We start from the raw sequence: 111650 nt of genomic DNA, 5'->3' as shown, positions 1-111650 counted from the left end.
GGGAACGTGTCGGTCCAGTCCTCGCGCCAGCTATCGTCGTAGACGAACACGACGCGACCGTTCGTGTTCTGTTCGGCGGAACCGACGACCGCTCCGGTCCCGGTGGTCCCGAGTCCGGCTACCGCCAACGCGCCCGCCGCGCCGACCCGGCAGACGTCGCGTCGTCCGAAACCGGTCATCGTCGGTGACCTCGATCGTCGCCCGTAGTGCGTTCGTTCCGCCGATGCAGTGGAGTAGATCGATCAGTCCGTATGCTACTGTCCATGATTTCGTCTTCGAGATGTCGGGCCATTATTACTATCCGGTTAAGTACAGTACAACGGACGAATTCGGGGTTCGACCCGACCCCGATTTGTTCGTCGACCGCGTTCTACGTCCGACGATGACTTTCCCCCGGCTCTCGCTCCGCGAGGCGACGTCCGCAGACGCCGCGTCGATCGCCGCCGTCCACGAGGCGTCGATTTGCGTCCTCGGCAGCGACGGATACGACGACGAACAGGTCCAGGCATGGCTCTCGAACGTTCATCCCGAGCGGTACCCGCTCGAGCAGGACGGCTTCCGCGTCGTCGTCGCCGACCACGAGGCCGACGGCGTCGTCGGCTTCGGCCTGCTCGACTGCGAGCCCGCTGGCCGTGACGACCCGTCGACCGGCGAAATCGGGGCCGTCTACGTCCACCCCGATTACGCGCGCCAAGGCATCGGTCGGGCGATCCTCGAGACGCTCGAGTCGGCTGCCCGCGACGCGGGTCTCGAGGCGCTCGTGCTGACTGCCTCGAGAAACGCCGTCGGGTTCTACGAGCGACAGGGTTACGCGGGCGTCGAGACGGTTCGCCTCGAGATGGAAGACGGCGTGGCGCTGGCGTGTCTGGAGATGAGAAGGCAGTTGGTACCCGAGTGAATCGACTACTCAGACCGGCTGGCTAACAGAGACTTCTCTGGCCAGGCGCGACTCGAGAAGTACGAGAGTCGTGCACCCGGGGGAGAGCAGGCTGTCCACGATACCTACCGCGAGCGAAGCCGAAGGCCGAGCGAGCGGGCCGACGACCGACGTGGAGAGCGCGGCGCGCTCGGAACGGAGGGAGGAGCGCTTTTGATCGACCGTTTACCGAGCGAACGAACGTGAGCGCAGCGTAAAAGGTCGGTTCAGAAGAACTTGAAGAGGTCGTCCCGGTTCTGCTCGTGCAGATGCTCACGGACGGCCTCGTTGAGGGAGTTGATCTGCCCGTTCTTGGCGGTGATCGGCGCGATGGTCTCTTGCCACTGTTTCCACGGCGGGTAGAGCCCGAGCCGGTCACAGAGGTCGTTCAGGCGCTCGTCTTTGTCGTCGACCTTGTCCATCTTGTTGACGGCGACGACGGTCGGGATGTCGACATCTCGAAGGAAGTGGAACATCTCGACGTCGTAGGGGATCTCGTCGGGGCCGGAGTGGCGGTCGATGATATCGACGGCGCTCTTGCCGTCGACGACCAGAATGCCGGCGAGGATGTTGTCGGCGTACTCCTCGACGTACTGAACGATATTGGTCTTGATCTCTTCGCGATACTCCTCGTCGACCCCGCTCATGAAGCCGAAGCCGGGGAGATCGGTGACGACGAAGTCCTCGGCCGCCCAGTCGTAGTGGTTTGGTTGGCGCGTGACGCCGGGTTTGCCGCCGGTGTCGAACTTGTGCCCCGTAATCTCGCGCATGAGCGTGGACTTGCCCACATTCGAGCGACCGACGAGGACGACTTCGGCCTCGCGGTCGGGACGCGTATCGAACATGGACCATCGTAGGAGCGTCGCAGGTTTATACGTCGTGATCGGCGCTGCGAGTTAGACGACCGTCACGACGAGGCCGCCGCCGACCATCGACGCGACCGCGAGCGCAGCGATCGCGACGAGTCGGGTCCGCGATGGCGACGCCTCGAGGTCGACGTGACGGCTGTCGCGGACGGTCTGGACGCCGAACCACGCGATCGAACTACAGCCGACGAGCAGCGCTGCGTCCGCGAATTGGGTTGTGGTCGCGCCGCCGTCCCAAAGGCTTTGAACGGTCGAGACGGCGACGACGAGCGCTACGAGGACGCCCGCGCTGCCGACGAGGACGTTCCACGGGAGTGTTACCGGACCGAGCGCGACCGCCTCGCGGACGCCGCCGACGATCGACAGGACTGCGGCGACGACGAATCCGGCCAGCAGCATGGTCGTCATCGGGTCCGCGACCGCGTCGCGTCCGAACGCGGCCAGATATCCGCCGACCGCGACCAGCAGCACAATGCCAAACCACGGAGCGAAGCGCCGAATCATGTCTGTGGGTTGAATTGATCGGCGGAAGTAGCTATCGGTTCAGTCGGTCGGCGCCGGATCGCGATCGATCCATCGTCGTGAAATCCGATGCCTGCGCGGCGAAAGCGCCCCAAGTTATGAGCCCGGGGGTACTCACCCACCTACGTGCGGCTCGTTCAGTTGACGGTACCGACGGGGAAGCGGGAGACGATCCTCGAGGAGCTCGACGACCGGGGGATCGACTACGTCCTGACCGACGAGGAGAGCAATCGGGGGTACACTGCGGTCGTCTATTTTCCGCTGCCGGATCCGGCCGTCGAACCGGTGCTCGACGAGCTCCAGGACGTGGGCGTCGATGAGGATGCCTATACGGTCGTCGTCGACGCGGAGACGGTCGTCTCGCGGCGCTTCGAGGCCCTCCGCGAGGAGTACGAGAACGGCGACGTCGAGACCGACCGCATCTCGAGGCAGGAGCTACAGTCGGAGGCCGATTCGCTGACGCCGACGTTTTCGGTCTACGTGATCATGACGGTTATCAGCGCCGTCGTCGCGACCGCGGGGCTCTTCCTCGACTCGCCGGCCGTCGTCGTCGGGTCAATGGTAATCGCGCCGCTGATCGGGCCGGCGCTCGGGCTGAGCGTCGGCTCGGTGATCGACGACGAGGAACTGTTCAGGGAGAGCTTCCGCTACCAGATCATCGGCATCCTCCTCGCGATCGGCGCGGCAGCGATCTTCGCGCTGCTGGTCAGGGTGACCAACATCGTGCCGCCGACGCTCAACATCAGTACCGTCGGCGAGATTTCCGAGCGGCTCGCGCCGGACCTGCTCTCGCTGGTGATCGCGCTGGGCGCCGGCATCGCGGGGATCATCAGCATCGCGACGGGGACCGCCGTCGCCCTGGTCGGCGTCATGATCGCGGCGGCGTTGATCCCGCCGGCCGCGGCAGCCGGCATCGCGATCGCGTGGGGCGAACCCTCCGCCGCCATCGGCGCGACCGTGCTCGTGCTGGTCAACGTGCTCTCGGTGAATCTCGCCGGGCTGCTGACGCTGTGGTGGGCCGGCTACCGTCCGGAGAACCTGTTCTCGCTCGGCGAGACGGAACAGCGGGTTCGGCGGCGGGTGGCCGGACTGGCCGTGATCGTCCTCGTCTTCGCCGTCTTCCTTGGGGCCATCACCTACTCGTCGTACACCGTCTCGACGTTCGAGGAAAACGCCCACGACGAGGCCGAAACCGTTCTCTCCCAGGAGGAGTTCGCTGAGTACCAGGTCCTCGAGTTCAACGTGGTCATGGACGAGAGTTATCCCTTCATCGGGCCGCAACGCGTCGTCGTCACCGTCGGCGGCCCGCCAGGCGAAGCGCCGCCCGAGTTGGCCGATCGGTTACATGAGCGAATCAACCAACACACGGACGAGGAGGTCGACGTCCAGGTCAGGTACGTCGGGCTCGTCGAACGCTGAGCCGTCCGCCCGCTCGGTTCGCTCTCGCGCTCGCTTCGACTCCGGTCGCCGGCGACCCGGACGCCGACGGCCGGTAGGGTTATCCCGTTCCCGGCCCGTCGTTTCGTCGAACCCTCCGCCGATGGTCCGAGCCTCCGTCGTCCAGTTACTGTTGTTCACCGCCGCGATCAGCGCCGCGACGCTGTTCGCGGGCAGCATCGCCACGGAGGCCGGGCTGTACGCCCAGTCCGTCGAGGGCGAGGGTGCACGGGACGTCGCGACGATCGACGGCGAAATTTCGCTCATCAACCACCCCGAGGCCGGGACGACGTACAACGAGACCGCCGACAACGTGACGATATACGCCAAGAACGTCGGCGGCGGCTCGATCGAGGCCGACGCCGCCGACCTCCTGATCGACGGCGAGTACGTGCGGTCCGTCGAGACCCGCGTTCTCGAGCGAGCAGATTCCCTCTGGCGCGAGGGGGCGGTCCTCGAGCTAACCGCCTCTGCGTCGCTCGAGCCGGGAGTCCACCGCGCGGTCGTCGACGCCGACGGAGCCCAGGACCGACTCGAGTTCGAGCACCGAATCGCTTACTGGACCAGCCCGGACGGACAGAACGGGACCGCCAACGATTGTACCGCGGAGAACTGTACCGTCTCCCTGAGCGAGAGCGGCGGCGAACTGACGCTCGAGATGGCGACGGAGCTCGACCAGCCGAACGAGTCGGTCGCGTACGCGAGTTCCAACGAGACCGTCGCGACGGTCGACCCCGAGAACGGGACGACCGACGCGGCTGGAACCGACTCGACGACGCTCTACTTGCACGAAACGGGTGAGACCACCGTCACGCTCGACGTCGGGTGGGACGCCGACGAGATCCTGATCCGCGTCGAGGAGTAGCCGAATCGAATCGCGGCGACGGGATGCTATCGGAGACGCCGTTCACCGATCGCGGAGGCGCTCGAGACGGCTCAACCGCGAGCCGTCCACGGCGTCGTCCGCGTTCGAGTCCGACCGGTCGTCGCCGTCGTCCGTTTTCGCGTTCGTCTCCGTTTTCCGTCCGCGCCGCCCGAGTCGGCGTCGAATCCAGGTTCGCGGTCCGCCGATCCGGTTCACGAGGTACGTCGGGAAGTAGCAGACCAGCGCACCCAGCGTCAGGTAGAATGCGGCCCACTCGTACCGCCCCGTTCGGACCGACTCGAGTCCCAGGAAGAACATCGGGCCGGCCATCGAGAAACCGGCGGCGGTCTGGAGCATCCAGAGGAGTCCGGGGCCTCTCATCGATGCGGTAGCCGTCGGGTCACTCCTCGAAGGGGAGTTCGGGCTCGTAGTCGACCGCTTCGATGGCCGCCTCGAGCACCGTCTCGACGTCCTCTCCGGTCTCGATACTCATGGTGTAGTCGGCGTCCAGTTTATCGAGCAGGTCCTCGTTCCAGACCTCCCGGCGGTCGATCTTGTTCGCGACGGTGAGGACCGGAACGGACTCGAACTGGTCGACGATCGAGTCCCGAAGCTCGAGTTGGGACTCGAGGGGGTAGCCGCACTCGCCGCTGGGATCGATCATCACGAGCATGCAGTCCGCGAGGTGCTCGATGGCGCTGACCGCCTGGGTCTCGATCTCGTTGCGCTCGGCCGGCGGGCGGTCGAGCAGTCCCGGCGTGTCGACGAGCTGGTATCGGAGGTGCTCGTGCTCGAAGTGTCCGAGGCCGATCCCCTTCGTGGTGAAGGGGTAGGAGGCGGTCTCGCCGCGGGCACTGGTGACGTCGTTGACGAACGAGGACTTGCCAACGTTGGGGTAGCCGGCGACGACGATCGTCGGCTCGTCGGGGTTGATTTCGGGCAGGTCCCGCAGATCGTTGCGCGATTCGTTGATGTACAGTAGGTGGTCGTCGATCTGTTCGACGATGTCCGCGAGCCGGGCGAAGGCCTGCTTGCGGTGCTTGCGCGCGGTGTCCACGTCGGTCTTGCGCAGGCGGGGTTGGTACTCCTCGTGGATCTCGCGGGCCTTCCGGCTGGCCCACATCACTTCGGAGAGGCTCTGGCGGAGTTTGTCGACGTCGACGATCGCGTCCGCGAGCTCGTAGTAGAACGGGTGCGCGTCGTACTCGAAGTCCGGCCACGCCGTCACGACGTTCTCTAGGTTGTCCGAGATGATGTTGGCCGCCGTCTGGAGCATCGACTGTTGGGCTTCGAGGCCGCGTTTGGCCTTGCCGGCCCGCGCCGCCCGCGAAAACGCCTTGTCGATCAGCTCTTCCGACGTGGGCGTCGTCGGAAGGTCTTCGAAAATCATAGCGATACGTACGACGCGCGCTCTTAAAAGGTCGTTCGTTATCCCTCGAGCGATCCGGGTCGGCTGATTCGCCGCAGTCGTCCTGCGAGTCCGCCCACTGATGAACGGTCGCAGTATACGCGCCGTCTCCTTATCGTCGCTCGGTCCCTCCCTCTAGGTATGACCAACTGGCGCGCCGTATTTATCGGCTTCCTGCTCGCGACCGTCCTCGGAATCGTCGGCCTCGTCCTCCCCGGCATCGGCCAACTCGCTGCGGGGCTGATCGGCGGGTTCGTCGCCGGCTATATGGCCGGCGGCGGCCTCGGCAGCGGACTCTGGCACGGGCTGCTCGCGGGATCGCTCGGGGGAATCATCGGCGGTCTCCTGATCGGCGTCGCCGTCGGCATCGCCGGGCTCGCGCTCGGCCCAATCGGGGGTGCAATCTCCGGCGCCGCCGGCCTCGGCATCTTCGCGCTCGCCGTCGTGATTTCGCTGGTGATGGCCATTGAGAGCGCGCTCGCGGGAGCCGTCGGCGGCGTGCTCAATCCGTGATCGTCGGACCGATCGCTCGACGCGGTTGACGGTCGTAGTACGTCCTGTAATACGATCTCTGCTATTCCTTCCGTCCGCAATCGATTCGATAGCTTCCGATTTTCGCCCGCGGATAGCGAGGCGACGGATCACGAGCTGCCGGCGGCCGCGGGCTGCAGCAGAAACGAGAACGTCGAGCCGTCGCCGGGTTCGGAGTCGACCCAGATCTCCCCGCCGTGGCGCTCGACGATTCGCTCGCACAGCGCGAGGCCGATCCCCGTCCCGTCGTACTCCTCGCGACTGTGGAGGCGGTCGAAGATGTCGAAGATGCGGTCCTGCTCGTCCGGATCGATGCCGATTCCCTCGTCGCGGACCGAGACGACCACGTCTCGACCCCGTCGTTCGGCGGTGACGTGAACGCGCGGCGGTTCATCGCCGCTATACGTGATTGCGTTGCTGAGGAGGTTCTGAAACACCTGTCGTAACTGACTGGCGTCGCCCCGGACCCGCGGGAGCGAGTCGGCGGTGATCGTCGTGTCGGACTCCTCGATCTGCATGCGGAGGTCCTCGCGGACGCTCTCGAAGACGTCCTCGAGGGCGACCGGTTCCAGCGGGTCGCCCCTAGTCTCGACCCGGGAGTACGCCAGCAGGGCGTCGATCATCTCGCGCATCCGATCGGCGCCGTCGACGGCGAACTCGAGGAACTCTTTGCCTTCCGCGTCGAGGGTGTCCTCGTATCGGCTCTCGAGCAACTGGAGGTAACTCGAGACCATCCGGAGCGGTTCCTGCAGGTCGTGACTGGCCGCGTAGGCGAACTGTTCGAGGCGTTCGTTCGACTCCTCGAGACGCTCGTTGGAGCGCTCGAGCCGGCGTTCGCGTTCGTCGCGCTCGAGTTCGTAGCTGAGCCACTGGCCGATCAGGTCGAGAAAGGCGTAGTCGGCGTCGGTGAATTCCCGGTCCCGACCGCCGGTATCGGCGAAGCACACCGATCCGTAGACGCCGTCGCCGTCGGTCACCTTCGTGCCGAGATAACAGCCCAGATCGTACTCACGATAGAGCGGATCGTCGTCCCAGCCGACCGCCGTGACGTCCTCGACGCCCAGCGGCGTCTCCATCGTAATGGTTCGCTTACAGTAGTTGCCGGGGTTCGCCGAGAGCCGCGCGACGCCCTCCTCGAGATCCGTCCCTCGAGTCTTGACGACGCGGAACTCGTCGCCTTGTTTCTCGAGGAGGAATCCCATCTCGAGGTCGAACCGCTCGCGAGCCAGATCGAGCAGGTGCTCGGTCTTCTCGTCGAACGAGAGATCGCTGTCGGCGGTGATTTCGTACAGCTTCTCCTGCGATTGCCTGTGTTTCCGTCGCTCGAGCTCGTAGCTCACCCACTGTCCCATCAGATCGAGGAAGGTGCGCTCGGCGTCCGTGAACGGACGGGCTCGCGGCTCGGTGGTCGTGAAGAAGAACAAGCGGTCGTGTCCGCTATCGACCTCAATGTGCGTGCCGAGATACGCCTCGAACCCGAGCACCTCGTAGGCATATCCGTCGTAGCCTTCCGCGACGGGATCGGTGATGGTCATGGGGTCGTCCGCGCCGTACGCCGCCCCGCAATACGTTCCCGACAGCGGCGGTTCGAGCCCGGACCGGAACGGACCGCACTCCTCGCTCGTGTATTCGACTTCGAGTCGGTCGGCGTCGGGGAAGACCTTGGCCATGCCGCCGACGTCGAGGCCGAACTGCTCGCTCCCGAGGTCGAACAACGCCTGTAACTTCTCCTCGAAGGAGCGCGCGGGATCGGACGTGATCTCGTAGCTCTCCTGCAGGTAGCGGACGCGTCGCTGCTGTTCCAGTTCGTAACTCAACCACTGTCCCATCAGATCGAGAAAGGTGCGCTCGCTGTCGCTGTAGGATCGGTCGCGCGGTGATTCGGAGCCGAAACACAGCGTGCCGTACTCCTCGCCGCCAGCGTGGACGGTCGTCGCGAAGTACGCGTCGAGGCCGAACCGCTCGTAGGCGGGGTCGTCGGTCCAGCCGACCTCGGCGGCGTCGGTCACGGAGATCGGGCCCGGCGACGCGAGGAGCTTCTCGCAGTACGTGTTACACAGCGTGTCCCTGGCGCCTGCTCGGATCTCGTCGTGATCGCCGATCGTGGCGATGATCTCGAACGTCTCGTCGTCGTCGGTCTGCGTGAAGTACCCGATCTCGAGGCCAAACCGCTCGCTTCCGAGTTCGAGCAGCCCCTCGATTTTCTCGGAAACGGACGCCTGCGGATCCGCGATTGTTTCGTAGAGATCCCGCAGGAGTCGCTCGTGGCGTCGCTGCTCGAGTTCGTACTTGACCCACTGGCCCATCAACCGCAGGAAGGTCCGCTCCCGTTCGGAGAACGCGCCGTCCGACGGGTCCGAGGAGGTGAAGAAGAACGTCCGATCGAGATCGCCCTCGATCGGGATGCAGGTGCCGAGATACGCCCGTACGTCGTCGGACGCGCGGGACTTCGGTTCCGATAGTTCGCCGGTGACCGTCGACAGTTCGGTCGGCATCGGGACGGTGTCGGCCGGCCCGTTCTCGACGACCTCGTGGCAGTAGGTTTCCGACAGCGGGATCTCCGTATCGACCTCCAGCCCGTCGTGGTCGCCGCTGACCGCTTCGATCCGGTAGTAATCTGTCGCCGGATCGACGCGGGCCATGCCGCCGACCTCGAGGTCGAACATCTCGCGGCCGAACGCGAGGAGGTCATCGATCTTCTCCTCGAACGAGCGATGGGGATCCGCGGCGATCGCGTACAGCTGCCGCTGGGCCCACTCCTCGGTTTCGAGCGTCGCCTCCGCGTCGGTGCGATCGACCAGCGTCTGCAGTTTGCGTTCGTTCTCCCGAGCGGGACGGGCGGGACCGAAGTACTCCTCGGGTGGGGTGTAGAAGACGTTCTGGCAGACCGTTCCGTCGTAGATGAGATAGGGGTGCGTCTGGATGACGTCCTCGATGACTTCCGGGGGCAACTCGGTGCGGTCGTACTGACACAGGGCCGTGCTCTCCTCGCCGTCGACGAGGTCGTTTACGTGCGCCTCACAGCTCATGAACGCTTCCTGAGCGTGCTCGTCGTCGGCGAGCCACGTCTCCTCGGCGGTCACGCGGAACCCTTCGTACTCCGCGTGCGCCTCTTCCATGGCGCGCTCGAGAAGGTCGTACCCCTCGTCGACGTCGAACGAACCGCCGTCGAGATACGTCTCCTCGACGGTGTGGACGGAGAGCTGTCCCGAATCGAGTGCGGCGTCGACGTCGATTCCGCCGCTTTGCAGCGCGTCGAGTACCTCCTCGCGCGAACTGTCCGCGCGGATGTACATGCAGCGTTCGCCGCGCTCGAGTCCCTGTACGACGTAGGGACCGACCGCCGCGAACCGTTCGGCGTGCGTCTCGTAGATCAGTCCGAAATGGTCGACCGTCTCGTGGTCCTCGAGGGGCGCGACCGGACCGCGGAAGTCGGGGAAGTCAGTTCGGTCGCTCGGCGGCTCGAGCTCGCCCTCGAGCGCCGGCTCTTCTTCGTCGCCGGGGTTCTGCGTTGTTTCACTCATAGAATCTGGCAGATCGGGTTGGAATCTGGACCGGTCCGAGTACTGTCGCGTGGTCGGACCGTCAATCGAGAGTGGAGGGCAATCGGTCTCACCGAAATCGTATCAGAGAAAGATCCTCGACGTACAAAAGAACGCGGCTCAGTATCGACAACCCACTGAAACGTAAGCGCAGTGGTACTGGTTCGAGCCTATTACGAGAGCGGCGGTTGCCGCCTCCCGGTTCCGAATCAGGCCGACGCCATCTCCCGACAGCTTTCGGCACACTCCGGCAGGATCTCCGCGCAGGCCTGACAGTGGTCGTGATCGTGCTGTTCGCACTCTTCGGCGCACTCCTCACAGAGGTCGGCGCAGATCTCGCCCAGTTCCTCGTGGTAGCCCGAGTTGCGGGCCATAAAGCGCGCGTGCAGCGACGCGATGTCTGCCACGTCCCGACAGAGCCGGATACAGCGGGCCATCCCGTCCTCGTCTGCACAGGCATCGGCACACCACTCGCAGACCTGGGCGGCCTCGAGACAGTTGTCGATACACTCCTGCATGTGGTCGTCCGCGTGATCGATCTGTTGGAGCGCCATCACGCGAATCAACGCTGGGGATGGCCATCAAGCTACGACGGGCGTTTGCAAGGGCGAATCCTGTAGTACGTCCATGAACCATTCACATGGCGGACGAATTTGACGGACAGCGGCGGCGATTGTTCGGCCCGACCTCCCTTACGGCCACGGTGAATCGTCGTCCGCTCGAGTGGCCTCATCGGTTGGCGAGCGTTCGTCGATCACGTCGTCGGAATCGCGGCTCTGGTCCGATTCGGTCCAGGTAGCGTCCGGGTCGTCGCTCGAGTCATCGGACGACGGGTCGGCAGGGGACGCGCCGTCCTCTGGGTCTGCCGACGAGTCCGCTACGTCGCTGTCTGCGAGCGGTTCGCTACCGGGGTCGTCGCCGTCGGGCTCGCTCGCGTCCGGCGACACCGCCGGCACGTCGACCGACCGCAGGGCGCGCCGCACGATATCGCCGCCCGCGACGCCCTCGACGCTGGCTTCGGTCGTGAGTACGATCCGGTGGGCCATCGTCGGCTCGGCGAGGCGCTTCACGTCGTCAGGCGTGACGTAGGATCGGCCGTCGATGACCGCCGCTGCGCGGGCCGCCTCAAAGACTCGCTGGACGCCCCGCGGCGAGACGCCGATCTCGGCATGGCCGTCCCGCCGGGTCGCCCGCGCGAGGTCGATGATGTAGCGCCGGAGCTTCTCGTCGACGGTCACATCTTCGGTCAGTTCCTGGATCGATAGCACCGCGTCTGGATCGGTAACCGGCTCGACGCTCGGCGACAGCGTCCGGCGGTTCGCCCGCCGTTCGAGCAGTCCCATCTCCCCGTCGGCGTCGGGGTAGCCAAGCGAGGTCTTGACGCTGAAGCGGTCGCGCTGGGCCTCCGGCAGGCGGAATGTTCCCTCCTGTTCGATCGGGTTCTGGGTCGCGATCACGACGAAGGGCTCGGGCAGGTCGTAGGTCGTCCCGTCGACGCTGACCTGGCGCTCCTCCATGGCCTCGAGCAGCGCGGCCTGGGTCTTCGGCGGCGCGCGGTTGATCTCGTCGGCCAGCACGACGTTGGCGAACACCGGCCCCTCCGAGAACTCGAACTCGCCGTTGTGTTCGTCGTAGACCGTCGACCCGCTCACGTCGGAGGGCAGCAGGTCGGGGGTGAACTGGATGCGCGTAAACTCCAGACCCATCGACTCGGCGATCGTCCGCGCGATGACCGATTTACCCGTTCCCGGCACGTCCTCGAGCAGGACGTGGCCGCGGGCGAACACGGCCGAGAGCACGGCGTAGAGCACGCCGTGGTCGACCACGGCGGCTTCCTCGATGCGCCCGACGACGTCGCGGACGGTGGCTTCGGCGCCGGCGGGCGTCACGTTCGATTCGTCCATATGCGAACGTGATACTCGGTGAACATCAATCCCCTGATCGGTCCCATCGGAGCCGAACCGCTACCCGCGCAACGGCACCAGCAACAGCACCGCGCCGAACGCAATCACGACGGCGCCGCCAGCAGTGCCGATCCCCGCGAACGCGCCCGACCGCAGCGCCTCGAGACCGGCCGCCAGCAGGACGGCGCCCAGCGCCACGCCGACGGCGACCGCAGCGTGGAACAGCTCGAGGCGGCGGGTGTCGGGGAGGTGGCCGAGTTCGGCGGTCAGCCCGAGGCCGAACGTCGAGACGTCCCAGACGAGCAAGGCGCCGGCGACGGTCGCGAACGTCAGGATGGGTTCGCCCCCGCCCAGTCCGATCGCGACGAACAGCAGCCCCGTCGCGGCGACGGCCGGCCCGGTCGCTCGAGTCGGGAGCAACTCCAGGCCGTCGGCGAGGACGGCGGCGCCGCCGACGACGAACAGCGCCAGCGGCCCGGCCAGCAACAGCGCGGCGACCGGCGCGCCGGAGGTCGTCAGCCCCCAGGCCAGCCGCGGGACGCCCCGAACCAGCCCGAAGAACAGGAGGACGGCCCAGACGACGCCGACGACCGTGATGGCAACGCCGACGGTCATCGCGACGGCGCTCCGGGTCGACTCGACGCTGATCTGGCGGGTCAGGCGCCGCGCGGCGCCGGCCAGCGTTCCGGTGAGTGCGACCGCGAACCCGACGGCGACGAGCGGCCAGACGACGAACGGCGACGATAGTCCCCGGAACAGCGCCTCGAGGCCGAACTGTCGGACGCCGCTGCCGAACCCACCCCAGGTCCAGAGTACCGTCAAGACGATCCCCAGCACGGGGAGCCCGAAGAGCGTCCACCGGAGGCCTCGATGGACGCGCTCGAGTCGCGACTCGAGGGGCTCGCGGCGGGACCGAGGCGTCAGCTGTCGGAGCGGAAGCTGCCGGTAGCCGATCAGGAGCGCCGCGGCGGTCGCCCACACGACCGCCAGAAAGCCGACGACGGACCATAGCGGCGCCGCCGGTCCGGTGACCCACTGCATGGCGACCCGGCCGGCGACGGCGATGGCGAGCAGCACGGTGACGACGATCGCGCTGACGAGCATCGAGACGTAGGTCACGGCCGCGCTCTTGACCGCCCGCGCGACATCGTCGCTCCCGACGTCGGCCCAGGCCGCCGCGACGCCGACCAGCGAGAGCGCGCAGGCGGCCACGACGAACAGCGCCCGGTCGAGGAACGGTCCGACGACGACGAGAACCGCGAGCGCCGAGCCGGCAGTTACCAGCAGGAGGTGACCGACGAACAGCCGGGCGAAGGAGTCGCGCTTGAGCAGGGCGACGCCGGCGACGGCGCCGCCGGCGACGAGGGCCAGCGTCGGCAACAGCGACGGCTCGCCGGTCCGGATACCGATCCCGCCGACGACGGCGACGACGACGAGCGTGGCCACCCAGAGGCTCGTCGCCCGCGGTCTGCCCTCGTCGCCGATCGCCGACGGACTGTCGAGGCGGGGGCCGGCGATGGCCATCTACCGATCACCTCCCTGTCGCGGCGAGGCGTCGTCGCCGTCGGTCGAGACCGCTCCGTCGCGCTCGGCTCCCGCGGAGTCGTCGGCCGGCGACCGCCACGTGTACTCGGCCGTCTCCGACTCCGACTCGAGCGTCGCCGACGCCGTCGAATCGACGCCATCGGTCCCGGATCCGGTTTCGCCACCGAATCCGTCCGCGCTGCCGGCTTCGCCGCCGTTCCGACCACTACCACCGCCGGATCCGCCCGAGAGCCGGGCGCTCGAGAGCCGCGCGTCGGCCGTGAAGGCGTGTTCGATGAGGACGGGCAGCGGCGTCCCGCGGCGCCAGTCGAAGGTCCGGGCGCCAAGCGCCTGGCAGCGAGCCAATCGGGTCCGCCGCCGGAGCTGTTCGTACTGGCCGCTAACGGTGTTCGCCGGGACGACGTCGGGCGAGAGCACGACGACGGGGAGGCCGCCCCCGCGCCAGCGCTCGACCGCCGTGACCGACCGATCGTCGAGCACCGGCGAGAACAGCGCCACCTGCGCTCCCGCCGGCGCGAGCTCGAGTACCTTGCGGACCTGTCGGGGCAGTTGTCCACGGTCCTGCCTCTCCGAGGACGGTCGCGAGAACCGGCCGCTCGAGGACTCGTCCGCCGTCGCCGAACGGATGACCTCGAGTGCGCGCGTGCGCTGCTCGCGGCCGCTCGCGGGTTCGATCCAGTGGAGGCCCGCGGGCCCGTCGCCGTCACGACCGATGACGGCGACGCCGACATCGTGGCCGTGGCCGAGCAGGTTGGTCAGCGTCTGGGTCGCCGCGTAGGCTGCGAACTCGACGGCGGTCGGTCGGCCGGGCCCCGAGACGACCACGTTGGACGGGCGAGCGTCGACGACCAGCACGACGGTCGCCGCGACTTGGCGCTCGTAGTCGATCGTCGCGAGCGTCCCGCGCTTCGCGTAGTGGCGCCAGTCGATCCGGTCGGCCGGATCGTCCGGCCGGTGCTCGCGAACGGAGTGGAAGGAGAGACCCTCGCCGGGTCGGTCGGTCGCCAGCTGCCCGATCCGGCCGCGTCCGACCTCCTCGATCGGCGGCGCGTCGGCGTCGAGCCGACACACCAGCCGTTCCGCGCCCGCGGTCGACAGCCGCGTCGTCGCGACCGCGCTCGCGCCGGGCCCGCGAACGCGACACTCCGGCGCGTCGAACTCGTACTCGCCGCGTCGGGCGACGGCCAAGTACTCGATTCGGCGTTCTTCGCCGGGCTCGAGGGTCACGCCGGCCCGCGGCGATCCCTCGAGGACGGCGAGGTCTTCGGGGACGCCGTCGACGAGTCGACAGTCGGTGACCGCCCGATCCGACTCGTTTCGCACCGTCAGCGTCACGGTGACAGGACGGCCGGGCGCCGCCGGCGTCGGCGAGACTTCGCGGACCGCCGCGAGTCCCTCAGGCACCGAAACGGTCGACAGCGAGCCGTAGGCCACGTAGACGAGCGGGACGATCGCGGCGAGCAACAGGACGGGGCTGGCGTCGAGCAGGCCGGCGAGGACGAGCACCACCGTGGCCGCGATCGCGCCGCGCCAGCGCAGCCGTCTGCTCATCGGTCCGCCACCTCGCGTTTCCCGTCTGGCCCGTCTACTTCGGGGGGGCCCGCGCCGCTCTCGGTACTACTGTCGGCATCGTCGGACGCGAGCCGCGGCCGCGGCGGTCGCGGCCCGCGGACGGTCGCCGTCGGATCGACGGCTCGCTGGAGTCGGCCGTCGGCACCGCGCCGGAGTTCCTCGAGTCGCGGCTGCAGAACGGGCTTCGTCCGGGGGGCCGACTGGCCGGGGACCGACGGGAGCGCCTCATCGGCGGCCTCGGCGACGGCGCCCGTCGCCCGCCGACTTCGCTCGCGGGCGACCCGTTCGGGGAAGAGCCACGCCCGGATTCGTTCGCGGAACGGCCGATCAGAGGGGTTGATCGACGGCTCGAGGACGCTCGCGGCCAGTCGGTCGTCGGTCCACGAGCCGTCAGCGAGCGTCGCTTTCACTGCCTCCCGCGACTGCCCGCCCGCAACGAGGGCCTCGCCCAACGCCTCCCGGAGCGGCGGGCGAACCACCTCGAGGCCGTCTTCGACGGTCTCGCGGTGGCGCGCTCGCTCGCCGGCTCGCTCGATTACCGACGCGACCTCGTCGCTCGAGAGTTCGGGCGTTGGATCGCTCCGCTCGGGGGTCGGCGCGGCGAACGAGTCGCCGGGCGCCCACGAGACGGGCGGCGCGTCGGCGGTCGTATCGAGCGCGCCGCGAATCTTCGCGCCGCCGACCGCAACCGCGACGAGCGCGAGCACGAAGACGCCGAACGCGACGCTCGCCGTCCACGCCCACGCCGGCTGCGCCTCGAGGCCGAACAGGAGGCCGGCCACGACGAACGCGATTCCGAGGACCACGAGCAGCCACTCGCGGCGCGTCACGGCCGTTCACCTCCTGGATCGCGATCGGGCGTGTTACTGGCCATTGACCCGTCTGAATTGCCTGCGTCGTCCGTCTCGTCCATTCCGCCTCCGTCGGCTACACCGCCCTCGGTGTCCGCGTCGTCACCATCGTCGTCCTCCGTCTCGAGGAGCGCCGCGTAGGCCGTATCGGCTCGATCCCGGACGCCGCTCGAGAGCGGGCGGCGGCCGTACTCGACCTCCCGAAACAGCGTCGTCAGTTCGTCGACCGGCCGGTCGGGGTACCCCTGCTGTCGGGCGGCGCGTTGGACCTCGCCGGGCGTGTAGTGGCGCCATCGACGGGGGGCGACCCGTCGGGCGAAGGCCCGCCACAGCTCGCGGAAGGTGAGGCGATCGTCGGTCTCCGGCGCGGTGTCGGGCGCGGCGGCCGTCCGTTCGACGCGTTCGTTCTCGTCGTCGTCCTCGCGCTCCTCGGGATCGTCTTCGTCGCGCCCTCGGTAGAGCAGCGCCGCGACTCCGAGCGCGGCCGCGACGACGGCGGCTCCCCGCGGTCCGTCGACGACGTAGCCGGCGGCGACGGCGGGACCGGCGGCGAGGACGCCGATAACAGCCGCCGACGGAATCCGTCGAAGCATCTCGAGCCAGCGACGGCCGATCGCGAGTCCTCGCGACGGGAGCGCGGCCAGCCAGCCGCCGAACGCCGCGGCCAGCGCCCTGCCAGACCGGGGCAGCGACGCGGCCCACGCTCGAGCGGCCGCAAGCCGCGCGCGGACCCAGTCGACGACGCGCTCGAGGCGGGCGACCAGCGCGAGAAGTCGGTTGACGATCCACTCGAGGACGCCGCCCGCGGCGTCGCCGGGTGACGGCCGCGCGTCGAGAATGGTGCGGTCGCTCCGGACGTAGGTGACGCCGAGCGCCAGCGCTCCGAGAGTCAAAAGGGAGAGGGCACCGGCGGCCCGCCCGTAGAACGCCTCGACGGTGAGGACGACCAGCGTCGCCCCCGTCGCGCCGAGGACGCCGGCCGCGCCGCGCCTGCCGTGGGTCCGGGCGGCGACGGCGGTCAGTCCGACGACGGCGACGCCGAGAACGACCGCGACGCTGCCGTACTGGCCGGCGAGACTCACGGTCTCGGTCCGATCGGCCGTGCTGACCGTGATCACCGTCGTCGGATCGACGGGGAACGCGAGGTCGAGGCGTCCGTCGTCGTCCGTCGTACCGATCACCTCGTCGCCGACCCGCACCTCGGCGTCCGCGACTGGCTCGTCGTCGACAGTTGCCTCGAGGACGCCGGGGCTTCCGGGGATCGGTGCCAATCCCTCGGGGGAGAGCGACACCTCGAGCAGTCGGACCTCGACGGTCGTCGTTCCGCCGAAATCGCCGCGGGCGACGCCGAGTTCGAACGATTCGGTGCCGTCGTCGGGGACGTCGATAACCGCGAGTCCGTCCGCGTTCGTCTCAGCGACCTCCTCGCCGTCGATCGTCACGCTCGCGTTGGCCATCGGGACGCCCTCGATGGACGCCTCGACCGTCACAGACTCACCCGGGTCAGGCGGCCCGCGAACGGCGATTTCGACCTCCCCGTCGACCTCGTACTCGACGCTGCCGTTGTCGACCTCGTCGACTTCCTGGGCGCTCGCGAGCGTTGGCGCGTTCGCCGTCAAGCCGGTCGGCACCAGGCTCGGGCTCGTCCCCACGCCGGCACCGAGTAGCGTGGTCGCGGACGCCGTCGCGCTCGCCGTCTCCGCAGTTCCCGAACACCCCGGATACTCGTCCGACTCGATGCGGATGTTCAGGTTCTCGACGTAGGGGACCGTTCCCGTCACGCGCCCCTGCTCGTCTGTTTTCCCGACGTAATCGTCGTCGTACCAGACGTCGGCGCCGGCGACGGGCTCGCCCTCGTACTGGATCCGCGCCGTCACCTCGCTGCCGGGCGTCGGTTCGCGGTCCAGCCAGATCGCACACGCCGGACTCGAGGGGCCGCCGTCGCCCGGCCCGGGCCCGCGATCGATTTCGCCGTTGGGCTTGGGGTCGCCATTCCCGAGCCAGTCGAACTCGGTCCACTCGAGCAGTCCGTCCCAGTTGATATCGAGATTCGGGATGCTGTCGGGACCGTCGCCCTGCGGCTCGGCCGGGGCCGATCCCGGATCGACGTTCGGGTTCGCGTTCGGGTCGACGTTCGGATCGGCGTCGGGATTGACGTTAGCGTCGGGACTCATGATCCCGCTGCCGGCCGGGGCGAGAAACGCCGCGAGCACGATCGCCAGCGCCGCGAGCGCGACGACCGAGAGCTGTCGATAGTCGGGGCCGTCGTCCGTCGGATCGTCGGAGGGATCTGGCACGTCGTAGCACCTCGAGTTGCTGGAATACCGGCGGCGGTCGGTTCAGGGCGGAGTCGATTCGTCGTCGAAGCGGTCGGCCCGCGGACGGTCGGCCGACCAGTTGCCTTCACAACAGAACGGTGGAACCTGCCGGTTCATTAAGGTATCCTCCGCGTGCGATCACGATAGCAGAAGCGCCTCAGCGTCCTGGGGCCGGGACGCAACTCTCGCGTCGGCCACAAATTAGCGCTCGCCCGGGACCGACGCACACTCTCCGCGCTTTCGAGTCCTTACCGTCGCGCCTCGAGTTCGGCCTCGAGGTCCTCGAGGCTCATCTCCTTCATCGAGAGCAAGACGAGCAGGTGGTAGACGATGTCGGCGGCCTCGTAGGCGATCTCTTCGCGGTCGTCGTCTTTCGCCGCGAGCACGAGTTCGGTCGACTCCTCGCCGAGTTTCTCCAGCACCGCGTTCTCGCCTTTCTCGTGGGTAAACAGCGAGGCGGTGTAGGAGTCCTCGGGCAGCGTTTCCTTACGGTCCTCGATCACGGCGAACAACTCCTCGAGCGTGTCGTCCATCTACATGTCACCCGATACGTTGCGAATATCCTCGAGTTGCTCGAACTTTTCGCTCTCGTCGCGGCCGTCGGCGAAGACGTCCTCGGTGACCTCGATGGATGTGTTCGTTCGGGCCGCAAGCGCCAGCGAGTCGCTGGGGCGGGCGTCGATGACGGTCTCACCGCGAGGGGTCTGGACGTGGAGGTCGGCGATGTAGGTCCCGCCCTGGCCGTCCTCGCGTTGTTCGATCTCGTTGATGACCACGCGATCGATTCGGCTCCCCAGTTCCTCCATCACGTCCAGGAGGAGGTCGTGGGTCAGCGGGCGACCGATATCGTCGGCCTCGAGGCCGCGGGCGATGCTCGTCGCCTCGTTGAAGCCGATGAAGATCGGAACCACGTCGTCCTCGCCGTCGACGGTGAGGACCACTACCGGAACCGGTCCCTCGGGGGTTCCCGCGACGCGAACCGCGTCGATAGAAGCCTGCATATCGTCACCCTCGCGTGCGAGGGAGAAAACATGTCCGGTCGCGAATGCATGCACGCGAGCACGTCCCGGCCGTCGGGCAAGCGTCGTGCTCCGCTTGAGGCCGTTCGGCAGTCGCTCGGCTCGACGTGGATGGGACGGGTAGCTATCTCAGGCCATCGGCGCACTCGCTCTTCGGAGTGTCGGTGCGGTATCGACGGAGCGCTCGAGCGGTCGCTCTCGGTGTGTTGTGGATAGAAGAAACGAAATCACGTGCTGCCGCTTCTCAACGACACTGTGAGTCCGTAGTTAGTTGCGGACGACGTTCGTCGCGCGGGGGCCCTTGGGAGCCTGTTCGATGTCGAATTCGATCTCGGTTCCTTCCGTGAGGTCCTCGCCGCCAACGTCTTCCATGTGGAAGAACACGTCGTCGTCGGAGTCGTCAGTCTCGATGAAACCGTAGCCGCCTGTGTCGTTGAAGAAGTCAACCTTACCGTTTGCCATTGCGACTAAACGAAGAGGGAATACACGGTTAAGTGTTCCGCATTCGTATGGAAAATGGCGTGTATATTGTTCGAACATCATCTAAACACGCCTTTGAAAATCTATTTGTCCATACACCATCGGTTATCCGGGAAATCGCGTCCGATTCGTCGGACTGCCGCGAAGCTTCTGTGGAATCTCCAGTTCGAGAGATGTGCCGTGCCGCTCGGCGTCGGCCCCGGCGCCGAGACACGCCTCCCGACGAGGCTTTACGTCTCCTCCAACTGCTAGGGCCTGTGGATTCTAACGATGTTCGGCGTCAGTGGGCGGAGCGGTCCGGCGAGTACTCACCGGAATACTACGCCTACTACGGCCCGAACGAGACGAGCGACGCTATTCTCCGGACGCTCGAGCGATTCGTCGATCCGGCCGCGCCGGTTCTGGAACTCGGCTGCAGTTCGGGCCGCCATCTTTCGCACCTCTACGAACACGGGTTCGACTCCCCGGTGGGGATCGAACTCAACGCGGACGCGTTCGACGTCATGGAGGACCACTACCCCGACCTCGCCGCTGACGGCGAGTTCTATCTCGACGCGATCGAAGACGTCGTCCGCGAGTTCGACGACGACCAGTTCGGCGCAGTCTACTCGGTCGAGACGCTCCAGCACCTCCACCCCGACGCTGAGTGGGTTTTCGAGGAGCTGGCCCGGATCACGGACGACCTCCTCATCACCGTGGAAAACGAGAGCGAACTCGAGGAGCGTGAGACCGAGCGAGACGAAGCCGGACACGCCGGATCGACCGATCCCGAAGTGAGCTACGTCAACGACGACTTCCCGCTCTACTACCGCGACTGGAGCGCGATCTTCACCGACCTGGGGTTCGACGAAGTCGATGTCCAGACGGGTAAGCGAGACACCATCCGAACGTTCCGAGCGCCAGACGCCTCCGATCGCTGACTGCCGTTCGATCGCCGACTGCCAACGTAACTCTTTCTCGTTCCGTTGTTCGCGCCGACCGTCGACCGAACTACTGTGCGTCCTCGAGGACCGGAACGGTCGCCGCCTCGTTCTCGAAGAAGGCGAGCCCGTGGATGCGGCTATCGGGGGTGAGTTCGGGGTGGAACGCGGTGCCGACGACCGGCCCCTGTTTTACGGCGACTGGTCGGTCGTCCCACGAGGCGAGCACCTGCGCGTCTCCGCCGGAGACGTCGTCGATAGCCGGCGCGCGGATGAACACCGCCGGATAGGGGTCGTCGTCGGCCAGTCCGTCGACCGCCAGCGGCGCCTCGAAGCTGTCTTTCTGCCGGCCGAAGGCGTTGCGCTCGACGCCGACGTCGAGCAGTCCGAGTTCCTCGACGCGGTCGTCGTTCGGGTCGCTCGAGGCGACGATCAGGCCGGCGCAGGTCGCCAGCAGGGGCTTGCCGGCCTCGACGTGGGCCCGAATTTCGGGGGCGATCCCCTCGCTGTGGACGAGCCGGGAGATGGTCGTCGACTCGCCGCCGGGCATCGCCAGCAGGTCGCAGTCGGGGACGAGCCCCGACTCGCGGATCTCGCGGACGGTAACCTCGCGGTCGCGGGCCGCGGCGGCGCGTTCGATGGCGGCGGCGTGTTCTGCGACGTCGCCCTGGACGGCGACGACGCCGGCGGTCAGTGACATACCCGCGGCTAGGGAGGGGGACGGCAAAAAGGCCGCGTCCCGCGTTCGACCGTCAGCGACTGAATCCGGTCGTCTCTACGCTGCTCGAAACCGGATTCGAATCCCGTCGGGATCGCTGCACTCGAGGCCGCCAGCGCGCTCATCGATGGCCGCGCCCGCGTCCTCGAGTCGCTCCCGAATCAGATCCAAGTCTTCGCTCGAGGGGACGACGAGGTCGAGCCGCGAGAGGCCGCGGGCGTCGGCCGGCGTGGGACTCGAGCGGTCGTTCCAGGTGTTGCAGCCGAGGTGGTGGTGGTAGCTGCCGGCGGCGACGAACAGCGCTTTCGGGGAGGCCGTCTTCACGTCGAAGCCGAGCGCGTCGACGTAGAACTCTCGGGCGGTCTCGAGCGACGACACCTCGAGGTGGACGTGGCCCAGGGTCGTTCCGCCCGGGACGGTGTCGCTGGCCCCGTCGTCGGCGGCGGCCGCGACCGACTCGAGATCGAGGGGCCACGAGCCGATCTGGATGCCCCCCTCGCCGTCGCGGGGCCACTCCGAACGCGGCCGATCCCAGTAGAGTTCGACGCCGTTGCCCTCGGGATCGTCGAGGTAGAGCGCCTCGCTGACGCCGTGGTCGGACGCGCCGGTGAGCGACCAGCGGTCGCGGATTCGGGCCAGTCCGGCCCCCAGTGCCTCGCGGCTGGGGACCAGGAAGGCGTTGTGAAAGAGTCCCGCGGCATCGGTCGGCCGCGGTCGGGCGTCCGGCGCGTGCCGGAGTTCGAGCAGCGGCGCGTCGCCGGCGCCGAGCACCGTCGTCGATCCGTCTCGTGAGAGCACCGAGAGGCCGATCACGTCCCGGTAGAAAGCTACCATGGCCGATTCGTCGCTGACCGTCAGTACGCTCCGTCCCAAGCGAGTCGCCGCCGGTAATCGATCCCGAGAGTCGCTCATACCGGAGAGACGCGGCGCTCGTATATATGCTACCTGACCGCACGGTCAGATCGACCGATAGCGAGTCGCGTCGAGCGTGACGGTCCTCGTCGTTCGCTCCGCGGTCCTCGAGATCGAGCCGCGAGCAACGGCGAGCGGAGCGCTACCGCTCTCGAGCGGGTGGTCGGCGTCGAGAAGTGGGCGTCGGTCTACGCGACGAAGGTCAGCAGCTGTACCAGTACCCCGATCATCACGCCGGTCGCGATGACCGTCTTGGGGTCGATCTTGATCGCGTTCGAGTCCTCGGAGTCGAAGTACCGGACGAGTCCGGCACTGGACATCAGCCCACCGCTGTTCTGTCCTTTATCCATACCCTCTACTACGGACGGGTGGCACTAAATCTTTCGTCCGGCAGTATCACTGACGTCACCGCTTGCGGCAAGCACAGACCGGTGGGAAACCCTTATGCGCGCCGCGTCGGAACTAGCGATGAACCGATGACTGTCACACTCAAGGACTTCTACGCTGACTGGTGTGGCCCCTGTAAGACCCAGGATCCAATCCTCGAGGACCTCGAGGAGGACTGGGAGGGCCGATTTGAGGTCGAGAAGATCAACGTCGACGAACAGCAGGACGTCGCCAACGAGTACCAGGTTCGCTCGCTGCCGACCCTGATCATCGAGAACGACGACGGCATCGTCGAGCGCTTCGTCGGCGTCACCCAGCGCGACGACATCGAAGACGCCCTCGAATCGGCCGGCGCGTAAGCGACGGGCCCCTCGAGCCGCCGTTTTTCGCGAACGCCACGTCTCGATCAGCGACGGCGCTGACGCCTCTTACGGCTCGTCCGGATCGATGTCGTCAGCGCCGGTCTCCCCGCCGGTGGCTGACTCCTCGTCGGACGCGGACTCGTCGGCGCCGAACGTCTCCTCGCGATCGAACGTCTCGTCGGCCGGCGGCTCTTCGGTGGCGCCGAACACGTCCTCCGAGTCCGTCTCGTCGCGTTGGTCTGTTTCGTCCGTTTCGTCGACGGCTAGTTCCTCGTCAGTGTCCACCTCGGCGGCGTCGCTTCCGTTGATGACGTCCGTTCCGTCGGCGATTTCGACGGTGGTGACGGCGTCCCCGGCCGTCCCGCCAGCCGCCGGCTCATCGAGGTCGAACTCGTTGGTCGCGAGTTCGTCGCCGCTGACGCTGACTGTCCCTTCCTCAATCTCGATGACGACGCCGTCCCCGGCCGAGCCGCGGCCGATCAACTGGTTCGCGGTCGATTCGACCTCCTGGTTGACCGACCAGACGAACCGCAGCACCGACTCGAGTTCGTTGCCGGCTTCGCGGACGCCGCGCTGGGGGGAGAGCTCGCCGAAGCTTCGGGCACCTTCCGGGTGGAGGTACTGGATCGGGTGGTCGTTCGGGACCTCCCGCAGGTCGACGTCGAACGACCAGACGTAGGGGAGCAACTGGATGGCGTACCCCTGCGGTTTCGGTGCTTTGCGACCGATGGCCGTCGAGGCGACGCCGATGGCCGTCGATCCCGAGTCGGTATCGTAGTAGACGCCGGGAAGGCCCGGAATTGAGACGCGCATACGCGAGCTATGGGAGCCACCGCGGGTGAGTCTGCACCCGGCACCTGCCACCCCAGTTTTCCCGCGGTCGCGGACTGCCACGGCTCAGAAGAAGGTGTCGGCGAACTTGTCCCGCGGATTGATATCGATCTCGCTGATGCTCGAGCGGTCCTGACTGGCGGCGAAGGCGATGGCCTCGGCGACCTCCTCGGGTTCGCTCGCCTCGTCCTCGTCGAACGCGTCGGCGAACGCCCGCCCGTCGCTCGTCTCGAACTGCGAGCGGACTTCGGCGGGGTTGACGACGGTGATGCCGACCCCGTCGTCGCCGATCTGGGCGGCGACGCTCTTGGCGAAGCCGCGGGTCCACCACTTCGTCGCGGCGTAGACGGGATTGGCCGGCCGCGGGTGGCGGCCGGCGAAACTGGCGACGAAGATCAGGTGGCCGTCGCGCTCCCGAACGTGGGGGATCGCCGCCCGCGTCGCGTAGAAGACGCCGTCGACGTTGGTCTCCTGCATCGTCTCGTACTCCTCGGTCGTCAACTCCTCGACCTCGCCGCCCCGGGAGAGCCCCGCGTTGTTCACCAGCACGTCGATCCCGCCGAAGGTCTCGACGGTCTCGTCGATCAGCGCGTCGACCGCTAATTCCTCGCGGACGTTCGTCGGAACGACCACCGTCTCGACGCCGTGGTCGGCCTCGAGTTCGTCCGCGAGGTCGGCCAACTGATCCTCGCTTCGGGCCGCGAGGACGACGTTTGAACCTCTGGCCGCGAGTTCGCGACAGGTCGCGGCGCCGATTCCCGAACTGGCTCCCGTGACGATCGCCGTCTCGCCGGCGAGTGACGCGTCGGTCATGGTCGACACTCACGACGAACGCCCTCTAAAACGCCCGGGTTGCGGTGCGCGCTCTGAGGTCGATCGACGACCTCCCTGAGGCCCCTCGAGTCGTCCCTGAGCCGTAGCAACCTGACTCGACCCCCGATCGGTCCGACGGACTGGTCGTTTACTCGGCGGCCCGCACGCGACGGCACCGAACGACTGGCGGGGATTCCGGTATTGCTCCGGTAACGCAACCGCGGCAGCCGAACTGCGATCCGGGTTCCGCCAGTCAGCCGGCGAATTCGGCCAGTTGCTCGTTGATCGTCTCCGTCTCGTCGGCGACGAGGCCGTGACCGCTGTTCTCGAACCGGATCAGTTCGGCGTTCTCGATACCCTCTTCGAGCACCTCTCCGGTGATCTCGATCGGGGTGACCTCGTCGTGGACACCGTGATAAATTTTCGTCGGCACGGTGATGTCGTCCATGTCCGGCCGGAGGTCGGCGTCGCGCCAGGTCTCGGCGGAGGCGATCGTCGCCTGCCCGGAGGCTTCCATCCCGAGGCTCCAGATCCAATCCATCATCTCGTCGCTCTGGTCGGTATGGAACAGCATCTCGGCGAAGTCGGCGTTCATCTTCGCGCGGTCGGTCCGCGCGCCCTCGATGAGCGGGTTCACGTCCGACTCGTCGAGCCCCTCGGAGAAGTCCGGCTTCTCGGTGATAACCGGGCTCGCAGGGGCCAGCAACGCGAGCTTGTCGATGCAGGCCTCATCGTGTCGACTCATGTACCGCGTCGCAGTGCCGCCGCCCATCGAGAACCCCGCTAACGTCGCGCCGTCGACGTCCAGTTCGTCGAGGACCGCGCGCACGTCGTCGGCGAAGCGGTCGTAGCTGTAGTCCCCGTACGGTTTCTCTGACTTTCCGTAGCCCCGGAGATCGATGCCGATACAGCGGAAGCCCTCGTCGAGGAGGTGGGTGTACTGGTACTCGAACATCCGGTGATTGAGCGGCCAGCCGTGCAGGAAGACGATGGGGTCACCCTCACCCAAGTCGCGTGCGAACACGTTGACGCCGTCCTCGGCCGTGATACGTGGCATGCGCCGAAGCTATCTTGCCTACTGGTATCAAGGACCACCTTTCATGTCCCGACCTGGCTTCCGTTACGGTCCGGTACGGACACAGCGAAGCCCTCGGGGAGAAAATAGCCGCTGCCCGTTGGTGGGGATCGAAACGTAACCCCGGGCGTCAGTAGTCCTCGAGGTCGTACAGTTCGCCGTACTTCGACGTGACGTACTCGAGGAAGGGGTCGGCCGTCAGCTCCTGGCCGGTCGCGCGCTCGATCAGTTCGGGCGTGATGTAGCGCTTGCCGTGTCGGTGGACGTTCTCGCGGAGCCAGCCGTTGAGGGCCTCGAAGTCGCCCTCGCGGATATCGTCGTCGAGATCGCCGAGTTCGTCCACGGCGGCGGCGTACAGCTGTGCCGCGAGCACGGAACCCAGCGAGTACGTCGGGAAGTAGCCGAAGGAGCCGTGAGACCAGTGGATGTCCTGCAGGCAGCCCTCCGCGTCGGTCTCGGGTCGGACGCCCAGATACTCCTCGTACTTGTCGTTCCAGACCTCCGGGACGTCGTCGACCGCGAGGTCCCCGCGGATCAGACCGCGCTCGATCTCGAAGCGGATCACGATGTGGAGGTGGTAGGTGAGTTCGTCCGCCTCGACGCGAATGAGGTTGTCGTCGTAGACCTGATTCGCGGCCTCGTAGGCCGCCTCGGGAGAGACGTCCTCGAGTTCCGGGAACCGCTCTCGGGCGGTCGGGAGGAACTGCTCCCAGAAGGGACGGGAGCGCCCGACGTGGTTCTCCCAGAGGCGAGACTGAGATTCGTGGACCGAGAGGTCCCGTGCCTCGCCCAGCGGCGTGCCGTAGCCCTCGTCGGGCAGGCCGAGCGTGTAGTTGGCGTGGCCGAACTCGTGGATCGTCGAGGTAATGGAGCCCAGCAGATCGTCCTCCTCGAAACGGGTCGTCACGCGGGCGTCGAACTGCGTCCCCGAGGAGAACGGGTGGGGCGCGGTGTCCAGCCGACCGCGGTCCCAGTCGTACCCCAGCGAGTCGAGGACGTCCCGCGCCAGCGCCTCCTGGTCGTCATCGTCGAATTCGCCCGCGAAGGCGTCCGTAGTGAGATCGGCGTCGCTCTCTTCGATCGCGTCGATCAGCGGCACGAGTTCCTCGCGGAGACGCTCGAGGACCCGCTCGGCCGTCTCGAGGTCGATGTAGGGCTCGTAGTCCGAGAACAGCACCTCGTAGGGGTCGGCGTCGGGATCGATGTGCTCGGCGTATTCGCGCTTCAGTTCGACGAGTTTCTCGAGGACGGGCGCGAACTCCTCGAAGTCGTCGTTCTCCTTGGCCTGCTTCCAGGCGGGGTGGGCGTTGGTCGTCGTCTCGGAAATCTCCTCGACGAGTTCCTGTGGGACGCTGGTCTCGCGGTCATACTTGCGCCGGACTTCCCGGACGACCGCGGCCTGGTCCTCTTCGAGATCGCTGTCTTCCAGTTCCTTGAGCAACGCGCCGGTCTCGTCGGCCGTCAGCAGTTCGTGGCCGATCGAGGACAGCGCCGAGAGCTGCTGTGCGCGGGCGGGCGTCCCCTCGTCGGGCATCACGACTTCCTGGTCCCACTGGAGGATGCCGGACGCGTTCGAGACGTTCGCGATCCGCCGAACGCGTTCTTCGAACGCCGCGTAGCTGTCGTCGGCCGCCTCGCTCTGAGCCTGATCGGTCGCCATGAACGACCGATACACGCGGCGGCCGTATCAACATCGTGGTTCCGGCGGTTTCACAGTCGTCGGTCGTCGCGTCCGGATCGGGTTTCGTGCGCTCGTCGGCCCTCGAGCCGACTGCGAATCGACGGTCGGCCTGCCCGGCCGCCTCGAGCTCACCGACCGGAAGCTGTCGCAATCGCCGACAGTATCGCTCCCGTATCAACGCCTCGTTGCGGCGCCGTAGCGCCAATATACGCTACCGATGAGCGCTGTATAGAACTTGCAAGCAGTGGATTGTTCGGGCTATCTGACGTGTGTTCCTGTACAATGGTCGCTGCGTCACCAATCGGGTCAGCCATCGTGTTCGTGGTGAGCCTGCTGATCGGTGCACTGGGAATCTACATCGGCGCCCGGATCATTGTCGGGGCCGACGACTACGACCACGCGATCGTCACCGCGTTGATCGGGGCGATCGTCTGGGGGCTTGTCGGTTTCTTCGTCGGGTGGATCCCCCTGCTCGGGCCGCTGCTGGCGCTGCTGGCGTACATCGGCGTGATCAACTTCCAGTACCCCGGCGATTGGACCGCCGCGGCGATGATCGGCCTCGTCGCCTGGGTGACGGTGCTGGTCGTTCTCTACGCCCTCGCCGCGCTCGGGATCACCGCCTTCGACGCCGCTGGCATCCCCGGCGCCTGAGCGGTGCCGAGCCCCGTCTCCAGCCCCACGTTGCGAGTGTAGTCCCATAGACGTAAGCGGATTCGTCCCGAATCACGGTCCATGGATATGGATACTCGCATTCTCGTTCCGATCGACGGAAGCGACTCCGCGAGGGCGGCCCTCGAGCACACGCTGGATATCGCCGCCAACCAGGATGCGGTCGTTCACGTCCTCAACGTCGCGGACACGAACCAGCCGAGTCTCACGCGCCTCGGCACGCAGGTCGTCGACGCTCTGGAGGAGGAAGGCAAGGAGATCGTGTCGACGGCCGCCGAACTGGCCGCGGAGCGCGACGTGGCCGTCAGTACGCACGTCGTCCAGGGCGAACCGCGCGAGACGATCGTCGAGTTCGTCACCGCCGGCGCGGAGTCAGAGTCGGAGTCGGACGACGCGGACGGCGTCGCGTTCGATTTCGTCGTGATGGGGGCCCACGGCCGACGCGGCCTGGGAGAGTACATTCTCGGCAGCGTCACGGACTACGTCGTCAACCGGAGTGAGGTACCGGTGTTGACGGTTCGCGCGGCCGACGACGCGAGGGCGACCTACCCCTACGGAAACGTCCTCGTGCCGACCGATGGGAGCGTTCATGCGAGGGCGGCGGTCGAACTGGGCGCGCAGTTCGCGAACCGCTGTGGCGGAACGTTGCACCTGCTGTCGGTCATGGACGAACTGCCGGAGGTCGCCGACGCGGAAACGGCTCCGCTCCCCGCCCAACTCGAGGAGAACATACGGGAGGCACTCGAGGAGGACGCGGCGACCGCCGCGCGGGCGGGCGCCGCCGACGTCGAGACCGCCATCGAGACCGGCTCGGTGCCTCGAGAGGTTCTCGCCTACGCCGAGGCGGAGGCGATCGACCTCGTCGTGATGGGCACCCACGGCCGGACCGGTATCGACCGCCACTTGCTTGGCAGTTTCACGGAGCGCGTCATTCGCACGTCGCCGGTTCCCGTTCTCACGACGCGCCGTGCCGACGAGATGGACTGACCTCGTCCGCCCGATAGCGGACGTCACCGCGATCCGTTCGAAACCCTGACAGTCATCGGTAGAACACCCGACAGCGGAGACGAGAAAGCCTATAAGCGGACCGAGACGGGTCCTACGTAGCCACCTGACGGGCCCGGCCCGTCGTTCTACCGATGGACACTCGAACGATCGCTGACGGGGGTGACCGCCCATCGAACGACAGACGCTGATCGTTCTGGGAGCGGTCGCCGTCGCGTGCTTCGCGCTGGCTCTCGGAGCGACCGCCGCCACGTCGGCGGACGGCCACGAAGCCGACCGACACCAGCGGCTGGTGAGCACCGGCGACGAGACCTCGCTGTGGCCGTACACGAGCAGCGCGACGACCGTCGAGGAACGGACGCTCGCAATCAACGTGTTGATCAACGGCGATCCAGCGGAGACGCGCCGGCACCTAGAAGAGCGGAGTCGCGGCGACTGGAACGAGACCGCTCCCGAAGAGGAGGACGTGAGCGAGACCGACCCCGAGGACGTCATCGGGACCGAAACGGCCTGGCGAAGCGCCGACGGCTCGACGCGGTACGTCTACGTCTCCACGACCAACGAGACGGCCGAGGGCGTGTGGCTCGACGAGAGCTACCAGCTCCACGACGGCGACTATCTCGGCTCGCGCGAACACATCCGCGCCTACGAGTCGCCCGACTCCGACGAGGAGTGGACCGCGATCCAGGCCCACAGTGAACACTGGGACTGGTTCCGGCTCAGCCACACGGTCGACAGCGCCGAGGACTCCCAGCGCTACGTCGAACGCGAGTTCATGGATCGGCAGTACGTGTCGAACGTCTCGCGCGTTCACCTGGGCAACGGCCGCGGCTTCGATTCCGACGGCTGGGTGACGGTCGTCGACCTCGAGAGCGGCGACCCGCCGTCCCCCGTCGCGATTGTCGGCCTCCTTCCCGGACTGCTGCTCGCGAGTCGGGTCTCGACGCGGACCTCGTTCCCGAATCCGGTCACCGCTCGCGTCCCGCGCGCGCTGTGTTTAGCGGGGTCGCTGCTCGGACTCTACCTCTTCGTCCGGTTCGGCGCCATCGCCGTCGAGGCGCGCCTCGAGGGGATCGACCCCCGGTTCATCGCGGCGGCGTTCTATCCGCTGCTCGCCGTCGGCTTGCCGGTCTGTACGTACTACTTCGCGCGGTCGCTCGACCGGCCGACGGCCTTCGCGGCCGGCGCGGTCGGCTTCGCGACCGCGATCCTCCTCGATTACACGCTGCTCGGCGTGACCCGGCTTCCGCTTAACGTGCTCGTCCACCGGTTCTCGACCGCGGTCGCGCTCGGGTTCATCGCCGTGGGGGCGTCCCACACCGTGCGAGTCGATCCGGAGGACCACGACTACGTGCGCCTCGGCGCGCTCCTCTGGGTCGTGACGCTACTCGTGCCGCTGCTTCGATTCCTGTAGCCGCCCTCGACCCTCCGCTGGCCTCGACTCGAGGTCGTCGGGGCTCGTGTACGGGCGCACCCACGGGGCGGTCACCTGCGTGTAGCCGACGACGCCCACGAACGTGGCGAGGTAACACAGCCAGCGCGGGACCCCGAAGTCCTGAATCCAGAGCACCATCACCAGTGCCCAGCCGGCCAACACGACCGCGTCGCGACAGATCCGTTCGGCGTTGTGCCGAAGGTACGCGCGCAATCGGCGCCGCCGGGACTCGAGGACGGGGCGATCGTCGTTTACCGGGGCGGCGTCGGCGCGTTCCGTCCCGGACTGGAGAGATTCCGTTTCGCTCACCGTTGCTGCGGAGGTTCGGGAGCGGTCGCATACGCTTTTTGGTCGCGAGCACCGGGCGTCGGGCGGGGAGTCGTCCAGCGTCGCGATCCGAACCGGCCCTGGCCCTGGGGGCGACTACGCGATCCGTCGTTTCGTTCCCCGGCCGTGGTATCGGACTGGTAGAAAAAACACTAATACGTCGCTCGGGAAATGAAGTCCCGATGGGTACCCAGCTGGCGTTTCGACACTCGAGGGTGGTAGACCGTGGCTGACCGTTCGCAATCGCCGCTCGCAGCCGTTCGCTCGGGAAGTTCTCGAGCCTGGTCGGCGCTCTCGCGGAACCGCCTCCGCGTCGTGTTTCTGGCCGTTATTCTCCTCTCGGCTACCGCCGTGGCGAGCGCGGCGATGAGCGACGACCTTTCGACCGCGTCCGAGGAGACGGTTCCGGAGGCGCCGGCGACCGAGAACCACACGGTCGTAACCGAGTCCGGACGGGCGGGGACGATCACTGTCTACGAGCCCGACGGCGAGGTAGCGTACTACAACAACACGCGGACGAAGTACTTCGACGCCGACCCCGTCGAGGGCGATCCGATGACCATCGAGTACACGGCGACGGACACGATCCACAGCGAGGGTCCGACCTGCAGCGACCCGCCGTGTGCGCTGAACGTCATCGAGCGCGTCGACCTCGAGGACGAGAATCCCGAGCCCGAAGTCATCTACAAGCGATACGATCACCAGGAGACCGCCGGTGAGTGGCACGACGCGGACCGCATCAACGACACCCACGTGGTCGTCGCGGACATCGTCGCCGACCAGGTCTTCATCGTCAACACCGAGACGGAGGTCGTCGAGTGGCTCTGGGACGCCCAGAGCGACTTCCCCGTCGAGGAGGCCGGTCCGTACCCCCACGACTGGGCCCACATCAACGACGTCGAGTACATCGACGAGGGCCAACACGAGGGGCGGATCATGGCCAGTCTCCGGAATCAGGATCAGGTCGTCTTCCTCGACCAGGAGGAGGGGCTGGTCGAGAACTGGACGCTGGGCGGCGAGAACGAGCACGACGTCCAGTACGAACAGCACAACCCCGACTACATCCCCGAATCGCAGGGCGGGCCGGCGATCGTCGTCGCCGACTCCGAAAACGGCCGCATCCAGGAGTTCCAGCGCGAGGACGGCGAGTGGAACCGCACCTGGCAGTGGGAGGACGATCAGATCCAGTGGCCCCGCGACGCCGACCGCCTCCCCAACGGGAACACGCTCATCGCCGACAGTCACGGCAACCGGGTGATGGAGGTCAACGAGTCCGGCGACGTTGTCTGGGAGGTCCCATCGACGCTTCCCTACGAGGCCGAACGCCTCGAGACCGGCGCCGAGAGCGAAGGGGGCCAAAGCGCCGCCGAACTCGGCCTCGAGTCGCGCACGGCCGACGGCGGGGACGGCGGAGGCGGGAGCAGCGGCCTCTTCGACTTCGACCCGCTCGGCTGGATCGGCGACCTCATCGAGAATCTCTTGCCCCACCGGATCCACAACGGACTCCTCTTCGCGTCACCGGTCTGGATGGGCTCGTCCGAGTTCGCGGCCGTCGGCATCGCGATCCTGACCGGGCTGGTGTGGATCGGCTTCGAGACGAGATGGAAGCTCCGCGACGCCGGCGTTCGGTTCCGCCTCCCCGTCTACCGACGGGGCAATTGATCCCAGCCGGCCCTCGATTTTACCACCGCTATCGGTATCGAAGCCCGTGAACGACTCGCTGCGGAGTGAGCGGCCGGCCGTCGACCGTTCAGCGAGTCGCCTTGTACGCGAGAAACACGGTCGTGCCGAGCGCCGCGGCGTACCACAGCGTCCCCACGCGGATCACGACCGTGGCGGCGGCCGCGACGGCTTCGGGGTAGCCGAACGTGACCAGCACGCCGACCATCGACGCCTCCGCCGCGGCGAGTCCGCCGGGGAGCATCGACACCGCGCCGACGACCGACCCGAGTCCGAAGACGAATAGGCCGATGACGACGGTGGCTTCGACGCCGAATCCTTCGAGGACCAGCCAGAGCGCGAGGCCCTCTAACCCCCACGCCGCGAGACTGAGCAGCGTCGCGACGACAAGCGGTCGGATCTGGAACAGCCGGTACGCGCTCTCGTAGAACCGCTCGAGTTCGGTCGCGTGCTCGCCGACGACCGGAAGCGACTCGAGTCGGCCGAGGATCGCCAGACAGGCCCGCCGCCACTGGAGCAGGCCGATCCCGACTCCGATGGCGCCGAGGACAATGACGATGGGAAGCGATGACCGGCTGTAGACCAGCAGGCCGAGCGCAGCCATCGCGCTCAGCGCGACGAGGTCAGTGACGCGCTCGGCGCCGACGACGGAGGTGGTCTCGCTCGCCGGCACGCCGCGCTTGTCCCGGAGGAACCACGCCTTCCAGACCTCGCCGGCCTTCCCCGGCGTGACGACCATCATCAGGCCGCTAAAGAAGGTGATGGCGCTCGCCTCGAGCGGGACGTCCACCTCGAGACGCCGGAGGTAGTAGTGCCACTTGGCGAAGCGGAAGCCGTAGCCGACCGTCGTCAGGCCGATGACGGTCGCGAACGTCCGCCAGCGCAGGGTGGCGAGGGCGTTCGTCACGTCGCCGACGTCCGCATAGGCGGCGAGGCCGAGGAAGACGACGACCGAGAGCAGCGCCGTCAGCCAGACGCCGTGCTCGCGGACGGCCCGCCGGCAGCGGTCGACGACGGTCGCACCGACCCCCTCGGCCTCGCCGCTCGTCGTCATGGGAATCGCCCCGACGTGAGGGCCCTCACGGCGCGACCGGAGGCGGTGCGGAACTGGTGGAGTTTCGTCGCGACGTGCCCCGAGAAGTATCGTCCGCGACCGCGCGGCCGAACGCGCCCCTCGCGCACTGCGTCCGCGAGCGCTCCGGCGCCCTCGACCCGGGTGTACGCGCGGCCGATTTCCATCGGGAAGTGAGCGTCGCTGCCGCCGGTCGCCGGCAGGTCGCGGGCGGCCGCGAACGAGGCCGCGCGCTCGTTGAACCGGCGTCGAACGCAGCGGGAGTTCACCGCTTCGACCCCGTCGACGGCGTCGGCGAGGGCCTCGAGGTCCGTCTCGTAGCACTGTCGCAGCGCGTCGAACGGATGCGAGAGGACGGCGACGCCGCCCTGCTCGTGGACGCGGTCGATCACCGTCAGCGGATCGACTCGAGGCGGCGCCTCCGTCACGTTGAGGGCCAGCAGGTGGCCCTCGGTGGTCGTCACTTCGACGCCGGCGATCACCTCGAGACCGTCCGGCGCGGCGTCTCGAACGGCGTCGACGTTGGCGAGCGTATCGTGGTCGGTGACTGCGATGCCGTCGAGACCGGCCTCGGCCGCCGCTTCGGCCACGCGCTCGGGAGGTGTGCTCGAGCAGGGCGAGGCGTCCGTGTGCACCTGGAGATCGTATCGTCGTGTCATGGCGGGATCGATTCGGAGCGGGGTGAGACGGTCACGCGATCACCTCGAGGAGTCGTGGCGGAACCTCGTAAAGGACCGCGACGACGAGGAGCCCCCAGAGGACGAGGTTGACGAAAAACGGGGGGTCGCCGAAGAGGAACTTCGGGTCGCCGCCCAGATTCCGCGTGTGGGCGAGGAGGTGGTAGCGGAACGCCGCGAAGAAGGCGAACGGGAGCGTGGTCATCATCCACAGCCCGCCGCGGAAGAACGTGTAGAGCGAGTAGGAGACGACCAGCGCGGCCAGCACGGCGACGAGAAACTGGTCGAGCGTCTCCTCGGTGTACTCCGCGAGGGTCGCGCGCGACGCGGCCGGATCGTCGCTGACGATCATCTCGTGGCGGCGTTTGCCGAGCGCGAGCATCAGCGCTCCGAGGAACGTACAGACGACGAGCCAGGGGCTCAGGTAGACGTCGATGGCGACGACGCCGGCGACGGCTCGCAGGACGAACCCGATGGCGATGACCATCACGTCGACGATGACGACCTCCTTCAGAACCGCGGAGTAGAGCGCGTTCTGTGCGAGATACGCGCTGACGACGAGGAGGAACAGCGGGCCGAGGTGCCAGGAGAGGCCGAGCCCGCCGACGAACAGCAGGACCGCGAACGTCACTGCCACGGGGATCGGAACCTGCCCGCTGGCGATCGGTCGGTGTTTCTTCCGCGGGTGGTTGCGGTCCTCCTCGACGTCGAGGATATCGTTGCCGATGTACGTCGCGCCCGCGACGGCACAGAAGGCGACGATTCCGAGGACGACGTTCGTGACGGCGACCGGATCGAACAGGCTCTTGGAGAAGACGAGCCCCAGAAGCAGGATGCCCTGCTTGTACCACTGCCAGGGACGCGTCTCCTTTACCAGCCCGGAGACGGTCCCCACGAACCGACGCCGGTCGGTATAGGCGCGGGCCATCTGTCTCCTCGACTTCACATGATGGCAAAAAGGACCGGCTTGCCTGTGACTCCCTCACAGAATGTATCACGCGCTGGATGTCTCGATTTCAATCGACTCGAGACTGTACGGATTCGATACACCCCGGTACACTATTGACTCGGCGTATCGACGTTCAGCGTGATATCACGATGAGCGATAGTGAGCGCGCGGACGACGACTCGAGCGGCTCGCTTCTCGTCACTGGAGGGACCGGATTCCTCGGCCTGCACACGTGTCAGTACTTCCGCGATCAGGGGTGGGACGTCACCGCGTTCGATCTCAAGCCGTTCGAGCCGGACGACGACACGGACGGGATCGAGTTCATCGAGGGGGACGTTCGAAGCGAGGCGTCCGTCGCCGACGCGCTCGAGGAGAGCGGTGCCACCGCGGTGGTGCACACGGCGGCCGCGCTCCCGCTGTGGGACGACGACCGCATCAGAGAGACGACGATCGACGGGACGCGAAACGTGCTCTGGGCGGCGAACGACTGCGGCGTCGAGCGGGTCTGTTACGTCTCCTCGACGGCGGTGTACGGGACCCACGACACGCATCCCATCACCGAGGAGTCGCCGCTAGACGGGGTCGGCGCCTACGGCGAGGCCAAGATCGAGGCCGAGAAGGTCTGCCAGGACTTCCGCCGTATGGGGATGTGTGTCCCGATCGTTCGCCCGAAGACGTTCGTCGGTCCGCAGCGACTCGGCGTGTTTCAGGTGCTGTTCGACTGGATCGAAGACGGCGCGAACGTCCCGCTCGTCGGCTGGGGGGACAACCGCTACCAGTTGCTGCACGTCCGCGACCTCGTCACCGCCATCGAACTGCTGCTCACCGAGGACGAGGAATCGGTGAACGACACGTTCAACGTCGGTACCGACGAGTTCGGTACGATGAAGGAGGACTTCCAGGCCCCCATTGACTACGCGGGGACGGGCAAACGAACCATCGGAACGCCCGCCTTCCTCACGGTTGCAGTCCTCCGCGTGCTGGACGAACTGAACCTCTCCCCGCTGTATCCGTGGGTCTACGAGACGGCCCACGAGGACTCCTACGTCTCCGTCGAGAAGCTGAAGGGTCTAGGCTGGGAGCCCGAGTACTCCAACCGGGAGGCGCTTGTGGACACCTACGAGTGGTACCTCGAGAACTACGAGGCCGACGAGGATGCCGACGAGACCGGCCTCGACCACCGCGTCGCGTGGGACCAGGGCGCCCTCGCCGTTGCGAAGAAGGTCTCGCAGCGGATCTGAGATGGTCCCACAGCCACGTCTCCGGGATCGTATCGACTGGCTCGTCGTCCTCGGGCCGATCGTCGCCGTTTGCTTCGCCGCCGGCCTCGGTAGGCACCTGCTCGTCGCCTGGCCGGCGCTCGCGACGGACCCCGCGTTCTTCCAGCACACGGGCTGGTACGTCCTCGAGGGCGGCGTTCCGTACGTCGACGTCTGGGACGTGAACCCGCCGGTCCCGTTCGGAATCACGGCCGTGCTCGCTGCCCTCTCCGGCGGAGATATGCTCGTGTTGCACGCCCTCGGAACGACGCTCACGGTGCTCGTCGCGGCCGTGAGCGTCCTGCTCGTGGGGTGGGTGGCGTACCTCGTGACTGAAACGGACGCAGCGGCGGTCGCCGCCGGCCTGACGATGCTCGTCGTGCCCGAACTCTTCCTCCTCTCGCCCGAGGGCGTCCGGGCGCAGTTCTACGCGCTGTTCTTCGGCGTCCTCGCGCTCGCGCTGGCTCTCCGCGACCGACCGTTCCTCTCGGGGGCGATCGCGGCGCTGAGCGCCGGATCCTGGCAATTAGGGGGCGTCTTCGCGCTGCTGATCGTCGGGATGGCGTCCCAGCGATCCGGGCGGCGGGGCGCGCTCTCAGCCGTCGCGGGCGGCGGCGTCGTGACCGGTCTCGTCGTCCTCGCGTTCGCGGCCGCAGGCGCGCTCGTTCCCCTGTTCGTCCAGACGGTCGTCGCGACGCTGACCGCCGGATCGTCGTACACCGTGGCCGAGCGCGTTTACACGATACTGCTGGTGTTCGGCTACGGGTCGCTGCTCCTCCCGGTCGCGCTCTACGGCTGGGCATACGCCGGAATCCGTGACGTCCGGGAGCGGTGGTGGATTCCCGCGGGCGGCCTGTTACTCGCCGCCCAGGTGCTGTTCGTCGATCTCGACGGCTCGACAGACGCGTTTCTCTGGCTCGCCTTCGTCGCGCTCGGCGTCGCCGTCGCGGTAGAACGCGTGACCGCCGGTGGATCGGTGCCGACGGATCGCCGCAGTGACGACGCGTCCCGTTCCATCCGCCGGTGGACGGCGGTCGCCGTCGTCGCGGTGATCGCGCTGCTCGTTCTCTCGGGACTCGCCTGGCACTTTGGCTCACCGACCTCGCAGTCGACGCTCCAGACGCGCCAAGCGGTGGCTGAGCCGGAGAGTGAGTCCCTGCCGATAACGCCCGACGATGCCGACGTTCCGTCGATGCAGACGATCTATTGGGAGCAGATCAAACCGGAGACCTGTCACTATCGGCTGAGTTGGAACGAGGTGCGGTGGATCGCGATGACCGACGACCGACTGGACAGGCGACAGTGCGACGGGTGGCCGCGTCGAATCGATAGCGGCTATCGTAGCCACTGAAACGAAGTACACACTGATCGCGAAGCCGTCTTGCGATTGGGTGTGCAGTGACTGTCAGTGGCTACTATAGGGTTCGACGCGCTCGGACTCGAGCGGGTGTGACCGACGAGGCAGCCGTCGTCGGCGAGTCTAGCCGCCGTCCGACGTCCGCTCGAGTCGAACCACCACGATGCTGTTGTACCGGTTCACCTCGACCGGGCCGCGGTAGTCGTCGCGGCTCTCCACGGCGTCGACGATCCGCTGGTTCGTCGACGAATCGGTGTACGAGAGCACGATCCAGACGTCGTCGTGCCCGTCGACGGCCGCCCGGATTTCGTTGGTCGACGCGTCGGGCGGGATCCGAACCGTGGGCACGTCCGCGGCGTCGAAGTAGTAGCCGAACGTCCGCTCGGTGAACGGTCTGCTCACGAGGACGACGTCGCCCTCGTCGACGCTCGACTCGACGTCGGCGGCGGCCGCCCGCCACTGCTCTTTCTGGTCGTCCTGATAGTACGTCGGGAGGGGAGCCGCGAGGCCCACGAGGAGCACCCCGACGACGACGAATCGAAGCGACGGGCGAGAGAGCGTCCGCACGCCGACCGCGGTCAGGAGGAAAAACGCCAGCGACGCCCCGATCGAGTAGCGATCCACGAAGATCGGCGTAACGACGTGCGAGAGGACGATCGGAACGAGGATCGGGACGATGAACCAGAGGACGACCAGGTAGACGGCGTTTACCGGTGGGTTCTCGGGGCCGCCCTCTGTCGTCGTCCCGCGCTCAGTCTCCCTCGCCGTATCGCGGTCGACACCCGTCCACGCGTGACGGCCGCTCGAGAGCGCGAGCACCAGACAGCCTGCGACGACCAGCGAGACGAGAAGCGGGTACGACTCCTCGAACAGGTATCCGCCGAGGTACGCGGCGAACGTCTCCCTGACGGTCTCGGCAGTCGGGAGCGGAATCCACGAGACGTTGCCCGCAGCGCCGCCGCTGGCCGCCACCGTTCGGCGGAGCAACCGCGCCAACCACGGGAGGAGGAGCAGCGCGGTAATTCCCTCGAGGGCGATCCAGCGGCGGAGCGTCAGTCGCGACCGGGGAACGGTCCGGACCAGCGGCCGAGAGAAGACGTACGCGTTCTGGGCGAGTATCGCGAACAGCCCGAAGACGTGCGTGTAACCGAGGAGAACCGTGGAGACGACGTACCCGATATCGTCCCGAACGCCGCTCTCGTCGGTCGATCTCTCCGCCTGTATTCGCACGAACCAGTAGAACGAGATCGCGGTCAGCAACGCGAGCAGGTTGTACATTCGCACCTCCTGTGAGTACCAGACGTGGAACGGTGAGACGGCGACGAGCACCGCGGCGATCGCCCCGACTTCCCTGTCGAACAGCCGTCGACCGACGCCGTAGAGGACGACGACGGTCGCGACGCCGACGAGGGCCGATAACAGTCGCGCGGTCAGTTCGCTCGTTCCGAAGAGCGCCGTCCACCCGGACAGGATGAGATAGTACAGCGGCGGATGGGGATCGTTCCCCGGGACGCTGACCAGGAGTTCGGACGGCGTGTTCGACGTGACGATCGTCACCGAGACGACTTCGTCGACCCAGTAACTCTCGGACTCGAGCCGGAACAGCCGCAGCGCAGCCGCGATGAGGACGATCGGATACAGTTCGACCGGGACGCCCGCCAGTGATCGATCCCGATTTCCCTCACCGCCCGTCTCGATCGGCAGGGACGGCGACATGGTACCGATTGCAACGACGTACGGTATGAACCTTCGTCGGCCGACGAGGCAGATCGCAGATCCGCGACGAGAATATCACCCGAGTCGACTCGTCTGGCCAAAAACCCGCGACGTATCGGACTGTCAGCGGGCGGTGGTCTCGAGCGGGCGCATCGACCGATCGCTCGGTCGCGCTGAGCCGTTAGCGTGTGGCACAGTCGACGACGCGCCCGTTCACCGGGCACCGGCCCCCGTCACAGGGCTAGCAGATAGCCGCCGAACAGGTAGAGGGCGGCGAGAATCGACTGGAAGGAAAGCGAGCCGAGCGCCGACAGCGCGACGAACGTCCGGCCGTCCATCTCCGAGAGTCCCGCGGGAATCGTGAGCAGGCCTCTGACGACCAGCATCGTATTACTCCCGGCGACGGCGACCCCGCCCCAGCGATCGAACCAGCCGTCGAAGCGCTCGAGTCGCGACTCCGTGAGCGGGAACCACCGTTTCTGGATGACGTACTCTCGCCCGGCGCGGCGGACGAGACAGAACAGCAGGAACTGACCGATCGTCGTCCCGACGATGGCGATGGCGACGATCGCGACCGTCTCCGGGATCGACGACCCGATCAGCGCCAGCGCGGCCGGGACGACCAGTTCGCTCGGCATGAACCGCAGCATCATCGCCCCCTCGAGGATACAGATCCCTAACAAGACCGCGAACGCAAACTCCGACGTGAACAGCGACTCGAGCCAGGACGGCATCCCCTCGAGTTGCAGCGGTACCATATCCTGATCCTATTCCGTCCCGAATGTAAGCGTTGTTGATTCCCGGAGGTCCGCGATCGGCACGGCGGTTCGTTCGAGCGCGTCACCGGTCACAAAGCATGTAGTAACGGAGGGTGACTGTCGAACCGATGGACACGACGCGGATTGCGTTTCTCGCCGTTGCCTTCGCCACCCACGCGGTCGTCGGTTACGCCCTCGTTCGAGGGGCTACCGACGCAGACCCGCGACTCGGCATCGTTCTCGGTCTCCTCCCGGACGCGGACTTCCTGTTCCCCGCGGCGTGGGAGTGGCCGCTGGTTCACCGCGGACTCACGCACACGCCGCTGTTCGCGGCCGCCGTCGTCGCCGGCGCGTACGCGCTCCGGCGGGAGCGGACGGTCGCGATCGCCGTCGGACTGGGGATCGGCTCGCACCTCGCTATCGACTCCCTGTCGGCGAAGGGGATCGACTGGCTGTTCCCGCTCGCGGACACCACAGGGCTCGGCGTTTCGGTTCACGGCCCCGCGGCGACGGCGGCGCTCTGGGCGGCGTCGCTCGGCGTCCTCGCGTGGCGGACGGAGGACCCTCTCGTCGCGTCGGTGCTGAGCGACCGATCAGCCGATCGGAGCGACCGTTCCGATCCGTCCGATCGTCAGACCCAGCGACGCGAGTAGCGCGGTCGATCCGACCAGCAGGAACGCCCGGTTGATCCGGCCGTTCTTGGACTTGAACCAGTCGAGCGTGACGTGGTATCGCGAGACCGGCGCGAGGGGGCTGATCCCCATCGGCGTCACGATATCCCCTGCGAGGTGGGCGACGATGCTGCCGGTTCCAACGACGAATCCGAATCGGAAGGCCGACGGCGTCGAGGGGGCGACCAGCGCCGTCGCGACGCCGGCCAACAGCCCGACGAGCAGGGCGAACCAGATCGTGTGCGTCGGCCCGCGGTGGGGGATCCGCGGCAGCGGCTGGTCGACGTCAGGGAGGTTCGCCAGTCCGACGGCGAGGACCGCTCCCGCGAGCGCTAACTCGAGCGACCAGCCGCGGCTCACCAGCGGGACGAACGGGGCGTACAGGAGGGCGTTGAAGCCGATGTGACCACCTCGGTACATGCGTTTCGACGACCGATCGTCCGTGCCCGACGGGGATCAACCGCTCGGTCGCTCGCGCCCGGCCGTCACTCGAGGGCCTTGACGCCGAAGGCGGACACCGAGAGGCCGCCGATCAAGACGGGCATCCAGTAGATCGCCCCGCGGAAGATGAGCACGGCCGCAGTGACCGTCGACGCCGGAATGCCGGTGGTCGGCACGAGCAGCGTGACGAAGGCGGCTTCGATACCGCCGAGCCCGCCGGGGAGCGGGGCGGCGCCCGCGAGGTTCGCGAGCGGAATCACGAACAGCAGGATGTACGGCGCGACGGGTTCGCCCAGCGCCGCGAAGGCGGCCATGAGCGCGACCGTCTGGAAGAGCCAGCCGGCCAGCGAGAGACCGACGACGGCGGAGAGACGCCAGCGATCCGTCGAGACGCGCTCGATGTTCTCGAAGAAGCGGCCCATCCGATCGGTCAGGTCCGCCTCGAGCGTGTCGCTCTGGAAGCGGGCGAGTCCGAGGCGACCGAGGCGGGGGGCGATGACGGCCGGCAGCCGCTCGGTGAGCGCGTTCCGGTGTCGCCAGACGAACGCCATGGCGAGGACGATCGCCGCGATCAGCACGATCGCCGAGCCGACCGCCGTCTCGAGGCGGTCGCCGATGGCGGCGGTAGTCCCGTAGTAGCCGACCCCGACGAGGATCAGCGAAATCGAGGGGACGACGTTGAGCACGTCGACGCTGGCGATCCCCGCTAGCCCCGTCTCGTAGCGTGCGTCGGAGGTCTTCGAGATGAGTAGCGCCGCGACCGGCTCGCCGCCGGCCTGGCCGAACGGCGTGACGTTGTTGGCGAAGACGGCGCCGGCGTAGACGAAAAACGCCTTGACGACCGGCAGCTTGACGTCCAGGGCGACCAGTACGGTCCGGAGCATCAGGCTCCACGCAGCCAGCCAGCACAGCGCGAGGGCGAAGGTCGCGAGGACCAGCGAGGGCGCGGCCGAGAACAGGCTATCGATGACGTCGCGCGCACCGACCGCGAAGAACAGCACGGCGAAGACGGCGAGCGCGCCGAACGCGCCGATGAGAAGCCGCCGCCGATTTCGCTCGTTCATAGCGGACGTGGATCGTCAGCGGACTTGAAACGTCTGATTATCGTTGAGGCGGTTCGATACGGGAGAGACGAGTCAGCTCCCAGAAATTTACTATCGTTGACGATTTTCACGCCGACTCGAGATAGTTGGCGCGTTTTATTTAGATGGACTCAGTTGTCTTCCGTAATGGACGACGCTCAGCAATCCAACGTCCTTTTCGTTGTGCTGGATACGGTCCGCAAGGACCGACTGGGTCCGTATGGCTACGAGCGCGAAACGACGCCCGAACTCTCCGCGTTCGCAGAGGAGGCGACCGTCTTCGAGTCGGCCGTCGCGCCCGCGCCGTGGACGCTGCCGGTCCACGCCTCGCTGTTTACCGGCCGGTACCCGAGCCAGCACGGGGCCGATCAGGGGAGTCCGTACCTCGAGGACGAGACGACTCTCGCGGAGGTCCTCTCGGCGGCCGGCTACGACACGGCGTGTTACTCCTCGAACGCCTGGATCACTCCCTACACCGGCCTCACCGACGGGTTCGACGCGCAGGACTCGTTCTTCGAGGTCCTCCCCGGCGACGTCCTCTCGGGGCCGCTGGCCAGCGCCTGGCAGACCGTCAACGACAACGACTACCTTCGGGACCTGGCGTCGAAGCTCGTTAGGCTCGGCGCGATGGCCCACGAGAAACTCGCCAGCGGTGAGGGCGCCGACACGAAGACGCCGTCGGTCATCGACCGGACGAAGTCCTTCGTCGACGACAGCGAGAGCGACGAGGGCTGGTTCGCCTTCGTCAACCTGATGGACGCCCACCTGCCCTACTACCCGCCCGAGGAGTACCGCGAGGAGTTCGCTCCCGGCGTCGATCCGGGCTCGGTCTGCCAGAACTCGAAGGAGTACAACTCGGGCGCCCGCGACATCGACGACGAGGAGTGGGAGGCCATCCGCGGGCTCTACGACGCCGAGATCGCTCACATGGACGCCGAACTCGGTCGCCTGTTCGACTGGCTCCGTGAGACCGGCCAATGGGAAGAGACGACCGTCGTCGTTTGCGCCGACCACGGCGAACTCCACGGCGAACACGACCTCTACGGCCACGAGTTCGCCCTCTACGACCAGCTAATCAACGTCCCGCTGCTGGTCAAACACCCCGCCCTCGAGGCCGACCGGCGCGACGACCTCGTCGAGTTGCTCGACTGCTATCACACGGTCCTCGAGGCGCTGGACGTCGATCCAGCCGACGCGCTCGCGCCGGCGGACGACGGCTCCGTCGCCGGCCGCGATCCGACGCGGTCCCTGCTCTCGAGCGAGTACCGCGCCTTCGAGGCGGCTCCGGAACCGGATCCCGGACAGCGGGCGGTGCTCGACGCCGCGGACGGCGAGGCGTCCGACGACGCATCGAGCAGCGACGTGGCTGACGACTACGCGTTCGTCGAGTATGCCCAGCCGGTGATCGAACTCCACCACTTGGAGGAGAAGGCCAGCGAGGCCGGGATCGAACTGCCCGACGATCACCGGGCCTACTCCCGCCTGCGCGCGGCCCGCAGCACCGACGCGAAGTATGTCCGCGCCGACCGCATCCCCGACGAGGGGTACCGACTCGACGAGGACCCCGCGGAATCGACGCCGGTCGACCCGGCCGACGACGAGGTCGTCGCCGCCGCCGAACGTGCGCTCGCCCGCTTCGAGCAGGCGGCCGGCGGCGCGTGGATCGACCCCAGCGAGACGGACGCCGAGGACGCCGACGCGCTGGCCGAGGCCGACGAGGAGACCCGCGACCGCCTGCGCGAACTCGGCTACCTCGAGTAGCACAGCCGAATTAGGCGGCCTGAGGGCTGTTTACGGGCCGATACTGATCAGGACGGGAAAGTTACAGTGACTGTCCGGACACCAGTAAGCATACGTTTGTCGACTCGAAACCCCAACTCAACCGATGGAGGACCAGCATTTCCTCGAGTCAGAGTGGGACTACTGTCTGGTGCTGGACGCGTGCCGGTACGACGTGTTCCGTGACGTCTATGACGAGTACCTCGATGGAACGCTCGAAAAGCGGTGGAGCACCGGCTCGTCCACGCCAGAGTGGGCGTATCGAACGTTCACCGACGAGCACGATATCGCCTACTTCTCCGGAAACCCGTTCATCAACGACCTCGGAATCCCGCTGAACGAACTCAAATGGGGGGCCAGCTGCGATTACGAGTGGACGGCGTCGGAACACATCAGCAACGTCTTCGACGTCTGGAAGTCCGGCTGGGACGACGACCTCGGAACGGTCCCACCGGAGGGACTGGCCGAGGCGTTCCGAAACAATCAGGACGCCGTCGAGCGGGCTGACCGGACAGTCCTCCACTACATGCAGCCCCACGCTCCGTACCTCTCCCGCGGAAAGGGACAGAAGCTCAAGCAGATCCAGAAGGGGATCCGTCGCCAGGAGGAAGCCGAGAAGGCGACCGACGGCGGCAACGGGACGCTGTCGTCGCTCAGCGATACCATCCGACCGAAAGTCGAGAGCCGACTCGAGGACAGCGAATTCGCGCAGAAAGCGGGCCTCTGGCTCGAACTCGATCCGACCGACCTCGTCAAGAACGGCACGCGGGAGGCGGCCCTGGAGCTCTACGAGGAGAACCTGCGGATCGCCCTCGAGTCCGTCGCCGAACTGGTCTCGGAACTGGACGGGCGAGTCGTCGTGACCGCCGACCACGGCGAGGCCTTCGGCGAGGAGGGCGTCTGGGAACACCACATCGAGACGTACATCCCGCCGCTCATGGAGGTGCCGTGGCTCGAGGTCGAGTAACGTCACCTCACGGTCACCACTACCGCACCGCCCCGTCGATCCCCCCGAACGCGACCGACCCTATCACAGCCACGAGATACTCGGGATGAAGATCAGCCACTACTTCGAACTCGAAGAGCACGTCACCGGCGGCATCCGCGAGTCGGTCGTCCACCAGCGGAAGATGCTGGATCAGCTGGACGTCGAGTACACGACCGAGCCGACGCTGGACGCCGACGTCCTCCACTGTAACCTCATGGGCCCGCGCTCGGTCTGGTACGCGCGGCGGGCGCGGTCGCAGGGGATCCCCGTCGTCGCCCACACCCACGTCACCGCCGAGGACTTCGGGGACAGCTTCCGGTTTACCAACGCGCTCGCGAGGCCCCTGAAACCGTACCTCGAGTGGGCCTACGGGCTGGCTGACGCGCTGGTCTGTCCCTCCGAGTACAACCGACGGCTGATCGAGACGTACACCGACGCGAGGACGACCGTCGTCTCGAACGGCGTCGACGGCGAGAAACTCGACGGGTTCGAGTCCCTCGAGGCGGAGTACCGCGAGCGCTACGACCTCGAGTCGCCGACGGTCTTCCTCGTCGGCCACGTGATCAAGCGCAAGGGTCTCGAGACGTTCGTCGAACTGGCCCGCCGGCTGCCCCACCTCGATTTCGCGTGGTTCGGCCCGCTGGACCTCTCGCTCAAGGGTCGGGAAACGACGCGGCTCATCGAGGAGTCGCCGGACAACTGCACGTTCACCGGCTACGTCGACGACATCCGCGGCGCGTTCGCAGCGGGAGACATCTTCTGTTTCCCCACCTACGAGGAAAACGAGGGCATCGCACTGCTGGAAGCGATGACGGCCGGCAAACCGGTCCTCATCCGTGACATCGAGACGTTCTCCTGGCTCGAGGACGGCGAGGACTGCCTGAAGGTGTCGGCGTCGAACGCCGGCGTCGACGCGTTCGCGGACGCCATCGAGCGACTCGAGGATCCAGACCTCCGGGCGCGACTCGGATCGAACGCAGCCGAACGGAGCGAGGCGTTCACGCTCGAGTCGGTCGCGAACCGGTACCAGACACTTTACAACGAGGTGACCTGAATGAAAATTGGTTTCTTTACGGATAGCTACTTCCCTGAGATCGACGGCGTCACGTATACGATCAAACTCTGGCGCGAGGAGTTAGAACAGGACGGACACGAGGTGTACGTCGTCTACCCGGACGGCGACTACGAGCCCGGCGATCGCGAAATCCCGGTCAAATCGGTGTCGAACCCGTTCTACCCTGGGTACCGAATTCCGGTGTTCAAACGCCCGTCGACCCTTCCGGAGCTGGACGTCGTCCACTGTCACGGACCGGCGACGGTCGGCATACTCGGTCGGTACTACGCCCGGAAACACGATCTCCCCGCGGTGTACACCCACCACACGCCGATCGAGGAGTACTTTCACCAGAACGTCAAGTTCGAGTCGATCGCCAACGTGCTCTCGAAGCTGTACGTCCCGCTGGAGAACGCGCTCCTCCGGAGCTTCGACATCATCACGGCCTCAACGAGCCGAATCGAACGCGACGTGGAACACGTTCAGCTCCCCGTCGGCATCGACATGGAGTTCTTCCAGCCAACCGACGAAGACTGGTACCCCGACCGGACAGTCATCGGCTACAGCGGCCGGCTCAGCATGGAGAAAAACGTCAGCGAGATCCTCCGCGTCGCCGAGACGCTCCCGGAGTACGACTTCGTCATCGTCGGCGACGGCCCCTACCGCGACTGCCTCGAGCGCGAAGCGCCCGACAACGTCGAGATCCGCGGCTTTCTCCCCCGCGAGGAGCTACCGATCTTCTACTCCTCGATCGACGCGTTCGTCACCGCCTCGACCGCCGACACGCTCGGACTCTCGACGCTCGAGGCCAACGCCTGCGGCACGCCCGTCGTCGCGTCCGACGTCCCGCCGTTCGACCGGACGATCGGTCCCGATAACGGCGAACGGTTCGCATACGGCGACCTCGAGGCGATGGCCGACGCCGTTGAACGCTGTCTCCGGTCGGATCGGGACACGCGAGCGGCCATCGAGCGCTACGACGTCCGGCAGACGCTCGAGCAACTCGAGCACCTCTACCGGACCGTCCGATCCTCGGAAACCGCGTCTCCGGCGGACGTCACCGACGACTGGTTCTCCGACGACTCGCACAGCTCGCCGAAGTAACTGTTTCTCCCGTTGCGCCTAGTCGAGCCACGACGCCGCCACCGTCCGATAGGTCTCCCGGCACCGCTCGAGGACCTCGAGGGAGACGCTCTCGTCTTCGGTGTGGGCCTCGCCGGGTTCGGCGGCGCCACAGATCACACACTCCGTGCCGGCCTCGGCGAGCCACCCCGCGTCGGTCGCGTGGGGCTTCGTGATCAGTTTCGGCGACCCCGACTGGACGTCGTCGGCCGCCTCGAGGACCGCCGTCGCGAACGCCTCGTCGTCGCAGCGCATCGGCGGTAAGTCCTGGTCGACGGTCCACTCGACGCCAGCGAGATCCTCGACGCGCTCGAGGGCGGCCCGCTCTCCCGGGACGGTCCGTTCGTCGACGGTCAGTTCGCAGCGGTCCGGGACGACGTTCATCGCCGAGCCGCCCTCGATCTCGGTGACGGCGAGGCTTCCCTCGATGTCTTCGCCGGCCACCTCGACCGACGGCGGCTCGAGGTCGCGGACGCGATCGACGGCGTCGGTCGCGCGATAGATGGCGTTCTCGCCGGCGCCGACCTCGCTGGCGTGGGCGGCCGTCCCGCGGGCGGTAATCGTCGATCCGCGACGGCCCTTGTGAGCGACCGCGACGTCAGTGACGCCCGGGCCCGAGTAGCCCGTCGAGCCCTCGCCGACGACGGCGTAGTCGGGCGCGAACCCGCGGTCGATGGCGTGGCGCGCGCCGACGCCGCCGACCTCCTCGCCGACGAAGCTCGCGAAGACGAGTTCCACCGCCCCGTCACCATCTCTGTCTCCGTCTTCCTCCCCCTCGTTGCTCCCGATTACAGCGTCGCGAAACGCGAGCATGGCGGCTGCGACGGCACCCTTCATGTCGGCCGCACCGCGGCCGTAGAGGCGACCGTCCCGCTCCTCCAGAACGTACTCGCCGTCCTCGAGCTGCGCGTCGGCCGGCTCGACGACGTCGTGGTGGCCGACCAGCGCCAGCGACCGTCCCGCCGGCGTCGTCTCGTCTCCCGGACTCGAGTCCGTCCGTGAGTCTGCACCTGCGCCAGCGCCTCCGTCTCCGCTCCGACGGGCGAGTACGTTCCCGACCTCGTCCCGAACCACGTCGGCGTCGGTTTCGCGGCGGAGCCACGCTTCGATGTAGTCTCCCGCGGCCCTCTCGTCCGCGTGGCTGGGGATCGAGACGAGTTCGCGGGTCAGTTCGGCGACCTCCATGGGCGAGTCATCGACGGGCGGCGAGTTGAGGCCACCGGTCGCAGTCGGCAGAGCGGCCGCTCGGTTCCTGTCGAACGCGAAGACGGTCGTGGCCTCGAGCAGGTCGAATACGGGAACTACGAGCGTCGTAGGTCCCGCCGATACGACTTTCGCAGGTGGAACACCCTTATAGGCGTCCGTCGACCAGTTAGCGTATGAACGTCGTGCCGGATACGAGCGTGGTCATCGATGGCCGCGTCTCGGCGACAGTCGACGACGGGCAGTTCGAGGGAGCGACGATTTCGGTACCGGAAGCGGTCGTCGCGGAACTCGAAGCGCAGGCCAACGACGGGATCGATACCGGCTGGGACGGGCTGGAGGAACTCCAGCGTCTCGCCGACCTCGCCGACGAGGGCGTCATCGAACTCGAGTACGTCGGCGAGCGGCCCAACGCCATCGAGCGGGGCCACGCCTCGGAGGGCGAGATCGACGCCCTCATTCGGGATCTCGCCGAGGATCTCGGCGCCACCTTCCTGACCAGCGACGTCGTCCAGGCGGAGGTCGCCCGGGCGAAGGGGCTCGACGTCGAACACGTCTCCCCCGAGACCCGCGAGGTCGGCACGCTCACCGTCGAGACCTACTTCGACGATCAGACGATGAGCGTCCACCTCAAGACGGGCGCGGTGCCCAAGGCAAAGCGCGGCGAACTCGGCGAGATGCGCTACGAGGCGATCGCCGACGAGCCCCTCGACGAGGCGACGATGGACGAGTACGCCCGCGAGATCGTCGACGCCGCCAAGGAGTCCCCCGACGGTTTCCTCGAGCTCTCTGAGCCGGGGATGAAGATCGTCCAGTTTCGGGACTACCGGATCGCGATCGGCCGACCCCCCTTCGCCGACGGCATCGAGATCACCGCCGTCCGACCGATCGCCCAGACCGACATTGAGGACTACGAGAACGCCGACGAACTGAAAGAGCGGCTGCTCGAGCGCCAGCGCGGCGTCCTGATCTCGGGCGCCCCCGGAGCCGGGAAGTCGACGTTCGCGCAGGCGGTCGCCCGCTTCATTTCCGATCACGACTATGCGGTCAAGACGATGGAGAAACCGCGGGACCTGCAGGTCGGCCCCGACATCACCCAGTACACGGAACTGGGCGGACAGATGGCCAAGACGGCCGACGCCCTGCTGATGGTCCGGCCCGACTACACCATCTACGACGAGGTTCGGAAGACCGACGACTTCGAGGTCTTCTCGGACATGCGGCTGGCCGGCGTCGGCATGATCGGCGTCGTCCACGCGACGCGGCCGATCGACGCCCTCCAGCGACTCGTTGGTCGCGTCGAACTCGGGATGATCCCGCAGGTCGTCGACACCGTCGTCTACATCGAGGCCGGGGAAGTCAACACCGTCTACGACGTCCGAACAGAGGTCAAGGTCCCCGCCGGACTCACCGAGGAGGACCTCGCGCGGCCGGTCATTCAGGTCACGAACTTCGAGACGGACGAACCCGAGTACGAGATCTACACCTTCAACCGCCAGGTCGTCACCGTCCCGCTCAAAGACGAAGAGGGCGGCCCCGGTAACGAGTCCGGCGTCGACCGCATCGCCAAACAGGAGATCGAACGCGAGATCCGCTCGATCGCCCGCGGCTACGTCGACGTCGAACTCAAGAGCCAGGACAAGGCCGTCGTCTACGTCGAGGAGGACGACATCTCGAGCGTCATCGGCAAGGGCGGCGGTCGCATCACCGACGTCGAGAACCGCCTCGGGATCGACATCGACGTCCGGACTCACGACGAGAACCCCAACTACGGGGCCGGCAGCGGAGGCGGCAGCGCCAGCGCGGACGGCAGAGGCGGAGGCGGTACCCAGGCCGGACAGATGGTCACCCCCGAGATCACCTCGCGACACATCGTCATCCCCGTCGACGGCAACCACGGCGAGACCGTCGAGGTCCAGGCCGGCGGCGAGTACCTCTTCACCGCGACGGTGAGCCGCGGCGGCGAAATTCAGGTTTCGCGGGGCAGTGCGATTGCCGAGGAGTTAGAGCAGGCGATCGATCGGAAGGAGCCGGTGACGATCGTGCCGTCGTAGGAGTCGTACCGCGAACGGAGTGAACGGCTTTTTAGTGGAGATTTTTCGAGGAGCGGTCGCCGCAGGCGACCCGAGCGGAAAAGGTCCGCGCGCGAGATCCAGGTCTCTCGAGGAGGCGTGATCGCGGACGAACTCGAGCGGGCGATCGACCGAAAGGAGCCGGTGACGGTTGTCCCGGCGATTTCCAGAAGCCGTACATCTCCTCGGTGGTGACGGCGATGATCCGGTCATCGACGAGGAATCGTTTCCTGCACAGCCCAGTTCCTCGAGCCTGGGTGGCGTCCACCTCCGCAAACGGAGAGGAGACGACTGAACCCAGCTGCATCGTAGTTCGCCTCCGGAACTATTGTATACTAACTGAATTCTACGAGGAACGAACAGGGGATAGGGAATGGACGTTTGCAGTCGATTACTATATATCTGCAACTGTTTGGCCTCTGATTGCGCATGGGAGAATATATTATTTAAGGATAAAGCACTTATACGAGACAAATGTCTGGGGAAGTGTGAAACAAATGGTGTTTGATCGCTATGGGAGCTGAGAGGAAGACGATCGTCGATGCTGGAATCGGGCGCACGACCGGGACGTTCATCACGGATCGACCGGGACTCGAGCGTGTCCGCTCGCGGATCGTCGACGACATCCGGACGACGGTCGAGGACGCGGGCGCCACGGGCGTCGTCGTCGCGATGAGCGGCGGGATCGATTCGACGGCGACCGCCGAACTGGCCGTCGAGGCCCTCGGCAGCGATCGGGTTCTCGGGCTCGGGCTCCCCTGCCACAAGAGCGAACGAGTCGGCGTGAGCGAGGCCAGAACGATCGCCGAAGGGCTGGGCATCGAGTTCCGAGAGATCCAGTTGCGGCCAGTTCTCGAGGCGTTCAAGGAGGCGGCCGCGATCGAACTCGAGCCGGGAGACGACGGTGACGACACCCGTCCCGACGAGCGCACTCACGCGCTCGGCAACGTGATCGCGCGGCTGCGGATGTGCTGTGCCTACTACGCGGCGAACCGCCAGCGCCGGATCGTGCTCGGCACCGCCAATCGCTCTGAGTTGCTGCTGGGCTATTTCACTAAGTACGGCGACGGGGCGGCCGACGCGTATCCGCTCGGCGACCTCTACAAGACCGAAGTCCGGGCGCTCGCGAAGCGGATCGGCGTTCCGCGCCGGATCGTCAGCAAGGAGCCGTCGGCGGGGTTCTGGGCAGGCCAGACCGACGCCGACGAACTCGGCGCCACCTACGACGTCATCGACCCGCTGTTACAGCGGCTCGTCGACGAGGACGAGTCGATCGAGGACGCCGCGGCGACACTCGAGATCGACCGCGAGACGGCGCGGTCGATCGCGTGGCTCTGTGCCGAAACCGAGCACAAGCGATCGATGCCGTCGACGCCCGGAATCGCCGACCGCGGCGCCGAGCAATCGCTGACAAGTCAGTGAGCGGCGGCGAACGCGGTCACACGCGTCGGAGCGACGTAGCAACTCTCGTGATCAGCGGCTATCGAGATCGCGATACAGCTCCGTGTTCCGCCACCAGAACAATCCCCACGAGAGCATGAATCCGATGCCCATGGCGATGACGTCCTTGACGAACGGCGGGAGCCCGATCCCCTCGGTCGCGACGACCCCCATGCCCGCCCCGATCGCCGCGCCCGTGATGACGAACACGAGATCGCCGACGATGTGTTCCTGCGAGTGGTCCCAGTACTGCTGGCGGTCGTCGTCGTACCAGACACCGACGTAGATCAACACCGGCGCCATCGACGTGATGACGGTAACGACGTGGTACCGCTCGGCGACTCCTGCCGGACCGAGAACGAAGAGATTGAACGTGTTCGCGACGATCGCCATCGCGAACAGTCCTAACAAGAGCCATCCCCATCGGGGCAGCGTCTCCTTGTCCATACTGGTGGACGTTCACCGACTGAAAATAATCCTCCCGGTTTCCGCGCCGTTATTCTGCGCAGCAGGCGTCTTTCTTCGGGGACTCCTCGACGCCGTTCCCGTCGGCTGCCACCGGCTCCTCGAGTCGATAGAGACTCTGGCGCGCGTCGGCGAAGTAGATGTCCTCGTCGACGATCCCGATCTCCTCTAACCGCTCGAGCGCGTAGCGGACGGTTCGGGCTGACAGCATCGATTCCTCGACGATCTGTTTCTGGGTTAGCGGCCCGTCGTACTCGAGAACCTTGAAGACCAGTTTGGCGCTCGGTGGCAAATCTTCGATGTCCTCCCCGTCGGTCTCTGCCATATTACGAATCGAAAGCTCCCAGCAGCATAAAAGTTGAGCCTTACGAACGGTGCCGATCACAAAATTTTCCAACAGTTTCTGGGAAGTAAAGTACGTAGCAAGGCCCTATGAACCGAGATATCGAGAGTTGACTGGCTGGTCAGGGGTCGGTGAAATTTGGGACTACCGAGAGCGCTGCGACGGTCGGTCGACGACTCATCGCGCCGGTGTCTGACGCCCTCTCTGAGAGCGTCTAACACGACCTCCTGCCGAGGTCTGGCACGATCTCCCGGAGTCGTCGACGTTCGTTGTCGGCCCCCGATGGCAGTCGTCGAAGAAGCAGTCGGCCGCGCCCGGTCTCCCACACGCTCAGAGCTTTCGCCAGACATCCGCGTCGTCGTCGAACCCGTCGTCCGGATCCGAGAACTCGTCGCTCCCCTCGAGTTCGAGTTCTTCCGGGTTCAGCGGCGCGTCGGCGTCGACGACCGCGGATCCGTCGTCGAGGTCCATCTCGGGCCAAGCGGTTTCCTCCCAGAGCCCGCGGTCACTGTAGTAGTAGACCACGCCGTCGTTGACGACGGCGAACAGCCCGCGCTGGGTGTCGTGGACGACGCGCTCGTTCGTGTCGATCGCGACGTCGACGACGTCCTCGAGGGTGTCGAGCGAGACGTGGTAGTCGCCGATCCACATCGGGATCGATCCCCGGGAGATCCACTCGGCGTAGCGCCGCTCGTGGACGGCTCGTCGGGCGGCCGCCTCGTCGACCGGCGAGCGACGGGCGAGGGAGACGGCGACGGCCAGCGAGAGCGTTCCGAGCAGCGAGAGGCCGGCGATCAGCCCGAGGTTCCGCGACTCGGTCGTCTCCGTCGTTCCCGTCCGGTAGCGCTGTTCGTCCGACGCCGACAGCGAGTCCGCCACCCAGTAGGCGTCGTCGGTAATCTCGAGGGTCGTCGACGCCTCCTGTACCCCCCGTCCCGCGCCCGTATCGTAGGCGGCGCGGAACTCGAGGCGGACGTCGACGGCCCCGACGCCGGACAGTTCGCGCTCGATCTCGCGCTGTCGATCGCGGACGGATTCGACGTCGATAGTCGTCTCCGATCTCGCGACGCCGTTCTCGACCGCCGGCGACTCGTCGACGAGCGACCTGGTCTCGTTCCAGAACACCGTACCCTCGCGAGTCGCTTCGAACCGAAGCGTCAGCTCGTGGCTCACGGTCCCGTCGTTGACGGGCGCCTCCGCGGTCGCGTTCGTCAGCCTGGTCTCCGGGCGAAGCGTCAGTTCCGGCGACGTGTTCAGGATGTAGACGCCGCTGTTCTCGAGTCGGTCGCCCTCGTTCCAGAGCGTTCCGTTCTGCACGACGACAGCGCTCGTGTCGACGTCGCTCGAGACGCGTTCGTCGGCGTACTGGTGGCTCGTCGACGTCGACGGCGTCGCGACGGCCCACCCGGAGGCGAGAAACGCGAGGATGCCGATCCCGACGAGCACGACGACGATCGACCGCCCGTATTTGGCGAGCACCAGGTCGAGACGCGGATTATCGATCACGTGTTGGACACCCCTCTCGAAGCCGTCCCGTACGGCGTTTCTTCCCCCGATCGTCCGCACTGACCCCTCGACTGACTGCGGAGTTTCGTTCGTTCATTCATCCGATCCGACCATTATAACGATATTGGCCGTCGGCGAACGGATCACTCCCGGAGCCACTCGCGCAGTTTCCGCTCGAGGCGGGTCGAGGCGGGAACGTGATCGCCCACCGAGCGAAGGCGCAGATCGTCGTGCCCGAAGACGACGAGCACGATCGCGACGGCGAGGCCTACGATGACGACGTTGACCGCGGCGATCGCGGCGAGCGGGTGCAGCCCGTGTAGCCAGACGATCGCCGCCGGCGGGAGCACTGCGAGGTAGCGGTACTCGCCGACGTGTCGTGTGTACGATCCGGTCTCGTCGGGCGCGGTCAGCGAGACCGTCGTCTCTCCGCTCGATCGGATCCCGACGGTCTGCGTGGTGGGCCCGATCGCGACGTTGTTACTCTCGGCTTCGTGGACGGCCACGATCGGGAGATAGCCTGCGTTGTCGACCGTGCGGGTGAGTTCGGTCGTCTCGCCGGGAGCGATCACCTGCGGATCGTCGGTCGGCGAGTCGGTGCTTACGAGTTCGTATTCGGCGGTGCCGGAGGGGACGACCATCGCCGCGGTCGCGAAGGTCACGAACACGAGCAAGACCAGCCCCAGCGCCGTCCAGAACGCAATCACGTTCTCTCGAGAGCGCGATCGGCGCGTCTCGCGTCGCGCCGGGCCGAGCCGTTCGAATACCGTCCCGAACCCGAGCAGGGCGACGCCGACGGCGACGAGGACGGCGCCGAGTCCCTCCGAGTCGTCGGTCGCCGTCAGTCCGACCACCGAGGCGACGGTTCCGGAGGCCGACTCCGCGACGTGCTGGGCGCCCATGATCGCCGTCCCGAGATGGGGAATTGTCACGACCTCGCCGTTTACTTGCCAGGCTTTTGCGACGATCTGACCGTCCGTGACGTGGGGCTCGCCGCCGTCCTGGTCAGTGAAGGGGTTGGCGTCACCCTTGGTGACGTACCCCTCCTCGGTCTCGCCGACTACGCGGTGGGTCGTCAGCCCACCACCGTGGAGCTCCCTGGCCTCGAAGACGACGACGTCTCCCTGTTCGACCGAGCTATCGGCGAGACTGGGAACCGCGACGAACCCGTCGCCGGCGTTCATCGCCGGCTCCATGCTGCCGGTCGCGACGTACCCGAGCAGGATCGGCTGTCCGAGGAGTTGCCCGACCAGCAATAGGACGACGACGAGGGCGATCCCTACCCCCAGCGTTCGCTTCAGGAGCGCCGTCCCCGTCATCGTCTCCCCTCGAGAAACATCATCGATTTCTGACCAGTCTATCGAGACGACGTTCGAATCGGGCCGTCTTAACAGTCCCGAACGAGCCGGGATGCAGGTGTTCGTCGGTTCTCATCGTCGGATCAGTATTCGCTCGAGACGATCGCCCAGCGACGGTTCGCGGCGGCGCCGAGGAACAGAATCCCCATCGTCAGCGGCGGCGCGAGCGCAGCCGTCGTCGCCGCCGACAGCTGCCGATTCCGGATCGGAAACGGCTCCGGCTCCGAGACGGTGACCGAACCGGCGTCGACGCCGCTGATCGCCAGGTCGTACGTTCCGGGAGCATCGAACTGGCGCTCGAACGTCACCGTTCGCTCCGTACCCGGTTGGACGATGACCGTTCTGGTATCGACGACGATCCCGTCGACCGCCAACTCGAGGGTGCGCTCGACGGGTTCGTTCGTCGGGTTCTCGACGGTCGCCGAGATCGTCGTCCGATCGCCTTTGGTGAGTTCGATGTCGGCGACCGACGCGTCGCCGATCTCGGCACCCGATCCCGTGACCGTTACCCGTTCGCTCGCCGCGCCATCCAGTCCGACGTCGTAGTCGCCGGGCCACTGCATCACCCGTTCGAAGGAGACCGTTCGCGTCTCGCCGCTCTCGATCTCGACTGTTCGGCTGTCGATGACGGTGCCGTCGACGGTCAGTTTCGCGGTGTGTCGCTTTGCCGTGTCGTTCTCGTTTCGGTAGGTCCCCTCGACCGTCACCGACTCGCCGGCCTCGAGGTTCGTCGGGGAGACTGCGAGGGACTCGAGGGTGACTCCTTGGGGTGTCTCGTTTTCGTCGTCCTCCTCGTCTTCATCGTCCTCGCCATCATCGTAGCGGACGTGTACCGTGAACGTCTCCGTCCCCGTGTGAGTGACGTGTGTATCGACCGCGACGCCGACGTGGATCGTCTCGCCCGCTGACGGCTCGATCGGGATTGCTCTAGCGATTTCGGCCGTCGGATCGTTTCCGGCGTAGAACTCGAGGCCTTCGACGTCGTTCTCGATCCAGACCCGCTGGACGTCGGTATCGGTGATCGCGATCGTGAAGACATCAGCGGTTGTTATTGCGTCTTTGTTTAGTTCCTCGAGGTCGAGTTCGAGTTGATTGTCTTGGATCGTGGCGTATTGAGACGTCGGTTCGAGGTGGACGTCATTAGCCGCCGAATTCTCACCTACCGTGATCGCGACCGTCGGAACTACGAACACGAGGAGAACGCAAGCAGCCACGGCGGTAAGTAGGACGTCGGTGGATAGCATCTGTGCGGTTCGCTGGCACGACTCGAGAGCCGTAGTTTACTGGCGACACGTTCGGTCGTTCCGTAGCCAGTGTCCTCCGTCCCCGAGAAGCGGATACCGGTATTTACCGATCTACCGAGGTCGGGTCGGGTAGACGGATCTCTACTAGCTACTGCCGTCTTCGGCGTAGAGAGTCAGCATTTCATCGCCGCCGCTATTATCGACAGCGGTATTGATTTCAGCGTCAACGGTTGTCGTTCCTCCAGCTGCAACGGTAGCGTACGCCAGATCACCGTCTGCACCTGTGTCCGGGTCGCTCAGCGTGAAGGTGACGTCCGCACCGGCGATCGAAACGGTCTGGCTTTTCGAGTGACCGTTTGCGGCACTTCCGAGGCTGACCTCAATACTGTTGCCGTCGGCAGCGTTGTTGGTGAGTTCTAAAATACCATTTACGTACGTCGTCGCATCGTCGTTGAAGCCGACGCTCTCATTGCCCGAGTCTCCCAGATCGATCGTGACAGCAGCCTCACTATCAGTGCTGCCGTCCACCGCATACGCACTATTAGTAACGCTGACGCCCAGATACGCCTGCCCGTCTCCCGTTGTCCCGACCGACACGGTTCGTTCTGCTTCCACGCTGCTAAATGCCCCCGTCCCAAGCGCTGCTCCGCCGCCCGCGACAATCGTCCCCAGTCCGACTAACACATTGCGTCGATTCATTCTCATGGTTATGGTTCCGTCTGACCGCGTGCTGGACTCCCGCCTCGAGGCGGGGAGACTTGACGCGGTTCTTACGCTCACCGTAGACGGCAACCCACTTTGTATTAGGTCGCCAGAAATACTGAAAGCTCGGTAATACACCCGTTCAAGATAGTCTTGAAGAATATATATTGGCGTCTACGGCCGCTACAACTACTGATAACGGCGAACTGGAGCAACTCATCGCCAGTAGCACTGGAAGAGGCTCGTCGGATTCTCTCCGATCGCATTGTTCGTTAGCGATCAGGATTGGTCTATTACCGATGTGATCAACACTCATTACATTTTATAATACAGTAATTAATATGGATTCGTAATGGGACGGATTGGTAGAAAAGCTGAGCTCTCTCTTTCCGAACGGGCCGACCGGGGGACGAGCCCTCAGTTAGGGATTGTATTGCTGTTCGTAATGGTATTCCTCGGCGCAACGAGTATTTACGTCGTCGGGATGGGTGCATTCGACGCCGCCGAGTCGCAGGCGTATCACGAACAGAGTCAGCAGGAACTCCGGCAGTTCGATTCGACGATATCGTCGCTCGGAAAGCAGGACGATACCCCGAAATCTGTTCAAATCAATAATTTAGACGGAGAACTGGTTACCGACGGACAGCTCGAGGTCACCGTCTCGGACGGATACGTGAACGATAGTCGTTCGATAGAGCTCGAGACGCTGGTTGCAACCGATAAGGGTGGCAACGAGTTCGCGTATCAAGCCGGCGGAGCCTGGGACGTTTCCGGCGATCGAGCGACTGCCGTTTCGGATCCGAACCTCCGGTATTACTACGAGTCGACCGAAGACGGGGAAGTCGGACGAGTCGATATCGAACCAGTCACGCTCGAGGGAAGCGTCGGCACGGGCGAGCATACGGTTCGAGAAATCCCGAATCCCGATACCGACTCGTTCGAATCGCTCGGGGAGGATATCGAGGCCGTCAGTTACACTACGGTCGAGGTCTCTGGATCGTCTTACCACCACGGTTGGTACAACTTTCTGAAAGACGAGTTCGACGCGACCGATGCCAACGACTGTGATATCTCCGGCTCGATCGACGAGAACATCATCTGCCACGACAAATCGGAAGAGACGGTTACGGTCGTCGCAAACGTCGATGGCGAGAAACCGCTCCGCGAACTCGCCGATATCGAGCCGACGGTTCGCAGTGGCCTCTACATCGACGGTGAAACGGGTACGCTACGGTCGTCACTTTCGATGAACGCGTACGAAAATCATAACGCGAATGGCGCCAGCTCCCCCGGCTTCTTGCTCGCGAATTACGATGAATTCTATCTTCACAATCACGCCGATATCGAAGGTATCCCGGTCGTAAACGGCGAACTTGGTTCGAAAGGTAATCCGTCGATCTCACCGATCGGCTATGGAGTAACCGTCAACGGGACCGAGCAGGGCGAATCGGAGAGCGGCAAGAACCTGTATCGGCTAGATGCGGAGAACGAAGGGAAGGGGAAAGGCGTCGAAGGAACGGCACTCGCCACCGAACTTTCGCAACCGTACGCCGACGTTGCTCCGATCGACGACGAGATCAAGCGGCTCCTGACGGCGTATCTCGCCGGCAACCCGTCGGCCGACGGTGACGTTTCTGCGGGCATGTACAGTGGAGAAGACGGGATCGAGTCGACGGATTCCGCCGATGGAAACGTCAATGTCGGTGTCGACGGCAATCTCGACCTCTCGAACGTCGAAATTAACGGTAACAATCAGACGAACTTCTACGTCGACGGTCACGCTGAACTCTCGAACGTCAGTATCAGACCTGACGACCGAGCGGACGCACTGTGGGTGTACGCCACCAGCGATTCGACGATTACCATCGAGGACGACTTTCAGGGGGTCGTCTACGCTCCCGGTGCCGACCTCGAGATCGAGGACGGTGTGACTATCGACGGGGCCGTCATCGCCGGCGATGCGGCCGGGCGTGGCGGCACGCTCGAAATCGGCGACGACGTTCAGATTAACTTCGATCGCTCGCTGCGGAGTGCAACACCGCTATCTGAGGAGGACACCGATCTGTTATTCGAGTACAGCAACACGCGGCCTCCGGTCGACGTAACCTTCGTTCTCGACCGGTCGGGATCGATGGGGCCGTACAACCCGTCGTCCAGAAACGCGTATGCGCCCGATTACGAGCTAGCTGTCGGTGAGAGGTGGGAACCGATTCCGACGGACGAACCGTTCCGAAATACGCATGGCTGGAAGGTGCTCCAAGTTCGAGACGAAAACGGGATGACCAGAACGCTTGAGCCCTTAGAATTTGCCCATCCTGATGACTGGACGGAGATTCGGGTCCATCCGTACTATCAGTTCCGTTACGGCTCCAGCACAGCCTCGATCGGCGTCTACGCTCACCCCGGGAACGATCCGACGGGCCAGCGTGTCGAGGCGACCAGAAACGTTATCGACGAACTCGACCCCAGCGCTGATCGGGTCGGAGTCTATGACTTCGCCGGCAGTGGTCGGACTCTCCACCCCCTTAGCGGCGATCTCGAGGCGGCAAAAGAGAGCGTCGCCGGCACCGCTTACGGCGGGACGAACATGGCCGCTGGGCTGGAAGCGGCACTCAATGATTACGCCACTCGCGGTGCCGATGACCGCGAGCGAGTCGTTATTCTCCTGAGCGACGGAAAGAACTCCAACGCTGCCAACGACGAGCGGATGGACGAACTGGTCGATCGGTCGGACGATCTCAATTACACCCTTCACACTGTCGGTCTCGCTGGCCTCGAGCACGACTCGATACCCGAGGACAAGCTCGAAGGGTGGGCGGCGGAGACCGGCGGGAACTACTACCAGACCGCCGATCCCGACGAACTGCTCGATCTCTTCGAGGAGATCGTCAACGAAGAGATCGACCTCGAGATGGATACGCAGATGCAACTCGCCGTGAACTACGAGACAGGGGGTACCGCTAACTATGCGGTACACGTTTCCGAACGGACCGTAGCGATCGACCGTTGACCACCGTCCGTTTTCGCCCGGCAGCCGGGTAGTCACGACCGGAGTTGCCATACGGTGCTGACTGATTAGTCGAGCCCGGGCCCGTACGGTGGGAAATGGACGCATTTCGCGGCAATAAGCATTATATATCAGAAAAGCGTATTTTCTCTATAATACGAACGAACCAATGGCAACGCAGATAGGGGGTAATTCGAATCAGGGGAAGATTTTCGATCTTCTGAGCAACCATCGACGGCGATACGCGATTCACTACTGCAAGCGCGAGGACGAGCCGGTCACGTTGGGGGACCTCGCCGAGCACGTCGCCGCCTGGGAACTCGACAAGGAGGTCGAGGAGATCACCTCCGCCGAACGGAAACGGGTGTACACGTCGTTACAGCAGACGCATCTGCCGACGCTCGAGCGAGCCGAGATGATCGAGTTCGATAACCGAACGATCGAACTCACGGACGAGGCCTCGGAGTTAGACGTCTATCTGGACGTCGTTCCGGCGGACTCGATCCCCTGGGGACTGTACTATCTGGGGCTGGCCATCGTCAGCTCGGTCGTGATGACGGGGCTCTGGCTCGAGGTCGTACCGACGGGGGCGGTATCCGAACTCGGCTGGGCGACGCTGGTGTTCGCGCTGTTTGCAGTATCGGCAGTTGTGCACGTGGTACAGAGCCGACGGATGCGACTCGGTGAAATGGAGCGACCACCGTAATGATGAGGCGTATTCGGGGGATATGTGACCACATTCGTCGTCAAGAAACCGTCTTCGTAACATACTTTGATCGGTATAGTCGTCTTCCTGATAATCACTCTACGAAGAGTTATACTATTTGAGTGTAATGAATACGTAATGAAACGACGTGTCTTCATGTGCGTCGGGGCCACGTCGATCGGTGTCGGTGCACTGTTCAGTACCGGCGCATTCAGCTCCCTTACCGCTGATCGGGGAGTCGCCGTCACTACTGCTGAGGATCACGAGGGAGCCCTCCTCGGAATTAAGAACATCGATACGACTGATGAGCCAGTGTTCACGAACAATACGACACTGGAAATGGACGTGAAACTGACCGATACTGATCCCGATACCACTATTTCCTTCGACGGAAACGACTCGTCGTATCGCTTTTCGCTCGGTCCGAACGGGAGCGAGACGATTACCGTAGAGACGGAAGATACTGCTCAAAGCGCACTCGTCGCTGTTACCGCCGAACTGTTCGATAACGGAACCAAGAGTGGCGAAATAACACTGAAACGCGATTTCAGCGCCCCACAGTCTGCGATAACCGACTTCACGGGAACGGCCAAAAGTCCGGGTGGAAGCGGGAAGTTCGAGTTCGAACTCGAGAACACCGGCGACAAACCCATTACTCTCACTGGAATTGGGATTGATGCGACGACGCGGAGCGATGTTCAGGCAGTAACGCCGAAAAACAACGGAGCGGCTCTCTCTGGAAACAAACGCGATCTCATCACGACGTCAATCACGATCGATAGCACAGATCCCAAGTCCCACAGTCGATATGGTTTCGATACCGACTTTGAACTCTCGCTTAATGAAACGGCCACCTTCGAACTGAGCCGGTTTACAGATGGGTCCGGTAATAAGGTTAGCATGGACGGCGAAAACGTCCGCGTGACCGCGTATTTTGGTGACGATAGTCACAAAACGTTCGATCTCTGTCTTGATGAGGCGACCTGTGGTCGCTACGAGTCGTGAATACTGTTCGCTCTGGACCTCGAATTCTGACGTTCTTTCGAGACCAACCCGAACCCCTTTTCACCACCGGCCACTGAATTCGATCCATGTCGACCGAATCGATCAGTGACCGACGCGAGCACATCCGCTCGATCAGCGTGACCGCTCTGGCCGCGCTGTTGGGTGTCGCCGCGGCGTTCGGCTCGATGGCACTGGTGGGTGACGTGTCATCGGCCGACGCGGCCGCGAACGACACGCGAACGCTCATGCTCGTCGCCGGTGCGATTCTCGCCCAGTTCGTGCTCTACGATTTCACGAGCATCTACGATGACGACGAGTTCGGACCGAAACACTACCTGTTCATCGTGTTCATGACATTTGCCCTGTGGTTCGTGACGTGGGGAATCTTGCTCACGACGGGGGCCGTCGCGTAACCATGGCCGACGACAGCATCGCCGTCGTAGACCTCGATCGGTGCCAACCCGACCGCTGTAGCTACGAGTGTAAGAACTACTGTCCGCCCAACCGGACCGGCAAGGAGTGTATCACCCTCCGTGGGGAGGAGGCCGACGAGGGCCAGCCCGACCAGGTCCACATCTCCGAGGAGATCTGTCTCGGCGAGACCTGCGGGATCTGCGTCGAGAAGTGTCCGTTCGACGCCATCGAGATCATCAACCTGCCAGAGGAACTGCAGGACGATCCCGCCCACCGCTATGGCGAAAACGCCTTCTCGCTGTACGGACTTCCTGCGCCCCAGGAAGGGCAGGTAACGGGGATTCTGGGACCCAACGGGATCGGGAAGACCACCGCCGTTCGCATCCTCGCGGGGGAACTCGAGCCGAATCTCGGCCGCCACGAGGAGTCCCCGGGCTGGGACGAGGTCCTCGAGGCCTATCGCGGCACGGAACTGCAGGATTACATCGCCGACGTGCGCGACGGCGACGTCACAATCGCGCGGAAACCACAGTACGTCGACCAGATTCCGAACAGTTTCGACGGCAACACCCGCGAGTTGCTCGAGCAGACCGACGAGCGCGGTGCCTTAGACGAGCTGGTCGAGCGGCTCTCGATCGGCCCCGTCATGGAGCAGTCGATCGACGACCTCTCGGGCGGCGAACTTCAGCGGGTCGCCATCGCGGCCACGCTGGCCCGGGACACGGACTTTTATTTCCTCGACGAGATCACGCCCTACCTCGACATCGGGCAGCGCGTCACCGCGGCGCGGCTGATCCGGGAACTCGCCGAGGAGGAGAACCGGTCGATGCTCGTCATCGAACACGACCTCGCGATCCTGGATCTGCTCGCCGATACGCTCCACGTCGCCTACGGCGAGCCCGGCGCCTACGGTGTTATCACGGCGCCCAAGTCCGTCCGCAACGGGATCAACGAGTACCTCTCGGGCTACCTCGACAACGAGAACATGCGGATCCGACCGAATCCCATCGAGTTCGAGGAACACGCTCCTCGCGCCGCGACTCGCGGCGACACACTCGTCGAGTACCCCGACCTCACCAAGAGCTACGGCGACGGCGAGTTCTCCCTTGAGGTCGAGGGCGGCGAGATCCGGGAAAACGAGGTGCTCGGCATCGTCGGTCCGAACGGGATCGGGAAGTCCACCTTCGCGAAGCTCCTGACGGGCAATCTCGAACCGGACGAGGGCGACGCGGACCTCGATCTAGACATCTCCTACAAGCCCCAGTACGTCACGATCGACCAGCACATGCGGGTCGACGCCTTCCTCTCCTCGATCACGGACCAGTTCGGCTCCTCGTACTGGAACACCGAGATCGCTCAGCCGCTCCAACTCGAGCGGATCATGGAGCAGAACCTCTCGGACCTCTCGGGCGGCGAGCGCCAGCGGGTGGCCATCGCGGCCTGCCTCTCCGAATCGGCCGACCTCTACCTGCTCGACGAACCCTCGGCTCACCTCGACGTCGAACAGCGCGTTCAGGCGACCAAGGCGATCCGACGCTACGCCGAACAGCAGGACGCGACGGTCATGGTCATCGACCACGACATCTACATGATCGACCTGCTGGCCGACCGGCTGATGGTCTTCGACGGTGAACCCGCCGTCCAGGGCCGCGCTGGCCAGCCCCAGCCGATGCGCGACGGGATGAACGAGTTCCTCGCGAACCTCGAGGTCACGTTCCGCCGCGACGAGCGGACCTCGCGACCGCGGATCAACAAGCCCGAGTCGCAACTCGACAAACAGCAGAAGCAGAACGGCGAGTACTACTACGCGCCCTAACGTCGGTCCTGACCGATCTTTCGTCCGAACGATACTGATATCCGAACCGGTGAGCCGTGGCTCCAGTCAGCAGAGATCCGAAGCGACCTTCTGGCCCGATGATCAGCTAATCAGCCGCTGACAGCTCCCGCAGAGGTTCTCTTCTTTGATATCGACCTCGCGGACCGTCGGCGAGAAGTTCATGACACAGCGGTTGTTGTCGCAGTGTTCTAACCCGTAGGTGTGGCCGATCTCGTGGACGATCTCCTTGCGGACTCGATCCTCGAAGATATCCTCGGCGCTCTGATTCGAGAAGCCGCCGTCGCTCGAGGTCTGGAGGCGATAGGTCGAGACGACGCTCCCGCTGCCGTCGAGGTAGGCCAGCCCGAAGACGTAATTGCGCCGGCGGTAGAAGAGGTCGTGTGGCGTGATCGCGATGTTTTTCGTCCCGCGGCCGACCCGTTCGGCGAGCTGGATGAACGTTTCGGCGGCGTACTGGTTCCGGTCGGCGTCGTAAGCACCGTTGGGGATCGACTGCGAGTCGTTGACAGTGACGTCGCAGTCGTAAACCGATCGCAACGCTGTAGAGGCCGCCCGCTTGACGTTCGCGGGGACGTTGCCGACCGGCACGATATCGACGAGCATGGCAAGGGCTATGGCCGCGGGTGGCATAAACGTCCCGCCGTGGCCCACTCTCGCCGGAACGCGGAGACGCTGCTCGAGACCCTGACCAAGTACGATCGGCTCGTCGAGGTCGGGATCGGTCGTCGGACCGACGTGGCGGCCGCGCTGGCCGATCGCGGCGTCGCCGTCACCGCGACGGACGTCCACGACCGGTCGGTCCCCGACGGCGTGCGGTTCGTCCGCGACGATATCGTCGACCCCGACCCGGCGGTCTACGCCGCGACTGACGCGATTTACGCGCTGAACCTTCCCCCGGAACTCCACCGACCGGCGCTCGCGGTCGCCCGCGAGGCCGACGCCGACCTCCTGTTTACGACCCTCGGCGGCGACCAGCCCGCGATCCCGGTCGAACGCCGGACGATCGAGACGGGAACGCTGTACGTCGCTCGAGCGGCGGCCGGACGCCGGCGGTGATCGTCGGCCGCGCCCCATTGTTCGTGGTCGAAGGAATTACCACCGTTCGGAACAGTTCAGTTACCGATGATCCCTGATGCCGCTTCGCCCCTTGTCGCGACCCTCGCCGTTCTCGTCGCGGTGACGGTGATCGTCTCCGTCGTCGGCTCTATCACCCGAGTCGTAATGCGCCTCCTCGCCGCCCCCGGCGTCGTCGTCCACGAACTCGCCCACAAGCAAGTCTGTCACCTCGTCGGGGTGCCCGTCAAAGAGGTCGTCTACTTCCGGTTCGGCGACCCGCCGGGCTACGTCCGCCACGCCCAGCCCGGACGGTACCGCGAGTCGTTCGCGATCAGCGTCGCCCCGTTTCTGGTCAACACCGTCGTCTCGGTCGCGGCCTTCCTCGGGTTCGCCGCGCTCGCGTCGTCGCTCGGAATCGCGGACGCCCTCGCTACCGCGACCGCGGACCCGATTGCGTCGGTGACCGCACTGCGCGACGGTCTCGCGGCGGCCTCGAGCGGCGAACTCGCGCTCGCAATCGCGCTGGGATGGCTCGGCCTCGCGGTCGGCGTGCAGGCGTTCCCGAGCACCGGCGACGCGAACACGCTCTGGACGCACTCCCGCTCGGAGTGGCGGCGACGACCGGTCGTCCTGCTCGGCGTCCCCGTCGTCGTCGTGATTTACGTCGTGAACCTGCTCTCGTGGCTGTGGGCCGACGTCCTGTACGCGCTGGGGCTCTGTCTGCTGGCGTTCTACGCGGTCGGCGGGCTCGGGTTCTGAGGGATCGCGTCGTTCCTGGTCGCTGCGCCGGGAGACGCAGGTCGCACATAGTTGGGGCGTTCCCACGAGCGGAATCCGACCGCCTTTATCTTCGGCGGCCCGTCTGGACGGGTATGAACGCAGACGCCGTCGTGTTAGACGTCGACGGAGTGCTCGTCGACGTCGCCGACTCTTACCGACGCGCGATCGTCGACTCCGTCGAGCGCGTCTACGACCGGACGATCCGCAAGGCCGACATCCAGCAGTTCAAGGACGCCGGCGGGTTCAACAACGACTGGGAACTGACCTACGCCGCCGCGCTGTACGTCCTCGCGACCGGCGAGGGGTACGGCGCGTCGATCGACGACTTCACGGACGAGATCGCCGCCCGCGGCGGCGGCCTCGAGGCCGCCGAGGACGCGATCCGCGCAGATCTCGGTGCCCGAGCGACCCAGCGCGTTCTCGAGCGCTGGGACCGCGAGCGGCTTCGCGACGTCTTCCAGCAACTGTACCTCGGCGCCGATCTCTACCGGGGGCTCGAGGGCGGCGAGCCCGACGTCGAGACGCGCGGGTTCATCCACGACGAACCGGTCCTGCTCGAGGAGTCGACCCGCGACGCGATCGTCGAGGACGATGCGATCGACGTCGGAATCCTGACGGGGCGGCCGGAAGCCGAGGCCGAGATCGCCCTCGAGCGCGTCGGCCTCGAGGCGGCGATTCCGCTCGAGCATCGGTTCACGATGGACGACTGGGAGGAAGGGAAGCCCCACCCGCGGGCGCTGACGACGCTCGCCGAACGGTTCGACGCTGACAGCGTGGTCTTCGTCGGCGACACGTTAGACGACGTTCGGACGGCCAATAACGCTCGTGAGGCGGACCCGGACCGCGAGTACCACGGGATCGGCGTCCTCACGGGCGGTCTCACCGGTGAGGAGGGGCGTCAGAAGTACGAGACCGAGGACGCCTCGGCCGTCCTCGAGTCGATCAACGCGTTGCCCGACCTGCTCGAGTCGTAGGGCGTTCGGTCCCGCTACCGGCTACTGATCGCTCGAGTACGTTCCAAGCCCCGGGTAATCGACGACGATCCCGTCGACGCCGGCGGCGGCCAGCGCCTCGAACTGGCGCCAGTTCTCGGCCGTCCAGACGTTGACCGTCCGGCCCTCGGCGTGGGCGTCCTTGAGCACGTCGATCTCGGGCCCGCCGGCGCCGAACCCGGCGTACTCGGTGTCAGCCAGCGCCGTCCCGGCGATCGCGTTTCTCGGCGGGTGGATCGCCTCGCAGTCGTAGCGGCGGGCAATCTCGAGTCCCGCCTCGAGGTCGTCCCAGACGAGCGTCGCGGCGGCGTACCGAGGAGCGATCTCGCGGACGGTCGCGAGCGCGCCCTCACAGAACGACGAGAAGAGGAGTTCGCCGTCGAACGCGTCGCAGGTTTCGATCACGCGCTCGACGAACGGCGTCCAGACCTCGCGGCGGTCGGCCCGATCCTCGGCTGGGAGGGACTCGCCGAACCGCAGGTCGGCCGTCCCCGGATTTTTGAGTTCGACGTTGACGCCGACCGTTTCGGGGATCGCCTCGAGCAGTTCCGCGAGCGTCGGCACCGTCTCGTCGGTCCCGAGGACGCGTGCGGCTCGGATTTCCTCGAGCGACGTTTCCCAGACGAGGCCCGTTGCGTCGGTCAGCGGACGGCCGTCGCGGGTATCGGTGCCCTCGAGGCGCTCGTCGTGGATCACGACCGGCGTGCCGCAGGCCGCGGGCTGGACGTCGATCTCGAGCATCGCCGTTTCGTCGTTCGCTGCCGCATTTGTGGCCGCTGCGACGGTGTTCTCCGGGGCGACGCCGGCGTAACCGCGGTGGGCGATCACCGCTGGACTGTCCATGGTCGGAGGACGACGGCGGGGCTAATGGAGGCTGTGTTCTCGTGGGTATTCGTCGGAGGATAGCGTTCGATGACTCGAGGAAACAAATCTCGCACGCTGCTCATCCTGGCAACGGGGATTGCCACACCCTCCCCAACCGATTTCTGCTCACGGGCGCTGCGGGACGGCTCCGCCGTCCCGACAATCGCGGCGCGTTGCGCCGCGCTCTGCCCGTTCGCATGGTTCGCGGAACCTCCGGTTCCACGCTAACGCTCACTCGCTGCGCTCGCTCACACATCCACTGTCAGAGTGAGTTCTGACAAGCTGCTGAAAAATTGGGGATTTTTCGCATCACGAGACGGCGAAGCCGTCTCGAACGACTTCGTTCGTTCACTCACGAAGATCTCGCACGACTTCGCGCCGTGGTTCGCTGTTCGCTTACCACGTCCCAGCGCGCGCCACCGCACTCAGTTCGTCAGTCCGAAGGTCGATAGTTCCTGTCACCGCGCCTCGAGTCCAACGGCGTCGGCGAGCAGTTCGTGCGAGCGCAGCGTCGTTTCGGGGTCTGCGTGCTGGCTCTGGATCACGACCTCGTCGACCCCGGCCTGTGCGGTCAGTTCCTCGAGGATCTCGCGGGCCGTCTCCGGCCCGCCGGAGAGGTACCGCGGCCAGTCGCCGGGTTCGATGTCCGTCGGCGTCGGATCGGGCACCCCGCCGAGGACGTCGATCGCCCGGTCGACCGACCGGATCGGGAGTCGGTCGACCTGCCCGTTGCGGAGCAGTCGCGACGAGGCTTCGGCGGTCGCGCGGAGCCGCGCGGCCTCCGCGTCGGTCTCGGCGCAGGTCATGTTCACCGCGATGGCGCCGCTGGGCTCCTCGAGGCCGGCGCCGTCCGGCGAGGGCTCGAAGTGCTCCCGGTAGGTGTCGAACGCCTGCACGGCCGGCTCGGGGCGGATGAACGCGGCGAAACAGTACGGCAGTCCCAGTTCGCCGGCGATCTTCGCGCTCGCGGGACTCGAGCCGTGGACCCAGATTTCGGGCGCGGAGTCGCCCGACCGGGGGATCTCGAGTTCGCCGAACGGGTGGTCGTCCGCGAATCCGTCATGGAAGTGGCTTGCGACCTCGTCGATCTTCTCCGCCTGATCGTCGCCGGTCCGTCGCCGCTGGCTGCGATCCGGCTGGAGGGCGAGGTCGCTCGCCGGGTTCCCCGTCGCCCGGCCCAGACCGAGGTCGATCCGGCCGGGCTCCAGGGCGTCGAGGACGCCGAACGTCTCGGCGACCTTGTACGGGCTGTAGTGGTTGAGCAATACGGTACCCGAGCCGACCCGGATCTCGTCGGTCTTCGCGGCGACGTAGGGGATCACCACCTCCGGCGTCGTGCTCGCGACGGAGTCGGTGAAGTCGTGGTGTTCGGCCACCCAGAACCGCGAGTAGCCGAGTTGCTCGGCCCGCTGGGCGCGTTTGACCGTGTGGTCGAACGCCTCTGTCGCGGTACCGTCCTCCGGCATCGGTGCGAGATCGACGATCGAGAGCTCCATACCTCGTGATGGGGGCAGCGCGGGAAGTGTGTAGCCTTTCGCCGAGCCCTTGCCGACTCTCGGTCGGCGACGGCTCCGTACCCGACCACTGACGGCCCAGCTTTCACCCCGCTCGCACCCGAAGCCGTTCCCATGACCGAGACCACCCTCGAGGACGTCGAACGGAGCCTCGACCGCGCGACCGACCTCGAGACCGACGAGGCGGTGTCAGTCCTGCGGACCGCTCGCCAGGATATCGAAAATCTCGGGAACGATCCCGACGTCGACGAGGGGCGACGGCAGGAACTCGAAGAGCGCCTCGACCAGCGCATTCGCGAGATCAAAGAGCGCGACGCGTACGACAGCGGGCTTGGCGCGGCGATGAACCCAGAGGACGACGACGCGCCCTGAGGTTTCCGTCGCCGTGCGTTGGTGTCGATCCTGTCATCTTTATCGGGACCAGCGATAACTCGTTAGTATGACAACAGATTCCGGACGGGATGTCGGCTCAGACGACGTGGTGGTTGCCCTCGAGCGAGACGAACTGTATACGGTCATCCGGACCGCCGTCAGGGACGCGCTGCTCGACGTCCTCGGAACGGTCTTGCTGCTCGGCCTCGCGCTTCTGTTCGTAGCCACGGGCGCTCGAGTGCTGGCCGATCCCTCGTCGGGCGGAACCGCACTTGGAATCGGCGGGATCCTCGTCGGCTTCGGGATCGCCGCGTCGGCCCTCGGACTCGGGCCGTCGATCCGCGAGTGAGCCGATCTGGCGGCTATTCCTTGATCTCGGAAAATCCGGCGATATCGGCCGGCCTCCACCCCTTTTATTCGGATGCCGTCCCGAAAGGCGAGTATGCGAATCGCACTACTCGGCGGAACCGGCGATATCGGGCAGGGGCTGGCCCTGCGCTTTGCACGCGATACGGATCACGAAGTCCTCATCGGCTCGCGCGATCCCGAGAAGGCCCGCGACGCGGTCGACACCTACGAGGAGAACCTCGAGTCCCGCGGCGCCGACGCGGACGTCAAGGGCTTCGCCAACGAGATGGCGGCCGACCGGGCCGACGTCGTCGTTCTCAGCGTCCCGCCGTACTACGCCGGTGACACCGTCGAAGCCGTCGCCGACAACCTCGATTCCGACACGATCCTGGTCACCCCCGCGGTCGGCATGCAGGGCGACGAGGACGGCCTGCACTACCACCCGCCGGGAACCGGCAGCGTCACCCAACTGGTCGCCGAACGAGCGCCCGACGAGGTGCCCGTCGTCGGCGCTTTCCATAACCTCGCGGCCGACGCGCTCTCGGATCTGGACAACGAGCTGGACCTGGACACCCTCCTCGTCGCTGACGACGATGACGCCAAGGAGACCGTCCGCAACCTCGCCAACGAGATCGAGGGCCTGCGCGCGCTCGACGTCGGTCCCCTCGCGAACGCGGCCGAGGTCGAGAGCGTCACGCCACTCGTGATCAACATCGCAAAGTACAACGACGACCTGCACGACGTCGGTGTGAAGTTTAATTGAACGTCTATCGGCGTTTCTGTCGCACTCCGGTCGAACCACGTGCGGTGGCGCGCGCTATCGATCGGCCGAGCGATAGCGAGGATCGATCGACGACTCTGCGCGAGGGATGAGTGAACGAACGAAGTGAGTGAGCGAATCGGCTGGGGAGGCGTGTGGAAACCCTCGCCGCCAGCATGAGCAGAACGCTCGAGTCTTCGTCTGTCTTTGTAATCGTTGCAATCTGATTCCTTGGATGAACAACTCGAGGACGGACGAACTCGAGGAGAGGCGGCGGTTTTTCACCCTTCCCCACCTACGACAAGCCATGCGAATCGTCACGACGCTCCCCTCGGCGACCGAAACCGTGGCCGCGCTCGGGATCGAACCCGTGGGCGTCTCCCACGAGTGCGACTATCCGCCCGGCGTCGAGTCGGTCCCATCGGTCACCGACTCGAGGATCGACGCCGACGCCTCGAGTTCGGAGATCGACGAACAGGTGCTCGAGACCGCCGACGACGGGGGCGTCTACGACGTCGACACCGAACTCCTCGAGGCCCTCGAGCCGGACCTGATCGTCACGCAGGGGATGTGTGACGTCTGTGCAGTCGACGAAGTGGTCATGGAGGACGCTATCGAGGAGATCGACGCGGACCCGGAGATTCTCACTACCGATCCGCACAGTGTCGACGACATGCTCGAGGACCTCGAGCGGATCGGCCGCGCGGCGGGTCGCGAGGAACACGCTCGAGCGGTTCGCGCGGACCTCGAGTCCCGAATCGACGCCGTTCGAGAGCGAACCGCCGGAGCAGACCTCGAGCCTGACGACCGGCCCCGCGTCGCGATCTTCGACTGGACTGACCCCGTCATGATCGCGGGCCACTGGACCGCCGACTTGGTCGACTGGGCCGGCGGCGAGTACGGACTGGCCGATCCGGGCCAGCGCTCGAGTCCCCGCGAGTGGGCCTCCATCCGCGAGTACGACCCCGAACTGATCGTCGTCGCGCCCTGCGGCTTCGGCCTCGAGCAGACTGCTGAGAACACGACGGACCTCACCGAGCACGAGGGGTGGGACGACCTCACCGCGGTCCGCGAGGGCCGCGTCTGGGCGATGGACGGTCACCACTACCTGAACCGGCCGGGTCCGCGACTGGTGGATACCCTCGAGGCGCTGGCCCCGGTCGTCCAGCCGGAGCTGTTCGACTCCGAGACGCCGCCCGTCGCGCTCGAGGAGATCGCGGTCCCCTTCGAGCAGTTGACCGATCGACTCGAGGCGGAGGCATAGCTACCCGTGACCGGTTCCGATCCCGAACTCATCGTTCCGACCGAGATTCGTGACGCGATCCTCGAGCACGCCCGCGAAGGCGCTCCAGAGGAGATTTGCGGAATCTTCGGCGGCGACTTCGAGCCCGAGGGACGGAGTCGGGTTCACTCGCAGTATCCCGCCGAAAACATCGCCGAGACGCCGCGGACCCGGTATCGAATTGATCCCGAGGAGCAACTCGAGGTCTTCGAGCGCCTCGAGGACCGCGGCGAGGAAATCGTTGGCTTCTATCACTCCCATCCCCGCGGGCCACCCCAGCCCAGTGCGACCGACGAAACGCAGGCGACCTGGCCCGATCGGTCGTACCTGATCGTCTCGCTCGAGCCTCTCGAGATCGGCTCGTGGCGGTGGCGGGAGGATGCTGCTGGCGAACGGTTCGAGAGCGAACGGCTCGCTCTCGAATGATCGGCGGCTACCGACGACGAGCACCCTGCACCCGTGGCAACGGGGATTTCCACGTTCCTCCCCAGCCGACTCGCTCTCTCCTCCCGTCGCTCGCTCATCCCTCGCACGACTTCGTGACGTGGTTCGCCGTTCGCTCACCACGTCACGCCGCGCGCCACCGCACGTAGTTCGTCGGGTCCGTCACGAGACGTCCTCGAGCACATCCGGAACCCACCCCTGATTCGGGTCGTCCGTCTTGTGCATCCAGTCGATGAGCCGCTCTCGCATCTCCTCGCGAACGTCGGCGTAGTCGGGGTGGTCGATCAGATTCTGCAACTCGGCAGGGTCGGCCTCGAGGTCGTACAACTCGTCGATGTCGGGGCCGTTGTAGACGTACTTGTACCGCTCCGTGCGGACCATCCGCTGGGTGTAGAGGCCGAACTCGTCGCCGTGGTACTGGGCGAAGGTAGAGTCGGGCCAGTCGTCGGGCGCGGCGTCCGGGTCGCCGCCGGCCTCGAGCAGTGGCACCAGACTCCGCGAGTCGAACGACTCCGGGACGTCGACGCCGCCCATCTCGAGGAAGGTCGCCGTGAGGTCGTGCAGGTGGACGGGCGCTTCGCAGGTCGATCCGGGCTCGACGACGCCGGGCCAGCGCACCTGGAGGGGGATCCGGTAGGTGTCGTCGTACATCAGCGGGCCCTTATTGAACTGGCGGTGGTTGCCGACGAAGTCACCGTGATCCGAGGCGTGGACGACGGCCGTCTCGTCCGCCAGTCCGCGGTCCTCGAGCGCCTCGAGGATCCGCGCGAGCTGGTCGTCGATCAGCGAGACGAACCCCCAGTACTTCGCGGTGGCCTCGGCCCAGTGATCCCACTCGAGGCCGTCGGCGCCCCGATAGTGGTGAAAATTCTCGTGAATTTGGGGCTTCCCGTCGTAGGTCTCGGCGTAGCTTTCGGGCGGGTCGATCTCGTCGGGGTCGTACATCGAGGCGTAGGGCTCGGGGACGACGTAGGGGTGGTGGGGACCGTAGAAGTCGGCGCGGTGGAAGAAGGGCGCGTCGCCACCGCTCTCGGCGTGGTCCTCGATCGCGTCGACTGTCCGCTCGGCGAGTAAGTACGCGCGGGTCTCCTCGACGTCGACGGACGTCGTCGCCGCGACGAACGTCCCCTCGCTCGCATCGCGCGGGTCGTCGCCGGTGTAGAGTTCCTCCTCGAGATCGACCTCGCCGAGCGGAACCCCGCGCTCCTCGCGGTACTCGCGGAACGCCTCGTCGATGTCGTCGTGGTGTTTGTCGCTGCCGCCGAGATAGGAGAAGCCGAAGTCCTCGGGGGTCTGGTCGCGGCCCACGTGCCACTTCCCGGTGTAGCTGCAGTCGTAGCCGCTGTCGGCCAATTCCTCGGAGAACGTCGGCAGGTCTGTCGGCAGGTTCGGCCGGATCGCGTCGGCCTCGTGGCTGTTGTTCAACATCCCGTGGCCGTGGGGGAACAGGCCAGTCATGAGGGAGGCGCGGGCGCTCGTGCAGATGCTGATCGGCGTACACGCCCGCGAGAAGCGCATCCCCTCGCTCGAGAGTTGATCCATCGCCGGCGTCTCGACGGGTGGCCCCTCGGGCGCCGTGCAGTCGTAGCGCTCCTGATCGGTGAGGACGAACAGAACGTTCGGGCGGCTGTCGGCCATCGGGCGTCGTACACCGACGCCGTAGTTAATGGTGGGCCCTGCTGCGGAGTAGAATAGTGGAAAACCGAAACCGATCGAACCGGGCCGGGCTACCCCGCGGCATTACCCGAGGAGGTAGCCCAGCCACGGCCGCTGACGGACGAACTCGGTCTCCTCGAGGTAGGCGTCGACGCCGAGGAGCCGTCCCGCGGCGAAGACCCCGACGAGCACGAACATGAGGAGTCCGAGCAGGTCGCCGTTGACGTAGCCGTTCGCCCAGTCGGCGTTGCCAAGATAGAACAACACCATGAGGACGCCACCGAAGAAGGCGGCCAGGCGCACGAGCGCCCCCACAATGAGCCCCAGTCCGATGCAGAACTCACCGAGCGGGATCATCACGTTGGTGAACTCGAGCAGCCAGGGCGTCCCGGCGACGAGCTCGAACAGCGGGGCGATAGGCGTCTCGGCGTGTTGCAGGTAGCCCGCCGCGTCGAACGGCTCGCCGGCCACGAGTTTCCCCCACCCGGCGTGGAGGAACCAGTAACCGACGATCAGTCGGACCCCCACCATCACGTAGCCGGCGACCCCGTCGGCGTAGTCGAACTCCTGGCGCTTCCCCAGCCACTGCACGGTTGCTTCGTTAGTTGCCATTAGCGCTCACCTTCCAGTCACTACTCGGCGCTATACGGGCTTAAGACGGGCTCAGATTCTCGTTCGAGTGGAACGAGCCCGAATCTCCCCTGCAATAGTGGGTGTTTAAAAGACGGGCTGCAACCGCAAGCTGTTCGACGTCTTCGAACCCGTCGGTTCGTCCCGTCACGCGCGCTTCCGTTCGGAAATCGGAATCGAAAACCAGTGCCGGCAAGCGGCGACCGTCAGGCGAAGTCGTCGTACGTCGGTCGCTCGAGGTCGCCGGGGAACTCATCGACCGGGACCTGCGTCTGGTCGCCCGACTCCATCTCCTTGATCGTCACCTCGTCGTTTTCGAGGTCCTGCTCGCCGGCGACGACGACCGTCTCGGCGTTGATCGAGTCGGCGTAGTTCAGCTGCGATCCGAAGGAGCGATCCGCGACGTCGGTCTCGACGACGTGGCCGTGCTCGCGGAGGTCGCGGACGATCCGGGCGGCCTCGGACCGCGTGTCGCCGATCTGGAGGACGTAGTAGTCGGTCGTAAACGCCTCGTCCGGCCAGACGTCCGCCCGCTGGAGGAGCAAGGAGAGCGGCGCGAGGCCGGGCGCGACGCCGACGGCGGGCGTCGGCTGGCCGCCGAAGCTCTCGATCAGATCGTCGTAGCGGCCGCCGCCGAAGACCGACCGGGAGACCTCGCCGGTCGAGTCGAAACACTCGAAGACCACGCCCGTGTAGTAATCGAGTCCGCGGGCGGTCTCCAGCGAGAGCGTACAGTACTCGCGGGCGCCGAAGTCCGCCGCGGCCTCGAGGACGTTCTGGAGGTTGGTCACGGCCGCTTCGACGCGGTCCGTCCCGGCGAACTCGACGAGTTCGTCGAGGTCGTCCTCGCCGACCGCGAGCAGGTCGTCGAACTCGGCGGCCTGATCGTAGCTGAGGCCGGCCTCGACGAGCAGGTCGTGGTACTCGTTGTGGCTGATCTTCTCGGATTTGTCGACGGCGCGGATGGCCGCGGCCGTGTCCACGTCGGCGTCGAACGACTCGAAGAGCCCGCCGAGGATGTCGCGGTGGGAGACGCGGAACTCGAACTCCTCGCCGGTCAGGCCGAGGTCGGTCAGCGCGTCGGCGGCGAACGCGAGAATCTCGGCGTCGGCCTCGGGTTCGCTCGAGCCGAAGATGTCGACGTTGGTCTGGTAGAACTCGCGGAACCGGCCCTGCTGGACCTGCTCGTAGCGCCAGAACGGCCGCGTCGAGACCCACTTGATCGGCTTCGAGAGCTCCTGCTGTTTGGCGACGACCATCCGCGCGACAGTCGGGGTCAACTCGGGGGTCAGTGCGACCTCGCGGCCGCCCTTGTCCTCGAACGCGTAGAGCTCTTCGACGATCTCCTCGCCGCTCTTGTCGACGTACATCTGGGTGCGCTCGAGTGCGGGGGTGCCGACCTCCCGGAAGCCGTACCGTCGTGCCGCGGCCTCCAGGCTGTCGATAACCTCCCGGCGCGCCCCCATCTCGGCGGGGTAGAAGTCACGAAATCCCTTGAGGTGGTCGTACATGTCCCCCGATTCGTTTAGGCCGCGCTTCAAACTGTCCTTTGTCGCTCGGGTGGCGATTCGTCCCCCGTCAGCGTCCGTGCGTTCGGCGTTCTCGCCGTCGCCCGTTTGGTTCGACCGCTGGAGGCGTTAGTTCGACGCACTTCGCGGCGAGATTCTCCAATACATTGATAGCTCGCTCGGTGCTGAGATACGCCCGTGCAACGGCTCGAAGAGGATGACTGGGTCGCGGACGTCGGTAAACAGCTCCCGGTCTCGCCGCTGTCGATCCTCGGATTCGTCCTCGCCGCTACCATCGGCGTGCGGATCGCCGGCGAGACCCTCTCGACGAGGACGATACTCGAGAGCATCTTTCCGCTCGTGATCGCGACGGCGGTCATCCTCGCCGACCGGTTCCTCGTCGCGCAGGACGTCTCGGCGCGGGATCGACTTACCGTCTTCGCGTACAGTCTCGGCGGCTTTCTCGCCGCGTTCATTGTGGCGGCGTTACACCTTTACATCGCCTACCTCGACGGACTCGGCTCCCGCTCGCCGCTGTTCCTGTTGTTGATGAGCGGGACGATGGGCGTCGGCGCCGGCACCGTCGCCGGCATCTACGACATCAAACAGCGGGCCGCGACCCGCGAGGCGCGCCGGCAGAGCGAGCGCTTAGAGGAGTTCGCCAGCGTCGTCAGCCACGACCTCCGGAACCCCCTCAGCGTCGCGCGCGGGCGCCTCGATGCGGCCTTCCAAACCGGGAACGCCGACCACCTCAAGGAGGTCGACGCCGCCCTGACGCGGATGGACGAGCTGATCGAGGAGTCGCTGTCGGTCGCCCGCAGCGGGACCCAGGTCGAGGAGACTTACGAGGTGCCCCTCGAGGAACTCGCCGGCGACGCCTGGTCGTCGACCGCAACCGACGAGGCGACCTACGAGGTGGTCGACCACCGAACGCTCCAGGTCGATCCGCTGCGGGCGAAACAGCTCTTCGAGAACCTCTTTCGGAATTCGATCGAGCACGGCCGAGAGGACATCACCATCCGCGTCGGCGTCTGTTCGGGGGGCTTTTTCGTCGAAGACGACGGCCCTGGGATTCCCGAGGACGAACGCGACAAGATCTTAGAGCAGGGGTATTCGACGGCCGAGGACGGGTCCGGACTCGGGCTCGCGATCGTCCGCGCCATCGCGGACGCACACGGCTGGTCGGTCGCGGTCACGGAAAGCGAAAACGGCGGCGCGCGGTTCGAGTTCACGCGGTAGCGCTCGGCGCCTCTCTCTGCTCGAGCGCGCCGGCACAACGCGGCTTATTCGCTCGCTCGCCGAACGCCCGTCACGTACGTCTGCGTGTGATCGGGGAAGCAGTCGTCGACGGCCCCGGGGCCGCCCTCGTCGGCGATGATCGTCCGGAGTTCCGCCTCGTAGTCGGCGCGATCGATCTCCTCGCTCGGGCCGACGGTCACCTCGAGTCGCGCCTCGACCAGCCGATCGACGGCGGTGCGGCCGAAGCCCGACAGCGGTGCGATGTAGTCGACATCGTGGCGATCCTCTAGGCTCTGGGCCTGCGCGCGAGAGATCGTCGGCACGCGGTCGTCCCGGCGCGTCCCGTCGGCGATGGCGTCGTACTCGTGGTCGGCCAGTCGCTCGAGGGCGTGCTGGTGAACCCGCTGGATGCCGTTGCGGGGGAAGCCATCCTCTCGAATCGTCGCCGCGGCCTCGCGAGCGACATCGGCGTCCAGTTCGAGTCGCTCGAACTCGAATCCCATCGAGGCGGCGGTCTCGCGGGCGTGTTTCCAGTCGTCGCTGACGCCGAAGTGGGCCGTCACCAGCGTGACGTCGTAGAACTCCTCGAGGAGAAGGGCCGCGAGCGTCGAGTCCTTGCCGCCGCTGTAGAGCAGTCCCAGCTCCATCAGCGCCGCTTGATATCGAAGCTCTGGGAGTCGGGTTTCAGCTCCTGGAGGAGCTGTTTCATCTTCTCGTCGTCGATCTTGCCCTGCATACGGCCGCTGCGGGCCAGGCTGACGACCTGTCGTTCGACCTGTTCGCCGAACTGCGGTTTGCTCATCTTGACCGTGTTGAGCCGCTTGCGGGCGTCGTCGGTCAGGTGCTGGCGGAGGACGGCCTTCTTCTGGGCCTCGGCCTGTTGTTTGGCGGCCTCCTGCGAGCCACCCTGCTGGCCGTCGGCCTGCTCCTGTAGCTGCTCCATTTTCTTCTGTCGCAGCTCCTCGAGTTTCTCCTCGTCGGGTGCATCGCTCATTGCTATCACAACTGTTGTTTCGCACGGCGGAAAATGATTTCGGACGACAGACGATACTGTCGGCGCTCGAGGGGTGTTCGGCGTGAAAACTGAATTTATCTCGCGTTACGCGTAGCGCTCGAGTTCCGGACGGTCGAGTTCCTCGAGGACCTCGCCGGCGGTGTCGTCGAGGAGGCTCTGACCCTCGGCGGTGATGCGTCGGCCTTCACCCTCGGCGGTTTCGACGAGGTCTTCCTCTTCGAGCTGCTGGAGGATCGTTCGGATGAGGTTCTTCGAGCCGTCGGTGCGCTTGTCGGGGGCGACCTGGTAGCGGTTCGAACCGCCCTTCGCGCCGCCGTACTCGGTCGAGAGTCGCTCGACGCCGATCGGGCCGCGGTCGGCGACCTTCCGCAGGAGACTCGCCGCGCGAGTCGCCCAGAACTCCTCCTGTTCGGGCGGCAGCTCGTTGGCGACACCGCTCTTGGCGAACTTGCCCCATTCCGGTTCCTCGAGTCGATCCGAGAGATCGTCGGCGAGCGCCTCGATGAGGTCGTCCGCCGGAACGTCGTACATCGTAGCCATTGGCGTGTGGTTCCCGTCGCCGGCATTTAAGGCCATCGTTGTCCCGCGCAGCGGTGGTGTGGCGACCGCTCGCAGGGACTCGGCGCCCGGCGGGCCGCGGTTTCTCGAGGCGTCCAGCTTGCAGTCCGGGCGGTTTTTCGTGTTGGAATAGAAACGGGACGTATGGACGAACGCGCCGCCCTGTCGCTGCTGGAGGGCGAACTCGAGGCTGCCGGTGACGACGCGGCCGTCGTCGACGACCTGGTGATCACGACGGACATGCTCCACGAGCGGACGGATTTCCCGACGGGGACGACCCGCTACACGGCGGGCTGGCGTGCGGTCGGCGCGTCGCTGTCGGACGTCGCCGCGATGGGCGCCGACGCGACCGCCGCGGTCGCGGCCTACGCCGCCCCCGAATTCGACCGCGACGAACTCCTCGCGTTCGTTCGGGGCGCACGCGACGTCTGTGACCGTGTCGACGCGACCTACGTCGGCGGCGACCTCGACGGCCACACCGAGTTCACTGTCTCGACGACCGCGGTCGGCCGGAGCGACAACCCCGTCCGCCGTAGCGGGGCCGAACCCGGCGACCTGCTCTGTGTCACCGGGACGCTGGGCCGCAGCGCGGCCGGCCTCGAGTTGTTCGAACGCAGCGCTCGGGATAACGCCGGGAGCGACGAAGACGCCAGCAGCGTCGACCGGGCGAACGAGCTGTTTCGCTTCGAGCCCCGAGTCGCGGCCGGCGCGGCCCTCGCGCCCCACGCGACGGCGATGATGGACTCGAGCGACGGCCTTGCCCGGTCGCTCCACCAGCTCGCCGAGGCCAGCGACTGCGGCTTCGCGGTCGACTCAGGGGCGGTCCCCGTCGCCGAGGCGCTTTTCGAACTAGCTGACGACGAGGGGACGGACGCGGAGCCGCTCGAGCGCGCGATCACCTTCGGCGAGGACTTCGAACTCGTCGTGACGCTTCCGGAGTCGGCCCTCGAGACGGTGCGGGCGGCGATCGACGTCGACCTCTCGGCGATCGGGTCGGTCACGGAGCCGGTCGAGGGAATCACGCTGGACGGCGAGAAACTCCCGGATCGGGGCTATACCCACGGGACGTGAGCTATTGCGGACGGAAAGCAGACCATTGGCGACCGGGGACGGAAAACAGGTCGTCGACGATCGGAGACAGCTCCGGGCCGTCGGCGTCCGTCGCTACTGGATGACCTCGAGCGGGACTGGCATGAAACAGAGCAGTCCGAGCCCGAAGGTGACGACGCCCAGTAGCTGCCGCCAGGTACCGAGCCGGCCGTCGGTGACCGGCTGCGCTCCGCCCGCCGACGCGAGGAGCGTGGCCAGGAACCCCCAGAGGATCCAGATGAAGATCGTCTGCAGCCCGTAGCCGCCGATGTAGTACAGGTAGCCGGCGAGGGCGAACAGCGCGCCGGGGACGAGCGCGCTGACCGTCTCGTGGAGGTCGCCGATCATCGCCCGCAGGATGTGGCCGCCGTCGAGCTGGCCGACGGGGATCAGGTTGAGGAAGGTGACGAACATGCCGACCCAGGCGCCGATGACGACCGGATTGACGTTTCGCGACGGGTCGTCGAGATACAGCGGCTGATCGATCGCCGCCGCGATCAGTTCGAGCATCGGCGGGATCCCGAGTCGGAAGCCGCTCTCTTCGGCCTGCTGCACGACCGGTTCGGGGATCGTCACTGGCGGCAGGTGGAGTCCGACGACGGCGATAGTGACCGTCGCGACGAGTCCCGCCAGCGGACCGGCGATGCCGATGTCGAACAGGGCCTTTCGGTTCGGCATCCGCCCCTTCAGCTTGATTACCGCCCCCATCGTCCCGATGATCGTCGGGATGGGAATGAAGTACGGCAGGGAGGCGTCGACCTGATGGTAGCGGCTCATCACGTAGTGGCCCAGCTCGTGGACACCGAGCACCGTCAGCACCGCGGCCGAAAACGGCCACGCGCCGAGGATCTCGATCGGACCCCCGAACGGATCGATTCCCGGATACCACCAGAAGGCGCCGACGAACAGCGTCGAACAGATCGTCGCACACAGCAACAGGATGTTAGTCCATGGGATGCCGTCAATCCCGATGCTGATCGGCTCGGCGACGAGGACGTACTCGCCGTGGCGCACCGTCAACTGCGGGTCGTAGCCCGCTTCGCGAAATACCGGCCACAGCTCCTCCATCGTCCGCTCCGGATTGGTACGCGGATCGCCGTAGTACACCAGCTGATCGTCCTCGGCCCGCATCTCGTAGACCCGAAAGACCGACTCGATACGCTCGAGCGGCGGGCCGTCCCCGAGCGAGGGGTCGTCGTCGATCGACGGACCGACCCGGGGGACATCGGCGTCGTCCATCATCCGTGATTAAAGAGCCCGGCGTATAAATCGACTGTCGTCGGCAGGGTCTTCGGCGAGTCGAACTCGAGCGCTAGTACGGGCCGACGAAAACGGAGGAAAGGGACCTCAGGGTGGGCCGGATGGCGTCGGAGACGCGCCGGCCGGCAGGGTGTCGCGCGGTACGAGGGCGTTCGTCAGGTCGCTACCGGGGACCTGGGGCTGTTCGAGCGAAGCGAGGGCACGATCAGGCCGATTCGACGCGCCAGGTGGTTGCGCTCGTGTACGACCACTTCTCGATCTCGAGGTCGGTAGCCGACTCCGAGAGTTTGACCATCAGCGCGCCGATCTCCTTGGGGGACATCCCGACGTCGTCAGCAATGAACTTGCCCTTGAAGTATAGCTCTCCGTCTTCGGCGCGGTCGCGGAGATATCGTTTCAGGCGTCGTTCCTTGCTGTCCGTGGAGGGTTGGGCTGTCGTGCTCATCGACATCCACTGCTTGTTGCCGGGATATGTTATAAAGGGAGGATGGTTAGCGAAATTTCGGTTGTGTTTAGGTATTTGGTGGGTAATGGACGTTTTATTCTCGATTCGGTGATTATTTATCGAACGGTGAGCGGGCTCGAGACCTTTTAAAACCGCCGCTAACTTATTATCGCACATTCGATTATCATGGCTGATAGAGTGTTCCGTTCCGGGAGGCTTGACCTATTTTGAACGGAAAGTTCATGGAATCAAGTACTAACTTCGTTCGTGAACCCAGAATTCGTCCTCGACTGTCACTTCTTTCTTGAACAGCGGCACCTCGTCTTTCAACCGGTTGATCCCGTCTTCGACGGTCCGAAACGCCTCCTCGCGGTGTCCGGCGAGAACGACGACGAAAACGATGTCCTCGCCGTCCTCGACGACGCCGGTTCGGTGGTAGAGTTCGACCTCGAGAACGCCGTCGCGGGCCTCGAGATCCGTCTCGAGGGCGGCCATTCGCTCGTCGGCGACGCCCTCGTACTTCTCGAACTCGAGGTACTGGGTGCGCGCGTCGTCGGTGTCGTCCTTCGCGCGGACGCGGCCGGTGAACGTCGCGATCGCCCCCGCTTGATCGGCCTTCGGCGACCGCTTGATGCGATCGACCAGCGAGTGGAGGGTTTCGTGGGGCTCGCGCGACTCGAGTTCGGCCGCGACGGCGTCGGGATCGAGGTCGTCGGACTGTTCGACGGCCGCGATAATGCCCTCCTCGTCCGCGTCGTCCGTCCCGACGACGACCGTCGGATGGCGGAGATCCTCGACGCCCACGACGACGGCGTACGCGCAGTCGGACGCCAGCCGATCGAGGGCGTCGCCGACGCCCAGTCCCGTCCCGGACGCGGCCCAGTCGCCGTCGGCGCCGAGCTCGTAGCTGACGTCGCCGCCGACCGTCGTCGAGTCGTGGACGGCCGTCCCGTCCGCGATCGTCGCGTCGTATCTGACCACGCCGACGCGTCCCTCCCGCTCGAGGCGATCGACGAGGCGATCGCAGACCCGCTCGACGGCGTCGCGGTCCGCGCCGCGGTCGCAGATGCCGAGTACGTGCATAGTTGTGACATGGCGGCGTCGGGCTTTGTAGCTGTCGACAAAGCCGCGCGGGTGGGCGTCCAGCGCACACCCACGCGCCTCTTTCAGCACTGCCCGCCGCACTCGACCGGCCGGCTATCGTTTCTGTTCAACGAGGGGCTGCGTACTACAGGGACTTTGGAACTGCGCCACCGAGTCACACACATGATCCGGCGAATCGGTTTCACCGGCGACGTCATGCCCGGGCGACTGGTCGACGACCGCCAGCGCCAGCGGTCGGTCGACGCGGTCTGGGGGAACGTCCGCGAGCGCCTCCGGGATCTCGACGCGCTCGTGATCAACCTCGAGTGCGTGCTCTCGACGCGCGGGAGCGAGTGGCGGCGGACTCACCGCCCGTTTCACTTCCGCGCGGACCCCGACTGGGCGGTTCCGGCCCTCGAGCGCGCCGGCGTCGACGTCTGCGCGCTCGCGAACAACCACGTGTTAGACTACGAGGAGGTGGCGCTGCGAGACACGCTCGAGCACGTGGACGAGGCCGGGATCGCGCGAGCCGGCGCGGGAGAGACGATCGACGAGGCGCTCGATCCGGCGGTCGTAACCGTCGACGGCAGCGGGAGCGACGAAACCGACGGCCTCGAGCTGGCCGTCGTTTCGTTCACCGACAACACGCCCGAGTACGCGGCCGACGAGGAGTCGCCCGGAACCGCGTGGATCGACGTCGATGTCGACGACGAGAAAACGCGAGAGCGGGTCCGCGAGGCGCTCTCCCGCGCCCGCGAAACGGATCCCGACCTGCTGGTCTCCTCGCTACACTGGGGGCCGAACATGGTCACCGAACCGCCCGACTCGTTCCGGGCGTTCGGCCGCTGGCTGGTCGAGGAGGGCGTCGACGTGATCCACGGCCACAGCGCCCACGTCTTCCAGGGGATCGAGGTCTACGATGGCGCGCCGATCGTCTACGACGCGGGCGATTTCGTCGACGACTACGCGGTCGACGACGAGTTGCGCAATGACCGCGGGTTTCTGTTCGAACTCGCGGTGACCGAGGACGGGACGCCGACCGAACTGCGACTCGAGCCGACCGAGATCGACGGCTGTGCCGTCCACGAGGCGAGCCCCGACGCCGCCGCGTGGGCTCGCGACCGAATGCGCGAGCTATCGGCCCCCTTCGGAACCGCGTTCGATCGCGACGGCGAGGCGCTGGTGTTGGCGCTCGAGTCGTAGCGCCGGCGCCGGGTCGAATCGTTCCCGTTTCGGGGCCGGCTGCCGCCTCGAGAATCGTCCCGTGAGAGTGAGACACGCGCGGTGATCCGGAGTTGGCAACCCTTAAGATAGCAACCCGGTTACACCGGTGTAGTATGAAAGTGGTCGTCTCTATCGGCGGGAGCGTGCTCGTGCCCGAGCCGGGCGCGGATCGGGTGGCCGAACACGCGGCCGTCGTCGAAGACCTTATCGCGGACGGCTGTCGCGTTGGTGCCGTCGTCGGGGGCGGCGGCGTCGCCCGCGACTACATCTCGGCGGCCCGCGATCTGGGGGCGAACGAAATCGAACTCGATCAGCTCGGAATCGACGTCACGCGGCTCAACGCGCGCCTGCTCATCGCCGCGTTGAGCGAGGAGTCCGTGACCGCGCCGGCGCTGGACTACGAGGAGGCCAGCGAGGCGCTCCGCCGGGACGATATCTGTATCATGGGCGGCGTCGCGCCGGCCCAGACCACCGACGCGGTCGGCGCCGCGCTGGCGGAGTACATCGACGCCGATCTGCTCGTCTACGCGACCAGCGTCCCCGGCGTCTACAGTGCCGACCCGAACGAGGACGACGACGCGACCAAGTACGACTCCCTCTCCGCGGCGGAGCTGGTCGACGCCATCGCCGGCCTCGAGATGAACGCCGGCGCCTCGGCGCCCGTCGACCTGCTGGCGGCGAAGATCATCGAGCGCTCGGGGATGCGGACGATCGTCCTCGACGGCACCGATCCCGACCGGATCGCCCGCGCCGTTCGCTACGGCGACCACGACGGGACCGATGTCATCCCCGAGGGAGCGGGCGAGGAACCGACCTACTGGGCCGCCGACGAGCAATGAGCGACGAGAGTCCCTATACGCTGCAACGCGACCTCGAGGAAGACGAGCGCCACGCGTTCTGGGCGGATATCGTCGCGGATCGGGTAGAGTCGCGCGACCCGGACGAGCCGATCGTCGTCAAGGGCGGCATCTCGCCGTCCGGCGTTCCCCACCTCGGGAACGTCAACGAGATCATGCGGGGCTACTACGTCGCCGAAGTGCTCCGCGAGCGGGGCCACGAGGTCCGGCAGGTGTTCACCGCCGACGATCGCGACCCGCTCCGCAAGCTGCCTCGCACCCTCTGTGACCTCGAGGGGAACCTCGTCGATCTCGGCGAGGTCGACGCGGGCGCGCTCGGGCGCAACCTCGGCGCTCCCTACACGGACATTCCGGACCCCTTCGGCTGCTGTGACTCCTACGGCGACCACTTCTCGACGATCATCCAGGACAGCGCCGACGCCGTCGGCGTGCCGATCGACCTGGTGTCGAACACGGAGATGTACGAGAACGGCGACCTCGAGGACGTCACGCGCTTTGTCCTCGAGCACCAAGACCGCGCACGCGAGGTGCTCTCGGCGTATCAGGACAAGGTCGACGAAGACTACGTCCCGTTCAACCCGATCTGCGAGGAGTGCGGGAAGATCACCGAGACGGTGACGAGCGTCGACCTTGAGGGGGAGACGCCGACCGTCGACTACCGCTGTACTGACATGGACGCCGGCGACCAGACGATCGACGGCTGCGGCCACGAGGGCACCGCCACGCTGCGGGAAGGCAAGATGCCCTGGCGCTTCGAGTGGCCCGCCCAGTGGAAGGAACTCGGCGTCGATTTCGAGCCCTTCGGCAAGGACCACGCCGAGGGCTCCTGGCCCAGCGGCCAGGACGTCGCGCGAAACGTCTTCGAGATCGAGCCGCCGATCCCGATGGTCTACGAGTGGTTCACCCTCGAGGGCCAGCCGTTCTCCTCCTCCGAGGGCAACGTGATCCTCGTCTCGGACGTCCTCGAACTGCTCGAGCCCGAGGTACTGCGGTACTTCTTCGCCAAGGACCCCTCCAAGGCCCGAGACTTCAGCATCGAGCGCCTCGACCAGCTAGTCGACGAGTTCGACCGCCTCGAGGCGATCTACTTCGGCGAGGTCGAGGCCGACGAGGACGAGACGGCCTTCGCGGAGCGAGTCTACCCGCTCGTTGTCGAGGAACCCAGAGAAGAGCGGATTCGGCTTCCGTACACGTTCGCCGCCGTCCTCGGGATGTTCGACGACCCCGACCTGCGTGAAGACGTCGCTCGCAAGGAGGGTCACATCCCCGACGACGCTCCTGAGTGGGCCGTCGAGGACGCTCTCGCGCGGGTCGAGAAGGCCCGCAACTGGGCCCGACGGACCGCAAACGAGTTCGACTACGAGCTCAAGCGCACCGAGATTCCGGATCACGAGTTCGACGCAGCGACCGAGGACGCCCTCGCGGAACTCGCCGACTTCATCGAGGCGGGCCGCGAACCCGACGAGATTCAGGGCGAGATCTACGAGACCGCCAAGCGCCACGACGTCGACGTCGGCGACTTCTTCGGCGCCGGCTACCGCCTGTTCTTCGACGAGAATCAGGGGCCAAAACTCGGCCCGTTCCTCGCGAAGGTCGACCGCGAGTTCGTCGTCGCCCGATTGCGCCGGGAACGCTGATCGCGCGGTCCGTATCCTCGTCCTCGAGTCTCCCGTTCTGCCGACAGGATAGACAAAAGCCCTTTGAGAACGCCTCCCGGAGATAGGACCGATGGACTACGGTTTCCCTGCTGTCGTCTCGGTCCCCGAACTCGCCGGATCGGAGACCCTGACCTGGGTCGTCGCCGGCCTGCTCGTCTACTGGTTCGGGATCATCGCGCTCCGTCGAGCGGAGCTGTTGCCGTCGTACGTCGGTACACAGGGGCCGATTCTGACCTTCCACACCAAGCGCGGCCGGCGGTTTCTCGACCGCCTCGCGCGGCCCAAACGGTTCTGGCGCGCCTGGTCGAACCTCGGCGTCGGCATCGCCATCGTCGTGATGGCGGCGATGTTCGTCGTGCTCGCGCTCGGGGCGATTTCGGCGCTGACGTCGCCGCAGCCGGCCAGCAGCATCAACCAGCCGCGAAACGTCATCCCGTTCCCCGGGGTCAACGACTTCCTCCCGGTATCGGCGACGCCCGGGATCGTCACCGGACTGCTGGTCGGACTGGTCGTCCACGAGGGCGGCCACGGCCTGCTCTGTCGTGTCGAGGACATCGAGATCGAGTCGATGGGCGTGGCCATGCTCGCGTTCATCCCGATGGGCGCGTTCGTCGAACCCGATCAGGAAGGCAGCAAAGAGGCCTCTCGAGGCGGCCAGACGCGGATGTTCGCCGCGGGCGTCACCAACAACTTCGCGGTGACGATCCTCGTCTTCGCCCTGTTGTTCGGCCCGATCGCGGGATCGATCGCCGTCGCTCCGGGCGCCGCCGTCGGCGGCGTCGCTCCCGGCTCGCCGGCCGACGAAGCCGACGTTCAGCCCCACGACCGCATCACCGCCGTCGGGGGCGAGCCCGTCGAGACCAACGACGAGCTCGCCGATCGACTGGACGCCGCCGAGGGCGAGCAGGTCGAACTCGAACTCAACGGCGAGCGGACGGTGACGGTCGATCGCGCGCTGCTGGTGACCGCCGCGATCGAGAACGGGCCTGGAGGCCTGGAAGTCGGCGATCGAATCCTCCAGGTCGGCGACCAGTCGGTCGCAACCGAACGCGACTTCCTCGACGCCGTCGGCGACGACGAGCGCGTCTCCGTGACGATCGAACGCGATGGGGAGGAACTCGAGCGCGAACTGCCGATCGGGGCCGCCGTCGACGTCACCGACGATGGCCCCCTCCAGGAGGCGACCGGCTCGATCGACGAGTCGCTGATCATCACCCGGTTCGACGGCGAGCGAACCCACACCTACGACGACCTCACCTCGCTGGTCGACGAACGCGAGGTCGGCAGCGAGGTCACCGTCGAGGGGTATCTCGACGGGGAGCGCGTCGAGTACGAGGTCACGCTCGGCGAGCACCCGCGCAACGACGGGAGCTTCCTCGGCGTCGTCGGCCACACCGGGGCGTCCGGCTTCGAACTCAGCGATATCGGGGTCCAGCTCTACCCCGCCGAGGACTACCTGGCGATTCTTGGCGGCGGGGACGGCACTGGCAACGCCCTGATGAACTCGTTTATCGGGAAAATCGTCCTCGCGGTGATGCTCCCGGTCAGCGCCGTGGCCGGCCTCCTCCCGTTCAACTTCGCCGGCTTCACCGGCGGCGTCCAGAACTTCTACGAGGTGCAAGGGGCGCTGGCGGCGCTCGGCGACGGGACGGTCTTCTTCCTCGCGAACATCCTGTTCTGGACCGGCTGGATCAACGTCCAGCTCGGCTTCTTCAACTGCATTCCGGCGTTCCCGCTGGACGGCGGCCACATCCTCCGGACGAGCACCGAAGCGATCGTCTCGCGGCTCCCCTTCGAGACCACCCGGGGGCACGTCCGCACCGTCACGACGGCCGTCGGGTTGACGATGCTCGGGAGCTTCGTGCTCATGCTGTCCGTTCCGTTGCTCCAGTAGACCGGTCGGACGCTCGCGCCGCCGCTCACTGGACTGTTTCTGAACGTCCGATCGACACATTGCTACCCTTGGTATCGCGCTCGTCGCCGACGGTCACTCCGTCTCGGCGTCCGAGGCGTCGCCGGCGTCGGTCGGCGTCCCCTCGTCCGAATCCGTCGTGATACCGTGGCGCACGGAGAACTCCTCGGGCGTCGCTTCGATGCGCTCGAACGCGGCGTCGAAGTAGCGTTCGTGGTGGCGGGCGAGCTGTTCGACGATCCACGCGCTGCAGGTCTCGTCGAAGCGCCACTCGCCGTCTCGGTCGGGGATCTCGAACCGCTCGTCGGTCGAGAACGCCGCGTAGACGTGAAAGAAGCCCAGGATGACGTCGGCGAAGTCGCGGGCCTTCTCGGCGCAGCTCTCCCGCCGATCCGCGAGCTCCGCGGAGCCCGCCTCGGTGAGCTCGAAGTACTTCCGATCGGGTTCGTCCTCACGGTCGATCCGCTCGGCCCACCCCTTCTCTTCGAACTTGTAGAGGATGGGGTAGACCGAGCCGTAGGACGGTTCCCAGTGGCCGCCGCTGATCTCGCGGATCTCCTTCAAGATCTCGTAGCCGTAGCGGGGCTTTTCCTCGAGTAGCTCGAGAACGAGATAGGCGATGAGTCCTTTCGGCGGCCCACTTTTCCGCATGTGCGCCGTGAATTACACGGGCAGACGGAAAGGCGTTCTGTCGCCGAGGGAAGCGACACAGTCGATCGAAATTCGTCGCCGAAGCCGCCGACCCTTGCGTCGGAAACCGAACGCGTTCGGCGTCCAGTCCCGGGTTCGCGCTGGTCACCCACCCCGAGCGTCGAACCGAAACCCCGTCCTTCTTAGCCTCGCCGTCCTAATCGTCGCCCATGGAACGACGGCAGCCGCCACAGACCGAAGAGGGCTGGTACGTCCTGCACGATTTCCGCTCGATCGACTGGGACGCCTGGCGAGACGCCCCCGAACGCCGGCGCTCGCAAGCGATCGAGGAGGGAATCGAGTATCTCTCCGCCGCCGAGTCGGTCGCGGACGCCGAGGAAGGCGAATCGGCGACGTTCGCGGTGCTCGGCCACAAGGCCGACCTTCTCGTTCTCCACCTCCGCCCGACGCTGGCCGACCTCGACGCGTTAGAGCGCCGGTTCGAAGGGACGGCACTGGCGGAGTTCACCGAGCGCGCTGATTCCTACCTCTCGGTGACGGAGGTCTCGGGCTACATGTCCCAGGAGTTCTTCGACGAGGACGCGGAGGTCGAGGACACCGGCATGGCGCGCTACATCGAAACCCGGCTCAAACCCGAGATTCCCGACAGCGAGTTCCTGAGCTTCTACCCGATGGACAAGCGCCGCGAGCCGGAGGACAACTGGTACGATCTGCCCTTCGACGAGCGCGCCGAGCACCTCTCCTCGCACGGCGACATCGGCCGGGACTACGCCGGCCGGGTCACCCAGATCATCTCCGGCAGCATCGGCCTCGACGACTTCGAGTGGGGCGTCACCCTGTTCGGCGACGATCCGACCGACGTGAAGGAACTCCTCTACGAGATGCGTTTCGATCCCTCGAGCTCTCGGTTCGCCGAGTTCGGCCGGTTCCTCTCGGCCCGCCGGTTCCCGCCGGAAGATCTCGGCGCGTTCCTCGCGGGCGAGCGGATCCCCCGGGAGGGCGACGAGTCCCACGGCGAGCATCCGCACGCCGGCGGCGAGAGCGGCGGTCATCACCACGGCGACTCCGGTGGCCATCACGGGGACTCCGCCGGTCACCACGGTGACTCGAGTTCCAGCGGCCGCGGCGACCATGGTGGCTCCGGCGGTCCGCACGGCGACGACGACGAAGATCTCCGCAGCGAACTCGAGGACATGGGCGTCTACGCCGGCCAGCCCCACGGCGAGGACGTCCACGCGGTCGTGCTCTACTCCGCGGCCGACGCCGAGAAACTGTTCGAGGAGGTCGACGGTCTCCGCGGTAACTTCGATCACTACGATACGCACGTGAAGACGGCTGTCTATGAACCCCAGGTGGGCGGTGACGACGGCGAAACCGCAGTTGTCAGCCTCTGGGAGACTGAACGGGCCGCGAGCACCGCAGCGGGGTTCCTCGCTGATCTGCCCGATATCGTCCGACAGGCCGGCGACGACGAGGGCGACTCCTGGGGCACGATGGGGATGTTCTACTCCGTCAAGCCCGAACACCGCGGGGACTTTGTCGGCACCTTCGAGGAGGCCGGCGAACTGCTCGCGGAGATGGACGGCCACCGAAAGACGGACCTCCTGATCAACCGCGAGGACGAAAACGACATGTTCATCGCCAGCCGCTGGGATTCCCGCGAGGACGCCATGCAGTTCTTCCGCAGCGACGCCTTCTCGGAGGCCGTCGAGTTCGGCCGCGACGTCTTGACCGACCGGCCGCGCCACGTCTTCCTGGCCTGAGTCCAGTCGCACCCGACGTTCTCCGTTTCTGCACCACCTGCGTTCGCCTTCGAGGCGCGACTCGAGACTACTGCTCGCCGTCGTAGAAGAAGTAGCCGGCCAGTCCCGCGATACCCAGCGCGAGCGTTAGGTACGGCCAATAGCCGGCGTCGCGGTCGGTCATCGCGGCGTGGCCGGCGACGAAGATCGCGAATCCGACGTGGGCGACGAGCGTCGCCGTCAGGAAGGAGACGAAATCCATTATCCGGAGATTTGACGGGCCGATAATAGCCGTTTCGGAGCGCCGTTTCCCACTGCCGGCGAAAGCTACTCGAGGGTCCTCCGACTACCCTCTGAGTAGTGAACCGACGCGCGTTGCTCGCCGCGGTGCCGTCGATCGCGCTCGCGGGGTGTGCGACCCGCCTCGGGATCGCCGATCGTGTCGAGATCACGCGGAAGTTCGTTCGGCTCCACCCGTGGGACGACGACGAGCCGATCGACGCGGTCGTGCGACGCTACGATCCCGACGATGGGGTCGCCTACGACGACGACCCCCACGAGGCGCTCGCCGACGAGGTCGATCCCGACGAGCCGCTGGTCGTCTCCGACTCGGTAGCCGATCGACTCGCCGCCGAGTACGAGATCGTCGAGTACCGGATCTACGCCTGCGCCCTGGACGGCGACGACTGCCGGGAGACGACGCTCGTGCGCGAGGACTTCAACGCGGTCGAGGCCGGCGACGTCGTCGATATCGTCAGCCGCAGCTCCGGCGCCGGGCTGGTCAACATTCACGAACGACGCGAGGAGCGCGACTAGCCGTTGCTCTCGACCTCGTCACGAGACGGCGGCTCTCCCTCGAGCGGTGTTCTACTGCCGCTGTGAAGCCTTAGAAGTCGTGATCCGGATCGTCTTCGACGGACCGTTTCAGCGAGTCGCGGCGGGCCTTGGCGTCTCGGGCGGTCGCCTCGAGCAGGAAGTCGTTTTTGACGTCGACGGCGTCGGCGGCGGCCTCGAGCTCCTCGGGGCCGAGCTCCGTCGGGTCGCGCTCGTAGAACTCGACGGCGAGTTTGTCCTTCTTCCCGGAGTACTCGACGGTTCCGACGACGATCTTCTCGAAGACGGGGTTGTCGGGTTCGCCGATGACGTAGAGATCGCTCCCCTTGTACTCCTCGGTCCCCGTGATGGGGCCGAAGTACTCCTCGACCGTCGACTCCATATCGGGGATTCGCTCCTCGAGATACTCACCGCGTCGCATCTTGTACTCCTTCATGGATTGGAGATACACGGCGGAGTGTTTACCTCTTTTCATAGCCGACGTTACGACCAGCCAACACGCGCCTCGAGAACAGTGACGGGCGCGCGGTCCCCGCGCTGTGGCCGCGGGTTCGAGCGGACCTGTCAGCGGCGTTCCCGTTCGCTGAGGTATCCCTTTCGGCAGTCGGGGCAGATGTCGCCGGCGCGCAGCGACCCCCGGTTGCCGTCCGAGACGAAGTCGCACCGCGGACAGTAGAACTCGGTCGGGACGTCCTCGTGCGGCCCGTCACTCTGGCTTGGCGTCGGCGCCGACCCCGCTCGTTCAATTCCGCTTCCCGAGGCGGCTCCGTCCTCGGCCGACTCGTCGCCCGTCGCTGGGCCCGCGTCGGCCGACACCTGCGTTTCGGGTGCGTTCGGCGGCTCCGCGGTCACGGATCTGGCGTCGGCCGCTGCGGTCGACTCGCCTCGCCTGCCGGAGACGGTCCCGGTGTCGTCCTCGAGGACGACCGCGTCGTCGGTCACCGGCTCGTTGGGTTCGACCGGGTCCTTGAGTTCGGCGTCGATCGGGGCGTCGTCCTCGCGGTCGCCGTCCTCGTCGGAGTCGGGCCACTCCGAGGGCTCGTTCTCGCTTCCGACGGGCGGACCGACGTCATCGGAGTCGGGCCACTCGCCGTGGTCGCGCTCGCGGTCGGCAGAGAAGGGATCGTCGTCATCATCGTCGAGGATCTCCCCGTCGTCGGTCACGGGGTCGCCGTTCTCGTCGGTCGGCACGTCGAAGTCGTCGGTCGACTCGTCCGCGGCTGCCGCCGGTTCGTCTGCTTCGGCGTCGATGAAGTCGTCGTCACCGTCGTCGCTGAAGGCGACCTCGTCGGCCGCGCCGGTCGGTGGTTCGACAGCCTCGGCGTCGCTGTCGGGTATCGCTGTTTCGGGTTCGGGCTCGGGGGGGAGCGAATCGGCGTCCGTCACGGCGGAGAGGCTCGTGACCTCCGTGTTCTCGCTGAGGACGTTTCGGTCGCCACAGCGGGCACACTCTTCGAACTCCTGGACGGTTACGACGACCTCGCTGCCCCGTTCTTCGCGCTCGCGTTCGACTTCGGGGTCACCGTAGTCGTGTCCGAGCAACGAACATCGAAGGGCCATTGTCTCACCGTACCCAGTCATCACATAAAAAACGTGCTGCCTCCGGGAACCCGATCGTGACGGCGACGCAACCGATCGGTGCGGGGACGATCTCACTTCGCTCATCGACCGAGCAACGACAAACGTCAAATCCCCGGTCGTCGAATACGCCGACGAATGAGAGCAAAGCGGGAGTACCGGGATCGAACGAGGACGCAGGTGGCGGTACTCGACGCGCTCGTCGATCGGGCCGACGAGGGCATGAGCGTCTTCGAACTCCGGGCGGCGGTCGAAGTCGATATCGACGAACTCGAGACGGCGCTCTCGACGCTCAAGCAGGACGGGCTGATCGTCGTCGAATCCGGCGGCAGCGAGACCGTCATCAAGCCCGACGAGCAGGTGATCCCCGAGGCGCCGACCGACGAGAACGAGGACCAGACGATCGGCGAGTGGCTTCGCGATCGATTCCCCTTTTGAATCGAAACGCCTGAGAGGCGCAGGCACCTCTGCAACCGTATGACCATTATCGAGGCGATTCATTCGGAGCACGGGGCCGCGTTCGGCGAGCGCGACGGCCGGACGATCGTCGAACACTTCGGCCGCCCGGAACGGACCCACCGGGCGGTCCGCAACGGCGTCGGTCTGATCGAGATGGCCTACGGCGTCGTCGTGGTCGAGGGCGACGATCGACTCGAGTACGTCGATAACGTCGTCTCGAACCGCGTGCCGGCCGAGGACGGTCAGGGCTGTTACGCGCTCGTCCTCGACCCGCAGGGCGGGATCGAGATCGAACTCTACATCTACAACGCGGGCGAGCGACTGCTCCTCTTCACGCCGCCCTCGACGGCCGAGCCGCTGGTCGAGGACTGGTCCGAGAAGGTATTCATCCAGGACGTCGACATCCGCCTCGCGACCGACGACTACGCTGTCTTCGGGATCCACGGTCCGACGGCAACCGAGAAGGTCGCCAGCGTTCTCAACGGCGCCGCCTCGCCCGACGAGCGCTACTCGTTCGTCCGCGGGACGATGGGTGACGAGGGCGTGACCGTCATCCGCACCGACGCGCTGACCGGCGAGGAGAGCTACGAGGTTATCTGTGCGGCCGACGCCGCCGCGGACGTCTACGACATCCTCGAGACCCAGGGCCTCAACGCCGCCCCCTTCGGCTACCGCACGTTCGAGAGCCTCGCGCTTGAGGCCGGCTCCCCCCTCTTCGAGACCGAACTCGAGGGGACGCTCCCGAACGTGCTCGGCCTGCGCAACGCTCTGGACTGGAAGAAGGGCTGTTACGTCGGCCAGGAGGTCGTCTCCCGCGTCGAGAACCGCGGTCAGCCGAGCCGAAAACTGGTCGGGCTGACGCTCGAGGGCGCTGCGAGCGGCGACGAGGGCGAATCGCCAGCGGTTCCTGACGCTGCCGCCGCCGTCTTCGACGGCGACGCCACCGTCGGCGAGGTGACCCGTGCCGGTGAGAGCCCGCTGCTCGAGGAGGTCATCGCGCTCGCCGTCGTCGACTACGGCCTCGAGAGCGACGCGCTGACGGTTCGGGTCGACGGCGAGGAGGTCCCCGCGATGGTGACCGAGTTGCCGTTCGTCGAGGGGTCGGATCGATCGGATCGCCTGCCCGCGTACCAGTAATCCGATCGCTGTGCCAGGCCGCCCCGAGCCCGGTTCGAAACAGAACGTTTTCGCCGGCCGGAGGGATACGATTCGCCGTGACGAACGACGAGACGGAGCGGCCCGATAGCCGACGGAGTTGGCTCGTGGCAGTCGCCGGCGCGATCGGCATGGTGTTCACGTTCGGTACGCCGTTTTCCTACGGGATCCTGCGGCAGCCGTTCAGCGAGGCGTTCGCCGTTTCGCCGGTCGCGCTCTCGACGGTCTTCTCGATCATGCTGTTTACCTTCTTCATCGGCGCCGGCGTAGTCGGCGTCTTCGCCGCGCGACTGCCGGCCCGCCCGCTGTTGCTCGCCTGTACGGCCGTCACTGCTGCGATCGCGCCCGCGCTGTTCTTCACGGAGTCGTATCTCGGGTTGAGTCTCGTGTTCGCGCTGCTCGGCCTCGCGCTCGGGACAGTGTACGTCCTGCTCGCGTCGATCGTCCCGCGCTGGTTCGACGAGCGACGGGGCGCCGCGACGGGACTGATCTTCGTCGGCAATGGCCTGGGACTGTTTCTCCTGCCGCCGATCTGGCAGGCCGTCATCGCCCGATTCGGCGTCCGTCGTGGGTTCGCCGCCGTCATGGCGGCGACCGCGGTTGCGTTCCTCCTCGCCGGGATCGCGTGCCGACGCCCGCCGTGGACGGACGGCACGACGGACTCGAGCGGCGACGTCCTCGAGTGGATCGGCCGGCTGGCCGGAACGCGGACGTTCCAACTGCTGTTCGTCGGCATCGCGCTCGCGTTCTCGTGGTACCAGCTGCTCGCCGCGTTCGCGATCGACCTCTTTGCCGCCCGCGGGCTGACGGTCGCCGGAGCCTCGACGGCGTTCGGACTCGTCGGCGGCGTCAGCATCATCTCGCGGATCGGCGGCGGCTACATCGCCGACAGCGTCGGGGCCAGACGGGCGTTTCTTGCCTCGCTCGTGTCCGCGGCCGCCGGCGTCCTGTTGCTGTTCGCCCCGCAGTTCCCGGTGCTCGCCGTCGGCGTCTTCCTGCTCGGAATCGGGCTCGGCGGGACGGCGACGCTGTACATCCCGCTGCTGCTGGGGATCTACGGCGCCGACAGGGGGACTGCCATCGTCGGCACGTTCAACGTCGCCATCGGAACCAGCGCGCTGGCGATGCCGCCGCTCGGGACCGCGAGTGTCGCGTACACTGACGGCTACGCCCTCGCCGTCGCCCTCACGTTCGTTGTCACCGTCGCCTCCTTCTGGGCGATCTCGGTCGGCACGCGTCGTTCCTGATCCCCGTGCGGACGTCGGCCGGTCCCGTTCCGGCCGGAACTGGCCAGCCCCACCCTCAAGGCCGGCGGGACTGTCGCTTCCGTATGGGCTCGAGTAGTGACACCCCGATCGACGGCGCCACCGACTTCGAGGAACTGGCCGCGCGCCTGCGCACCCAGTCGGACAATGCGCCCGGCTCCGACACCGAGCGCGTGACGATCCGCTCGCTCGAGGGCGTCACCTCCGACGCAATGGCTGAGTTGCTCGAGGCGGAGGAAAGCGAGGGGACCGCGCCGGGCGACCTGGTCTTCGTCCTCTCGCGGGCCAACGCCGAACTACTCGTCGAGCGCGAGTTCGACATCGACGACGTCGACGAACTCGAGGACGCCCTGGGGCAGACGGTTCAGGTCGAAGACGAGATGCCCGACGACACGATCCTCCTGTTGGATCCGGACGCGGTCGACGCCGAGGAGATCCGCGACCCGGACGCCATCGCCTGCGGGATCGTCGGCACCGACGACTGACGCGGTTCGGAGGACGCGCTGCCGTCGCGATGTTGACGCTTCGCAACCCGTCTACTGCCGCCCGTGGTACTTTCTACGACTTCGCTGTGACCTCGGTATGCGCTACCTGGAGGTGACAGTGCCCGAGGGGAAGCGAGGGACCGTCCTCGAGATCCTCGAAGACGAGGGGATCGACTACGTCGTCAGCGACGAGACCAGCGGTCGGGGGTACGCCGCCGTCGTCCGGTTTCCGGTTCCGACGCGGGCCGTCGAACCGCTGCTCGACCGACTGCAGCGGGCAGGGATCGGCGACGAAGCCAGCGTCGTCGTGATCAACGCGGAGACGGTCCTCTCCGAGCAGTTCTCGACGCTCCGGGATCGGTACAGCCAGGGCGGCCAGTTGGGCGCGCGCACCTCGAGACAGGTGTTGCGCACGAAGGCCGACGAACTGACGCCCCCGTTTTCGATCTACACCGTCATGCTGCTGATCAGCGCCGTCGTCGCCACCGCCGGGCTGCTGGCCGACTCGCCGGCGGTCGTGATCGGCGCGATGGTCATCGCGCCCCTGCTCGGGCCGGCCCTCGCCGCCAACGTCGGCATCGTCACCGGCGACAGCCGCCTCAAGTCGACCGGCTTCAGGTACCAGATCGTCGGCGTGGCGATGGTCGTCGTCGCCTCGATCGCCCTCGCCACGCTCGCCCGGCTGGCCGGCCTCGAGCCGGCGGGGGTCGACATCGTCGTCGCTACCGAACTCGAGGAGCGGGTCGCGCCCAACCTGTTCTCGCTCGCGGTCGCCCTCGGTGCCGGCATCGCCGGTATCCTGAGTCTCACACGGGGGTTCTCGGAGGCGATCGTCGGCGTCATGATCGCCGCGGCGCTCATTCCGCCGTCGGCCGCGGTCGGGATCACGGTCGCCTGGGGGATGTACGGCGCGGCGATCGGCGCCGCCGTCCTCGTGATCGTCAACCTCCTGTCGATCAACCTCGCCGCGCTGGCCACCCTGTGGATCGCCGGCTACCGTCCGCAGGGCCTGTTCGAGGTCTCACCAACGCGGACGCCGACCTACACCTACGCGGCGATCTTCGGTGTCGGACTGCTGGTGCTCGCGGCGCCGCTGGCCGGCGTCACCCTGCTCGAGTTCCACACAACCGAACTCGAGTCGGCGGCCGAAGACGAGGTCGACGCGGTGCTCGCGCAACCGCGGTACGACGGCCTCGAGGCGGACGACGTCGCGGTCGAACTCGACGGCGACTACCCGATCCAGTCGGTCGAGCGGGTCGTCGTCACCGTCAGCACTCGGAATCCGGAACCGGAGTCGGAGCTGGCGGATCGGCTCTACGAGGAGATCCAAGCCCACAGCGACGACTCCCTGATCGTCGAGGTGCAGTACGTCGTCGCCGAGGAGCGCGGCGAGAACGACGAGGCCGACGCTCAGCGGGTGACGATCCGGACCGCCGACGGGACGTGACTCACTCGCGTCCGCTCAATCCCGCCCCCAGCGCAACGCCGAGCGCAACGCCGACCGGAATCCAGAGCCCGAGATCGTCGGTCGCGACGCCGATAGCGACACCGATCGACAGCCCGATCGCGATTCCAACTCCGAGTTCGTCGCCGTCGAACCCGTCGTCGCTTCCCCCGTCCGTCGACGCTACTGGCTCGTCCATACCGCACGATGGCGTCAGTGGATAATAGCTGTCGGTGTTCTATGACTTTCCAGAGATTCGGAACGAGAGGTAGGTAGCGAAGATTTATGTTGATAAGTATCTAACAACTTTCCATGGAACGTAACGCCGTCCAGAATCGATACGTCCAGCGGTCGACGTGGACGACGCTGAGTTGCGAGACGCTCTCGGCGCTGACGACCGTCCTCGCGCTCGCGTTCGCGGCGTCGCTGCTGACCGCGTCGATCGGCGTCCCCGAGGACGTCGTCACGGTCGCGATCGTAACCGTCGGGATCGTCGCTGTCGGACTTGCGCTTACGCGCCTGTTCGCCTCCCTCGAAGCGAACGGACTGCCCGTCCTCGAGTAACGCCGCTTCTCACCGACCCGGCGGCGATCCGGAACTGCGGCCGTCGCGTCCGTTAGACGGCCGGTTCGACGTTCTGATTCATCCGGAACAGGTTCTTCGGATCGTACGTTGTTTTGAGCGCGACGAGACGGTCGTAGTTGTCTCCGTAGCCGAGGTTCTCCTCGCCCTCGCGCTCGCTGATGAAGTTCACATAGACGCCGCCGGTCGCGTACGGCGCCATGGCGTCGAAGAACTCGCGGGACCAGGCGATACACGCATCGTCCATCGCGGGATCTTCCCAACGGGTGTGGACGTTCATCCCGTACTCCGCGTCGCGGTGCGGGAAGGCCGTCGCGTCCGCCGGTACGCGTCCCATCGCGCCGCCGATCTGTCCGAAGAAGATCTCGGACTGGACCGTCGGCAGGTTCCGCGCGTACTCGACGACGGTATCGATCGCCTCGTCCGGAATCGTACTGAAGTTGTGTGACTTCCAGTAGTTTCGGGCCCCTTCGGTGAGCAGCGGGTCGAACGCCTGTTGGAACTCGGCGTACCGGTGCGGGCCGACGACGTCGGCGACCGGGTCGCCGTACTCCCGGATCGGCGCCAGCACCGCTTCGCCCTCGGCGACATCACCGGTGTAGAACGGTACCACCACGATCACGTCCTCGCCGTGGATGTCCTCCGGCAGGAACGGGAGCGGCGGCGCCTTGCGGAGGACGACCCAGACGGTCGACTCGTCCGGCGCGTCCGCGTTGAAGTCACGCACGTGTCGGAGGACGTCCGGGGCGTCCGCGCCGCGGTAGACGACCATTCCGGTGAGCACCTCCGGACCGACTTCGTGGAGCTCGAACTCGAAGGAGGTGACGACGCCGAAGTTGCCGCCGCCGCCGCGAATCCCCCAGAAGAGATCCGAGTTCTCCGTTTCGCTGGCGTGACGGAGTTCCCCGTCCGCCGTGACGACGTCGACCGATCGCAGGTTATCCACGGTCATGCCGTACTTCCGAGTGAGCCAGCCGAACCCACCGCCGAGCGTCAGCCCGGCCACGCCGGTCGTCGAGTTGATTCCCAACGGGGTCGCGAGTCCGAACGCTTGCGCCTCGTGGTCGAAATCGGCGAGCGTCGCACCGGGCTCGACTCGAGCCGTTTGGTCCGCCGGATTGACACGAACCGCCCGCATCGCGGAGAGATCGAGCAGCAAGCCGTCGTCACAGACCGCGTTCCCGGCGATGTTGTGGCCGCCGCCGCGAATCGCAAGGAGCAGCTCCTGTTCGCGGGCGAAGTTCACCGATTCGATCACGTCCGACACACCCTTGGCGCGCACGATTGCCGCCGGTGACCGGTCGATCATCCCGTTCCAGATGGCTCTGGCGTCGTCGTAGTTCGGATCCTCCGGTCGGAGCAGGTCGCCGCGAAGCTCCTCGCCGAATCCGTCTATTGCACCGTCGTCTACGGGTGTGGTCGTTACTGCCATCGTTCCTCAGTGTCTATAGGTCACCAGTGGCGATATAGATATGCATAATTAATAACCAAGATATGGTCCCTGCGGGCACAGTCTCGAGAAGCGCGTCGGACGGACGCGGCTCCACGGTCTCGGACGTCACCCGACCGTCATATCCGGGCGATTGACCGTCGTGTAAACGGCCAAACTAGTTTATCGTCGCAGACGGCGTATCGTGCATTATGGGAACAGTACACAAAACACCCGGTGAGGAAGCGCTCGCAAACGTCCCGGGCAGTGCGGTTCGATCGTTCGACACCGAGTTCGCCGGCGACGTCGTCCTTCCGGCGGACCCGGAGTACGGACGGGAACGGCAGGTCTGGAACGGGATGATCGACCGGTACCCGGCGATCATCGCTCGCTGTTCCGGGGTCGCGGACGTCGTCGCGGCGGTGACGTTCGCCCGCGAGCAGGGGCTCCCGCTCGCGGTTCGGGGCGGCGGCCACAACGTCGCCGGAACGGCCGTCTGCGACGGCGGCCTCGTCGTCGACCTGACGCCGATGAATGCCGTCCGCGTCGATCCCGAGGAACGGACCGTCCGCGTCGAAGGCGGCGCGACGCTCGGCGACGTCGATCGCGAGACGCAACTGTTCGGTCTCGCGACGGCGCTGGGCGCCGTCTCGCAGACCGGGGTCGCCGGGCTGACGCTCAACGGCGGCTACGGCCATCTGAGCCGTCAGTATGGGTTGGCGCTTGACAACCTCCGTAGCGTCGACGTCGTTACCGCGGACGGTCAGGTACGGACCGCCAGCGCCGATCGGAACGCGGACCTCTTCTGGGGGCTCCGCGGCGGCGGTGGCGTTCTCGGCGTCGTCACGTCCTTCGAGTTCGAGCTCCACGAGGTCGGTCCCGAGGTATACGCCTTCTTCACCTGGTTCCACGCCGACGACGCGGCCGCCGTGATGGACCGCTACCTCGAGTGGACCGCCGACGCGCCCTGCGAGGCGGGCGTGCTCGCCTTCGCCGCGCACGTCCCGGAACTCGAGGAGTTCCCCGAAGAGACGTGGGGCGAGCCCGTCGTAGCCATGCTCGGCTCCTACCGCGGCGACCTCGAGGACGCCGCCGATGTCTTCGAGCCGCTGCGAACGAGCGCGACGCCTACCGCCGATTTCAGCGGCCCGATGGAATACGTCGCCCTGCAGTCGATGCTCGACGAGGACTACCCCGACGGTCTCCGGTACTACTGGAAATCTATCTATCTCACCGACGTCACTGACGAGGTCGTCGAGGTCATGCTCCGGTACAACGAGTCGACGCCGTCGGCGCTCTCGACGATCGACCTCTGGCACCTCGACGGCGCGGTCAGCGAGGTGTCGCCGGACGCGACCGCGTTCCGGCACCGCGACAAGCCGTACATGCTCACCATCGAAGCGAACTGGGAAGACCCGGCCGAAGACGACGCGAACGTCGACTGGGCGCGGGCCGCCTTCGCCGAGGTCGAGCGACTGCCGGTCGCGTCCGGCCGATACGGAAACTTCCCGGGGCTGAACGAGGACCCCGTCGAACGGCGCTTCGGGGGCAACTACGAGCGGCTAGTCGACCTCAAGACCGAGTACGATCCGACGAACCTGTTCGGAACGACCGGGACCGTCGCGCCGCGAACCGGGGCCGACTGACGACCCCATTTTCCGCGACAGTCCGCGACTGCATCGGTACCGCCATCGGCGTCAGCTCGCTTCGGACGCCGGCCGGTACCGCCGACTCACTGCCTTCCAGCGTCCGCTTCGGAACAGCCAGTAGTTGATCCCGCCGGGGACGGCGGTCTCGAGCAACAAGGCGAGGTAGAGCCCCGTGATATCGAGCGCGGTCACCAGCCCCAGCGCGGCCGCCGGCAGGGCGAAGGCGTAGCGGCCGACCAGCGAGGCGACGAACGGCCACCGCGTGTCGCCGGCGCCCAGCAGTGCGCCGGAGGCGGCGCCGTCGATTCCGTAGCCGATCGAACTGACGGCGCCGACCGCGACGAACGCGGCCGCGAGCGCGCGTCCGTCCGGTCCCACGAACAGGCTCGCGATCGGCTCCGCGAAGACGACGACCAGAACGGCGATCGCCGCGTAACAGAGCGCCGAGAGCCGGATGATCCCCATGCCGTAGGCGTCGGCCCCGCCCTCGTCGTTCGCGCCGAGTCGCTGCCCGACCAGCGAACTCGCGGCCAGCGAGAGCCCCCAGTTGACGCTGTTGATCAGCGCGCGCACCCGCCGGCCGACCTCGAGGGCGGTGACGACCACCGGTCCGAAGGAGCCGGCCACCCACAGCAGCGGGAAGACGACGATCCCCTGGGCGAGCCGACGGCCGATCTCCGGCGCGGAGATCTCGACGAGCTGGGCCAGCAGCGTCGGCTCGAGCCACGGCCCCGATCGCGCGAGCGGAACCGGGCTGGACTCCATCCCGAGGACGCCGTAGGACCGGCCGACCATCCCCCACGCGAGGACGACCGTTACGAACCCCGTCGAAAGTGTCGTACCGATCGCCGCCCCGGCGACGCCCAGACCGAACCCGAAGATGAGCAGGCCGCTGATGAGGATATTGAGCGCGGCGCCGCCCGCGCGGGCGACCATCTCCGTGAACGTGTCGCCGACGCCGGTGTAGGTGCGACTGGCGATCAGGTTGAGCAGTTCGAACAGGACCGCCGGCGCGACGAGGGTCAGGTAGGTCGCACCGTGGGCGATCGATTCCGGTTCGGCGTCGAACAGCCCGATCAGCGGGTCGGCGAAGAGCAGAAACGCGGCCGCGAGCGGGAGGGCGATCCCGACGGCCAACAGGACGCTCTGGGTGACCACCAGCGAGGCGCGGCCGGTTTCCTCGCCGCCGTAGTTCTGCGAGACGAGGCTGACGGTGCCGCCCGCGAGCCCGAGGCCGAGCATCGTGACGATCTCCCAGAAGGCCAGCGCGTACGCCAGCCCCGCGGTGCCGGCCGTGCCGACGGCGACGCCGACCATCGCGAGGTCGGCCGTCTGCTTGGACATGATCGCGAAGCCGGTGACGATCCGGGGCCACGCGAGGTCGACGGTCGGGCGGAACTGCTCGGCGTCGATGATCCCGCAGCGCTCGAGTGCGCTCGCGACGTACTCGAGCGCAGCAGTTTCCCGACCTGTCATCTACTGGGCGTTGCCGGAGGGGAACCTTCGGTCTGTCGGCTGCTGTTCGCTTCCCTTCTGACGATTCAATCGGTGTGCGGTGGCGCGCACTGAACGAGTCGTCTCGAGCAACTCGAGAAAACCGTAAAACCACGGGAAAGGACCGACAACTCACCGAAGCCGCGAGAGCACCGCCCGCAGGTGTGACGGCGAGACGAGCGATGTCGGGCGGTCCATGTGGACGCCGATCTCGCCCGAAAGGGCGCCCAGCCCGAGGTGTTGGACTGGCTCCGGCAGCGAGTAGGCCCGGCGGAGCCAGTAGCCGAGTTGCTGTTCCCGTTCCAAGTCCTCGCGCCAGACGCGCTCGTAGGCGGCCAGCGTCGTCGGCCGGTCGGGATCGATCTCGCGGACCGCGTGGTCGGCGCTGGTCATGCTGTAGAGGATGCCGCCGCCGGTGAACGGCTTGGTCTGGGCGGCCGCGTCGCCGATGAGGAACGCCCGGCGGGACGTGACGCGATCGGGCGGTCCGATCGGAATCGCGCCCGAACAGCGGTGGGAGACGTCGATCTCGTAGCCGTCGATCAATTCCTCGAAGTGCTTGGTCACCTGGACTCCCGGCGGCGCGGCCAGTCCGTACTCAACGCCGGCGTCGCCCCGCGGGATGCGCCACGCGAAGAACGTGGGCGCGGTGAGGTGGACGTCGACGAAGTCCTGGTGGTCCTCCTCGTCGGAGAACGCGAGCACGCCGTGGAGCAGTTCCTCGGGTTCGGGCAGCCCGAGTTCGTCCCGAACGCGGGAGCGCGGGCCGTCGCAACCGGCGATCATCTTCGCCTCGAACTCGAGGGTTCCGTCGGGACCGCTGGCGACGAGTTCGACGCGGTCGCGGTGCTCCGTGACGTCGGTCACGGTGTGTTCCTCGCGAACGTCTGCGCCCGCCTCGCGAGCGAGGTCGGCGAGGTGGCGGTCCAGTCCGACGCGGTCGATGACGTTCGAGGCGACCTCGCGCTTGTAGAAGGGGTAGGCGTCGCTTCGCGGCCCGCCAACGTGGAACCGCGCGCCGTAGATCTCGTTTTGGAACAGTTCCTCGCGGGCGCCCTCACCCGTGAACTCCCAGACGTCCGTGCTCACGTGGCCGGAACAGGCGAGCGGTTTCCCGATCCGGCCCTTCTCGAGAGCGAGCACGTCGTACCCTTCCTCGGCGGCCCGGCGGGCGAACCGCGCGCCCGGCGGACCGACGCCGACGACGACGAAATCGTACATGTCCGGCACGTTCACGGCGGACGGTAAATAGTTTCTCGAGATTCTCCCGACGGTCAGTGATCGACGGCGGTGGCCGTTCGCTACCGGGTCACTTTCAAATAGGAGCTCGGAATCGTGACTACTATGAGCGAATTGTTGACATCCGACGATACCGCGCTGATCGACCTGAGCATCGGCCTCGAGGACGGCCCGCCGAGCGAACCGATGCCGCCGTCGATCGACGCGTTCGACCACGAGGCCGGCGCCCAACGGCTCGCCGAGAACCTCCGGGAGCTGGGCCACGACGTCGACGCCACGGATTTCCCGGCCGGGATGGGGCTCGCGTGGGAGGACCTCGAGGTCATTCCCCACGCCGGCACCCACCTCGACGCGCCGTGGCACTACGGCCCGGAAGTCGACGGCGAACCGGCGAAGACGATCGAGGAGATCCCGCTGGAGTGGTGTCGAGGGAACGCGGTCGTCCTCGACTTCCGCGAGATGGACGCGGGCGAAGAGATCGGCGCCGCCGACCTCGAGGACGCCCTCGAGGAGTTAGACCACGACCTCTCGCCGGGGGAGATCGTCCTGATCCAGACCGGCGCCGACGAGCTGTGGGGCACGCCCGAGTACCTCACGCAGTTCCCCGGAATGAGCGCCGCGGGGACGAAATACCTCGTCGAGCAGGGGGTGAAGGTGATCGGAACCGACGCCTACGGCTTCGATAAGCCGTTCGCCAAGATGGGTCGGCGGTACATCGAGTCCGGCGACGAGGAAGAGCTGTGGCCGGCCCACTTCGCCGGCCGCGAGGTCGAGTACTGCCAGATCGAGAAGATGGCGAACCTCGACGCGCTCCCGTGCAAGACGGATATCCCGATCGTCGCGTTCCCGATCAAGATCGAGAACGGCAGCGCGGGCTGGGTGCGGCCCGTGGCCTTCGTCGGAGACGGTGCGGACGCCGGAAGCGATGATGCCAGCTCCGGAGGTGAGACGGCGTGAAACTCGCCACCTTCGAGGTCGAGACCCCCGTCGGCCCCGTCGAACGCATTGGGGCCGTCGCCGAAGCGACCGATGACGAGGACGCCCCTGCGGGAGCGGCGACGCTCGTCGACCTCACCGCCGCCTACGGCGCCGTCCTCGAGGCCGAGGGCGAACCCGCGCCCGCCGACCTTGCACGCGCCCACGTCCCGCCGGAGATGATCGCCTTTCTCGAGCGCGGCGATCGGGCGATCGAAGACGCCCGCGAAGCCCTCGAGTACGCGGCTGAGACCGACGCCGAGCGCGGCCCCGGCGGCGCGAAACTCCGGTACGAGCCGGACGAGTACGATCTGCTCGCGCCGCTTCCTCGTCCCAACTCGCTGCGCGATTTCATGGCCATCGAGGAGCACGTGCGGAACAGCATGGACGGCGAGATCCCCGACGTCTGGTACGACCTGCCGGTCTACTACAAGGGCAACGCCGACAGCGTCGTCGCGCCCGGCGAGACGATCCGGTGGCCCGACTACTCGTCGATCATGGACTACGAACTCGAAATTGCGGCCGTGATCGGAACGCGGGGCCGGGACATCGACGCCGAAAACGCGGCGGAACACATCGCCGGCTACACCGTCTTCAACGACTTCAGCGCCCGCGACATCCAGGGCGAGGAGATGGAGGGGCAACTGGGTCCGGCGAAGGGGAAGGACTTCGCGAACGGTCTCGGCCCCTACGTCGTGCCCGCGGACGATATCGACGTTCTCGAGGCGACGATGACCGCCCGCGTCGACGGCGAGGTCTGGTCGGAGGGGACGGTCGACGAGATGTACCACTCCTTCGCCGACATCATCGAACACGTCTCGCGGTCCGAGACGCTGCATCCGGGCGACGTCATCGGAAGCGGCACCGTCGGCGAGGGCTGTGGACTCGAGTTGGGGACGTTCCTCGAGGACGGGGATACGGTCGAACTCGAGATCGAGGGAATCGGCACACTCGAGCACACGGTCCTCGAGTGACAGCGTGTCGGTCGAGCGAGAACAGGGAAGCGCGTCGACCCTGTTCAATCTGAGTCGGCGTCCGCGCTCGCCCTGCTCGAGGTAAGGAGGAAGCCGATAACGCCGAGGTAGCCGACGAGGAACTCGATGCCGGCCCCGCCCGCCGCGTACCGCTGGCCGAACGCCGAGGTGCCGAGAGTGACGCCGAACAGCCCGATCGCGTAGCCGAGTCGGTCCGCCGACCGATCGAAGGTGGGAAACTCGCTCCAGAGCAGTCGACGGTAGCGCACTTCGAAGTACCCCCAGCCGGCGTAGATCGCAACCACGGCGGTGATTAGGAACCAGTTCGAGCCGAACGCGACGCGTAGCGCCCCGCCGGCGGCCGCGCCGATGGCGATCCCCGCGAGGACGGCTCTATCCATAGCTCAGAAAACAATTCCTGCTGACAATATTCTTGTGAAACGCCGTGCGCACTCGCGGCGTCGGCTCGAATCGGGACCGATCGCGAATTCGCTCGAGCGCTACGTTCCGTCCTCGAGTATTTCCCAGAAGCGATCGACGTCGCCCTCGAACCGACCGAGCAGTTCGCGGATATCCGCCCGGTGGTCGTCGGTAATCTTCACGTGGACCATCCCCTCGTCGGGCTGGCCGTAGACGACGCTCGCGCCTTCGGGGGCGGCGACGATCGCCGGCAGAGCGACCAGGTCCTCCTCGCCCTCGACGAGGATGGTCGTCGGATCGTCGCGGGCCAACCCCTCGAGGAGGGCCTCGACGACCGCCTGCGAGATCTCCGCGGGCGGGTTGACGACCTCGACGGTCGTCCCCTCGGTGACGGTCTCGCGGATCTCCTCGTCGACGGCCGACCGCTTGGTCCGCTCGTCGACGAGCGCGACGTCCGGCGGGCGACCCGCTCGCAGGAAGTGGTAGGTGACGACGTCGCCGACGGCGATCAGCGGCCCGTCGACGTCCTCGAGGAGTCGGTCGGCGTCGGTCTCGATTGGACCCATCGGCTCCTTGAGTTCGTGGCGGAGTTCGTCGGGCAGGACCAGTAGCTGATCGTCGATGTCGGGAGTCGACGCCGCGTCTGCTTCGTCCGTAGTCTCGTTCGTGTCCGCGTCCGTCTCGGCGGGAGAATCGTCGCGGGTCACAGCGCCGTCAGCGGACCTTCAGCGCGTACGCGCCGGGTTCGGTGACCTGCATCTCGGTGGCGATCTGGCTCTCCTCGGGGTGGGCGATGACGACGTAGCCCGCCCAGTCCTCGGTCAGCGACGAGGAGTTACAGCTCTCGCAGGTGTCGTTGTTGGGTTCGTTGACCCGGTGACACTCGCGACAGACGAGACGATCCGATGCCATGGTTACTCACCCTCGGCTGTCGTGGCTTCGCGTTTCTCGTGTTCCTCCTCGAGCCAGCCGTGTTTGCCCAGGCCGGGCTGTTTGGCCGTGAGGCCGATCTTCGAGTCCCGCGGGTTGCGCTCGTCGATGCTTTTGGTGACGATCCGAGCGCGGACGGCGTCCTCGACGCCGAGCGCGCGGTCGGACTCGTTCGAGGAGAGCCGCTGGTTCTCGCCGTCGAAGGCGAGGTACTCGTCGCTGATCTGCGAGACGTGCAGTAGGCCGTCGACCGGGCCGATGCCGACGAAGGCGCCGAACTCGACGACTTCGACGACGGTGCCGTCGACGACTTCCTGCATCTGCGGATCGAAGGTGACCGCGTCGAACTCGGCCTCGTAGTAGACGCCCGGTCGGTTCGGGAGGACCGTCCCCTCGCCGATGTCGTGAACCTCGGTAACCGAGACGACGCTACCGACCTCCTCGTCCATGCGCCCCTCGAGTTTGTCCTGCAGCAGTCGCTTCACGAGGTCCGGCGAGACGTCGCCGAGCTCCTCCGGCGGTACTTCTACCGTGTCTTTCAGTTTGACCCGTTTGTACATTCTATGGTTGAGTGATCGCTAACTTGTTTCTCCCGCGTAATGCAATTACCGGTACACTCGCCTCGAGCACCCGGTCGCGCAGCGGGCGATCGTTCGTGACGACGTAGTCGACGACGTCCTCGCGGGCGAGTTCGACCAGCGCGTCGTCGGCGTACGACGCCTCCGTGTCGACGACGAGACAGCGCTCGGTCGCCAGATCGTGGCCAACGTTCGCGGCCGTTCCCTCCTCGCCGCCCTTCTCCGAGAGGCGACGGAGTTCCTCGAGGACGGCTTGGGGAGCCGTCGCCTCGTAGTCGTTGAGCAACCGCTCGAGTTCGTCGAACAGCCGAACGTCGAGTTCGACGGGCATCATGAGCGCGCTCGTGTCGAGGGCGACCTGCGTCGGCGTAGCCATTCGTTGTCGGATGTCTCGTCGTCGGTCGTGTTATTCTGTGAGCGTTCCGAGCCCGATCAGCCGCCAGCGCGCGCCGATGCGGCGGTTGATCGCGATCTTCGCGCCCGGTTCGGCGGCGACGGGCCGCTTGAGGTTGACCTCGCACTCGCCCTCGCGGGCGCTGGTGACGGCGCCGACGGTCGTCGCCGTGCCGACGGTCATCATCAGCGGTTCGCCCGTGCTGATCTCGTCGACCGTCTCGCCGCTCTCGGCGCCGACGACGCGCTCGAGCAGGTCGACCTCCATCGTGAAGGACTGCCAGGTCGGCGGGAGCGATCCCGGCGGCCCGGCGAGTCGGCCGGCCAGCGCGTCGCCTTTCGTCAGCGAGGGGTCGAGACCGGTTCCGACGCCAAGCAGGCCGCCCGGCGTGACGGTGTCGACGGTCTCTCCGCCGGCTTGCAGCGACCGAACCGTCGTCTCGATCGGGACGTACTCGGTCTGGCCGCCTTCCTCGACCTCGCGACCGGGGCGGATTTCGATCTCGTCGTCGACCTCGAGTTGACCCTGTACGAGGCTGCCTCCGAGGACGCCGCCGGCGAGATCCTTCGCGCTCGTTCCCGGCTTGTTAATGTCGAAACTGCGGGCGACGTGCATCCGCGGATTGGCGTCGGGATCCCGGTCGGGCGTGGGGATCTCCTCCTCGATGGCCTGAATCAGCAGGTCAAGGTTGACCTCCTGGCCGGCCGACACCGGAACGACGGGCGCGCCTTCGGCGACGGTGCCCTCGACGAACTCTTGGATCTCCTCGTAGTTCTGACGAGCCTGATCGCTGCTGACGAGGTCGACCTTGTTCTGAGCGATGACGATGTTGTCGATGCCAATGATGTCGAGCGCCATCAGATGCTCTTCGGTCTGGGGCTGCGGGACGGGTTCGTTGGCGCTGACCACCAACACGGCGCCGTCCATCAGCGAGGCGCCCGATAGCATCGTCGCCATGAGGGTCTCGTGACCCGGGGCGTCGACGAACGACACGGTCCGGAGCGGCTCGCTCGGCGAGCCGTCCGCACACTCCTCCTCGACGGTGTAACATTCGGGTTCCTCGAGTCCGTCACAGTAGCGGAACGTCGCGTCCGCGTACCCCAGCCGGATAGAGATACCGCGTTTCATCTCCTCGCTGTGCTGGTCCGTCCACGACCCACTGAGTGCTTGCACCAGTGTCGTCTTGCCGTGGTCGACGTGACCGACGAGCCCGATGTTCACCTCCGGTTGTCCATTTCCTTCCATAAGACGATGAGTAATCTTGGCTGTAGCTTCCCCCGTGCGCTTGATAAAGGTTGCGAGCTATCCGCGCCGAGAGCCGGCCGACGGCGCGTCGTGTCGGCCATTCGTACACCAATATCCGAACGTTCGGATACGCGTCGTGACTGACGGCCCCGAGGAGCGACGAACGGCCCGCACGAGTCCCGGGCAGCGGCCCGGTTTCGAAGTACTCGCGCGGCGTCGCTACCGGCGGGTCTCGGCGCCGTCAGCGAGCGTCCTCGAGATCGACGACCGCCGATAGATCGGCCGACAGCCAGTGGGTGAGCCGCTCCTCCTCGGAACACTCCCGGGGCGTGATCGTGCACCGATCGGGTCGGTTTCGGTAGCGAACGACGAGACACTCGAGCTGTTTCCGGCGAGCCGACTCGCCCTCGGCCGCGGCCCGGGCGCTGGCCAGTCGCTGTTTGATCGTGCGATCGTCGTAGCCGTTTGCGGATTCGCTCATGACTTGTTGGCCTCGCGGATGGTCCGTACATAGCGAACCTTCGGAAACGCACATAGCTGCTGCTAATTGGGGTATTGAGACCTCGGTATCCGCTCGAGGTGATCCATACGACCGGCTTCGACAGACCGAACGCCAGCGCCGTCGATCCGAATCGCTTCGGCGTCGCCGCTCTCTCGTTCGCGGTTCGGCTGGTCGACTTCGGGGACGCCGAGGGAGGCGAGACGACCGGCTCGAGGTCGATTCAGCCGGACGAAAACGACAGGGTGGGGGTGGGGGGTGGGGA

114 protein-coding genes (1 of these 114 only partly in view) are annotated in these 111650 nt (G+C 66.3%); 50 read left to right on the top strand and 64 right to left on the bottom strand.

Annotation, left to right across the window (positions count from 1 at the left end; translation table 11 throughout):
• On the bottom strand, window positions 1-179 hold the beginning of the coding sequence (locus tag EH209_RS08625) for a polysaccharide deacetylase family protein (protein ID WP_126662457.1). Its footprint begins 985 nt before the window's first position; the window shows 179 of its 1164 coding nt (coding positions 1-179); its start codon is at window positions 177-179; its stop codon lies beyond the left edge, outside the window.
• A 203-nt stretch (window positions 180-382) separates the two neighbouring features.
• Here EH209_RS08625 and EH209_RS08620 point away from each other — a divergent pair, with 203 nt between their 5' ends.
• Window positions 383-898 (top strand): GNAT family N-acetyltransferase, encoded by a 516-nt coding sequence (locus EH209_RS08620; RefSeq protein ID WP_126662456.1) that lies wholly within the window; start codon window positions 383-385, stop codon window positions 896-898.
• A 245-nt stretch (window positions 899-1143) separates the two neighbouring features.
• Here EH209_RS08620 and engB read toward each other — a convergent pair whose 3' ends face one another.
• Together engB and EH209_RS08610 are read right to left on the bottom strand one after the other, a co-directional pair.
• The gene (gene engB, locus EH209_RS08615) at window positions 1144-1761 is read right to left on the bottom strand and encodes a GTP-binding protein EngB (RefSeq protein ID WP_126662455.1); all 618 of its coding nucleotides are present in this window, start codon (window positions 1759-1761) and stop codon (window positions 1144-1146) included.
• 51 nt (window positions 1762-1812) lie between these two features.
• Window positions 1813-2286, bottom strand: coding sequence for a hypothetical protein (locus EH209_RS08610; RefSeq protein ID WP_126662454.1), 474 nt, complete (start codon window positions 2284-2286; stop codon window positions 1813-1815).
• Window positions 2287-2430: 144 nt separating this feature from the next.
• On the opposite strand from EH209_RS08610, the gene EH209_RS08605 reads away from it, so the two are divergent.
• Together EH209_RS08605 and EH209_RS08600 are read left to right on the top strand one after the other, a co-directional pair.
• A complete protein-coding gene (locus EH209_RS08605) occupies window positions 2431-3723 on the top strand; it encodes a TIGR00341 family protein (RefSeq protein ID WP_126662453.1) in 1293 nt (430 codons plus the stop codon).
• A 121-nt stretch (window positions 3724-3844) separates the two neighbouring features.
• Window positions 3845-4606, top strand: coding sequence for a flagellin (locus EH209_RS08600; protein ID WP_126662452.1), 762 nt, complete (start codon window positions 3845-3847; stop codon window positions 4604-4606).
• A gap of 42 nt (window positions 4607-4648) precedes the next feature.
• On the opposite strand, the gene EH209_RS08595 is transcribed toward EH209_RS08600, so the two are convergent.
• Window positions 4649-4987, bottom strand: coding sequence for a hypothetical protein (locus EH209_RS08595; RefSeq protein ID WP_126662451.1), 339 nt, complete (start codon window positions 4985-4987; stop codon window positions 4649-4651).
• Window positions 4988-5006: 19 nt separating this feature from the next.
• Window positions 5007-5996, bottom strand: coding sequence for an NOG1 family protein (locus tag EH209_RS08590; protein WP_126662450.1), 990 nt, complete (start codon window positions 5994-5996; stop codon window positions 5007-5009).
• Window positions 5997-6155: 159 nt separating this feature from the next.
• Here EH209_RS08590 and EH209_RS08585 point away from each other — a divergent pair, with 159 nt between their 5' ends.
• The gene (locus EH209_RS08585; protein WP_126662449.1) at window positions 6156-6527 is read left to right on the top strand and encodes a DUF5518 domain-containing protein; all 372 of its coding nucleotides are present in this window, start codon (window positions 6156-6158) and stop codon (window positions 6525-6527) included.
• A 128-nt stretch (window positions 6528-6655) separates the two neighbouring features.
• Here EH209_RS08585 and EH209_RS08580 read toward each other — a convergent pair whose 3' ends face one another.
• The 10 genes from EH209_RS08580 to EH209_RS08535 form a co-directional block, all read right to left on the bottom strand.
• Window positions 6656-10069: an MEDS domain-containing protein gene (locus tag EH209_RS08580; protein WP_126662448.1), complete on the bottom strand. Its 3414-nt coding sequence runs from the start codon at window positions 10067-10069 to the stop codon at window positions 6656-6658.
• A 227-nt stretch (window positions 10070-10296) separates the two neighbouring features.
• Window positions 10297-10641, bottom strand: a complete 345-nt coding sequence (locus EH209_RS08575; RefSeq protein ID WP_126662447.1) for a four-helix bundle copper-binding protein — start codon at window positions 10639-10641, stop codon at window positions 10297-10299.
• 138 nt (window positions 10642-10779) lie between these two features.
• On the bottom strand, window positions 10780-11991 hold the full coding sequence (locus tag EH209_RS08570; RefSeq protein ID WP_126662446.1) for an AAA family ATPase: 1212 nt from the start codon (window positions 11989-11991) through the stop codon (window positions 10780-10782).
• Window positions 11992-12051: 60 nt separating this feature from the next.
• Window positions 12052-13515 (bottom strand): hypothetical protein, encoded by a 1464-nt coding sequence (locus tag EH209_RS08565; protein WP_126662445.1) that lies wholly within the window; start codon window positions 13513-13515, stop codon window positions 12052-12054.
• Window positions 13516-15087: a DUF58 domain-containing protein gene (locus EH209_RS08560; RefSeq protein WP_126662444.1), complete on the bottom strand. Its 1572-nt coding sequence runs from the start codon at window positions 15085-15087 to the stop codon at window positions 13516-13518.
• Window positions 15084-15938 carry a phage holin family protein gene (locus tag EH209_RS08555; protein ID WP_126662443.1) on the bottom strand — a complete coding sequence of 285 codons (855 nt, stop codon included), beginning with the start codon at window positions 15936-15938 and terminating at the stop codon, window positions 15084-15086. Before EH209_RS08555 ends, EH209_RS08560 begins: the two co-directional genes overlap by 4 nt.
• A complete protein-coding gene (locus tag EH209_RS08550; RefSeq protein ID WP_126662442.1) occupies window positions 15935-18256 on the bottom strand; it encodes a DUF4129 domain-containing protein in 2322 nt (773 codons plus the stop codon). The genes EH209_RS08555 and EH209_RS08550 overlap by 4 nt, the downstream gene beginning before the upstream one ends.
• Before the next feature lie 269 nt (window positions 18257-18525).
• On the bottom strand, window positions 18526-18810 hold the full coding sequence (gene hisE, locus EH209_RS08545) for a phosphoribosyl-ATP diphosphatase (protein ID WP_012944661.1): 285 nt from the start codon (window positions 18808-18810) through the stop codon (window positions 18526-18528).
• Window positions 18811-19278, bottom strand: a complete 468-nt coding sequence (locus EH209_RS08540; RefSeq protein ID WP_126662441.1) for a bifunctional nuclease family protein — start codon at window positions 19276-19278, stop codon at window positions 18811-18813.
• Window positions 19279-19563: 285 nt separating this feature from the next.
• Window positions 19564-19758 (bottom strand): cold-shock protein, encoded by a 195-nt coding sequence (locus tag EH209_RS08535; RefSeq protein WP_008893559.1) that lies wholly within the window; start codon window positions 19756-19758, stop codon window positions 19564-19566.
• 275 nt (window positions 19759-20033) lie between these two features.
• Here EH209_RS08535 and EH209_RS08530 point away from each other — a divergent pair, with 275 nt between their 5' ends.
• Window positions 20034-20696: a class I SAM-dependent methyltransferase gene (locus EH209_RS08530; RefSeq protein WP_126662440.1), complete on the top strand. Its 663-nt coding sequence runs from the start codon at window positions 20034-20036 to the stop codon at window positions 20694-20696.
• A 70-nt stretch (window positions 20697-20766) separates the two neighbouring features.
• Here the strand turns inward: EH209_RS08530 and pdxT are convergent, their stop codons facing one another.
• The 3 genes from pdxT to EH209_RS08515 form a co-directional block, all read right to left on the bottom strand.
• Window positions 20767-21396 carry a pyridoxal 5'-phosphate synthase glutaminase subunit PdxT gene (gene pdxT, locus EH209_RS08525; protein ID WP_126662439.1) on the bottom strand — a complete coding sequence of 210 codons (630 nt, stop codon included), beginning with the start codon at window positions 21394-21396 and terminating at the stop codon, window positions 20767-20769.
• A gap of 75 nt (window positions 21397-21471) precedes the next feature.
• Window positions 21472-22326, bottom strand: coding sequence for a VOC family protein (locus EH209_RS08520; RefSeq protein WP_126662438.1), 855 nt, complete (start codon window positions 22324-22326; stop codon window positions 21472-21474).
• A gap of 188 nt (window positions 22327-22514) precedes the next feature.
• Window positions 22515-22676, bottom strand: coding sequence for a preprotein translocase subunit Sec61beta (locus EH209_RS08515; RefSeq protein WP_126662437.1), 162 nt, complete (start codon window positions 22674-22676; stop codon window positions 22515-22517).
• Between the two features lie 126 nt (window positions 22677-22802).
• Here EH209_RS08515 and EH209_RS08510 point away from each other — a divergent pair, with 126 nt between their 5' ends.
• A complete protein-coding gene (locus tag EH209_RS08510) occupies window positions 22803-23072 on the top strand; it encodes a thioredoxin family protein (protein WP_008893564.1) in 270 nt (89 codons plus the stop codon).
• Between the two features lie 69 nt (window positions 23073-23141).
• On the opposite strand, the gene EH209_RS08505 is transcribed toward EH209_RS08510, so the two are convergent.
• The 4 genes from EH209_RS08505 to EH209_RS08490 form a co-directional block, all read right to left on the bottom strand.
• Window positions 23142-23888 (bottom strand): hypothetical protein, encoded by a 747-nt coding sequence (locus tag EH209_RS08505; protein ID WP_126662436.1) that lies wholly within the window; start codon window positions 23886-23888, stop codon window positions 23142-23144.
• An 84-nt stretch (window positions 23889-23972) separates the two neighbouring features.
• Window positions 23973-24719 carry an SDR family oxidoreductase gene (locus EH209_RS08500; RefSeq protein WP_126662435.1) on the bottom strand — a complete coding sequence of 249 codons (747 nt, stop codon included), beginning with the start codon at window positions 24717-24719 and terminating at the stop codon, window positions 23973-23975.
• Between the two features lie 253 nt (window positions 24720-24972).
• Window positions 24973-25776 carry an alpha/beta fold hydrolase gene (locus EH209_RS08495; RefSeq protein WP_126662434.1) on the bottom strand — a complete coding sequence of 268 codons (804 nt, stop codon included), beginning with the start codon at window positions 25774-25776 and terminating at the stop codon, window positions 24973-24975.
• A gap of 148 nt (window positions 25777-25924) precedes the next feature.
• Window positions 25925-27454, bottom strand: a complete 1530-nt coding sequence (locus EH209_RS08490) for a carboxypeptidase M32 (protein ID WP_126662433.1) — start codon at window positions 27452-27454, stop codon at window positions 25925-25927.
• 303 nt (window positions 27455-27757) lie between these two features.
• Between EH209_RS08490 and EH209_RS08485 the strand changes: the two genes are divergently transcribed.
• From EH209_RS08485 to EH209_RS08475, 3 genes are all read left to right on the top strand, one after another.
• Complete coding sequence (locus EH209_RS08485) at window positions 27758-28126, top strand: hypothetical protein (RefSeq protein WP_126662432.1); 369 nt, start codon at window positions 27758-27760, stop codon at window positions 28124-28126.
• Between the two features lie 87 nt (window positions 28127-28213).
• Window positions 28214-29131, top strand: a complete 918-nt coding sequence (locus EH209_RS08480) for a universal stress protein (RefSeq protein ID WP_126662554.1) — start codon at window positions 28214-28216, stop codon at window positions 29129-29131.
• A 310-nt stretch (window positions 29132-29441) separates the two neighbouring features.
• The gene (locus EH209_RS08475; protein WP_249038764.1) at window positions 29442-30563 is read left to right on the top strand and encodes a hypothetical protein; all 1122 of its coding nucleotides are present in this window, start codon (window positions 29442-29444) and stop codon (window positions 30561-30563) included.
• Here the strand turns inward: EH209_RS08475 and EH209_RS08470 are convergent.
• On the bottom strand, window positions 30534-30893 hold the full coding sequence (locus tag EH209_RS08470) for a hypothetical protein (RefSeq protein ID WP_126662430.1): 360 nt from the start codon (window positions 30891-30893) through the stop codon (window positions 30534-30536). The two genes, EH209_RS08475 and EH209_RS08470, sit on opposite strands and share 30 nt — an antisense overlap.
• A gap of 243 nt (window positions 30894-31136) precedes the next feature.
• Between EH209_RS08470 and EH209_RS08465 the strand changes: the two genes are divergently transcribed.
• A complete protein-coding gene (locus tag EH209_RS08465; RefSeq protein ID WP_164722014.1) occupies window positions 31137-32573 on the top strand; it encodes an aryl-sulfate sulfotransferase in 1437 nt (478 codons plus the stop codon).
• A gap of 88 nt (window positions 32574-32661) precedes the next feature.
• On the opposite strand, the gene EH209_RS08460 is transcribed toward EH209_RS08465, so the two are convergent.
• Genes EH209_RS08460 through EH209_RS08450 form a run of 3 tightly spaced genes read right to left on the bottom strand, consistent with a single transcriptional unit; the run spans window position 32662 to window position 35268 of the window.
• A complete protein-coding gene (locus EH209_RS08460) occupies window positions 32662-33645 on the bottom strand; it encodes a lysylphosphatidylglycerol synthase transmembrane domain-containing protein (RefSeq protein WP_126662429.1) in 984 nt (327 codons plus the stop codon).
• Entirely contained in the window at window positions 33642-34322 is a 681-nt protein-coding gene (locus EH209_RS08455) for a PHP domain-containing protein (protein WP_126662428.1), read from the bottom strand. Before EH209_RS08455 ends, EH209_RS08460 begins: the two co-directional genes overlap by 4 nt.
• Window positions 34323-34353: 31 nt before the next feature.
• Window positions 34354-35268 (bottom strand): decaprenyl-phosphate phosphoribosyltransferase, encoded by a 915-nt coding sequence (locus tag EH209_RS08450; protein WP_126662427.1) that lies wholly within the window; start codon window positions 35266-35268, stop codon window positions 34354-34356.
• A 170-nt stretch (window positions 35269-35438) separates the two neighbouring features.
• Between EH209_RS08450 and EH209_RS08445 the strand changes: the two genes are divergently transcribed.
• Both EH209_RS08445 and EH209_RS08440 read left to right on the top strand, forming a co-directional pair.
• Entirely contained in the window at window positions 35439-36530 is a 1092-nt protein-coding gene (locus tag EH209_RS08445; protein WP_126662426.1) for an NAD-dependent epimerase/dehydratase family protein, read from the top strand.
• 1 nt (window position 36531) lies between these two features.
• Window positions 36532-37899, top strand: a complete 1368-nt coding sequence (locus EH209_RS08440; protein ID WP_126662425.1) for a DolP-mannose mannosyltransferase — start codon at window positions 36532-36534, stop codon at window positions 37897-37899.
• Between the two features lie 129 nt (window positions 37900-38028).
• Here the strand turns inward: EH209_RS08440 and EH209_RS08435 are convergent, their stop codons facing one another.
• Both EH209_RS08435 and EH209_RS08430 read right to left on the bottom strand, forming a co-directional pair.
• A complete protein-coding gene (locus EH209_RS08435; RefSeq protein ID WP_126662424.1) occupies window positions 38029-39621 on the bottom strand; it encodes a glycosyltransferase family 39 protein in 1593 nt (530 codons plus the stop codon).
• A 233-nt stretch (window positions 39622-39854) separates the two neighbouring features.
• Window positions 39855-40379, bottom strand: a complete 525-nt coding sequence (locus EH209_RS08430; protein ID WP_126662423.1) for a DedA family protein — start codon at window positions 40377-40379, stop codon at window positions 39855-39857.
• Between the two features lie 128 nt (window positions 40380-40507).
• Between EH209_RS08430 and EH209_RS08425 the strand changes: the two genes are divergently transcribed.
• A complete protein-coding gene (locus tag EH209_RS08425) occupies window positions 40508-41032 on the top strand; it encodes a metal-dependent hydrolase (protein ID WP_126662422.1) in 525 nt (174 codons plus the stop codon).
• Here the strand turns inward: EH209_RS08425 and EH209_RS08420 are convergent.
• Both EH209_RS08420 and EH209_RS08415 read right to left on the bottom strand, forming a co-directional pair.
• Window positions 40973-41470 (bottom strand): metal-dependent hydrolase, encoded by a 498-nt coding sequence (locus tag EH209_RS08420; protein WP_126662421.1) that lies wholly within the window; start codon window positions 41468-41470, stop codon window positions 40973-40975. The two genes, EH209_RS08425 and EH209_RS08420, sit on opposite strands and share 60 nt — an antisense overlap.
• 65 nt (window positions 41471-41535) lie before the next feature.
• On the bottom strand, window positions 41536-42555 hold the full coding sequence (locus EH209_RS08415; protein ID WP_126662420.1) for a lysylphosphatidylglycerol synthase transmembrane domain-containing protein: 1020 nt from the start codon (window positions 42553-42555) through the stop codon (window positions 41536-41538).
• A 165-nt stretch (window positions 42556-42720) separates the two neighbouring features.
• Here EH209_RS08415 and EH209_RS08410 point away from each other — a divergent pair, with 165 nt between their 5' ends.
• The 4 genes from EH209_RS08410 (at window position 42721) to EH209_RS08395 (ending at window position 47498) form a co-directional block, all read left to right on the top strand.
• Window positions 42721-44334, top strand: coding sequence for a sulfatase (locus EH209_RS08410; protein ID WP_126662419.1), 1614 nt, complete (start codon window positions 42721-42723; stop codon window positions 44332-44334).
• A gap of 124 nt (window positions 44335-44458) precedes the next feature.
• The gene (locus EH209_RS08405; RefSeq protein WP_126662418.1) at window positions 44459-45319 is read left to right on the top strand and encodes a hypothetical protein; all 861 of its coding nucleotides are present in this window, start codon (window positions 44459-44461) and stop codon (window positions 45317-45319) included.
• Between the two features lie 85 nt (window positions 45320-45404).
• Complete coding sequence (locus EH209_RS08400) at window positions 45405-46394, top strand: glycosyltransferase (protein ID WP_126662417.1); 990 nt, start codon at window positions 45405-45407, stop codon at window positions 46392-46394.
• Window positions 46395-47498 (top strand): glycosyltransferase, encoded by a 1104-nt coding sequence (locus EH209_RS08395; protein WP_126662416.1) that lies wholly within the window; start codon window positions 46395-46397, stop codon window positions 47496-47498. It abuts the gene before it with no gap.
• 18 nt (window positions 47499-47516) lie between these two features.
• Here EH209_RS08395 and EH209_RS08390 read toward each other — a convergent pair whose 3' ends face one another.
• A complete protein-coding gene (locus EH209_RS08390) occupies window positions 47517-48701 on the bottom strand; it encodes a M20 family metallopeptidase (RefSeq protein WP_126662415.1) in 1185 nt (394 codons plus the stop codon).
• 194 nt (window positions 48702-48895) lie between these two features.
• On the opposite strand from EH209_RS08390, the gene EH209_RS08385 reads away from it, so the two are divergent.
• Both EH209_RS08385 and EH209_RS08380 read left to right on the top strand, forming a co-directional pair.
• A complete protein-coding gene (locus EH209_RS08385) occupies window positions 48896-50773 on the top strand; it encodes a PINc/VapC family ATPase (protein WP_126662414.1) in 1878 nt (625 codons plus the stop codon).
• 531 nt (window positions 50774-51304) lie between these two features.
• Window positions 51305-52213 carry an NAD+ synthase gene (locus tag EH209_RS08380; protein ID WP_126662413.1) on the top strand — a complete coding sequence of 303 codons (909 nt, stop codon included), beginning with the start codon at window positions 51305-51307 and terminating at the stop codon, window positions 52211-52213.
• 51 nt (window positions 52214-52264) lie between these two features.
• Here EH209_RS08380 and EH209_RS08375 read toward each other — a convergent pair whose 3' ends face one another.
• From EH209_RS08375 to EH209_RS08350, 6 genes are all read right to left on the bottom strand, one after another.
• On the bottom strand, window positions 52265-52678 hold the full coding sequence (locus EH209_RS08375) for a hypothetical protein (RefSeq protein WP_126662412.1): 414 nt from the start codon (window positions 52676-52678) through the stop codon (window positions 52265-52267).
• A gap of 49 nt (window positions 52679-52727) precedes the next feature.
• Window positions 52728-53021, bottom strand: a complete 294-nt coding sequence (locus EH209_RS08370) for a MarR family transcriptional regulator (RefSeq protein WP_012944628.1) — start codon at window positions 53019-53021, stop codon at window positions 52728-52730.
• A gap of 348 nt (window positions 53022-53369) precedes the next feature.
• A complete protein-coding gene (locus tag EH209_RS08365) occupies window positions 53370-54545 on the bottom strand; it encodes a DUF5305 domain-containing protein (protein ID WP_126662411.1) in 1176 nt (391 codons plus the stop codon).
• 143 nt (window positions 54546-54688) lie between these two features.
• The gene (locus tag EH209_RS08360) at window positions 54689-55864 is read right to left on the bottom strand and encodes a signal peptidase I (protein ID WP_126662410.1); all 1176 of its coding nucleotides are present in this window, start codon (window positions 55862-55864) and stop codon (window positions 54689-54691) included.
• A gap of 122 nt (window positions 55865-55986) precedes the next feature.
• Window positions 55987-57147, bottom strand: coding sequence for a CARDB domain-containing protein (locus EH209_RS08355; protein WP_126662409.1), 1161 nt, complete (start codon window positions 57145-57147; stop codon window positions 55987-55989).
• 144 nt (window positions 57148-57291) lie between these two features.
• Entirely contained in the window at window positions 57292-57762 is a 471-nt protein-coding gene (locus EH209_RS08350; RefSeq protein ID WP_164721972.1) for a hypothetical protein, read from the bottom strand.
• A gap of 439 nt (window positions 57763-58201) precedes the next feature.
• Here EH209_RS08350 and EH209_RS08345 point away from each other — a divergent pair, with 439 nt between their 5' ends.
• From EH209_RS08345 to EH209_RS08325, 5 genes are all read left to right on the top strand, one after another.
• A complete protein-coding gene (locus EH209_RS08345) occupies window positions 58202-60859 on the top strand; it encodes a DUF7289 family protein (protein WP_449271905.1) in 2658 nt (885 codons plus the stop codon).
• 166 nt (window positions 60860-61025) lie between these two features.
• Window positions 61026-61562, top strand: a complete 537-nt coding sequence (locus EH209_RS08340) for a DUF7344 domain-containing protein (protein WP_211338332.1) — start codon at window positions 61026-61028, stop codon at window positions 61560-61562.
• Between the two features lie 138 nt (window positions 61563-61700).
• The gene (locus EH209_RS08335; RefSeq protein ID WP_126662406.1) at window positions 61701-62567 is read left to right on the top strand and encodes a hypothetical protein; all 867 of its coding nucleotides are present in this window, start codon (window positions 61701-61703) and stop codon (window positions 62565-62567) included.
• 86 nt (window positions 62568-62653) lie between these two features.
• Window positions 62654-62980, top strand: a complete 327-nt coding sequence (locus tag EH209_RS08330) for an EMC6-like membrane protein (protein ID WP_126662405.1) — start codon at window positions 62654-62656, stop codon at window positions 62978-62980.
• Between the two features lie 2 nt (window positions 62981-62982).
• Complete coding sequence (locus EH209_RS08325; protein ID WP_126662404.1) at window positions 62983-64797, top strand: ribosome biogenesis/translation initiation ATPase RLI; 1815 nt, start codon at window positions 62983-62985, stop codon at window positions 64795-64797.
• A gap of 102 nt (window positions 64798-64899) precedes the next feature.
• Here EH209_RS08325 and EH209_RS08320 read toward each other — a convergent pair whose 3' ends face one another.
• Window positions 64900-65421, bottom strand: a complete 522-nt coding sequence (locus EH209_RS08320; protein ID WP_126662403.1) for an archaemetzincin family Zn-dependent metalloprotease — start codon at window positions 65419-65421, stop codon at window positions 64900-64902.
• 39 nt (window positions 65422-65460) lie between these two features.
• Here EH209_RS08320 and EH209_RS08315 point away from each other — a divergent pair, with 39 nt between their 5' ends.
• The 3 genes from EH209_RS08315 (at window position 65461) to EH209_RS08305 (ending at window position 67628) form a co-directional block, all read left to right on the top strand.
• Window positions 65461-65874 (top strand): UPF0146 family protein, encoded by a 414-nt coding sequence (locus tag EH209_RS08315; protein ID WP_126662402.1) that lies wholly within the window; start codon window positions 65461-65463, stop codon window positions 65872-65874.
• Window positions 65875-65940: 66 nt separating this feature from the next.
• Window positions 65941-66633 carry a metalloprotease family protein gene (locus EH209_RS08310; protein WP_126662401.1) on the top strand — a complete coding sequence of 231 codons (693 nt, stop codon included), beginning with the start codon at window positions 65941-65943 and terminating at the stop codon, window positions 66631-66633.
• A 113-nt stretch (window positions 66634-66746) separates the two neighbouring features.
• Window positions 66747-67628, top strand: a complete 882-nt coding sequence (locus EH209_RS08305; RefSeq protein WP_126662400.1) for a TIGR01548 family HAD-type hydrolase — start codon at window positions 66747-66749, stop codon at window positions 67626-67628.
• A 21-nt stretch (window positions 67629-67649) separates the two neighbouring features.
• Here the strand turns inward: EH209_RS08305 and EH209_RS08300 are convergent, their stop codons facing one another.
• Window positions 67650-68489, bottom strand: a complete 840-nt coding sequence (locus EH209_RS08300) for a glycerophosphodiester phosphodiesterase (protein WP_126662399.1) — start codon at window positions 68487-68489, stop codon at window positions 67650-67652.
• Window positions 68490-68968: 479 nt separating this feature from the next.
• Entirely contained in the window at window positions 68969-70006 is a 1038-nt protein-coding gene (locus tag EH209_RS08295; RefSeq protein ID WP_126662398.1) for an LLM class flavin-dependent oxidoreductase, read from the bottom strand.
• A gap of 132 nt (window positions 70007-70138) precedes the next feature.
• Here EH209_RS08295 and EH209_RS08290 point away from each other — a divergent pair, with 132 nt between their 5' ends.
• From EH209_RS08290 to EH209_RS08270, 5 genes are all read left to right on the top strand, one after another.
• Window positions 70139-70396, top strand: coding sequence for a hypothetical protein (locus tag EH209_RS08290; RefSeq protein ID WP_126662397.1), 258 nt, complete (start codon window positions 70139-70141; stop codon window positions 70394-70396).
• 67 nt (window positions 70397-70463) lie between these two features.
• Complete coding sequence (locus EH209_RS08285) at window positions 70464-70745, top strand: hypothetical protein (RefSeq protein WP_229380070.1); 282 nt, start codon at window positions 70464-70466, stop codon at window positions 70743-70745.
• Between the two features lie 93 nt (window positions 70746-70838).
• A complete protein-coding gene (gene npdG / locus EH209_RS08280) occupies window positions 70839-71507 on the top strand; it encodes an NADPH-dependent F420 reductase (protein ID WP_126662396.1) in 669 nt (222 codons plus the stop codon).
• Window positions 71508-71811: 304 nt separating this feature from the next.
• Window positions 71812-72768, top strand: a complete 957-nt coding sequence (locus EH209_RS08275) for a cobalamin-binding protein (protein ID WP_126662395.1) — start codon at window positions 71812-71814, stop codon at window positions 72766-72768.
• Between the two features lie 6 nt (window positions 72769-72774).
• A complete protein-coding gene (locus tag EH209_RS08270) occupies window positions 72775-73212 on the top strand; it encodes a desampylase (RefSeq protein ID WP_126662394.1) in 438 nt (145 codons plus the stop codon).
• A gap of 180 nt (window positions 73213-73392) precedes the next feature.
• Here EH209_RS08270 and EH209_RS08265 read toward each other — a convergent pair whose 3' ends face one another.
• The 3 genes from EH209_RS08265 to hisS all read right to left on the bottom strand — a co-directional run bounded on the left by EH209_RS08265 (window position 73393) and on the right by hisS (window position 77027).
• Window positions 73393-74868 carry a sulfatase-like hydrolase/transferase gene (locus EH209_RS08265; RefSeq protein ID WP_126662393.1) on the bottom strand — a complete coding sequence of 492 codons (1476 nt, stop codon included), beginning with the start codon at window positions 74866-74868 and terminating at the stop codon, window positions 73393-73395.
• Window positions 74869-74970: 102 nt separating this feature from the next.
• On the bottom strand, window positions 74971-75498 hold the full coding sequence (locus EH209_RS08260) for a DoxX family protein (protein ID WP_126662392.1): 528 nt from the start codon (window positions 75496-75498) through the stop codon (window positions 74971-74973).
• Between the two features lie 224 nt (window positions 75499-75722).
• The gene (gene hisS, locus EH209_RS08255; protein ID WP_126662391.1) at window positions 75723-77027 is read right to left on the bottom strand and encodes a histidine--tRNA ligase; all 1305 of its coding nucleotides are present in this window, start codon (window positions 77025-77027) and stop codon (window positions 75723-75725) included.
• A 195-nt stretch (window positions 77028-77222) separates the two neighbouring features.
• On the opposite strand from hisS, the gene EH209_RS08250 reads away from it, so the two are divergent.
• The gene (locus EH209_RS08250; RefSeq protein ID WP_126662390.1) at window positions 77223-78263 is read left to right on the top strand and encodes a sensor histidine kinase; all 1041 of its coding nucleotides are present in this window, start codon (window positions 77223-77225) and stop codon (window positions 78261-78263) included.
• A 44-nt stretch (window positions 78264-78307) separates the two neighbouring features.
• Here the strand turns inward: EH209_RS08250 and EH209_RS08245 are convergent, their stop codons facing one another.
• From EH209_RS08245 to EH209_RS08235, 3 genes are all read right to left on the bottom strand, one after another.
• A complete protein-coding gene (locus EH209_RS08245) occupies window positions 78308-78910 on the bottom strand; it encodes a DUF7411 family protein (protein ID WP_126662389.1) in 603 nt (200 codons plus the stop codon).
• The gene (locus tag EH209_RS08240) at window positions 78910-79257 is read right to left on the bottom strand and encodes a DNA-binding protein (protein ID WP_008893616.1); all 348 of its coding nucleotides are present in this window, start codon (window positions 79255-79257) and stop codon (window positions 78910-78912) included. The genes EH209_RS08245 and EH209_RS08240 overlap by 1 nt, the downstream gene beginning before the upstream one ends.
• A gap of 105 nt (window positions 79258-79362) precedes the next feature.
• Window positions 79363-79818 carry a 30S ribosomal protein S19e gene (locus EH209_RS08235; RefSeq protein ID WP_126662388.1) on the bottom strand — a complete coding sequence of 152 codons (456 nt, stop codon included), beginning with the start codon at window positions 79816-79818 and terminating at the stop codon, window positions 79363-79365.
• Between the two features lie 162 nt (window positions 79819-79980).
• Between EH209_RS08235 and thiL the strand changes: the two genes are divergently transcribed.
• Window positions 79981-80907, top strand: coding sequence for a thiamine-phosphate kinase (thiL, locus tag EH209_RS08230; protein ID WP_126662387.1), 927 nt, complete (start codon window positions 79981-79983; stop codon window positions 80905-80907).
• 93 nt (window positions 80908-81000) lie between these two features.
• On the opposite strand, the gene EH209_RS08225 is transcribed toward thiL, so the two are convergent.
• The 3 genes from EH209_RS08225 to EH209_RS08215 all read right to left on the bottom strand — a co-directional run bounded on the left by EH209_RS08225 (window position 81001) and on the right by EH209_RS08215 (window position 83713).
• Entirely contained in the window at window positions 81001-82164 is a 1164-nt protein-coding gene (locus tag EH209_RS08225; RefSeq protein WP_126662386.1) for a site-2 protease family protein, read from the bottom strand.
• A 226-nt stretch (window positions 82165-82390) separates the two neighbouring features.
• The gene (locus tag EH209_RS08220) at window positions 82391-82636 is read right to left on the bottom strand and encodes a DUF7123 family protein (protein ID WP_126662385.1); all 246 of its coding nucleotides are present in this window, start codon (window positions 82634-82636) and stop codon (window positions 82391-82393) included.
• 249 nt (window positions 82637-82885) lie between these two features.
• Window positions 82886-83713 (bottom strand): molybdopterin synthase, encoded by an 828-nt coding sequence (locus tag EH209_RS08215; RefSeq protein ID WP_126662384.1) that lies wholly within the window; start codon window positions 83711-83713, stop codon window positions 82886-82888.
• Between the two features lie 183 nt (window positions 83714-83896).
• Between EH209_RS08215 and EH209_RS08210 the strand changes: the two genes are divergently transcribed.
• The 4 genes from EH209_RS08210 to EH209_RS08195 all read left to right on the top strand — a co-directional run bounded on the left by EH209_RS08210 (window position 83897) and on the right by EH209_RS08195 (window position 89346).
• Window positions 83897-84916 carry a CapA family protein gene (locus EH209_RS08210; protein WP_126662383.1) on the top strand — a complete coding sequence of 340 codons (1020 nt, stop codon included), beginning with the start codon at window positions 83897-83899 and terminating at the stop codon, window positions 84914-84916.
• Window positions 84917-85050: 134 nt separating this feature from the next.
• Window positions 85051-85776, top strand: a complete 726-nt coding sequence (gene pyrH / locus EH209_RS08205) for a UMP kinase (protein ID WP_126662382.1) — start codon at window positions 85051-85053, stop codon at window positions 85774-85776.
• Window positions 85773-87431, top strand: coding sequence for a lysine--tRNA ligase (lysS, locus tag EH209_RS08200; RefSeq protein WP_126662381.1), 1659 nt, complete (start codon window positions 85773-85775; stop codon window positions 87429-87431). Before pyrH ends, lysS begins: the two co-directional genes overlap by 4 nt.
• A 91-nt stretch (window positions 87432-87522) precedes the next feature.
• Entirely contained in the window at window positions 87523-89346 is a 1824-nt protein-coding gene (locus EH209_RS08195) for a site-2 protease family protein (protein WP_126662380.1), read from the top strand.
• Window positions 89347-89439: 93 nt separating this feature from the next.
• Here the strand turns inward: EH209_RS08195 and EH209_RS08190 are convergent, their stop codons facing one another.
• A complete protein-coding gene (locus tag EH209_RS08190) occupies window positions 89440-90015 on the bottom strand; it encodes a PadR family transcriptional regulator (RefSeq protein ID WP_126662379.1) in 576 nt (191 codons plus the stop codon).
• A 209-nt stretch (window positions 90016-90224) separates the two neighbouring features.
• Here EH209_RS08190 and EH209_RS08185 point away from each other — a divergent pair, with 209 nt between their 5' ends.
• Window positions 90225-91778, top strand: coding sequence for a heme-binding protein (locus tag EH209_RS08185; protein WP_126662378.1), 1554 nt, complete (start codon window positions 90225-90227; stop codon window positions 91776-91778).
• A gap of 67 nt (window positions 91779-91845) precedes the next feature.
• On the opposite strand, the gene EH209_RS23970 is transcribed toward EH209_RS08185, so the two are convergent.
• Window positions 91846-92019, bottom strand: coding sequence for a hypothetical protein (locus EH209_RS23970; protein WP_164722013.1), 174 nt, complete (start codon window positions 92017-92019; stop codon window positions 91846-91848).
• 98 nt (window positions 92020-92117) lie between these two features.
• Between EH209_RS23970 and EH209_RS08180 the strand changes: the two genes are divergently transcribed.
• Window positions 92118-92573 carry a hypothetical protein gene (locus EH209_RS08180; protein WP_126662377.1) on the top strand — a complete coding sequence of 152 codons (456 nt, stop codon included), beginning with the start codon at window positions 92118-92120 and terminating at the stop codon, window positions 92571-92573.
• A 70-nt stretch (window positions 92574-92643) separates the two neighbouring features.
• On the opposite strand, the gene EH209_RS08175 is transcribed toward EH209_RS08180, so the two are convergent.
• Both EH209_RS08175 and EH209_RS08170 read right to left on the bottom strand, forming a co-directional pair.
• Window positions 92644-93027: a DUF5611 family protein gene (locus EH209_RS08175; RefSeq protein ID WP_126662376.1), complete on the bottom strand. Its 384-nt coding sequence runs from the start codon at window positions 93025-93027 to the stop codon at window positions 92644-92646.
• Window positions 93028-93155: 128 nt separating this feature from the next.
• Window positions 93156-94151 (bottom strand): DUF7093 family protein, encoded by a 996-nt coding sequence (locus EH209_RS08170; protein ID WP_126662375.1) that lies wholly within the window; start codon window positions 94149-94151, stop codon window positions 93156-93158.
• A gap of 156 nt (window positions 94152-94307) precedes the next feature.
• On the opposite strand from EH209_RS08170, the gene EH209_RS08165 reads away from it, so the two are divergent.
• From EH209_RS08165 to EH209_RS08145, 5 genes are all read left to right on the top strand, one after another.
• Window positions 94308-94607 (top strand): DUF6432 family protein, encoded by a 300-nt coding sequence (locus tag EH209_RS08165; RefSeq protein ID WP_126662374.1) that lies wholly within the window; start codon window positions 94308-94310, stop codon window positions 94605-94607.
• Window positions 94608-94646: 39 nt separating this feature from the next.
• Window positions 94647-95765, top strand: coding sequence for a CAF17-like 4Fe-4S cluster assembly/insertion protein YgfZ (gene ygfZ / locus EH209_RS08160; protein WP_126662373.1), 1119 nt, complete (start codon window positions 94647-94649; stop codon window positions 95763-95765).
• A 77-nt stretch (window positions 95766-95842) separates the two neighbouring features.
• Window positions 95843-97030, top strand: a complete 1188-nt coding sequence (locus tag EH209_RS08155; protein WP_126662372.1) for an MFS transporter — start codon at window positions 95843-95845, stop codon at window positions 97028-97030.
• 83 nt (window positions 97031-97113) lie between these two features.
• Complete coding sequence (locus EH209_RS08150; RefSeq protein ID WP_126662371.1) at window positions 97114-97533, top strand: hypothetical protein; 420 nt, start codon at window positions 97114-97116, stop codon at window positions 97531-97533.
• 97 nt (window positions 97534-97630) lie between these two features.
• Window positions 97631-98980 (top strand): TIGR00341 family protein, encoded by a 1350-nt coding sequence (locus EH209_RS08145; protein WP_126662370.1) that lies wholly within the window; start codon window positions 97631-97633, stop codon window positions 98978-98980.
• Between the two features lies 1 nt (window position 98981).
• On the opposite strand, the gene EH209_RS08140 is transcribed toward EH209_RS08145, so the two are convergent.
• Entirely contained in the window at window positions 98982-99176 is a 195-nt protein-coding gene (locus EH209_RS08140) for a hypothetical protein (RefSeq protein WP_126662369.1), read from the bottom strand.
• A gap of 113 nt (window positions 99177-99289) precedes the next feature.
• Here EH209_RS08140 and EH209_RS08135 point away from each other — a divergent pair, with 113 nt between their 5' ends.
• Window positions 99290-99541 carry a hypothetical protein gene (locus EH209_RS08135; RefSeq protein ID WP_126662368.1) on the top strand — a complete coding sequence of 84 codons (252 nt, stop codon included), beginning with the start codon at window positions 99290-99292 and terminating at the stop codon, window positions 99539-99541.
• Window positions 99542-99593: 52 nt separating this feature from the next.
• On the opposite strand, the gene EH209_RS08130 is transcribed toward EH209_RS08135, so the two are convergent.
• On the bottom strand, window positions 99594-100991 hold the full coding sequence (locus tag EH209_RS08130; RefSeq protein WP_126662367.1) for an FAD-binding oxidoreductase: 1398 nt from the start codon (window positions 100989-100991) through the stop codon (window positions 99594-99596).
• A gap of 209 nt (window positions 100992-101200) precedes the next feature.
• Between EH209_RS08130 and EH209_RS08125 the strand changes: the two genes are divergently transcribed.
• On the top strand, window positions 101201-102634 hold the full coding sequence (locus EH209_RS08125) for an FAD-binding oxidoreductase (RefSeq protein WP_126662366.1): 1434 nt from the start codon (window positions 101201-101203) through the stop codon (window positions 102632-102634).
• A gap of 51 nt (window positions 102635-102685) precedes the next feature.
• On the opposite strand, the gene EH209_RS08120 is transcribed toward EH209_RS08125, so the two are convergent.
• Window positions 102686-104113: an MATE family efflux transporter gene (locus tag EH209_RS08120; protein WP_126662365.1), complete on the bottom strand. Its 1428-nt coding sequence runs from the start codon at window positions 104111-104113 to the stop codon at window positions 102686-102688.
• Window positions 104114-104263: 150 nt separating this feature from the next.
• Entirely contained in the window at window positions 104264-105352 is a 1089-nt protein-coding gene (locus EH209_RS08115) for a geranylgeranyl reductase family protein (RefSeq protein WP_126662364.1), read from the bottom strand.
• Window positions 105353-105475: 123 nt separating this feature from the next.
• Between EH209_RS08115 and EH209_RS08110 the strand changes: the two genes are divergently transcribed.
• Window positions 105476-106327 (top strand): cyclase family protein, encoded by an 852-nt coding sequence (locus EH209_RS08110; protein ID WP_126662363.1) that lies wholly within the window; start codon window positions 105476-105478, stop codon window positions 106325-106327.
• Complete coding sequence (locus tag EH209_RS08105) at window positions 106324-107319, top strand: fumarylacetoacetate hydrolase family protein (protein ID WP_126662362.1); 996 nt, start codon at window positions 106324-106326, stop codon at window positions 107317-107319. The genes EH209_RS08110 and EH209_RS08105 overlap by 4 nt, the downstream gene beginning before the upstream one ends.
• 44 nt (window positions 107320-107363) lie before the next feature.
• Here EH209_RS08105 and EH209_RS08100 read toward each other — a convergent pair whose 3' ends face one another.
• The 7 genes from EH209_RS08100 to EH209_RS08070 form a co-directional block, all read right to left on the bottom strand.
• Entirely contained in the window at window positions 107364-107720 is a 357-nt protein-coding gene (locus EH209_RS08100) for a hypothetical protein (RefSeq protein WP_126662361.1), read from the bottom strand.
• Between the two features lie 99 nt (window positions 107721-107819).
• The gene (locus EH209_RS08095; RefSeq protein WP_394343688.1) at window positions 107820-108446 is read right to left on the bottom strand and encodes a GTP-dependent dephospho-CoA kinase family protein; all 627 of its coding nucleotides are present in this window, start codon (window positions 108444-108446) and stop codon (window positions 107820-107822) included.
• A gap of 7 nt (window positions 108447-108453) precedes the next feature.
• Window positions 108454-108651 carry a transcription elongation factor subunit Spt4 gene (spt4, locus tag EH209_RS08090; protein ID WP_126662360.1) on the bottom strand — a complete coding sequence of 66 codons (198 nt, stop codon included), beginning with the start codon at window positions 108649-108651 and terminating at the stop codon, window positions 108454-108456.
• Window positions 108652-108653: 2 nt separating this feature from the next.
• Window positions 108654-109229, bottom strand: a complete 576-nt coding sequence (locus tag EH209_RS08085) for a DNA-directed RNA polymerase (RefSeq protein ID WP_126662359.1) — start codon at window positions 109227-109229, stop codon at window positions 108654-108656.
• A 1-nt stretch (window position 109230) separates the two neighbouring features.
• A complete protein-coding gene (locus tag EH209_RS08080; protein ID WP_126662358.1) occupies window positions 109231-109623 on the bottom strand; it encodes a PIN domain-containing protein in 393 nt (130 codons plus the stop codon).
• 30 nt (window positions 109624-109653) lie between these two features.
• Window positions 109654-110886 (bottom strand): translation initiation factor IF-2 subunit gamma, encoded by a 1233-nt coding sequence (locus EH209_RS08075; protein ID WP_126662357.1) that lies wholly within the window; start codon window positions 110884-110886, stop codon window positions 109654-109656.
• Window positions 110887-111127: 241 nt separating this feature from the next.
• Window positions 111128-111367, bottom strand: coding sequence for a DUF7511 domain-containing protein (locus EH209_RS08070; protein WP_126662356.1), 240 nt, complete (start codon window positions 111365-111367; stop codon window positions 111128-111130).
• Between the two features lie 98 nt (window positions 111368-111465).
• Between EH209_RS08070 and EH209_RS24390 the strand changes: the two genes are divergently transcribed.
• The coding region (locus EH209_RS24390) for a hypothetical protein (RefSeq protein WP_211338331.1) at window positions 111466-111650 on the top strand (185 nt) is incomplete at its 3' end.

Origin of the sequence: Haloterrigena salifodinae, assembly GCF_003977755.1 — an archaeon.
In the GTDB taxonomy this organism is placed as follows: domain Archaea; phylum Halobacteriota; class Halobacteria; order Halobacteriales; family Natrialbaceae; genus Haloterrigena; species Haloterrigena salifodinae.
This window is presented reverse-complemented; position numbering and strand designations above follow the sequence as displayed.

Excerpts from the sequence above, each read along its gene's own strand:
- EH209_RS08500 (WP_126662435.1), bottom strand. The coding sequence starts at position 24,719 with ATGACCGACGCGTCACTCGCCGGCGAGACGGCGATCGTCACGGGAGCC.
- thiL (WP_126662387.1), top strand. The coding sequence starts at position 79,981 with ATGGACGAACGCGCCGCCCTGTCGCTGCTGGAGGGCGAACTCGAGGCT.
- hisS (WP_126662391.1), bottom strand. The coding sequence starts at position 77,027 with ATGTACGACCACCTCAAGGGATTTCGTGACTTCTACCCCGCCGAGATG.
- EH209_RS08330 (WP_126662405.1), top strand. The coding sequence starts at position 62,654 with ATGTCGACCGAATCGATCAGTGACCGACGCGAGCACATCCGCTCGATC.
- EH209_RS08535 (WP_008893559.1), bottom strand. The coding sequence starts at position 19,758 with ATGGCAAACGGTAAGGTTGACTTCTTCAACGACACAGGCGGCTACGGT.
- EH209_RS08455 (WP_126662428.1), bottom strand. The coding sequence starts at position 34,322 with ATGACACGACGATACGATCTCCAGGTGCACACGGACGCCTCGCCCTGC.
- npdG (WP_126662396.1), top strand. The coding sequence starts at position 70,839 with ATGCGAATCGCACTACTCGGCGGAACCGGCGATATCGGGCAGGGGCTG.
- EH209_RS08290 (WP_126662397.1), top strand. The coding sequence starts at position 70,139 with ATGACCGAGACCACCCTCGAGGACGTCGAACGGAGCCTCGACCGCGCG.
- EH209_RS08325 (WP_126662404.1), top strand. The coding sequence starts at position 62,983 with ATGGCCGACGACAGCATCGCCGTCGTAGACCTCGATCGGTGCCAACCC.
- EH209_RS08310 (WP_126662401.1), top strand. The coding sequence starts at position 65,941 with ATGATCCCTGATGCCGCTTCGCCCCTTGTCGCGACCCTCGCCGTTCTC.
- EH209_RS08460 (WP_126662429.1), bottom strand. The coding sequence starts at position 33,645 with ATGACGACGAGCGGCGAGGCCGAGGGGGTCGGTGCGACCGTCGTCGAC.
- EH209_RS08240 (WP_008893616.1), bottom strand. The coding sequence starts at position 79,257 with ATGAGCGATGCACCCGACGAGGAGAAACTCGAGGAGCTGCGACAGAAG.
- EH209_RS08320 (WP_126662403.1), bottom strand. The coding sequence starts at position 65,421 with ATGCTCGTCGATATCGTGCCGGTCGGCAACGTCCCCGCGAACGTCAAG.
- EH209_RS08075 (WP_126662357.1), bottom strand. The coding sequence starts at position 110,886 with ATGGAAGGAAATGGACAACCGGAGGTGAACATCGGGCTCGTCGGTCAC.
- EH209_RS08195 (WP_126662380.1), top strand. The coding sequence starts at position 87,523 with ATGGACTACGGTTTCCCTGCTGTCGTCTCGGTCCCCGAACTCGCCGGA.
- EH209_RS08125 (WP_126662366.1), top strand. The coding sequence starts at position 101,201 with ATGGGAACAGTACACAAAACACCCGGTGAGGAAGCGCTCGCAAACGTC.
- EH209_RS08560 (WP_126662444.1), bottom strand. The coding sequence starts at position 15,087 with ATGAGCAGACGGCTGCGCTGGCGCGGCGCGATCGCGGCCACGGTGGTG.
- EH209_RS08165 (WP_126662374.1), top strand. The coding sequence starts at position 94,308 with ATGAGAGCAAAGCGGGAGTACCGGGATCGAACGAGGACGCAGGTGGCG.
- EH209_RS08400 (WP_126662417.1), top strand. The coding sequence starts at position 45,405 with ATGAAGATCAGCCACTACTTCGAACTCGAAGAGCACGTCACCGGCGGC.
- EH209_RS08580 (WP_126662448.1), bottom strand. The coding sequence starts at position 10,069 with ATGAGTGAAACAACGCAGAACCCCGGCGACGAAGAAGAGCCGGCGCTC.
- EH209_RS08070 (WP_126662356.1), bottom strand. The coding sequence starts at position 111,367 with ATGAGCGAATCCGCAAACGGCTACGACGATCGCACGATCAAACAGCGA.
- EH209_RS08215 (WP_126662384.1), bottom strand. The coding sequence starts at position 83,713 with ATGCACGTACTCGGCATCTGCGACCGCGGCGCGGACCGCGACGCCGTC.
- EH209_RS08100 (WP_126662361.1), bottom strand. The coding sequence starts at position 107,720 with ATGGATAGAGCCGTCCTCGCGGGGATCGCCATCGGCGCGGCCGCCGGC.
- EH209_RS08445 (WP_126662426.1), top strand. The coding sequence starts at position 35,439 with ATGAGCGATAGTGAGCGCGCGGACGACGACTCGAGCGGCTCGCTTCTC.
- EH209_RS08575 (WP_126662447.1), bottom strand. The coding sequence starts at position 10,641 with ATGGCGCTCCAACAGATCGATCACGCGGACGACCACATGCAGGAGTGT.
- EH209_RS08295 (WP_126662398.1), bottom strand. The coding sequence starts at position 70,006 with ATGGAGCTCTCGATCGTCGATCTCGCACCGATGCCGGAGGACGGTACC.
- EH209_RS08115 (WP_126662364.1), bottom strand. The coding sequence starts at position 105,352 with ATGTACGATTTCGTCGTCGTCGGCGTCGGTCCGCCGGGCGCGCGGTTC.
- EH209_RS08145 (WP_126662370.1), top strand. The coding sequence starts at position 97,631 with ATGCGCTACCTGGAGGTGACAGTGCCCGAGGGGAAGCGAGGGACCGTC.
- EH209_RS08490 (WP_126662433.1), bottom strand. The coding sequence starts at position 27,454 with ATGGCGACCGATCAGGCTCAGAGCGAGGCGGCCGACGACAGCTACGCG.
- EH209_RS08340 (WP_211338332.1), top strand. The coding sequence starts at position 61,026 with ATGGCAACGCAGATAGGGGGTAATTCGAATCAGGGGAAGATTTTCGAT.
- lysS (WP_126662381.1), top strand. The coding sequence starts at position 85,773 with ATGAGCGACGAGAGTCCCTATACGCTGCAACGCGACCTCGAGGAAGAC.
- EH209_RS08345 (WP_449271905.1), top strand. The coding sequence starts at position 58,202 with ATGGGACGGATTGGTAGAAAAGCTGAGCTCTCTCTTTCCGAACGGGCC.
- EH209_RS08110 (WP_126662363.1), top strand. The coding sequence starts at position 105,476 with ATGAGCGAATTGTTGACATCCGACGATACCGCGCTGATCGACCTGAGC.
- EH209_RS08370 (WP_012944628.1), bottom strand. The coding sequence starts at position 53,021 with ATGGCAGAGACCGACGGGGAGGACATCGAAGATTTGCCACCGAGCGCC.
- EH209_RS23970 (WP_164722013.1), bottom strand. The coding sequence starts at position 92,019 with ATGGATTTCGTCTCCTTCCTGACGGCGACGCTCGTCGCCCACGTCGGA.
- EH209_RS08360 (WP_126662410.1), bottom strand. The coding sequence starts at position 55,864 with ATGACGGGGACGGCGCTCCTGAAGCGAACGCTGGGGGTAGGGATCGCC.
- EH209_RS08515 (WP_126662437.1), bottom strand. The coding sequence starts at position 22,676 with ATGGATAAAGGACAGAACAGCGGTGGGCTGATGTCCAGTGCCGGACTC.
- EH209_RS08080 (WP_126662358.1), bottom strand. The coding sequence starts at position 109,623 with ATGGCTACGCCGACGCAGGTCGCCCTCGACACGAGCGCGCTCATGATG.
- EH209_RS08440 (WP_126662425.1), top strand. The coding sequence starts at position 36,532 with ATGGTCCCACAGCCACGTCTCCGGGATCGTATCGACTGGCTCGTCGTC.
- EH209_RS08210 (WP_126662383.1), top strand. The coding sequence starts at position 83,897 with ATGATCCGGCGAATCGGTTTCACCGGCGACGTCATGCCCGGGCGACTG.
- EH209_RS08120 (WP_126662365.1), bottom strand. The coding sequence starts at position 104,113 with ATGACAGGTCGGGAAACTGCTGCGCTCGAGTACGTCGCGAGCGCACTC.
- EH209_RS08380 (WP_126662413.1), top strand. The coding sequence starts at position 51,305 with ATGGGAGCTGAGAGGAAGACGATCGTCGATGCTGGAATCGGGCGCACG.
- EH209_RS08355 (WP_126662409.1), bottom strand. The coding sequence starts at position 57,147 with ATGCTATCCACCGACGTCCTACTTACCGCCGTGGCTGCTTGCGTTCTC.
- EH209_RS08385 (WP_126662414.1), top strand. The coding sequence starts at position 48,896 with ATGAACGTCGTGCCGGATACGAGCGTGGTCATCGATGGCCGCGTCTCG.
- EH209_RS08260 (WP_126662392.1), bottom strand. The coding sequence starts at position 75,498 with ATGGCAACTAACGAAGCAACCGTGCAGTGGCTGGGGAAGCGCCAGGAG.
- EH209_RS08245 (WP_126662389.1), bottom strand. The coding sequence starts at position 78,910 with ATGGAGCTGGGACTGCTCTACAGCGGCGGCAAGGACTCGACGCTCGCG.
- EH209_RS08225 (WP_126662386.1), bottom strand. The coding sequence starts at position 82,164 with ATGGACGACGCCGATGTCCCCCGGGTCGGTCCGTCGATCGACGACGAC.
- EH209_RS08435 (WP_126662424.1), bottom strand. The coding sequence starts at position 39,621 with ATGTCGCCGTCCCTGCCGATCGAGACGGGCGGTGAGGGAAATCGGGAT.
- spt4 (WP_126662360.1), bottom strand. The coding sequence starts at position 108,651 with ATGGCATCGGATCGTCTCGTCTGTCGCGAGTGTCACCGGGTCAACGAA.
- EH209_RS08510 (WP_008893564.1), top strand. The coding sequence starts at position 22,803 with ATGACTGTCACACTCAAGGACTTCTACGCTGACTGGTGTGGCCCCTGT.
- EH209_RS08175 (WP_126662376.1), bottom strand. The coding sequence starts at position 93,027 with ATGAAGGAGTACAAGATGCGACGCGGTGAGTATCTCGAGGAGCGAATC.
- EH209_RS08590 (WP_126662450.1), bottom strand. The coding sequence starts at position 5,996 with ATGATTTTCGAAGACCTTCCGACGACGCCCACGTCGGAAGAGCTGATC.
- EH209_RS08390 (WP_126662415.1), bottom strand. The coding sequence starts at position 48,701 with ATGGAGGTCGCCGAACTGACCCGCGAACTCGTCTCGATCCCCAGCCAC.
- EH209_RS08185 (WP_126662378.1), top strand. The coding sequence starts at position 90,225 with ATGGAACGACGGCAGCCGCCACAGACCGAAGAGGGCTGGTACGTCCTG.
- EH209_RS08335 (WP_126662406.1), top strand. The coding sequence starts at position 61,701 with ATGAAACGACGTGTCTTCATGTGCGTCGGGGCCACGTCGATCGGTGTC.
- EH209_RS08620 (WP_126662456.1), top strand. The coding sequence starts at position 383 with ATGACTTTCCCCCGGCTCTCGCTCCGCGAGGCGACGTCCGCAGACGCC.
- EH209_RS08135 (WP_126662368.1), top strand. The coding sequence starts at position 99,290 with ATGGAACGTAACGCCGTCCAGAATCGATACGTCCAGCGGTCGACGTGG.
- EH209_RS08130 (WP_126662367.1), bottom strand. The coding sequence starts at position 100,991 with ATGGCAGTAACGACCACACCCGTAGACGACGGTGCAATAGACGGATTC.
- EH209_RS08265 (WP_126662393.1), bottom strand. The coding sequence starts at position 74,868 with ATGGCCGACAGCCGCCCGAACGTTCTGTTCGTCCTCACCGATCAGGAG.
- pyrH (WP_126662382.1), top strand. The coding sequence starts at position 85,051 with ATGAAAGTGGTCGTCTCTATCGGCGGGAGCGTGCTCGTGCCCGAGCCG.
- hisE (WP_012944661.1), bottom strand. The coding sequence starts at position 18,810 with ATGGACGACACGCTCGAGGAGTTGTTCGCCGTGATCGAGGACCGTAAG.
- EH209_RS08570 (WP_126662446.1), bottom strand. The coding sequence starts at position 11,991 with ATGGACGAATCGAACGTGACGCCCGCCGGCGCCGAAGCCACCGTCCGC.
- EH209_RS08170 (WP_126662375.1), bottom strand. The coding sequence starts at position 94,151 with ATGGCCCTTCGATGTTCGTTGCTCGGACACGACTACGGTGACCCCGAA.
- EH209_RS08425 (WP_126662422.1), top strand. The coding sequence starts at position 40,508 with ATGGACACGACGCGGATTGCGTTTCTCGCCGTTGCCTTCGCCACCCAC.
- EH209_RS08600 (WP_126662452.1), top strand. The coding sequence starts at position 3,845 with ATGGTCCGAGCCTCCGTCGTCCAGTTACTGTTGTTCACCGCCGCGATC.
- EH209_RS08595 (WP_126662451.1), bottom strand. The coding sequence starts at position 4,987 with ATGAGAGGCCCCGGACTCCTCTGGATGCTCCAGACCGCCGCCGGTTTC.
- EH209_RS08410 (WP_126662419.1), top strand. The coding sequence starts at position 42,721 with ATGGACGACGCTCAGCAATCCAACGTCCTTTTCGTTGTGCTGGATACG.
- EH209_RS08285 (WP_229380070.1), top strand. The coding sequence starts at position 70,464 with ATGACAACAGATTCCGGACGGGATGTCGGCTCAGACGACGTGGTGGTT.
- EH209_RS08300 (WP_126662399.1), bottom strand. The coding sequence starts at position 68,489 with ATGGACAGTCCAGCGGTGATCGCCCACCGCGGTTACGCCGGCGTCGCC.
- EH209_RS08485 (WP_126662432.1), top strand. The coding sequence starts at position 27,758 with ATGGTCGCTGCGTCACCAATCGGGTCAGCCATCGTGTTCGTGGTGAGC.
- EH209_RS08305 (WP_126662400.1), top strand. The coding sequence starts at position 66,747 with ATGAACGCAGACGCCGTCGTGTTAGACGTCGACGGAGTGCTCGTCGAC.
- EH209_RS08140 (WP_126662369.1), bottom strand. The coding sequence starts at position 99,176 with ATGGACGAGCCAGTAGCGTCGACGGACGGGGGAAGCGACGACGGGTTC.
- EH209_RS08480 (WP_126662554.1), top strand. The coding sequence starts at position 28,214 with ATGGATACTCGCATTCTCGTTCCGATCGACGGAAGCGACTCCGCGAGG.
- EH209_RS08235 (WP_126662388.1), bottom strand. The coding sequence starts at position 79,818 with ATGGCTACGATGTACGACGTTCCGGCGGACGACCTCATCGAGGCGCTC.
- EH209_RS08505 (WP_126662436.1), bottom strand. The coding sequence starts at position 23,888 with ATGCGCGTCTCAATTCCGGGCCTTCCCGGCGTCTACTACGATACCGAC.
- EH209_RS08610 (WP_126662454.1), bottom strand. The coding sequence starts at position 2,286 with ATGATTCGGCGCTTCGCTCCGTGGTTTGGCATTGTGCTGCTGGTCGCG.
- EH209_RS08450 (WP_126662427.1), bottom strand. The coding sequence starts at position 35,268 with ATGGCCCGCGCCTATACCGACCGGCGTCGGTTCGTGGGGACCGTCTCC.
- EH209_RS08420 (WP_126662421.1), bottom strand. The coding sequence starts at position 41,470 with ATGTACCGAGGTGGTCACATCGGCTTCAACGCCCTCCTGTACGCCCCG.
- EH209_RS08540 (WP_126662441.1), bottom strand. The coding sequence starts at position 19,278 with ATGCAGGCTTCTATCGACGCGGTTCGCGTCGCGGGAACCCCCGAGGGA.
- EH209_RS08495 (WP_126662434.1), bottom strand. The coding sequence starts at position 25,776 with ATGCCACGTATCACGGCCGAGGACGGCGTCAACGTGTTCGCACGCGAC.
- EH209_RS08430 (WP_126662423.1), bottom strand. The coding sequence starts at position 40,379 with ATGGTACCGCTGCAACTCGAGGGGATGCCGTCCTGGCTCGAGTCGCTG.
- EH209_RS08375 (WP_126662412.1), bottom strand. The coding sequence starts at position 52,678 with ATGGACAAGGAGACGCTGCCCCGATGGGGATGGCTCTTGTTAGGACTG.
- EH209_RS08520 (WP_126662438.1), bottom strand. The coding sequence starts at position 22,326 with ATGAGCGACTCTCGGGATCGATTACCGGCGGCGACTCGCTTGGGACGG.
- pdxT (WP_126662439.1), bottom strand. The coding sequence starts at position 21,396 with ATGTCACTGACCGCCGGCGTCGTCGCCGTCCAGGGCGACGTCGCAGAA.
- ygfZ (WP_126662373.1), top strand. The coding sequence starts at position 94,647 with ATGACCATTATCGAGGCGATTCATTCGGAGCACGGGGCCGCGTTCGGC.
- EH209_RS08190 (WP_126662379.1), bottom strand. The coding sequence starts at position 90,015 with ATGCGGAAAAGTGGGCCGCCGAAAGGACTCATCGCCTATCTCGTTCTC.
- EH209_RS08415 (WP_126662420.1), bottom strand. The coding sequence starts at position 42,555 with ATGAACGAGCGAAATCGGCGGCGGCTTCTCATCGGCGCGTTCGGCGCG.
- EH209_RS08565 (WP_126662445.1), bottom strand. The coding sequence starts at position 13,515 with ATGGCCATCGCCGGCCCCCGCCTCGACAGTCCGTCGGCGATCGGCGAC.
- EH209_RS08220 (WP_126662385.1), bottom strand. The coding sequence starts at position 82,636 with ATGTCGATGAGCACGACAGCCCAACCCTCCACGGACAGCAAGGAACGA.
- EH209_RS08150 (WP_126662371.1), top strand. The coding sequence starts at position 97,114 with ATGGGCTCGAGTAGTGACACCCCGATCGACGGCGCCACCGACTTCGAG.
- EH209_RS08585 (WP_126662449.1), top strand. The coding sequence starts at position 6,156 with ATGACCAACTGGCGCGCCGTATTTATCGGCTTCCTGCTCGCGACCGTC.
- EH209_RS08275 (WP_126662395.1), top strand. The coding sequence starts at position 71,812 with ATGCGAATCGTCACGACGCTCCCCTCGGCGACCGAAACCGTGGCCGCG.
- EH209_RS08405 (WP_126662418.1), top strand. The coding sequence starts at position 44,459 with ATGGAGGACCAGCATTTCCTCGAGTCAGAGTGGGACTACTGTCTGGTG.
- EH209_RS08085 (WP_126662359.1), bottom strand. The coding sequence starts at position 109,229 with ATGTACAAACGGGTCAAACTGAAAGACACGGTAGAAGTACCGCCGGAG.
- EH209_RS08395 (WP_126662416.1), top strand. The coding sequence starts at position 46,395 with ATGAAAATTGGTTTCTTTACGGATAGCTACTTCCCTGAGATCGACGGC.
- engB (WP_126662455.1), bottom strand. The coding sequence starts at position 1,761 with ATGTTCGATACGCGTCCCGACCGCGAGGCCGAAGTCGTCCTCGTCGGT.